The sequence below is a fragment of the Parvibaculum sp. genome (assembly GCF_019635935.1).
Classification (GTDB): domain Bacteria; phylum Pseudomonadota; class Alphaproteobacteria; order Parvibaculales; family Parvibaculaceae; genus Parvibaculum.
This window is the reverse complement of sequence record NZ_JAHBYN010000001.1, coordinates 1,770,750-1,883,179: the sequence shown is the minus strand read 5'-3', so window position 1 is coordinate 1,883,179 and position 112,430 is coordinate 1,770,750. Positions and strand designations below refer to the sequence as shown.

Genomic DNA, 112,430 nt, shown 5'->3' with positions numbered 1-112,430 from the left:
ACTCCTCGCCGTTTTCCGCCGCGAGCTCGGCGGCTATTTCGCGACGCCGCTCGCCTTCATCTTCATCGTGATTTTCCTGTTCACGATGGGCGCCTTTACCTTCTATCTCGGCGGCTATTATGAAAGCGGGCAGGCGGACCTTGCGATCTTTTTCAATTTCCATCCCTGGCTCTATCTCTTCCTCATCCCGGCGATCTCGATGCGTCTCTGGGCGGAGGAACGCCGCACGGGATCGATCGAACTTCTGCTGTCGCTGCCGGTGCCGCTCTGGGCGGCGGTGCTCGGCAAGTTCCTTGCGGCATGGGTCTTTTCGGGGCTGGCGCTGGCGCTGACCTTTCCGATCTGGCTGACCGTCAACTATCTCGGCGATCCGGACAACGGCGTCATCCTGGCCGGCTATCTCGGCAGTTTCCTGATGGCCGGCGGCTATCTCGCCATCGGTTCCTGTCTTTCGGCTGTCACGCGCAACCAGGTGATTGCATTCGTCGTCTCGGTCGCTGTCTGTTTTCTGTTCACGGTTTCGGGTCTTCCCATCGTCATCGACTTCTTCTCGGGCTGGGCGCCGCAACAGATCCTCAACACGATTGCGTCCTTCTCGTTCCTGACGCATTTCAATGCCATTACGCGCGGCGTCATCGATCTGCGCGACATCGTCTATTTCACGACGCTGATCGGCGCCTGGCTGATCGCCTGCGGCATCGTCGTCGACATGAAGAAGGCGGGCTGAGGCGATGAACGCGCTATCCAACCAGCAGATCAGCCGTTCGGCCTACCGCATCGTCATGCTGGTGCTGCTCGCTGTGCTTTTCCTTGCCGTCAATCTGTTCTCGAACATCGTCTTCCGTTCGGCGCGGATCGATCTCACCGAGAATAGGCTCTACACGCTGTCGGAGGGCACGAACGAAGTCGTCGCGAAAATCGAGGAACCGATCACGCTGCGTTTCTTCTATTCGGAGCGGCTTGCCAACGACTATCCGCGCATCCGCACCTATGCCGGCCATGTTCGCGATTTGCTGCAGGAGATACGCAACCGGTCGGACGGCCAGTTGCGCCTCGAAGTGATCGAGCCCGAGCCTTTCTCCGAACAGGAAGACCTCGCGATGTCGCTCGGCCTCAAGGGCGCGCCGACAGCGCAGGGCGACATCATCTATTTCGGTCTCGTCGGCACCAATTCGGTCGACGGGCTCGAAGCCATTCCCTTCTTCACCGACGAGCGCGAGCAATATCTCGAATACGACATCGCGCGCATGATCCAGAATCTCAGCCGGCCGGCGCGGCCCGTGCTCGGCATCGTCACCAACCTGCCGCTCGACACCGGCACAGGCGGATTGATGTCGGCGATGCGCGGCGAATCGCTGCCTTTCATGATCTATGAAGAGCTGCGCGACCGCTTCGAGCTCGAATATCTCGAGCAGCAATTCAAGGCCGTGCCGAGCAAGATCGACGTATTGATGGTCGCGCATCCGCGCGAGCTCGACGAGGCGACGCTTTACGCGGTCGACCAGTTCGTGATGCGCGGCGGTCGCGTGCTCGCCTTCATCGATCCGCATTCTGAGGTGAGCCTCACTGCCGGTCCGGACGGGCAGCCCATTCGCGGATACACCGAGGCATCCAATCTTGAGCCGCTGCTGAAAAGCTGGGGTGTCGACTACGATCCGACCAAGATCGTCGGCGACCGGGGCCTTGCACAGCGCGTGCAGACGGGGCTCGATGCGCGGCGGCAGGAAAGCGACTACGTCATCTGGCTTGCGGTGCCACGCGCCAACGTCGATGCGGACGACATCGTCACCGCCGATGTCATGCGGCTCAATCTGGGTACGGTCGGCGCGCTGGCGCCGTCCGCCAACGCAACGACGCAATTCACGCCGCTGGTGCGCTCCTCCGACGACGCGAAGCTCTACGACCTCGATTATGTGAAGTCGGGTCCCCGGCCCGACGATCTGCTGCGCCGTTTCGAGCCGACGGGCGAGAGCTATGTCATTGCGGCACGGCTGTCCGGTCCGGTCGCCAGCGCCTTCGACGGACCGCCCGGTGCCGGTGCGTCCGCCGAGGACGACGACGCGGCCCCGCGTTCCGCAACCGATCCGGCTCCCCATCTCGCGCGGTCCGAGGGCGACGCAAACATCATCCTTTTCGCCGACAGCGATATTTTCGACGATCGTTTCTGGGTGCAGACGCAATCCTATCTCGGCGAGCGCGTGGCGCAGCCGATTGCCGACAACGCCAGTTTCATCGTTTCGGCCATCGACAATCTGATGGGTTCGAACGAGCTGATTTCGCTGCGCGCCCGTGCGAAGATCGACCGGCCGTTCACGGTGGTCGACGAATTGCGGCGCACCGCCGAGCGGCGTTTTCTCGCCGAGCAGGAAGCGCTTGAACGCCGCATCTCCGAAACGGAACGCCGGCTGACCGAGCTGCAAACGCAAGGACCCGCCGATGCGGGTCTGCATGACGGTGCAACCGCCGAGGCGCATGTCGAAAACGAAATCCAGATCTTCCGCGCCGAACTTCTCGACAGCCGCAAGAAGCTGCGCGATGTGCAGCGCAATCTGCGCCGCGAGATCGACGGGCTCGGCGCCCGGCTTCGTTTCATCAATGTCGGGCTCATCCCCTTGCTGATCGCGGTTGTCGCGACCGGCGCGGCGATCGTGCGTTACCGCCGCCGCAAGGCGCGCGTCGAAAAGGGAGCCTGAGCCCATGCCCGCGGCGCTTCAGTCGATCTGGGAAAACCGGCCGTTGCGCAATCTTGCCATGCTGGCGGCGGCCACCGTTGTCGCCGTCGTCGCGGCGGTCATCGCAGTTGCCACCGACCACAGCAGCGTCCAGGCGCGCTTCACGCCGCACCCGCTGTTTGAGGGTCTCGACACGCGGCTCGATCAGGTGGACCGCATCGTCTACACCGCGAGCCAGGGCTTGCACGGCGAGGTCCGCATCGCGATGTCGCGCGGCGCCGACGGCGTCTGGGGTGTGGACGAGCGCGGCGGATATCCGGCCGGCGCGGAACTCGTCAAGAAGGCCCTGCTCGGGATGGGCGAGGTGGAAGCCTATGAACCGCGCACCGCGAGCCCCGACTGGCATCGGAACCTCGGATTGATGGCGCCCGAAGATATCGGTTCGGCGATCAGGATCGAATTCTTCCGCGGCGATGAGCGGATGGCGGGCCTTCTCGTTGGAAAAATGCCGGAACGTGCCGTCGATGTGCGCGGCGAAGGTCTTATCTATGTGCGGCGCGACGGCGAAGATCAGTCCTGGCTGGCGCGTGGCCGCCTGCCGCTGCACAAGACCGTCGCCGAATGGCTCGATCCGACATTTGTGGATATTCCGCGCGAGGAACTGGCGCGCGTGACGCTTTGGGGTGGCACCGACAACCCGGTCATCATCGAACGCGCTTCAAGGGACGAGAGCGACTTTGCCATCGTCAACATACCGGCGGGACGGGCAACGCGCGGCGCACCGGTCGTCAACGGCGTCGCGACGACGCTCATCGGCAAGAGTTTCGACGATGTCGCGCCCGCCGATATGCTTGACCTTCCCGAGGATGCGCCGACGGTTTTCTTCGACACGTTCGACGGTATGCGCCTGACCATGAGCATGGGCGGGCAGGGCGGCGCGCTGTGGGCGAAATTCTCGGCGGAAGTCGATCCGGCGCTTGCCGCCGACGGCGCCGATGGCGAGGCAGCGGCGGCGCGGGCGGATGCGCTCAATGCGCGGCTCGGCGCCTGGGTCTACAAACTGCCGCAGGATGTCGGCGGGCAGTTCACCCAGACGATGGACCTGCTGACCCGCGAGGCCGGACCGGCCGATCTCTAGCGCGCCGGCGCTTCCGCTTCCACGGCGGCGGCAAGATCGATGCGCGCCGCGCCGAGAATGGGTCCGCCGTCGCGCATCTGCAGCAGCGCGACGCAGCCTTCATAACCCTGCATCAGCATCTCCGTCTTCGGCAGCGTCACCGTCGTGGCGCTCCCGTCCCACATACCGACCGGCATCAGCCCGCGCACCGCATGTGTGTAGGTCATGGTCTTGCCGCGGTTCTCGCCGCGCCGGATTTCGACGGTTTCCTCTTTTGCATAGCGCACCAGCCAAAGCGTGGCGGCGCGCTCCGGTTTGGCGCCCGCTCCGACATGGAGCGTCAGCGCGGTGCCGTCGTCGGTGAAGTGCAAGGGAACCGGCAGCGGTGTCGCACCTTGTTCGGCGATATGCTCCTCGATTTCAGCGCGCCGGCTGCCCACGCCCTCGGCGACGCCGTCGACGACGATCTGCGGGGTATAGACGCCGGAAAGTCCCAGCGTCTTCGCATAGGCGCGCTGGCGTTTGGTGAAGGCGGGGCTTGCCAGCGTGTCTTTCCAGCCGAGGAAGTCCCAGTAGTCGACCGCGAAGGAAAGCGCGATCACGTCGTCGCGCCCCGCGAGTTCGCGCAGATAGGCATCGGCCCTGGGGCAGGACGAGCAGCCCTGACTCGTGAAAAGTTCGACCACCACCGGGCGCGTGTCGGCGCGGGCGGCGGATGCGAGCGACAGGCCGAGCGCAAGCGCGATCACGAGGCGCAACAGCATGAGGGTTCTCTCCTTCGGCCTTGAGGATAGGTCGGGCTTTCGCACACAGGCGAGTCACGATGCGGTGAGGCAACAAAAAAGGGCGCTCCGGGGAGCGCCCTTTTCGCTGGTTGATTTGCCGGCTAGGCCGCGAGGTTCCGCAAGACGTAGGGCAGGATGCCGCCATTTTCGTAGTATTCGACTTCGTCCTGCGTATCGATGCGGCAGAGAAGCTCGATCGTCTGTTTCGCACCGTCCTTGAAGGCGATGACCGCCTTCACCTTGGTGCGAGGCTTCACATGGGCAAGACCTTCGATCGAGACGGTTTCCGAACCGTCGAGGCCGAGCGATTGCCAGCTCATGTCGCCGAGGAACTGCAGCGGCGCAACGCCCATGCCGACCAGGTTCGAACGGTGGATGCGCTCGAAGCTCTGGGCGACGACGGCCTTGACGCCGAGCAGCATCGTGCCCTTTGCCGCCCAGTCGCGGCTCGAGCCCGTGCCGTATTCCTTGCCGGCGAAGATGACGAGCGGCATGCCGCGGCGCTTGTATTCCATCGCCGCGTCGTAGATCGGCATTTCGACGCCTTCGGGCTGCAGCCTGGTCAGGCCGCCTTCGATCCCCTTCAGCATCTGGTTCTTGATGCGGATATTGGCGAAGGTGCCGCGCATCATCACTTCGTGATTGCCGCGCCGGGCGCCATAGGAATTGAAGTCCTGCGCACCGACCTGCTTGGAATTCAGGTAGGCGCCGGCCGGGCTCTTCACCTTGATGTTGCCGGCGGGCGAGATGTGGTCGGTGGTGATCGAGTCGGCGAAGAGGCCGAGGATCCGTGCATCGGTCACATCGGACAGCGGCGCGGGTTCGGGCTGCAGGCCGACGAAGTAGGGCGGGTTCTGCACATAGGTCGACGCGCCGTCCCAGTCATAGGTGAGGCCGCCTGTCACCTTGATGCTCTGCCAGTCGGCATCGCCGTCGAAGACATTGGCGTAGCGCTTGCGGAACATGTCGCGCGTCACGCAGGTGCGCACCGTCTCGGCGACGTCTTTCGCCGAAGGCCAGATGTCTTTCAGATAGACCGGCTGCCCGTCCGAGCCGGTGCCGAGCGGTTCGGTCGTCAGGTCGATCTGCGTCGAACCGGCCAGCGCATAGGCGACGACCAGCGGCGGCGAGGCCAGATAGTTCGCCTTCACGTCCGGCGAGACGCGGCCCTCGAAGTTGCGGTTGCCCGACAGCACCGAGGAGGCCACGAGATCGTGCTGGTTGATCGCCTGACTGATCTCGGTCGGCAGCGGCCCGGAATTGCCGATGCAGGTCGTGCAGCCATAGCCGACGAGATCGAAGCCCATCGCATTGAGGTCGTCCTGCAGGCCCGACTTGGTCAGATAGTCGGTGACGACCTGCGAACCGGGCGCCAGCGAGGTCTTCACCCACGGCTTCACCTTGAGGCCTCTCTTGCGCGCGTTGCGGGCAACGAGGCCGGCGGCCACCAGCACACTCGGATTCGAGGTGTTGGTGCAGGAGGTGATGGCGGCGATGACGACGTCGCCGTGACCGAGATCGAAATCGCGGCCCTCGACCGGCACGCGCGCCTTCGACTGGCCGGGCTTGCCGAACTCGCCGCCGAGCGCGCCGAGGAAGTTGGTCTTGACGTCGGTCAGCGAGACGCGGTCTTGCGGGCGCTTCGGACCGGCCAGGCTCGGCACGACCGTCGAAAGGTCGAGCGCCAGCGTGTCGGTGAAGACGGGGTCGGCCATGCCCTTTTCGCGGAACATGCCTTGCGCCTTGGCATACGCCTCGACCAGTGCGACGCGCTCGTCCGAACGGCCGGTGGCGCGGAGATATTTCAGCGTTTCGCCGTCCACCGGGAAGAAGCCGCAGGTGGCGCCATATTCGGGCGCCATGTTGGCGATCGTCGCGCGGTCTTCGAGCGCGAGATGGTCGAGGCCGGGTCCGTAATATTCGACGAACTTTCCGACCACGCCCTTCTTGCGCAGCATTTCGGTGACGGTCAGCACCATGTCGGTTGCGGTCACGCCGTCGTTCAGCTTGCCGGTCAGACGGAAGCCGATGACTTCGGGGATCAGCATGGACACCGGCTGGCCGAGCATCGCGGCTTCGGCCTCGATGCCGCCAACGCCCCAGCCGAGAACCGCAAGGCCGTTCACCATCGTGGTGTGGCTGTCGGTGCCGACGCAGGTGTCGGGATAGGCGACCTCTTCCTTGCCGTCCTTTTTCGTCCAGACGGTCTGTGCCAGATATTCGAGATTGACCTGATGGCAGATGCCGGTTCCCGGCGGCACGACGCGGAAATTGTCGAAGGCCTTGGAGCCCCAGCGCAGGAACTCGTAGCGCTCGCGGTTGCGTTGATATTCGATGTCGGTGTTTTCCTTGAAGGCCGTCGGCGTGCCAAATTTGTCGACCATCACCGAATGGTCGATGACGAGATCGACGGGCACCAGCGGATTGATCTTCTTCGGATTGCCGCCGAGATTCTTCACCGCGTCGCGCATCGCCGCGAGGTCGACGACGGCGGGTACGCCGGTGAAGTCCTGCATCAGCACGCGGGCCGGTCGATAGGCGATTTCGCGATCGGAGGTGCGCGTTTTCAGCCATGTCTTCACGGCCTTGACGTCATCCGCCGTCACGGTGCGGCCGTCCTCGAAGCGCAGCAGGTTTTCGAGCAGCACCTTCATCGAGAAGGGCAGGCGCGAAATGCCGTCGAGGCCGTTCTTCTCGGCATGGGGAAGGCTGAAATAGGTGTAGCTGCGCTTGCCGACCTTCAGCACTTTGCGGGCGCCGAAGCTGTTGCCGGGCGCTGATTTTTTGGCGACTGACTTTTTCGGTGCTGCCCGCTTCGCCGGTTTCGCCTTCGCGACCGTCTTTTTCTTCGGCGCGGCTTTGGCGACAGGCTTTGATTTGGCCGACGCCTTCTTCTTCAAGGAGGACTTTTTCGGCGCCGCCTTCTTCGCGGGCTTGGCTTTCGCCGCTGATTTCTTTTTCGGCGCCGCCTTCTTCGCCGCGGGCTTGGCTTTCGCGGCGGCTTTTTTCTTCGGTGTTACCTTCTTGACGGTTTTCTTTGCCGCGCGCTTGGCCTTCTGAGCAAGCTTCCGCGTGGCGGGCGTTGCGCGCTTCACGGCCTTGCGCGCGGCCTTCACGGCTTTTTTCGCGGCCTTTTTCGGCGTGGCGCTTTTGGGGGCCGATTTCTTTTTCTTCGGCGATGCCTTGGTCCGCTTCGGCGCTGCCTTTTTGGGCGCAGCCTTTGCCTTGGTCACCTTCTTTGCGGCGGTTTTCTTCACCGGCTTTTTCGCCGGCGCCTTCTTTGTCGCCTTTGCTTTCGCCTTGGGGGACTTGCTGGATTTCGCGGGGGCCTTCTTCGCCATCTGTATTGGTCCTCGATGCTGCGCCGGTTCAGGCGGGAAAAGGGCGGGGGTGCTGGCGCCGCCCGCGCGGGGAAACCGCGCGTGCGTCAAAACCGATTTCGCCGCCGCTTTTGTGCCTGGAACCTATATGCTTGTCGCGGCGGACTATAATGACTTTCATCCGGATTGACCATGCTCGGCCGTGTGCTTAAGCCATGATAACCGGCGTTGAAACGGAATAGCGGGAGGGCGTGTGTGACAGAGGTCATCGTCGAGAAAAACGGTCCGGTGACGACCGTGATCCTCAACCGTCCGCATGCGAAGAACGCGGTCGATCGCGCGGCCGCCGAGCGGCTTGCAGCCGCCTTCCTCGAATTCGAGCGGGACGAGACGGCGCTTGTCGCCGTGTTCTGCGGTGCGGAACAAACCTTCTGCGCGGGCGCCGATCTCAAGGCCGTCTCGACGGGGGGCGGCAATCGCGTTGTGCCGCCCGCGACCGGCGCCGGTTTCAGCCGCCTTGCCGATGACGGGCCGATGGGTCCGTCGCGAATGATTCTCAACAAACCGGTTATCGGCGCCATTGCCGGCTATGCGGTGGCTGGCGGGCTCGAGCTCGCGCTCTGGTGCGACATGCGCGTGGTGGAAGAAGACGCGGTGATGGGTGTTTTCTGCCGGCGCTGGGGTGTGCCGCTGATCGATGGCGGAACGATCCGCCTGCCGCGTCTGATCGGCCACGCCCGCGCGATTGACCTGATCCTGACCGGACGCGGCGTCGGCGCCGAGGAGGCGTTGCAGATGGGGCTTGCCAATCGTGTCGTGCCGAAGGGCCGGGCGCGCGCGGAGGCCGAACAGCTGGCGCTCGAGATTTCGCGTTTTCCGCAGCTCTGCCTGCGCAATGACCGTATGTCGGCCTATGAGCAATGGGATCTTCCCTACGATCTCGCCTTTGCCAACGAGTTCGAGCACGGGCGCAAGGTGCTGGCGTCCGGCGAAACGCAAAAAGGGGCGGCCCGCTTCGCGGCCGGCAAGGGACGGGGCGGAAGTTTTGACGACATCTGACTTGCGGCTCACGGCATCGAACCTTGCCTGCGTGCGAGGCGGCCGGATCGTTTTTGAGGGCCTGTCCTTTTCAGTCGCGGCGGGCGCGGCGCTGGTGCTGACCGGGCCCAACGGCAGCGGCAAGTCGAGCCTGCTCCGGCAGGCCGCCGGTCTGCTCGATATTGCGTCGGGCACGTTTGCGCTGGAAGGCGGCGATCCCGAGCTGACGCTGGCCGAACAGGCACATTATCTCGGCCATCTCGATGCATTGAAGCCGGCGATGACGGTTGTCGAGACGTTGCGTTTCTGGGCGGCGTGGCTGGGGGGCGACGCGGCTGCAAATGTTCCGGCCGCGCTCGAGAGCATGGGGCTCGCGCCACTTGCCGATCTTCCGGTCGGCTATCTGTCGGCCGGACAAAAGCGCCGGCTGGCGCTGGCGCGTTTCGTCGCGACGCCGCGCCCGATCTGGCTGCTCGACGAACCGACGGTTGCGCTCGATGCCGCAAGCATCGAACGGCTCGGCGCCGTCATGCGGGCGCATCTTGCCGGTGGCGGCATCATTGTCGGCGCCACGCATCTCGATCTCGGACTTGCCGGGGCGCAGACGCTGCGTCTCGGGGCGGAGGCGGCAGCATGACCCGCGCCTTTTTCGCCCTGATCGGCCGCGACCTCCGGCTTGCCGCGCGCATCGGCGGCGGTGGTGGCATGGCGGTGTTCTTTTTTCTGGTCGTCGTTGCGGTGGTGCCGCTCGGCGTCGGCCCCGATCTCAACCTCCTCGCGCGGATTGCGCCGGGCATGTTGTGGGTGGCGTTGCTGCTCTCGTCCCTGCTGACGCTCGACCGGCTCTTCCAGGCGGATTACGAGGACGGGTCGCTCGATCTGCTGGCGATGGGGCGGCTGCCGCTGGAACTCGTCGCGGCCGCCAAGGCGACCGGCCATTTCCTGACGACCGGATTGCCGCTGGTCGTCGCGGCGCCGCTGCTCGGGCTGATGCTCAATCTGGAGGTCTCGGCGTTTCCGGCGCTGATGCTTGCGATGCTTGCCGGTGCGCCCGCCTTGAGTTTTCTCGGCATCATCGGCGCCGGCCTGACGGTCGGCATCCGGCGCGGTGGCCTGCTCGCCTCGCTGCTGGTGCTGCCCTTCTATATTCCCGTGCTGATTTTCGGCGTCGCGGCGGCGCGGGCGGCGCTTTTCGGCTTCCCGGACGGCGTCGCCGGGCAGAGCCTGACGTTGCTTTGCGCCGTTGCGCTGGCAAGCCTCGTTCTCGGACCGGTTGCGGCGGCGGCGGCATTGCGCGCCAATCTCCGTTGATACGCGGCAAAATGGCAGGCGCCCGCACCTTGCCCTCATCGGAGGCAACACGCTAAATGAGCCCCATGACAAGCCTTTCGGCCTCGCAGCGGCTTCAGGCCTTCGCCAATCCGGCGCGCTTCATGGCGCTGTCGGCGCGGCTGCTTGCGCCATTATGGGTGGTTTCGCTCGGGCTTCTCTGCATTGGCCTTTACTACGCACTCGTCGCCTCGCCGCCGGATTATCAGCAAGGCGAAACGGTGCGCATCATGTATGTGCATGTGCCGTCGGCGTGGCTTGCGATGTTCGGCTATTCGCTGATGGCGGCCGCCTCCGCCGTGGCACTGATCTTTCGCCATCCGCTGGCCGATCTCTGTGCGAAATCCGCCGCGCCCATCGGTGCCGCCTTCACCTTCCTTGCGCTGGTTACCGGCGCGTTGTGGGGCAAGCCGATGTGGGGCGCCTGGTGGGTGTGGGACGCGCGGCTGACATCTGTGCTGATCCTGTTTTTTCTCTATCTCGGCTACATGGCGCTCTGGGCGGCCATCGAAGAGCCGGCGCGCGCGGCGCGCGCGGCCGCGGTGCTGGCGCTGGTCGGCGCGATCAATGTGCCGATCATTCGCTACTCGGTCGTCTGGTGGAACACGCTGCATCAACCGGCCTCCGTGTTCCGCATGGACGGACCGACGATTGCGCCGGAAATGCTGTTGCCTCTGGCGCTGATGGCGCTCGGTTTCACGTTCTTCTTCGTGACGCTGCTGCTTGTGCGCATGCGGGCGGAGATATTGCGTCATCGCGTGCGGACGTTGCGGCTGGCCCGCGCCGCCGCAGGCGCGGAGGATTGAACTGTGGAAGAATTTTTCCATATGGGCGGTTATGCGGCCTATGTCTGGACGGTCTATGCGCTTGGGGTTGTCGTGCCGCTGGCGCTTGCTGTCCACAGCATCGCCGACTACCGGCGGCAGGCGCGGCTGGTCGAGGCACTTGAAGGCGAGGCTGGCGGGCGCGTCCGCCGCGCCGCGCGTCCGGAACAGGACCGGTGAAAGTGCCGTTCAGACTTGCAGCCCTGGTGCCCGTCGCCATCTTTCTGCTGCTTGCCGGATTTTTCTTCGTCGCGATTTATCGCGGCGATCCCTCGCGCGTTCCATCGGCGCTGATCGGGCGTTATGTGCCCGAGTTCGAGCTTCCGCCGGTTCCGGGGCTCGACATGCCGGGTCTCGCAACGGCCGATTTCGGCGCGGGTACGCCGGTCATCGTCAATGTCTGGGGCTCGTGGTGCATTCCCTGCCGGACCGAAATGCCGTTGCTGGTCGAACTTCGACGGCTTGCCGATGTGCCGCTCTACGGCATCAATTACAAGGACGACCCCGCGGCCGCGCGTCGTTTTCTCGCCGAGTTCGGCAATCCCTTCGATCGCATCGGTCGCGATGCGGCGGGGCGGGCTTCGATCGAATGGGGCGTTTACGGCGTGCCGGAGACTTATGTCGTCGACGGCAATGGGCGCATCGCGCTCAAGCATGTCGGCGAAGTGACGCCCGAGGCGATTGCCGGGGAGATCTTACCTGCGTTGCGGGCGGCACGGCATGCCGCACCGCCCGGCAACTGAGGTTCAGCTCTTCTTGCGGCGGGCGGCCGGCTTTTTTGCCGCCGTCTTTCGGGCGGGCTTGCGGGTGGCGCGCTTTGCCGGCTTCTTCGGCTCCGCTTCTTCCGCTTTCATGCCTTCGATGGCGCTGTTGAGGTGGCCGAGCGCCTTCAACAGATCCGACTGCACGGATTTCGGCAGCGCTTCGAGCAGCGCCCTCTCGGCGGCGAGCGCCTTGGGCATCGCGCCTTTCAGCGCGCGGCGGCCGGCGGCGGTAAGGCGGACGGCGTTGGCGCGCGCGTCTTCGGCGGTGCGGCGGCGGGCAAGAAGACCGTTCTTGATCATGCGGCTGATCATGTCGGCCAGCGTCGAACGGTCGATGCCGGTGCGGTTGACGAGATCGGTCTGGCTCAGGCCTTCTTCTTCCTCGACCGCAAACAGCACGATGAACTGACGCGGCGTCAGCGCGTTTCCGCCCATCTGCTGAACGAACTGGTCGTAGGCGAATTGCTGCGCGCGACGCAGCAGATGGCTCAATGAGCTCTCGAGATCGAAACTTCCGGTCGACTTTCTGGCTGCCATTCGTCTGTCCTCTGGTGTCCTGTGGAGCTATTCGATACGCGTGTATCCGAATATCGGGGGGTTGAATTTCGCGGGTTCCGGTCCTTGCGGAATTTTTCCGGGCGGGATGTTTCCGGTCGGACGGGTCTCCCGCCGCATGGAGAAAACGGTTCGGGCGCGCCGCCCGCTGCTTTGTGGCATTGCCGGGCGCGCCGCACTATCTTCATATGCACCCGCAAGGCCCTGTCTTGCAAGAGGAACCGGGCCATGAAAAAAGAAGAAAATTCGAAAACGGCGATAGGTCTGTGCGCGGACGGTCGGCGCCGTCCGCGGTCTGGCGGAGCGACAGGTTTCGAAAATTTTCCACCCGAATGGCGGGCGCGGGCCCAACAAAGCTTACTTCCGTAGGCGGATCAAAGAGTTGCAATATGACGAATTTGACGAAAATGGGCGGTTCGGACAGCGTCCCGGCGCCGCGAGAACCCGGCGCCGAACACGATCCGGCATTCAGCCGCCGCGTACCAACCGGGGACAATTTGCCGCGCGATATCTGCGACCGCTGCGGCTTCATCCATTATGTGAACCCGAAGGTAGTGGTCGGCTCGGTTGTGTCGTTTGAAGGCCGCATCCTGATGTGCCGCCGCGCCATCGAGCCACGCAAAGGCTTCTGGACGCTGCCCGCCGGATTTATGGAACAAGGTGAAACGGCGGAGGAAGGTGCGCGGCGCGAGGCGCGGGAAGAGGCCAATGCGGAGATCGTGCTGAAGGATCTGCTCGCCGTCTATTCGATCCCGCGCATCGCGCAGGTGCAGTTGATGTACCGCGCCGAGCTTGCCGACCCGTCCTTTTCGGCGGGCGAGGAAAGCCTGGAGGTCGCGCTCTTCTCCTGGGACGAAATTCCGTGGGAAGAACTTGCTTTCCCCAGCGTCCACTGGGCGTTGACGCAATACCGGTCGATCGAAGGTCAGCCCTCGATCATGCCATTCTCCAATCCGGAAGGCGAAACGGGGAATCTGTTTCCGCGGCGGCCCCGCTAGCGCAGCGGCGCCATTCGCGGCATTCTCTCGCCATAAAACCGGGGCGCGGAACACGGGATCGGGGCATGGCTGAAGCGGCGGCGGGTAACGGGCGTATGACGCGCGAGGAGCGGCGGGTGATTTTCGCCTCGTCGCTCGGAACGGTTTTCGAGTGGTACGATTTCTACCTCTACGGATCGCTCGCCGCGATCATCTCGGTGCAGTTCTTTTCGGGCGTCAACCCGACGGCGGGCTTCATCTTCGCGCTGCTGGCCTTTGCCGCCGGCTTTGCCGTCAGGCCCTTCGGCGCCATTTTCTTCGGGCGGCTCGGCGACCTCGTCGGCCGTAAGTACACGTTTCTGATCACGATCGTCATCATGGGCGTGGCGACGTTCATCGTCGGCCTGCTGCCCAATTATGCGACGATCGGCTTTGCCGCGCCGGCGATCCTGATCGGGCTGCGCCTGCTGCAGGGGCTGGCGCTTGGCGGGGAATATGGCGGGGCGGCGATCTATGTCGCCGAGCATGCGCCGCATGCGAAGCGCGGAAGCTATACGGCATGGATCCAGACGACGGCGACGCTCGGGCTCTTCCTGTCGCTGCTTGTCATCCTCACCTGCCGCCTGTCGATGGACAAGGAAAGCTTCGAAAGCTGGGGCTGGCGCATTCCTTTCCTGCTGTCGATCGTGCTTCTCGGCATTTCGGTCTGGATCCGGCTGAAGCTCAACGAGTCGCCGCTGTTCCAGAAGATGAAGGAAGAGGGCACATTGTCGAAAGCGCCGCTGAAGGAGAGCTTCGGCGAGTGGCGCAACCTGAAGATTGTGCTGATCGCACTGATCGGCCTGACCGCCGGGCAGGCAGTCGTCTGGTACACGGGCCAGTTCTACGCGCTGTTCTTCCTGACGCAGGTGCTGAAGGTCGATGGACAGATGGCCAACATCCTGATCGGCGTGGCGCTGTTGCTCGGTGTGCCGTTCTTCGTCGTTTTCGGCGCGTTGTCCGACCGTATCGGACGCAAGCCGATCATCATGGCGGGCTGCCTGCTGGCTGCGTTGACGTACTTCCCGCTCTTCTCCGCTTTGACATACTTCGCCAACCCGGCGCTTGAGGAAGCGCAACGCATGTCGCCGGTCGTCACCGTCGCCGATGCGCGCGAATGTTCGTTCCAGTTCAACCCCGTCGGCACCGCCGCCTTCACGACCTCCTGCGATGTCGCGAAAAGCGCGCTGGCCCGGCGCGGCATACCCTACAGCAACAGACGCGCCGAGGCCGGCGCGACAGCCTATATCGCGGTCGGCGACATTCATGTCGCCTCGTTCGATGCGACGGGCGATGAAGACGGCTCGGCCCGGGCGGCATTCGATGCGGCTTTGTCGGATGCGCTGGCGCAAGCCGGCTACCCGGCGTCCGCCGATCCCGACGCCATCAACACACCAATGGTCGTGCTGGTTCTCTTCGTGCTGGTTCTTTATGTGACGATGGTTTACGGCCCCATCGCCGCGATGCTGGTGGAACTTTTCCCGACGCGCATTCGCTACACGTCGCTGTCGCTCCCCTATCACGTCGGCAATGGATGGTTCGGTGGCTTTCTGCCGACGGTCGCCTTTGCCATCGTCGCGGCGAGCGGCAACATCTATTCGGGGCTCTGGTATCCGGTCATCATCGCAGCGATCACATTTGTCGTCGGCATGATCTTCGTGCCGGAAACGAAAGACCGCAGCATTCACCCGTGAGAAGGATTATTCGGCGGGCTGCGCATCCGGGTCGGGTCCGCGCGCATATTTGGTCAGTACCGGTATTTGCGCCATGCCGAAGACCAGCGTCATCGGCATCACGCCGAAGAGTTTGAAGCTGACCCAGAAGTCGGTCGAGAAATTGCGCCAGACCACTTCGTTGACCAGCCCAAGAAAAATAAAGAACAGGCCCCAGCGTACCGTCAGCACCATCCAGCCCTTGTCGGTGAGGTCGAAGGCGCCGTCGAAAAGCTGCTTCATCACCGGCCGGCCCATCGCGGCGGCGCCAAGCAGGGCGGCCGCGAACAGCGCGTTGACGATGGTCGGCTTCAGCTTGATGAATTCGTCATCCTGCAGCCACAGCGTCAATGCGCCGAACACCATGATGAAGATGCCCGAAACCAGCGGCATGGTCGGTACGCGGCGGAACTTCACGTAGGAATAGGAGAGCGAGATCACGGTCGCGACCATGAAGGCGCCGGTCGCGTAGAAGATATTCTGCGCTTCGGGATTGCCGAAGACCCGGTCGGCCTGCGCGTTCATCAGGAAGAAGACCACCAACGGCCCGAGCTCGATCGCCATGCGGGTCCATTGCGAGGCCGACATGCCCGCATGTGTTTTTTCAGTGCTGGTATCGCTCATCTTCCGTCCGTTCGCGGCCGTTTTTTGCCGACGGTTCTATTTACGCATGAGAAGCGCTGCCGGATCAACTTGCGCCGGTGATGGCCTTCGCAAAGGCTTCCGCATCGAAATCCTGCAGGTCGTCGATCCCCTCGCCGATACCGACCAGATGCACGGGCAGGCCGAAGCGTTTTGCGATGGCGACCAAAATGCCGCCCCGCGCCGTGCCGTCGAGCTTGGTCATCACGAGGCCGGTGACGCCGGCCGTCTGCCCGAAGATTTCGACCTGATTGAGCGCGTTCTGGCCGGTCGTCGCATCGAGCACCAGCAGCGTCGCATGCGGGCATTCCGGATCGAGCTTCCGCATCACGCGGATCACCTTTTCGAGCTCGGCCATCAGATCGGCCTTGTTCTGCAGGCGCCCGGCCGTGTCGATCATCAACACGTCGGTGCCCTCTTCCTTCGCGCGGGCCAGCGCTTCATAGGCAAGGCCCGCCGCATCGCCGCCGATCTTCGTCGAACAAACCGGCGCGCCGATGCGCGTTCCCCAGACTTTCAACTGCTCGACGGCGGCGGCGCGGAAGGTGTCGCCCGCCGCCAGCATCACCGACTTGCCTTCGGCCTTCAACTTCGCCCCGATCTTGCCGATGGTCGTCGTCTTGCCGGCGCCGTTGACGCCCGCCATCAGGATCACGAAGGGCTTCTTCGTCGTATCGATCGCCAGCGGCCTTTCGACCGGCTTCAGCACTTGCGCAATTTCATCGGCGACGAGGCGGCGGATTTCCTCCGGCGTGATTTCCTTGTCGTGACGATCCTTGCCGACGGCCTCCGCGATGGCGGCGGCCGCGTCGAGGCCGAGATCGGCGGCGATCAGCAGTTCCTCAAGCTCGTCCAGCGTTGCGGCGTCGAGCTTTCTTTTCGTGAAGATGCCGGTGATGCCGTCGGAGAGCGTTCGCGTCGAGCGCGCGAGCCCTTCCTTCATGCGCCGGAAGAGGGACTTCTTCTTTTCGCCTGTCTCTGTGCCGGTGTCGCTTTCGCTCATGCGGGTTCGCTCATGCGGTCTGGAAGCAGGACGCGAGGTTGCGCCTGATGCGCGCCAGCGGCGCTTCGCCTTGCGGCGGGAACTCGAATTTTCGTCCCGTGATCGTCTCGAAGGCGCGAATATAGACGGCCGCCGTTTCCAGCACGAGGTCTTCGGGAATTTCCGGAATCGGGTCGTTATAGGGATCGCAACGCGCGGCGACCCAGTTGCGCACGAAATCCTTGTCGAAACTCTCCGGCGGCTCGCCCGCCGCCAGCCGTGCTTCATAGCTCTTCGCGAGCCAATAGCGGCTGCTGTCGGGCGTGTGGATTTCATCGGCCAGCACGATGCGGCCATCCGCGTCGGTGCCGAACTCATATTTGGTGTCGACCAGGATCAGCCCGCGCGTCGCCGCGATCTCTCGCCCGCGGGCGAACAGTGCCAGCGCATAGTCCGACAATGTCTGCCATTGCGCGGCCGTTAGAAGCCCCTTGCCGACAATCTCCTCCGGCGTCAGCGGCTCGTCATGCGCGCCGTCGAAGGCCTTGCTGGTCGGCGTGATGATCGTTTGCGGCAGCTTTGCGTTGGCGCGCAACCCGTCCGGCAAGGTTACGCCGTACATTTCCCGCTTGCCCGCTTTGTAGAGCGTCAGCACCGAGGTGCCGGTGCTGCCGGCCAGATAGTCGCGCACGACAATCTCGACCGGCAGGATGTCGAGACGTTTGCCGATCACGACATTCGGATCGGGGTAGTCGAGGACATGGTTGGGGCAAATGTCGGCGGTCGCCTCGAACCAGAAGCGCGCCGTCTGCGTCAGCACCTGACCCTTGTAGGGGATCGCCGCCAGAATCCGGTCGAAGGCGCTCAGGCGGTCGCTGGCGACAATGATCCGCCGCCCGTCGGGCAGATCGTAATTGTCGCGCACCTTGCCGCGATAATGGTTCGGCAGTTCCGGGATCGTCGCATCGGCCAATATCTGGTCCGCCGCGCCCCGCGATTTCAATGTCTCGATGTCCATCAATCCACTTTCGCCGCCGCGCTTCACGCCGCGCGCAACCCTTCGAAGCTTTGCCCGTCATGGGCGGCAAGGCGCAACGGCAATATTTCGCCGGCTGTCGCGGCGCTGTCGGCAAGACGCACCGGCGTGAACTGGTGGGTGCGGCCGGTCGTCGGCGTCTCCATCAGCACCGGTTTCGTCGCGCCGAGGCCGGTGTCGAGATGCGCGCGAACGCGGGCGGCGCCTTTGATGCGCAATTGCTCGGCGCGTGCCTTTGCCACTTCGCGGGAAACCTGCGGCATCTTCGCGGCAGGCGTGCCGGGGCGCGGACTGAAGGGGAAAACATGCAGCCATGTCAGTCCGCATTCGTCGACGAGGCGCATCGTGTTTGCAAACATCCCGTCCGTTTCGGTCGGGAAGCCGGCGATGAAGTCGGCGCCGAAGACGATGTCGGGGCGCAACCGCCGCGCCTCGCCGCAGAAGCGGATCGAATCGTCGCGCAGATGACGGCGCTTCATCCGCTTCAGGATCATGTCATCGCCCGATTGCAGCGAAAGATGCAGATGCGGCATCAGCCGCTCTTCGTCGGCGATCAGGCGCATCAGGTCGTCGTCGGCCTCGATCGAGTCGATTGAAGACAGACGCAGGCGTTCGAGTTCCGGCACCAGCTTCAGGATGCGCCGCGCCAGATTGCCGAGGCTCGGGCGTCCCGGCAGGTCGCCGCCATAGGAGGTGATGTCGACGCCGGTCAGCACGACTTCGCGGTAGCCGTTCTCGACGAGCTTTCGGACTTCGGCGACAATCTCGCCCGCGGCGACGCTGCGCGAGGGTCCGCGGCCGTAAGGAATGATGCAGAAGGTGCAGCGATGGTCGCAGCCGTTCTGCACCTGCACGAAAGCGCGCGCCCGGCCTTCGAGCCCGCCGATCAGGTGCCCGGCGGTTTCGGTCACCGACATGATGTCGTTGACGCGGATGCGTTCATTGGCATGTAGCGCCAGCGCCGGTTGCCAGCTTGCCGCGTTCATCTTTTCCGCATTGCCAATCACCAGATCGACTTCGGGCATTTCGGCAAACTGATCCGGGTTCACCTGTGCGGCGCAGCCGGTGACGATGATGCGCGCATCGGGGTTTTCGCGGCGCGCCTTGCGGATCGCTTGCCGCGCCTGCCGTTCGGCTTCGGCCGTCACCGCGCAGGTGTTGAAAACGATGGCGCCTTCCAGCCCTGCAGCATCGGCATGGCCGCGCATCACTTCCGACTCGTAGGCGTTGAGGCGGCAACCGAAGGTGACGATGTCGGTGCGCTTCGTCATGCGGCCACACCCGAAAGCAGGCGCGGGTCCAGCGTCCCTTCACGGTCGAGCATCGCATCGCCCGTCATCAGGATATGGCCATAGCCCTTGTCGGTGTCGGGCAGCCATTCGACGGTCAGGTCGCCGCCCGGCAACGACACCGTGATCTTGCGTTCGGTCTTGCGGCGGCGCACGGCGGCAACGGTTGCCGCGCAGGCGGCCGTGCCGCAGGCGCGTGTCAGGCCGGCGCCGCGTTCCCAGGTGCGCAAGCGGATATGGGTCGGCGACAGCACCTGCGCGACCGAGATGTTGGCGCGTTCGGGAAAAAGTGGATGATTTTCGAGCATCGGCCCCGACCGCGCGAGGTCGATCGCGTCGACATCCTCGACGAAGAAGATCGCATGCGGATTGCCGACATTGACGACGCCCGGCGAATGCATGATCGGCGCGCCGAGCGGTCCGATCTCGAGTTCGATAGCGCGCGTATCCTGAAATTCCTCCGACAGCGGGATCTCGTCCCACTTCAGGCGCGGCGCGCCCATGTCAACGGTGATCCGGTCGTCCCCGGCGCGTGTCGCGACCGTGTCGCCGGCCGGCGTTTCGATGATTACCGCGTCCTTGCCGGTCTCGTCGAGAATGAGCCTGCCGATGCAGCGTGCCGCGTTGCCGCAGGCTTCCACGGCGCCGCCATCGCTGTTGCGGATGCCCATGAAGGCGTCGCCGCCATGGCGGGGATGTTCGATGGTGATGAGCTGGTCGCAGCCGATGCCGGTTTCGCGGTCGGCAATGGCGCGCGCGATCTGATCCGTCAGCACCAATGGCTCGCGGCGCAGGTCCAGCACGACGAAGTCGTTGCCGAGCCCGTTCATCTTCAGGAAATGATGCGTCATGCCGGTCATAATGTCCGGATATATGGCGCTTTTTGTCCTCTTATGCCAGTAGATTGGGGAAAGAAGCGGCGAGGGAGGGGCGGATGCTTTGGGTTATGGGGATCGCGGCGGGACTGGCCCTGCTGGCGGCGGCCGCCGTCTTTTTCCGCTATCGCACATTCTTCGACGATCCCGCCGCCCGGCGCGTCCGTTCGGTTGCCGGCGATGTCGGCGCGAAGCGGATTCTCGCCGTTTTCGCCCATCCCGACGACGAGCAGCTCATCAACGGGCTCCTCACCTCGGCCAAGGCGGAGGGCGCCTATCTCTCCATGGTGACGGCCACGCCCGGCGATGCCGGCACCCAGTCGCCGGTTGTCTGCCGCCAGTCCGAGCTCGGCATCATCCGCAAGGCGGAGGCGCTGAAAAACGGCTTTGCGCTCGGCATCGACGATCAGGAAGTCTGGGACTACCCCGATGGCGGTTTGCCGGATATTCCGGCCGATGAACTCATTGCCCGTGTCGCCGATGCCATCAAGCGCTACCGGCCCGATCTCGTCGTCGCCTTCTGGCCCGCCAGCGGGGCGACCGGCCACAAGGATCACATGCGCATGGGGCTTGTTGCCGAGCAGGCGATCGAGCGGTTGCGGGCGGATGGCGGCGCGGCGCCGCGCTTCGTTGCCTATCCGCTGATCCCCCGGCGCTCGCTGCTGAAGCTTGGCCGCCGGACGGGCAAATTCGTCGCCGAGAACCAGCCGCTTCCCACCCATTCGACGCCCGGCAACATGGCCTCGAAGGTGCGCGGCTGGCAAATTCATGCTGCCCAGGCCAACTACGTGGCGAAGGCCTACAAGATGCCGACGCGGCTTCTCTACATGATCTGGGACAAGGAGTTCTACGCGGTGCGCGATCTGGAGACCGGCCAATGGAAAAACTGATCCCGCTCGCGGCGGAAGTCGCGGAACGGCTCAAAAAGCGCGGCGAAACCCTCGCCCTGTCGGAGAGCTCGATGGGCGGCCTCGTCTCGGCGGCGCTGGTCGCGCAGCCCGGCGCCTCGGCCTTTTATCTCGGGAGCACCGTCATCTATACGCGCGGCGCAGCCAGGGCGCTTTACGACCTCAAGGGTCCGCCGGCGCCCGACCTCAAGCCGCTGACGGAGCCCTATGTGGCGGCAATGGCGGAGGTGGCGAGGCAGAAGCTCGGATCGACATGGGCGCTGGCTGAAATGGGGGCCTCCGGTCCCTCCGGCTCGCCCTACGGTCCGCCGCCGGGCACGGCCGTGATCGGCCTTGCCGGTCCGCGCCCCGCCGCGATCACGGTCAGCACCGGCTCGGCCGACCGCGCCGCCAATATGCGGGCTTTTGGCGCTGCGGCGCTCCAGTTGCTGCTGAAATCGTTGACTTGAGGACCTTCGCCCCCTAGGTTCCGGCCAGATTTTCGGGACATTGTTGCGCCCCGACCCGCCCGAGGCATGGAGCCCGGGTCAACTTCCGCCGGCGATGTTCGCTCGCGGAAGCGATTTTGCTTTGTGCGACAAGGACTTGACCTAGAAGTGTTCGAGAACCTGACAGGCCGCTTCGGCGATGTTCTTTCCAAGCTCAAGGGCCGCGGCGCCCTGAGCGAGAAGGATGTCGACGAAGCCATGCGCGAGGTGCGGCGGGCGCTGCTCGAGGCCGATGTCGCGCTCCCGGTCGCCAAGTCTTTCGTCGACAAGGTGCGCGCCCGCGCCGTCGGCCAGGAAGTGCTGAAGTCGGTCACGCCCGGCCAGCAGGTCATCAAGATCGTTCACGACGAGCTGGTCGAGATGCTGGGCGGCACCGAGGCCGACACTGCGATCTCGCTGCGCGCCGCCGCGCCTGTCGTCATCATGATGGTGGGCTTGCAGGGCTCGGGCAAAACCACCTCGACCGCCAAGATCGCCAAACGCATGAGCGAGCGCGACAAGCGCCGCGTGCTGATGGCCTCGCTCGACACGCGCCGCCCGGCCGCGCAGGAGCAGTTGAAAATCCTCGGCGAGCAGACCGGCGTTTCGACGCTCCCCATTGTCGCCGGCCAGCAGCCGGTGCAGATCGCGAAGCGTGCCATGGAAGCGGCGCGTCTCGGCGGCTACGACGTGCTGATGCTCGACACGGCCGGCCGCATTCATGTCGACGAGGATCTGATGGCCGAGGTCGCGCAGGTGCGCGACGCGACCGATCCGCACGAAACGCTGCTCGTCGCCGACAGCCTGACCGGTCAGGACGCGGTCAATGTCGCCGAATCCTTCAAGGCCCGCGTCGGCGTCACCGGCATCGTTCTGACGCGCGTCGACGGCGACGGACGCGGCGGCGCGGCGCTTTCGATGCGCGCCGTCACCGGCGTTCCGATCAAGGTGCTGGGCACCGGCGAAAAAATGGACGCGCTGGAAGATTTCCGCGCCGACCGTGTCGCCGGCCGCATTCTCGGCATGGGCGATGTCGTCAGCCTCGTTGAAAAAGCCGCCGAGACCATCGATGCCGACAAGGCCAACAAGATGGCCGAGAAAATGCGGAAGGGTCAGTTCGACCTCGACGACATGGCCGAACAGCTTGCACAGATGAAACGCATGGGCGGCATGAAGGGCGTACTCGGCATGCTGCCCGGTGTCGGCAAGGCGCAGATGCAGGCCGCCAACGCGCATATGGACGACGGTGTCGTCAAGCGTCAGGCGGCGATCATTTCGTCGATGACGAAAGACGAACGGCGCAATCCGAAAGTGCTCAACGCCAGCCGCAAGAAGCGCATCGCGCGCGGCTCCGGCACCGAGGTGCAGGAGATCAACCGCCTGTTGAAGCTGCATCGCCAGATGGCCGACATGATGAAGGCGATGGGTCGCCAGAAGGGCGGCATGTTGTCGAAACTCTTCGGCGGCGGCGCGCCGGAAATGCCGCCCGAAATGGCGTCGGATCCGAAGGCGCTCGAAAAGTTGTTGCCGCCGGGCGGCGGGTTGCCGCGCGGTCTTGGCGGCATGAGCGGTTTGCCGGGGCTTCCCGGCACGGGTTTCGGGGGCGGCCTTCCGGGCCTGCCGCCGGGAAAGAAAAAGAAATAGAGCCGGTGCGCATCGCGCATCGGTTTGTGTACGGACGAAATATTAATCCCGGCGCATTACGCGCCGGCTACCTGAAAGGCAAGACAAGATGGCTCTGAAAATCAGGCTCGCCCGCGGCGGTGCCAAGAAGCGTCCCTTCTACCGCGTCGTCGTCGCCGACACGCGCTCGCCCCGCGACGGCCGCTTCATCGAAAAGATCGGCACGTTCAATCCGCTGCTGCCGAAGGACAACAAGGACCGCCTGGTGCTCGACATCGAGCGCGCCAAGCATTGGCTGGGTCACGGCGCGCTGCCGACCGACCGCGTCGCGCGCTTCCTCGACGAGGCGGGCGCATATACGCGCAAGGCGCGCAACAACCCGGAAAAGTCGAAGCCCAAGGCGAAGGCGCAGGAGCGTCTCGAAGCGGCGCGCATCGCGGCCGAAGAGGCCGCCGAAGCCGCCAAGGCGCCGGCCGAAGAGCCTGCCGCCGAAGCACCGGCCGAAGGCGAGGCGCCTGCCGAAGAGGCGCAGGCCTAACCGGCTTTGCAGCGCGCGCCGATGGTCGAGGCTTCGCAACGCAAAGTCTGTCTCGGCGTCGTTGTCGGCGCGCATGGCGTGCGCGGTCTTGTCCGCGTCAAGCCGTTCACCGAGGCGCCGGAAGGCGTCGCGGCTTACGGTCCGGTCGAAACGGCCGACGGCGCGCGGCACTTCGCGATCGAGGCGAAGGGCATGGTCAAGGAACTGGTGCTGTGCCGGCTCGGCGGCATCGACGACCGCGACGCGGCCGAGGTGCTTCGCGGCACCGAGCTTTATGTGCCGCGCGACAGGCTGCCGCCGGCGGGCGATGACGAGGGCTGGTATCACGCCGATCTCGTCGGGCTTCGTGCCGTCGGCGTAGGTGACCACGATTACGGCACGGTCGCCGGCGTACATAATTTCGGCGCCGGCGATCTTCTCGAGATTGCGCCTGCGGATGGCGGGGCGACGGTACTGATGGGCTTCACCGAGGCCAATGTGCTGCAAGTCGATATTGCCGGTGGGCGCATCGTCATCGATCCGCCGCTCGGCACGTTCGATGGCGGCGGCGAGGAGCCCGATGGTGCGTGACGCCTGGACCGCAACCGTGCTGACGCTCTTCCCGGAGATGTTTCCGGGGCCGCTCGGCCTGTCGCTTGCGGGCCGGGCGCTTGAAACCGGTCGCTGGCGGCTTGAGGCGGTCGATATTCGCGACTTTGCGGTCGACCGGCACCGCTCGGTCGACGACACGCCGTCGGGCGGTGGGCCCGGCATGGTGATGCGGGCCGATGTGATGGCGGCGGCGATCGATGCGGTCCACCCGGCGGGCGACCCGCGGCCGCTGATCTATCTCAGCCCGCGCGGGCGGCCGCTCCGTCAGGCGCGGGTCCGGGAACTGGCGGCGGGGCCCGGCGTGGCGCTGATTTGCGGGCGCTTCGAGGGGCTCGACCAGCGGGTCATCGAGGCCCGGGCCATCGAGGAGGTCAGCCTCGGCGATTTCGTCCTTTCCGGGGGCGAACCGGCGGCCATCGCGCTGATCGACGCGGTTGTCCGCCTGCTGCCGGGGGTTATGGGCAAGGACGCCTCGGGGACCGAGGAAAGCTTCGAAAGCGGGCTTCTGGAGTACCCGCACTATACAAGGCCGCAGATCTTCGAGGGCCGTGAGATTCCGCCGGTTTTGACCTCCGGCGACCACAAAAAGGTCAAGGCCTGGCGCCGTGCCGAGGCCGAAAGGACGACGCGGGAAAGACGGCCCGATCTTTGGGACGATTTTCTGCGGAAGAAACCCTGATGGCAGTCGCCACGGGGCATAATTTGTGTTACGGAAGCGCGCTTCCGGGCCGGGATTGTCCCTTTTGCAGCCCGAACGCCTTCATATCCGAGGTTTGAGACCATGAATATCATCGAGCAGCTCGATCAGGAGCAGATGGCCACGCTTTCGAGCGGCAAGACCATCCCCGACTTTGCCCCCGGCGATACGCTGCAGGTCAATGTGAAGGTGGTCGAAGGCACGCGCGAGCGCCTGCAGGCCTATGAAGGCGTCTGCATCGGCCGCGCCGGCGGCGGCATCAACCAGAACTTCACCGTCCGCAAGATTTCCTACGGCGAGGGCGTCGAGCGCGTGTTCCCGCTTTACGGGCCGCTGGTCGACTCGATCAAGGTCGTGCGCAAGGGCCGTGTGCGCCGGGCGAAGCTTTATTACCTGCGGGGCTTGCGCGGCAAGGCTGCCCGAATTACCGAGAAACAGGACCACAAGACCCGCAGCCAGGAAAACGGCGCCGCCTGATTTATTCCGCTAACCCGCGGAAACCGTATCGAAAAGCGGGCAGGGCGCCTGAAGGCCCCGGCCCGTTTTTGTTATGGGCTACACTGAACAAAAATTCCGAACGACGAGGAAAGCGAAATGTCGCCCCGCACCATGTACGACAAGATCTGGGATGCGCATCTGGTCGAGATGGCCGAAGACGGCACGGGCCTTCTCTATATCGACCGGCATCTCGTGCATGAAGTGACGAGCCCGCAGGCCTTCGAGGGTCTGCGCATGGCGAAGCGCGCCGTTCATGCGCCGCGAAAGACGCTGGCCGTCGCCGACCACAACGTGCCGACGACCGACCGTTCCAAGGGCATTGCGGATGAGGAAAGCCGCATCCAGGTCGAGACGCTCGAACATAATGCGAAGGATTTCGGCGTCGAATATCTCGAAATGTCCGACATCCGTCAGGGCATCGTGCATATCGTCGGGCCGGAACAGGGCTTTACGCTGCCCGGCACCACGATCGTCTGCGGCGACAGCCACACCTCGACGCATGGCGCCTTCGGCGCGCTCGCGCATGGCATCGGCACGTCCGAGGTCGAGCATGTGCTCGCGACGCAGACGTTGATCCAGTCCAAAGCCAAAAACATGCGCATCAATGTGGTGGGCAAGGCGCCGGCGGGCTTCACCGCCAAGGACATCGTGCTTGCGATCATCGGCGAGATCGGGACCGCTGGCGGCACCGGCTATGTCATCGAATATGCGGGCGAGGCGATCCGCGATCTTTCGATGGAAGGCCGCATGACCGTCTGCAACATGACGATCGAGGGCGGTGCGCGCGCCGGCCTGATTGCGCCCGACGAAAAAACCTATGCCTATCTCGAAACCCGCCCGCGCGCGCCCAGAGGCAAGGCGTGGGAGATGGCGGTCGAATACTGGAAGACGCTGCCGTCCGACGAAGGCGCGAAGTTCGACAAGGAAATCACCATCGACATCGCCAACCTGCCGCCGCTGATCACCTGGGGCACGAGCCCGGAAAACGTCATCAAGATCACGGATCGCATTCCCGATCCGAAGGATGTGCACGACGAAGCCCATGCGACGTCGATGCGCCGCGCGCTCGACTATATGGGGCTCACGCCCGGCACGCCGATTGTCGACGTCAAGATCGACCGCGTCTTCATCGGTTCCTGCACCAATGGCCGCATCGAAGATTTGCGCGCCGCCGCCGCCATTGCTGAAAAGGCGATCAAGGCCGGCCGCAAGGTCGCGCCGACGGTCAATGCGATGGTCGTGCCCGGTTCCGGCCTTGTGAAAGAACAGGCGGAGAAGGAAGGTCTCGACAAGATTTTTCTCGAAGCGGGCTTCGAATGGCGCGAGCCCGGCTGCTCGATGTGCCTTGCGATGAACGCCGACAAGCTCGCGCCCGGCGAACGCTGCGCCTCGACGTCGAACCGCAATTTCGAGGGCCGTCAGGGCCGCGGCGGCCGCACGCATCTCGTCTCGCCGGCGATGGCGGCGGCGGCGGCGTTCGCGGGCCATTTCGTCGATGTGAGGGAATTCTGATGGACAAGTTCAACAAGCTGACGGGCGTTGCGGCGCCGCTGCCGATCATCAATGTCGATACCGACATGATCATCCCGAAGCAGTTCCTGAAGACGATCAAGCGCACGGGGCTCGGCAAGAACCTGTTCGACGAGATGCGTTATGACGATGACGGGAAAGAAGTGCCGGATTTCGTGCTGAATCAGCCGGCCTACCGCAACGCGCAGATACTTGTGACCGGCGAGAATTTCGGCTGCGGTTCGTCGCGCGAACACGCGCCCTGGGCGCTCTTGGATTTCGGCATCCGCTGCGTCATCGCCACGAGCTTCGCCGACATCTTCTACAACAACTGCTTCCAGAACGGCATCCTGCCCATCGTGCTTCCGCAATCGGAAGTCGACAAGCTGATGGACGACGCGGAGCGCGGGAGCAATGCCGTCGTCACTGTCGATCTCGAAGCACAGGAAATTCGCGGCCCCGATGGCGGCGTCATCCAGTTCGACATCGACCCCTTCCGCAAACATTGCCTGCTGAACGGTCTCGACGGCGTCGGCCTGACGCTGCAAAAAGTCGAGACGATCGCCGGTTTCGAAAAGAAACTCGAAGCCGAGCAGCCCTGGCTCTGACACCCGAAACGAAGAAAAATAAATGACAAAGAATATTCTCATCGTCGCCGGCGACGGCATCGGCCCGGAAGTCATGGGCGAAGTCGAGCGCGTGATCCAGTGGTTCAACGACAACCGCAAGTTCGACGCGAAGATCGAAAACGAGCTTGTCGGCGGCTGCTGCTATGACGCGCATGGCGTCGCTGTCACCGACGAAACGGTCGAAAAGGCGAAGCGCGCCGACGCCGTCATGCTCGGCGCGGTCGGCGGGCCGAAATGGGATAATGTGCCGTATGAAGGCCGCCCGGAAGCGGGCCTGCTGCGGTTGCGCAAGGATCTCGAACTCTTCGCAAACCTGCGCCCCGCGCTCTGCTTCGCGGCGCTGGCGGATGCGTCGTCGCTGAAGCGCGAGATCGTCGAAGGCCTCGACATCATGATCGTGCGCGAACTCACCGGCGGCGTCTATTTCGGCGAGCCGAAGGAAATCACCGATCTCGGAAACGGCGAGCGCCGCGGCGTCGACACGCAGGTCTATACGACGAACGAAATTCGGCGCATCGCCGAAGTCGCCTTCGATCTCGCGCGCAAGCGCGGCAACCGCGTCATGTCGGTCGAGAAGCGCAATGTGATGAAGTCGGGCGTGCTCTGGTACGAGGAAGTCTCGAAGCTTCACAAGGAGAAGTTCGCCGACGTCAAGCTCGAGCATATGCTGGCCGACAATTGCGCGATGCAGCTGGTGCGCAACCCGAAGCAGTTCGACGTGATCGTCACCGACAATCTTTTTGGCGACGTGCTTTCCGACATCGCCTCGATGCTGACGGGCTCGCTCGGCATGCTGCCCTCGGCGTCGCTCGGCGCAAAGGATGCGTCCGGCAAGGCCTGCGCGATGTACGAGCCGGTGCACGGCTCCGCGCCCGACATTGCCGGCACGGGCGCGGCTAACCCGATTGCGTCGATCCTCTCTTTCGCGATGGCGCTGCGCTACACGTTCGAACTCGGGCCCGATGCCGACCTCCTCGAAAAAGCGGTCGACACCGTGCTCGCCGACGGGCTTCGCACCGGCGACATCATGCAGCCCGGCATGAAAAAAGTCGGCACCAGGGAAATGGGCGACGCGATCCTCGCGGCGCTCGCCAAACTGAACGGATAAAATTGCCGGCCGCTTGACCCGTTGGAGGACCGCTCCGGGCGAGGCGGTCCCCAGACAAGGAAAACGATCATGGGCTACAAGATTGCCGTTCTCGGCGCCACGGGCAATGTCGGCCGCGAAATGCTCAACATTCTCGCCGAGCGCGAATTTCCGGCCGACGAAGTGGTGGCGCTCGCCTCGCGCCGCAGTCAGGGCACCGAGGTTTCCTTTGGCGACCGCGACCTCAAGGTTCGCGCCCTCGACACCTACGACTTCAAGGGCACCGACATCTGCCTGATGGCGACGTCGGGCACGATGTCGGGCGAATGGGCGCCGAAGATCGCGGCCAAGGGCTGCGTCGTCATCGACAATTCGTCGCGCTGGCGGATGGACGCCGACGTGCCGCTGATCGTGCCGGAAGTCAACGCATCGGCGATTGCCGGCTATGCGAAGAAGAACATCATCGCCAACCCCAATTGCTCGACCGCGCAGATGGTCGTCGCGCTGAAGCCGCTGCACGACGCCGCCGGCATCCGCCGCGTCGTCGTCGCGACCTATCAGTCGGTCTCGGGCGCCGGCAAGGAAGCGATGGACGAGCTGTTCAGTCAGACGCGCGCGATCTTCGTCAACGACAGCATCGATGAGGGCAAGTTCACCAAGCAGATCGCCTTCAACGTCATTCCCCATATCGACGATTTCATGGAGGACGGCCAGACGAAGGAGGAATGGAAGATGATGGCCGAGACCAAGAAGATCCTCGATCCGAAGATCAAAGTCACGGCCACCTGCGTGCGCGTCCCGGTTTTCGTCGGCCATTCGGAAGCCGTCAACATCGAGTTCGAACGGCCGATCTCCGACGACGAGGCGCGCGACATATTGCGCGAGGCGCCGGGCTGTCTCGTCGTCGACAAGCGCGAGGATGGCGGCTATGTGACGCCCATCGAATGCGTCGGCGACTATGCAACCTATATCAGCCGCATCCGCGTCGACCCGACCGTCGAGAACGGCCTCAACATCTGGGTCGTCTCCGACAATCTCAGGAAGGGCGCTGCGCTCAATGCGGTCCAGATTGCCGAAATTCTGGGCGCTCGCCACCTCAAGAAGGCCGCGTGAGCGTTGCGTCCCGCATTGCGCGTTCCAGTCTCTGCGCGATATTCCGCGTACAAAGCAAATCGCGGCTCGGCCGCCCGTTAACCTCCCGATAAACCCTGCACATGTTTTGTGCAGGGTTTCCGCGGGCTTTTTGACCCATCGCGAATACCGCGGCGCAAAAAATTTACTTTTTGCCCTGTAGTCTCCCGCCCACGTCAGTTTTCCATGCGTATTCCGGGGGCGGATCGTGGGTAGCGCTGCACAATCGATCGACACGATCTGGGTTCTCGTTTGCACGATCCTGGTGATCCTGATGCAGGCCGGCTTCACCTGCCTCGAATCCGGCATGGTGCGCGCCAAGAATTCCATCAACGTCGCCGTCAAGAACGTGATGGATTTCTGCGTTGCCGGTCTCGGCTTCTGGCTGGTCGGCTTCGGGTTGATGTTCGGCGCCAGCGCCGCCGGTTTTTTCGGCCTTTCGGGATTCGCTTTCCAGAGCGGCGCCGCCAACGCATCGGCGGGCATGGCCTGGGTCATGGTCTTCTTCTTTTTCCAGCTTGCCTTCTGCTCCACCGCCACCACCATCGTCGCCGGCGCCGTTGCCGAGCGCATGAGCTTTCGCGGCTATCTGATTACCGCGGCCGTGCTCAGCATGGCGATCTATCCAGTCTTCGGTCATTGGGCTTGGGGCGGCATTCTCGCCGGCGAGGCGGCGGGCTGGCTTGAAGTGAAAGGCTTTGTCGATTTCGCGGGCTCCACGGTCGTGCATTCGATCGGCGGCTGGATCGCGCTTGCCGCGATCCTCGTCATGGGCGCGCGCATCGGCCGTTTCGGTCCCGATGGCGGGCGCATCGAGCCGCATGACATGCCGATGGCGACGCTCGGCATGTTCCTGTTGTGGATCGGCTGGTTCGGTTTCAATGGCGGCTCGACGCTGGCGCTCGACGCTTCCGTTCCTTTCATTCTGGTCCACACGATGCTGGCGGCAGCCGCCGGCGGCTTTGCCGCCACGGGGCTCAGCTGGTTTACGCGCGGTCTGCCGGATGTGCAGCAGACGCTGAACGGCATTCTTGCCGGTCTCGTCGCCATCACCGCCAATTGCCACATCGTCGACACGAGTGCCGCCGTGCTGATCGGCGCCATCGGCGGCGTGGTCTGTTACATGGCGAGCCACCTCCTCGAACGGCTCGAGATCGACGATGCGGTCGATGCGGTGCCGGTGCATCTCGCGGCCGGCATCTGGGGCACGCTGGCGGTGGCGATTTTCGGCGACGTGTCGCTGTTCCCGCATGGTCACACGCGTTTCGAGCAGTTCGTCGTGCAGGCGCAGGGCGTTGCTGCGGCCGGTCTCTTCGCCTTCTCGGTTGCCTATGTCGTGCTGCGCCTCGTCAATCGTTTCTATCCCCTGCGCGTGTCGGCGGAGGCCGAGCGCATCGGTCTCAACATCGCCGAGCATGGCGCCTCGAGCGCGCTGCTCGACGTGCTGGGCGCGATGGAAGGTCAGGCGGCGCGCGGCGACTTCTCGAAGCCCCTGCGCGTCGAGCCTTTCACCGAGGCCGGCGAAATCGCCTCGCGCTACAATCTGGTGCTCGACAAGTTCAACCGCGAGGTCAACGAGCGCGAGCGCACGGCCAACCAGTTGCGCGACGCGCGCGACGTGGCCGAGCTTGCCAACGCCTCGAAGTCGCAATTCCTCGCCAATATGAGCCATGAGCTGCGCACACCCTTGAACGCCATTATCGGCTTTTCCGAAGTGATGAACGGCGAGCTTTTCGGTCCGATCGAGAACGACCGCTACAAGGACTATGTCGTCGATATCCACAAATCGTCGAGCCATCTTCTCAGCCTGATCAACGACATCCTCGATCTCTCCAAGATCGAGGCCGACCGCTACGAGCTTTACGAGGAAGAGCTCGATGTGGTCGATGTCATGGCAAGTTGCGAGCGGATGATGCGTCACCGCGCCGAGGAGGCCGGCATCGATCTCGGCGTCACGGTCGAACAGAACCTGCCGCTGCTCAATGCCGACAAGCGGGCGCTTCGCCAGATCCTGCTCAATCTTGTCTCCAATGCGGTCAAGTTCACGCCCAAGGGCGGCCATATCGAGCTTGCGGCCTTCATGGAGCCCGACGAGCGCATGGCGTTCCGCGTGTCCGACACCGGCATCGGCATGGCGAAGGCCGACATTCCGACCGCTCTCGAGCCCTTCCGCCAGATCGGCAAGGACAGCAATGTCTATTCGACCGAGGGCACCGGGCTCGGCCTGCCGCTGACACGGGCGCTGGCGCGGATGCACGGCGCGACGCTCGTCATCGACAGCGAGCCCGGCCGGGGCACCACGATCACGGTGCGCATGCCCTATGCCCGCGTGCTGCCGCGCGCGACGGCGCGTCTTGCGGGCTGATTCCGCTTCACAGCCGCCCCCGCTCTTTATAGTGTCCGCTTCGCATTCCCCGCGAACCGGAGACCCGACCCCATGGCCGACCAAACCGCCCGCCCGCGCCGCAGCGTTCTCTACATGCCGGGTTCGAACGCACGGGCGCTCGAAAAGGCGCGCGACCTCAAGGCCGATGCGCTGATCCTTGATCTTGAGGACGCGGTGGCGCCCGACGCCAAGGAAGAGGCGCGCGCGCAGGTTGCGGCTGCGGTGAAGGAAGGCGGCTACGGCAAGCGCGAAATCGCGATCCGGGTCAACGGCCTCGACACGCCCTGGGGCATGGCCGACATCAAGGCGGCCGTTGCGGCGGGGCCCGACGCCATCCTTGTGCCGAAAATCAATTCGGCCGCCGATGTCGAGCGCGCGGAAGAGGCGCTGTCGGATGCCGGCGCCCGGCCCGGCCTGCAACTCTGGTGCATGATCGAGACGCCGCTGGCGCTGCTCAACATTCAGGCGATCGCCGCCAAGGCGCGCGAGCCGGCGTCGCGCATGTCGGTCTGGGTGATGGGCACTAACGACATCGCCAAGGAACTGCGCGCCGCGCATACAGCCGACCGCACGCCGATGCTCGCCTCGCTCGGTCTCGCGCTTCTGGCCGCCCGCGCCTATGGCCTCGTCATTCTCGACGGCGTCTATAACGACATCAAGAACGAGGCGGGCTTCGCCGCCATTTGCGAGCAGGGCCGCGACATGGGCTTCGACGGCAAGACGCTGATCCATCCATCGCAGCTCGATCCCTGCAACCGCATCTTCTCGCCCGATGCCGAGACGGTCGCGCAGGCGCGCGCCACCATTGCCGCGTTCAAGCTGCCGGAAAACAAGGGCAAGGGCGTGTTGAAAGTCGAGGGCCGCATGGTCGAAATCCTGCATGCCGAAATCGCCGAGCGCATCGTTGCGATTGCCGATGCGATCGCCGAGCTTGAAGCCGTGGCGGAGTGAACGCGATGTCGAAGACCAATCCGGGAAATTTCTTCGAGGACTTCAAAATCGGGCAGGTGCTGCATCACGCGACGCCGCGCACGGTGAGCGAAGGCGATACGGCGCTCTACCAGGCGCTGTTCGGTTCGCGCTTTGCGCTGCAATCCTCGGCCGAGGCCGCGCGCAAGGCCGGATATGCGAGCGCGCCCGTCGACGATCTCCTCGCCTTCCACATCGTCTTCGGCAAGACGGTGCCCGACATCTCGCTCAACGCGGTCGCCAATCTCGGCTATGCCGATTGCAAGTTTCTGAAACCCGTCTTTCCGGGCGACACGCTTTCGACCGAATCGAAGGTGATCGGGCTGAAGGAAAATTCGAACGGCGAGACCGGCACGGTCTATGTGCGCTCGACAGGCCGCAACCAGCGCGGCGAAACCGTCATCGATTATGTGCGCTGGGTGATGGTCCGGAAGCGCGACAAGGCCGCGCGCGCGCCGGAAGCCGATGTGCCGCATCTGCCCGACATCGTCGAGCCGGCGCATCTTGTCGCGCCCGCAAAGACAAGCTTCAAGGGCTTCGACACGGTTGCTTCCGGTTCGCCCCATCTCTGGGACGACTACGCGGTCGGCGAAAAGATCGACCATGTCGACGGCATCACCGTCGAGGAGGCCGAGCACATGATGGCGACGCGTCTCTACCAGAACACCGCCAAGGTGCATTTCAATCAGTTCACGGAAGGCAAGGGCCGCTTCGGCCGCCGGTTGATCTATGGCGGCCATGTGATTTCGCTCGCCCGCGCTCTCTCTTTCAACGGGCTCGGCAATGCGCTCCTTGTCGCCGCGATCAATGCCGGGCGGCATGTTGCGCCGCTTTTTGCCGGCGACACGGTTTTCGCCTGGTCGGAAGTGCTGGCGAAGTCGCCGCTCGCAAAGCGCGAGGACATCGCCGCGTTGCGGCTGCGCACCGTCGCCACCAGGGATCGCCCCTGCGCCGATTTTCCGGGCGCGAAGGACAAAGGCTACGAAGACGGCGTCATCCTCGATCTCGACTACTGGGTGCTGATGCCGCGGCGCTAAGCGCTTTCAGCCCTCGCCCGGATAAATATAGGCCAGCGTCGCCAGCGCGATGGCGACCAGTTTTTCCGCGCCGCCCTCCTCGCAGTAAACCCGCGTTTCGGCGACGCATTGCCGGCGTCCGGCCTTCACCACTTCGCCGCGCGCAATGGCGCGGGTGCCGATGGCGGGGCGGATCAGGTTGACCTTGAATTCGGAGGTCACAAGGCTCGCCGCGCCTTCCGGCAGCATGGTCGAGGCGGCGCAGCCGCTCGCATTGTCGGCGAGATAGCCGATCACGCCGCCATGAATGAAGCCGTTGTTCTGGGTCAGGTCCGGCCGGATCTCGACTATCAGCTCGGCGCGGCCGCGCGCCACCCGCCCGACTTTCGCCCCCACCAGCATCGAAAAGGGCTGCGCGGTCAGCACACGGGTCACGCGCGCTTCTGGGCTTTCGCCATGGGGCAATGCGGCAACACTCATCGGGGGAACTCTGGCGGTATTTACAAGGTCTTCAGCATGCCCGGTTTCCGTTGCGAAAGCTTCGCGATTGGGCGCAATGGCATTTGCGCAAGCGGGACGTTGCGGCGGTTTTCGGCATTTGCCTTGAGCCGTCCGGCGCGATAAACAACAGACTCAATGGGGCTTCCCCCGCCCGCCCGGCCCATGTTCCTTGGGAAAATCGAATGGCTGATCCGCGACAGGCCGCAAGGCCGCTTTCCCCGCATCTGCAGATTTATCGTCTGACCGTCACCATGGTCATGTCGATCGTTCATCGCATCACCGGCGCGGGGCTTTATGCCGGCACGCTGCTGCTCGCCTGGTGGCTGGTGGCGGTGGCGAGCGGGCCGGACGCCTATGCGGTTTTCGAGGGTTTCATCGGCTCGTGGTTCGGCCGCCTCGTGCTCTTCGGCTACACATGGGCGCTGATCCACCACATGCTGGGCGGCATCCGCCATTTCATCTGGGATTTCGGCAAGGGCTTCGAGCTGCGCACCGCCGACGTCATGGCCTGGGGCACGGTCATCGGCTCGGTCGTGCTGACGGTTCTGGTCTGGATTGCGGGCTATTCGATGATGGGGGCGCTCTGATGGCCGACATGCGCACACCCCTGAGCCGCGTCATCGGCCTCGGCTCGGCCAAATCCGGCGCTCATCACTTCTGGCTGCAGCGCGTGACGGCGGCGGCCAATGTGCCGCTGGCACTTTTTCTCATCGCCTCGCTGGTCGCGCTGTCGGGCGCCGACTATCTGACGGTGAGGGCGTATCTCGCGCATCCGCTGGCGGTCATCGCGCTTCTGGCGCTGATCCTTTCCGGCGTCTGGCACATGCGTCTCGGCATGCAGGTCATCATCGAGGATTATGTGATCGCCGAAGGCCTGAAAACGCTGTCGCTGCTGCTCAACATTTTCTTCTCGGCCGCCATCGGCATCGCCTGCATCTATGCGGCGCTGAAAATCGGCTTCGGTTCCTGATCTCCTGAAAGCGTCGAAAGTATCTTCCATGACGGCGAGCTACACATTCATCGATCACACATTCGACGTTGTCGTTGTCGGCGCCGGCGGCGCGGGGCTTCGCGCCACGCTCGGTTGCGTCGAAAAGGGATTGCGCACCGCCAACATCACCAAGGTCTTCCCGACGCGCAGCCACACGGTCGCGGCGCAGGGCGGCATCTCGGCCTCGCTCGGCAATATGGGCCCGGACGACTGGCGCTGGCACATGTACGACACGGTCAAGGGGTCGGACTGGCTCGGCGACCAGGACGCGATCGAATATCTCTGCCGCCAGGCGCCCGAAGCCGTTTACGAGCTCGAACATTTCGGCGTCCCGTTCAGCCGCACCGAGGAAGGCAAGATCTATCAGCGCCCCTTCGGCGGCATGACCACGAATTTCGGCGAAGGCATCGCCCAGCGCACCTGCGCGGCCGCCGACCGCACCGGCCATGCGATGCTGCACACGCTGTATGGCCAGTCGGTGCGTCACAAGGCGCAATTCTATATCGAATATTTCGCCATCGACCTGATCATGGATGCCGAAGGCCAATGCCGCGGCGTCGTCGCGCTCGACATGGCGACCGGCGAAGTTCACCGCTTCCGCGCCTCGCTGGTCATTCTCGCGACCGGCGGCTACGGACGCGCTTACTTCTCGGCGACCTCGGCGCACACCTGCACCGGCGACGGCAATGCGATGGTCCTGCGCGCCGGCTTGCCGCTGCAAGACATGGAATTCGTGCAGTTCCATCCGACCGGCATTTACGGCGCGGGTTGCCTCATCACCGAAGGCGCGCGCGGCGAGGGCGGCTACCTCACAAATTCCGAAGGCGAGCGCTTCATGGAGCGCTATGCGCCGTCGGCGAAAGACCTTGCCTCGCGCGATGTCGTCTCGCGTTCGATGACGGTCGAGATCCGCGAAGGCCGCGGCGTCGGTCCGCAGAAGGATCACATCTTCCTGCATCTCGACCATCTCGATCCGGCGATCCTGGCCGAGCGCCTGCCGGGCATTTCGGAATCGGCGCATATCTTTGCCGGCGTCGACGTCACGAAGGAGCCGATCCCGGTGCTGCCGACCGTGCACTACAACATGGGCGGCATCCCGACCAACTTCCACGGTGAAGTGCTGACGCTGAAAAACGGCAACCCGGATACGGTGGTGCCAGGCCTGATGGCGATTGGCGAGGCGGCCTGTGTTTCCGTTCATGGCGCCAACCGCCTCGGTTCCAATTCGCTGATCGATCTCGTGGTCTTCGGCCGCGCCGCCGGGCTTCGCGCCGCCGAGCTGGTCCAGCCTGGCGCGCGCCAGCCCGAACTCGCGAAAGGCGCCGGCGACAATGCGCTTGCCCGTCTCGACCGTTTCCGCAATGCGAGCGGTTCGACGCCGACCGCCGAACTTCGTCTCACCATGCAGCGCGCCATGCAGGAAGATGTCGCCGTCTTCCGCACCGGCGAAACCTTGCGTTCGGGCCAGAAGCGCGTCGCCGATGTTCACGCCGCGATGCCGGACCTCAAGGTCTCCGACCGCTCGCTGATCTGGAATTCCGATCTCATCGAGACGCTCGAATTCGACAATCTCATCGTGCAGGCGATTGCGACCGTCGAAGGCGCGGTCAACCGTCAGGAAAGCCGCGGCGCGCACGCCCGCGAGGATTTCCCGGAGCGTGACGACGAGACCTGGATGAAGCACACGCTTTGCTGGGTGGACACAAACGGCAAGCCCGCCATCGACTACCGCCCGGTGCATGCCTACACGCTTTCAACCGACATCGAATACATCAAGCCGAAGGCGCGCGTTTACTAAAGGCGCCACAGGATCAGGTCATGGTTCAACTCACGCTGCCGAAAAATTCCAAGGTCCATGAAGGCGAGACCTTCAAGGCCGCACCGGGCGCCAAAAACGTCAAGCGCTTCCGCGTCTATCGCTGGTCGCCGGACGACACGGCCAATCCGCGCATCGACACTTACGAAGTCGATCTCGACCAATGCGGGCCGATGGTTCTCGACGCGCTGATCAAGATCAAGAACGAGACCGACCAGACGCTGACCTTTCGCCGTTCCTGCCGCGAGGGCATTTGCGGTTCCTGCGCGATGAATATCGACGGCGAAAACACGCTTGCCTGCACCAAGGGCATCGGCGAGGTGAAGGGCGACGTCAGGATCTATCCATTGCCGCACATGCCGGTGATCAAGGACCTGGTGCCCGACCTCACCAATTTCTACGCGCAGCACGCCTTCATCGAGCCATGGCTGCAGACGAAATCGGCCGAGCCCGAAAAGGAATGGCGCCAGAGCCACGCCGACCGCGAAAAGCTCGACGGGCTTTACGAGTGCATTCTCTGCGCCTGCTGCTCGACATCCTGTCCGTCCTACTGGTGGAACGGCGACCGCTATCTCGGCCCCGCCGCGCTCCTGCAGGCCTATCGCTGGCTGATCGACAGCCGCGACGAAGCGACCGGCGAACGTCTCGACGACCTCGAAGACCCGTTCCGGCTCTACCGCTGCCACACGATCATGAACTGCGCCAAGGCCTGCCCCAAGGGCCTCAACCCCGCCAAAGCCATCGCCGAGATCAAGAAGATGATGGTCGAGCGGCAGAGCTGATTTCAGTATACGGACGAGATATCAAAGGCCGCCTCACCGGGCGGCCTTTTCGTTTTCCGCTGCGTCAAACAAAACCAGAAGTGTCACCCCGGCGAAAGCCGGGGCCCATGGGCCTCACCGCTTGTTGTGATCTCAGATGGATCCCGGCTCCTGTCCCGGCGAAAGCCGGGATCACCGGGATGACAATTGAGGGTGAGATTCACTCCGCGACATAAACCGCGTCCGGCTTGCCGAACTCATGCGCGAACAGCAGCGCGCGTGTCAGCCCGTCGAAATCTTTCACCATGCAATCGCTGTTCTCGACCGTCACGCCGAAATCCGAAAGCCGGGCGCCGCGCCGCTCGGCGAGCGCAATGAAGTCCGGGCAGACCATGCCCCAGCGCTTCCAGTTGTCGCCGTCGCGTTCGAGCAGCGCATAGAGATTGCCGTCGGCCGGATCGCCATCCGCCTCGCGCGCCATCACCGCATAAAGGCCGGGCGCGATTTCCTTCATCAGCCCGGTGAAGGGCTTGCCGTCCTCGCCCGTCGTCATCGTGTAGCGGTCGCCGGCGCGCGCGACACGCACCTCGCCCACCGTCTCGCCGGTGCGCGCGCCCGTCTCGTCGAGCCGGTGGAGCGTGAAGCGCGCATCGTCCGCCACCGGATAATCGGCGTCTGCGGTCGGGATCAGATCGCCTGTCGAAATGAAGCAGCCGCCGAGCAACAGCGTTGCGGCAAGCGCGGCGGCAAAACGGAAATGGCGATGCATGGCAGCGTCCTCTCAAGGCGGCAGACGGCCATCATAGAGGAAGGGCGCGGCGGCGGCAGGCGGGGAGGCAAGAAAAACCCGGCCCCTGCGAGTGGCGGGCCGGGTTTTGGGAGGGCCAGGATATGCCGGGGCGCTCGCGACGCAGCCGGGGCCTGGGACCCGAAATTCCGGCGCGTTCATCCGGCGCCGTCTTGTGAAAAGCCTAAGCCCCGGGGTCTGAATACGAGGTGAACGTGCAGGCGGTTGTGGCGCCTTGCCATTCGTTCACGCGGACAAAATCGGCGGAAATCCGGTCCTCCGCATCCGGAGGGTTCACCCTTCCTTCACCATGACTTCACGGATCGAAATTTCCGGCGGCGTTTCGGCGAGCGCGCGGGCCGCTTCCATGAATTCATGGCAATAGGCCTGCGCGAAATGGAAGTCGACCGCGGCGCGGTCCTTCCACTCCTCGTAGAAGAAAAAGCGCCCCGGCTCCATCTGGTCCTCGTAATAGCCGTAAGCGACGTTGCCGGCTTCGGCGCGCGAGAGCCGCACCTGGCGTTCGGCGACGGGCCGGAAGGCGGCGCGGTTTTCATCGGCGATCTTCGCCGTGCCGGTAATGACGATCATCGGAGGTCCTCCCTTGCCCGCGCAGTCTAGCGCGGGCGAGGCCGGCCCGCGCCACCAAGGGGGGATAGATGGCGCGGGCCGCGGCATCAGATCTTGAGGGATGCTGACGCCGGAGAAGAATGCGGCTGGAGGGTCCGCTTGCTCTTTAACGGGCGGGGACAAGTTTTTCCGTCGAACCTGTCCCGGCGATTTTTTGCCGGCGGCGGCGAAAAACTTGTCCCCGGCCACTTATCCCCGGGGTCGCGCGCCGTTCGAATCGTTTGCCGGGCGCGGCGGGGCCGCCCAAACCGGGGACAAGTATTTTCAGGGGCGGGGATAAGCGGTGTTTGTGACAGATTTTTGACAGATCGATGACAGAGGCGCTTTCCGACGCTCCCGCCCTTGACTCCCGCCCTTCATTTCTATATTTATCGAAATATGGAAATGGCAACCGCCATATCGGCCTTGTCGGCCCTTGCTCAGGAAACCCGTCTCGCGATTTTCCGCGCGCTGGTGCGCGCCCATGCCGTCGAGGACGGCCGGGGCGGGCTCGCGGCCGGGGAGATCGGCGAGGCGCTCTCCGTGCCGCCGGCCACTTTGTCCTTTCATCTCAAGGAGTTGGCGCATGCCGGTCTGGTCACCTCGCGGCGCGAGGGACGCTCGATCGTCTACAAGGCCGACCTCGATGCGATGCTCGGGCTGACAGGCTTCCTGCTCGACGATTGCTGCCAGGGCGCTTGCGGGACTTTATCCCCCTGCGCCGTGGCACCCGTAAAATCCGCTCAAAAGGAGTGCGTCTGATGAAGCGTCTGCATGTGAGCTTCGGGGTCGAAGACCTTGAAAAATCCGTCTCTTTCTACTCCACCCTGTTCGGCGCCGCGCCTTCGGTGCGCCGCGAGGGCTACGCGAAATGGATGCTCGAAGACCCGCGCGTCAATTTCGTCGTCGAAACGCTTTCGGGCGAAAAGGGTTTCGCCCATGCCGGCATCCAGGTCGATGCGCCGGAAGAGCTTGAACCGATCTTCAGCAGGCTGAAGGAAGCGGAAGCGCCTTACCTTCCCGAAGGCGTCACAACCTGCTGCTACGCCAAGTCCGAAAAGAGCTGGACGGCCGATCCCGATGGCGTGCGCTGGGAAGCGTTCTACACGCTGCACCAGATGGAAGAATTCGGCACCGGCCCGGAACTCGAGAAACTCGATATGGCGGGTATGGATCAATCGGTTTGCGGCTGCGCGCCGTCATCCGCGAAGTCCGAGCCGGTAGCGAAGCCGCTCTCGGCCTGTTGCTGACACAAGGAAAACACCCATGAGCGGCGCGCCGGAAAACCAGGTCGAAAGCTACAACGTTCTTTTTCTCTGCACCGGCAATTCGGCGCGCAGCATCATGGCGGAGGCCTATCTGAATTCGCTGCCCGGGCGGCCCTTCAAAGCCTATAGCGCCGGCAGCCATCCGGCCGGCAAGGTCAATCCGGTCGCGCTCGACGTGTTGAGAACGGCTAAACTCAGCACCGAAGGCTTGCGGTCGAAGAGCTGGGACGAGTTCGAGGCGCCCGGCGCGCCGAAGATGAATTTCGTTTTTACCGTCTGCGACAACGCGGCCGGCGAGGTCTGCCCCATCTGGCCGGGACAGCCGATGACGGCGCATTGGCCCTTTGCCGATCCCGCTGCCTTCGAAGGCAGCGAAGCCGAGAAGCATGCGTTCTTCCTCGACGTCTTCCGCCAAATCCGTACCCGGATCGATATTTTCACCAACCTGCCGCTGCGCTCGCTCGACAAGCTCGCCTTGCAGAAGAAGCTCAGCGATCTCGGTCGCGGCGTCGTGGGGGCGGCGTAATGGCGGCGGAAGACGCGCCGCGCAGGCTCGGCTTTCTCGACCGCTATCTGACCGTCTGGATTTTCGCGGCAATGGCGGCGGGTGTCGCCATCGGTTCGGTGTTCGACGGCGCGGCGGTGGCGCTCGATGCGCTTTCCATCGGCTCCACCAACATCCCCATCGCCATCGGCCTCATCCTGATGATGTATCCGCCGCTGGCGCGGGTGCGCTACGAGGAATTGCCGCGCATTTTCGAGGACCGCCGCGTCCTTGCGCTGTCGCTCATTCAGAACTGGCTGATCGGGCCTTTCCTGATGTTCGGTCTCGCCGTTCTGTTTCTTTCGGACGAACCGGCCTACATGACCGGCCTCATCCTGATCGGGCTGGCGCGCTGCATTGCCATGGTCATTGTCTGGAACCAGCTGGCGCGCGGCAGCAACGAGTATGTCGCAGCACTCGTCGCCTTCAACAGCCTCTTCCAGCTTCTGTTCTTCAGCGTCTATGCGTGGTTCTTCCTCGCCGTGCTGCCGCCCCTGTTCGGCATCGAGGGACAGGTGATTGCTGTCGGCTTCTGGACTATCGCGGGCGCCGTCCTGCTTTATCTCGGGCTTCCCTTCGGCGCGGGTTTTCTGACGCGGCATTTTCTGCGTCCGCGCATCGGGGCGGCGGCCTATGACAACGGCTTTGTGCCGCGCATTGCGCCCGTCACGCTGATCGCACTGCTTTTCACCATCGCCGTCATGTTCACGATGAAGGGCGAGGCGGTGCTGGCGCTGCCTTTCGACGCGCTGCGCATCGCCGTGCCGCTGGCGCTCTATTTCGTCATCATGTTTCTGATCAGTTTCGCGATGAGCCGGTTGCTCGGCGCCGACTATCCGCGCACGGTGTCGCTGTCCTTTACGGCGGCCAGCAACAATTTCGAACTTGCGATCGCGGTCGCCATCGCAACCTTCGGCATCGCCTCGCCGGTCGCCTTCGCCACCGTCATCGGGCCGCTGGTCGAGGTGCCGGTGCTGATCGCGCTGGTCAGCGTGTCGCTCTGGCTCGGGCGGCGCTGGTTCGGTGCCGAGGCGCTTCGCCGGGCCGAAGCGGCGCATCCGGCCGACTGACCCAAAAGAAACGGCCCGCGCCATCCTTTCGGATGCGCGGGCCGGATCGTCCCCCCTCGGAAGTGGCAGGTCTTATTCGACCGCCTCTTCTTCGTCGCCAGTCATGTCGTCATAGGCTTCCTCGGCCGCGTCGCCCGCGTCGTCGGCCGCTTCTTCGGCGGCGTCCATCGCGTCTTCGGCCGCTTCTTCGGCGGCGCCCATCGCGTCGCTTGCAGCTTCGCCCACAGCGTCCGCGGCGTCTCCGGCATCTTCCATCATGCTGTCGACGGCATCGCCGACGGTCGCATCTTCAGGGTTCATCATCCGGTACCCGATCACCAGCACGACGGCGAGCACGATGATGGCTATGGCGGTCTTCATGAAATTGGACATGGTCATTTCCTCTTGGCGGTCGTTTCGCCCGTTTGTTTCACCCCGGCTGCGCAATCCCCACAGCCTGAAAAGGGCCCCCCGGCTTCTCCCGCACGGTTTCGACAGGCGCCCGGAGGCAATGTTAGTGATGATTTGGGCCGAAAGGCCACAGCGAAACGGCCAATTATGAGGATTCTTTTCGGTCTGTTGACGTTAGGTCACGGCCCTTCCGGAGCCGAAACGGGTTGCGCGGCCCCGAATCGGCGCCGGCGGGCCTTGCCGCCTTGTCGGAGCCCGCGCTAAACAGACCCCCAACTGCCACAAATAAGGGAGGCGCGGGACCCAGGCGGGAGCGGGGTTTCGCGGCAAAGGCCATGGCGAAGGATCTGACGCATTTCATCGGCGGCAAGCACGTCAAGGGCGCCAGCGGGCGCTTTCTCGATGTGACCAATCCGAACACGGGCGAGGTGACGGCGCGAACGCCGCTGGCGAGCGCCGCCGAGCTTCACGCCGCGGTCGAAGTCGCGGCGAAGGCCTTCCCGGACTGGGCGGCCACCAACCCGCAGCGCCGGGCCCGCGTGATGTTCGAATTCAAGCGGCTCCTTGAAGCCAACATGAACGAGCTCGCCGAGCTGCTGTCGTCGGAACATGGCAAGGTGATCGCCGACTCGAAGGGCGACATCCAGCGCGGCCTCGAAGTGATCGAGTTCGCCTGCGGCATCCCGCATTTGATGAAGGGCGAGTTCACCGAAGGCGCCGGCCCCGGCATCGACATGTATTCGATGCGCCAGCCGCTCGGCGTCTGCGCCGGCATCACGCCGTTCAACTTTCCGGCGATGATCCCGATGTGGATGTTCGGAGTCTCGATTGCCTGCGGAAACACCTTCATCTGCAAGCCCTCGGAGAAGGATCCGTCGGTGCCGATCCGGCTTGCCGAACTGTTCATGGAAGCCGGCGCGCCGGCGGGTGTGCTGAACGTCGTCAATGGCGACAAGGAAGCGGTCGATGCGATCCTCACCGATCCGGCGATCCAGGCGGTGAGCTTCGTCGGTTCGTCGGACATCGCGCAATATGTCTATGCAACGGGCGCGGCCAACGGCAAGCGCGTGCAGGCGATGGGCGGCGCAAAGAACCACGCGATCATCATGCCCGATGCCGACATGGACCAAGTCGTCAACGAGTTGATCGGCGCGGGCTACGGCTCGGCCGGCGAACGCTGCATGGCGATCTCGGTCGCGGTGCCGGTGGGCAAGGAAACGGCGGACCGCTTGGTCGAGAAACTGGTGCCGCGTGTGCAGGCGTTGAAGGTCGGCATTTCGACCGCGACCGACAGCGATTACGGGCCGCTTGTCAGCAAGGCCCATATGGAGAAGGTCAGCTCCTATATCGACATGGGCGTCAAGGAAGGCGCGAAGCTGCTGGTCGATGGGCGCGGTTTCAAGCTGCAGGGCTACGAGAACGGCTATTTCCTCGGCGGGTCGCTGTTCGATCATGTGACGCCGGAAATGAAATCCTACAAGGACGAGATTTTCGGCCCCGTGCTGCAGGTCGTGCGGGCGAAGGATTTCGAGGAAGCGGCGGCGCTGCCGACGAAACATCAATATGGCAATGGCGTCGCGATCTTCACGCGCGATGGCGACGCGGCGCGCAGCTTCGCAAGCCGTGTGCAAGTTGGCATGGTCGGCATCAACGTGCCGATCCCGGTGCCGCTTGCCTATCACACATTCGGCGGCTGGAAGCGTTCGGCCTTCGGCGACACCAACCAGCACGGGCCCGAAGGCGTCCGGTTCTGGACGCATGTCAAGACCGTCACCTCGCGCTGGCCGACCGGGCTCAAGGAGGGTTCGTCCTTCGTCATCCCGACGATGAAGTAGGATGGCCCTGTCGTAGAAATTCAGAATGGCGCTTCCCCCGGGCGGCGCCATTCCCATATGTGCGGAAACCTTTTCGCCGAAGGGACTGCCGGTATGCCTGTCGATCTTGATACTTATTTCGAACGCATCGGCTATTCGGGTGCGCGCGCGCCGACGCTCGAAACATTGAAGGCGCTGCATTACGCCCATGCCCTATCGATCCCGTTCGAGAACCTCTCGGTGCTGGCGAAGCGGCCGGTTGTGCTCGACCTTCCCGCCTTGCAGCAGAAGCTCGTGGGCGCGCGGCGCGGCGGCTATTGCTTCGAGGTCAACGGGCTCTTTGCCGCCGTGCTGCGTGAGCTCGGATTCGACATCACGACGCTGATCGGGCGGGTGCGCTGGAAGACGCCGGACGAGGTCGATACCGGCCCCTCGCACATGCTCTCGCTCATCGAGCTGCCGGAGGGGCGCTTCCTTGCCGATATCGGTTTCGGTGGGCTCACCATGACAGGGCCGATCCGTCTCGAAACGGATATCGAACAAGAGACGCCGCATGAACCGCGCCGGCTCATCGTCGATGGCGACGGTTACATGCTGCAGGCGAAGCTCGGCGACGACTGGGGCAACGTCTATCGCTTCACCCTCGATCCGCAGACGCGGGCCGATTACGAGATTGCCAACTGGTACACCTCGACCCACCCACAATCGATCTTCGCGCAGTTCCTGATCGTCGCCCGGCCGCTCGCGGACCGCCGCATCACGCTCTTCAATTGCAATCTGACGATCCGCCATCTCGACGGCCGGGTCGAGAACCGGCGCCTTGAGAGTGTCGAGGAAATTGCGGCGGCGCTCGTGGAACATTTCGATCTGCCGCTGTCGGACGAAGACCGCGCCGTGGCGCTCGATCCCTATATGGATGCCTGGCGGGCGATGCCCTAGGCGGCGGGCTCGAAGCGCCATTTGCGCGCAATGGCGGGCGCAAGTTCGATCCCGTTGCGCTTCGCGAAAAGCAGAATATGGCCGAGTAGGTCTGCCGTTTCGTCGGCCAGTGCCGCGCGCAATTCAGCCTCGCTCAAACCGCGCTTCCGGCCGCGATCCGTCAGCTTCATCCAGACTTGCGTCAGCTCTCCCAGCTCCTCCTGAAGTTTGAGGATGAACCAGTCGTCGTTTCGCGTTATGCCGTTTGCGGCGGCATAGTGTTTAGAGGCTTCCTCGAATTGTCCGGCAAGTCCGATCAGATGTTGCACAAGCCCATCCCCTCATCGCGGCAGGGAGAGATGATGGCCGAGTCACTCTGTTCATGCAATGTTCTTTCCGGCGGCGCATGAGCTCCGGGCCGCTTTCCAGCTATCGCGAGAAAATCGCGCGGGGCGAAATCGCCGAGGACGCGGCGCAGGCTCATGCCGCCCAGCATCTGCAGCATCTCGCCAACGAGCTTGCCGAATGGTTGCCCGGCAAGAAGGTCGGCCCCTTTGCCTTTCTCGGTTTCGGCCGTCCGGTGACGCCGCCCGAAGGGCTCTACATCTGGGGCGGCGTCGGGCGCGGCAAGTCGATGCTGATGGACCTCTTTTTCGAGACGGTGGCCATCGCGCCGAAGCGCCGCGTGCATTTCCACGCCTTCATGCAGGAGGTGCATGCGCATATCCATACCTGGCGCCAGCGCGAGAAGGCCGGGAAGGTCAAGGGCGACGATCCGATCCCGCCGGTCGCGGCTTCTATCGCGCGCGAGGCGGCGCTTCTCTGTTTCGACGAATTCCAGGTTCACGACATTGCCGACGCGTCGATCCTCGGGCGGCTGTTTTCGCAGCTCTTTGCGCTCGGCGTCGTCGTCGTCGCGACGTCGAACCGCGCGCCGGACGAGCTTTACGAGGGCGGGCTCAACCGGCACCGCTTCCTGCCCTTCATCGATCTCGTCAAGGCGCGGATGGATGTGCTGCATCTCGACAGCGCCACCGATTACCGGCTCGACCGCATCAAGGGAATGCCGGTCTACCATTCGCCGCTCGACGCCGCCGCCGCCGCCGCGCTCGACGAAGCGTTCGAAAAGCTGACCGATGCAAAACGCGGCGACCCGATGACGCTGGCGTTGAAGGGCCGCGCGGTCGAAGTGCCGGAAGCGGCGCATGGCGTGGCGCGGTTTTCATTTGCCGATCTGTGTGCGAAGCCGCTCGGCGCCGCCGACTATCTGAAGATCGCGCAAAGCTTTCACACGGTCATTATCCGGGATGTGCCGGCGATGGGGCCGGAGCGGCGCAACGAGGCCAAACGTTTCGTCACGCTGATCGATGCGCTTTACGAGGCGAAGACAAAGGTCATCCTGTCGGCCGCCGCCGCGCCTCAGTCGCTTTACGAGAAGGGCGACGGTGCGTTCGAGTTCGAACGCACGGCATCGCGGCTGATCGAGATGCAGAGCCTCGACTATCTGGCGTTGAGGAGCGCCGACTGAATTTTCAGAGTTTCTTCGACGGGCGCAGGCTGAGCGCCTCGGCGGTCGGTGCGGGGTTTTCGGCGATCCGCGACGGCAAAGCGTGTTCGGGTCCGAGATCGAGACGGTAGTCGAAGGACTGGCCGAAGGTCGCCGACATCATGCCGAAGGAAACGCTTTCGCGCGGCTTGTCGCGTGCCGCCTCGCGGGCGATTTCGAGCGAGAATTCATGGGCCGCCCGGCGGTCCACCGGCGCGAAGCCCAGCACATGCGGGTCGAGTTCGGAAGCGGCGACGCGCGTTTCGCGTTTGCCGCCGTCCGGACCTTCGAGAAGCGCGATCACGCCGCCGAAATCGTCGCGCGTCGCGTCCGATCCCGGTTCTTCGCAAAAGGCGCGGCCGTTCCGCAGCAGGCTTTCGAGAAAACGGCAGTCCTTGCCGGTCAATGCCGACACGACATGTTCGCCGAGGTCGCGCCCCGTCATCACGGTGGAAGAAATTCCGGCGACGGTCAGAAGCTGGCCGATGGTCAGGGCGCCGATGGCGGGCGCGGCACAGCCCGAAAGGCCCGCGCAAACCGCGACCGCGAGAACCGCCCTGGCGGTTCCGCCACGCCGACCCTGCAGGGTCCGCTCCACTGACATTACGCACGCCCCCGTTACACCGGCCGGCCGCAACCTGCGGCCCGGATGGTTGTGCCCGGTCCCCCCGGGACCCTGGCAGCTCGCTCCGGCCGACCGTCGCAATCTTGCGACATATGCGCGTCCCGGAACCCATCTCGCCTGTTGGAAATCATGCTGCCGCGCTGGCAACTGTGTCAATTCGATACCGCATTCATGGTTAAATTCAGGTTACCGGCGGGGCCGCCATCCGTTGCGGAGCAGGCGGATTCAGGCTACTAGGCTGCCAGAACACAATGGGCGCAGGCATTCCGGAGGCTTCATCATCATGGCGCGCAAGAAAATCGCACTTATCGGCGGCGGCCAGATCGGCGGCACGCTGGCTCTTCTCGCGGGGCTCAAGGAGCTCGGCGACATCGTAATTTTCGACATCGCCGAAGGTCTGCCGCAGGGCAAGGCGCTCGACCTTGCCCAGACCTCGCCGGTCGAGGGCTACAATTCGGCGCTTTCGGGCGCCAACGACTACAAAGGCATCAAGGGCGCCGATGTCGTCATCGTGACGGCCGGCGTGCCGCGCAAGCCCGGCATGAGCCGCGACGACCTGCTCGGCATCAACCTCAAGGTGATGAAACAGGTCGGCGAGGGCATCGCCAAATATGCGCCGAACGCCTTTGTCGTCTGCATCACCAATCCGCTCGACGCGATGGTCTGGGCGCTCAGGCAGTTCTCCGGACTGCCGCACAACAAGGTTGTCGGCATGGCCGGCGTGCTCGACAGCGCGCGCTTCCGCTACTTCCTGGCCGAGGAATTCAAGGTCTCGGTCGAAGACGTGACGGCCTTCGTGCTGGGCGGTCATGGCGACACGATGGTGCCGCTGGCGCGCTATTCGACGGTTGCGGGCATCCCGCTGCCCGACCTCGTCAAGATGGGTTGGACCACGAAAGAGAAGCTCGACAAGATCATCCAGCGCACGCGCGACGGCGGCGCCGAGATCGTCGGCCTGCTGAAGACGGGCTCGGCCTTTTATGCGCCGGCCGCTTCCGGCATCCAGATGGCCGAAGCCTATCTCGGCGACCAGAAGCGCGTGCTGCCCTGCGCGGCCTATCTCAACGGCCAGTACGGCGTGAAGGACATGTATGTCGGCGTGCCGGTGGTGATCGGCGCCGGCGGTGTCGAGCGCGTCGTCGAGATCGATCTCAACGCGGCCGAGAAGAAGCAATTCATGGGTTCGGTCAATGCGGTCAAGGGCCTGGTCGATGCCTGCAAGAAGATCGACCCGGCCGTCGCCAAAGGCGCGTCCAAGGCCAAGGCGCCGGCCAAAAAGAAGAAGTAGGACGGGGTTTCGTCCGGTGCGAAATGCGGGGCGGGCCTTCGGGTCCGCCCTTTTCGTTTTCCTGAAATTATGGCACTTTAACTGCCAACACTTGCGGCGCCGGCCTTTCCATATTAATGCTATACATTAAGCAGGGGCCGAGGGGGAGAGCTGGCGATGAAGCGGATCTGGATATTCGGTGCGGGCGGCGTTGTGGCGCTGGCGCTGGTGGCTTTCGCGACGCTCTGGCTCTCGCCGGGCCTGCAGGACCGGGTGCTCACCCGCATGATCGAGCGCTTCGCCGGCACCAACCTGGCGGTGCTCGATCCCGATGCGCTGCATATCGTCTTTTGCGGCACCGGCTCGCCGCTTCCCGATCCCGACCGGGCGTCGGCCTGCATCGGCGTCTATGCGGGCGACTATTTCTTCCTGATCGACAGCGGGCCGGGCGGCGCCGACAACCTCACCGCGATGCAGATGCCAATGGGCGGGCTCTCGGGGGTCTTCTACACGCATCTCCATTCCGACCATATCGGCGACCTGCCCGATATCGCGCTCAACAGCTGGGCGGCGGGCCGCAGCGATCCGCTGACGCTTTACGGCCCTGCCGGCATCGAGCATGTGGCGGCGGGCTACGCGGAAGCCTTCAAGCTCGACAACAGCTGGCGCATCGCCCATCACGGCACCGACTTCTTCGCCGTGGAAGGCGCGAAGTTCAATCCCGTCATCGTCGAGATCCCCGACCGCGACGCCACCGTCACCGTTTTCGAGGCGGGCGACCTCAAGGTGACGGCCTTTCTCGTCACGCATTTTCCGGTGACGCCGGCCTTTGGCTATCGCATCGACTACAAGGATCGTTCGGTGGTCTTCTCGGGCGACACGTCGCGCGACGAGAATGTCGCGCGGGTCGGCAAGGATGCCGATGTGATGGTGCATGAGGCGCTGGCCGCCCACATGGTCAACACGATCGGACAGGTGCTCGGCCGCATCGGCGACCGCCGCGAAAAGATCATGGGCGATATTCCGGACTATCACGCAACGCCGGTCGAGGCGGCCGAGATCGCCAACCTGGCGGGGGCGGAGCTTCTGGTCTACAGCCACATCGTGCCGCGTCTGCCCAATGCGCTGTCGGAACGGATGTTCCTGCGCGGCGTCTCGGACATCCGTCCAAGGGGTGTGATGCTCGGCTATGACGGGCTCTATCTCGAACTGCCGGTGGGCTCAAAGAAGATCGTCCAGCACGACCTGCGCTGAGGCGCGGGAGATGACGCTGCGTCATCCGCTATCCCGCTGACACAATTGAACTTTATGTCAGTTGACGAGATCGCAAGGCGGGCCGCGCAAGCCCATCTGCCGGTTGCACCCGTTCGCTCGGGTGGTATAACTCGCGGCCATCCGACCTAGCTATCGGGGCTATCGGGCAAGCGATCTTTCCTCTCCCGGCGCACGGGTTCCCGCGACGCCGATCAGCCGGACGGTTTTTGCATGAACATTCACGAATACCAGGCCAAGGCCGTGCTTGCGAAGTACGGCGTCCCGGTGCCGCGGGGCCATGCGGCCTTCTCGCCGGACGAAGCGGTGGCGAAAGCGAAGGAACTCGGCGGTCCGGTCTGGGTCGTCAAGGCGCAGATCCATGCGGGCGGCCGCGGCAAGGCCGGCGGCGTCAAGGTTGTGAAGTCGGTCGACGACGTGAAATCGGAAGCGGCGCGGCTGCTCGGCTCGACGCTGGTGACGCATCAGACCGGTCCCGACGGCAAGCAGGTCAACCGGCTCTATGTCGAGGAAGGTTCCTCGATCGCGCGCGAACTTTACCTCTCCATCGTCGTCGATCGCGCGACATCGCGCGTCTCCTTCATCGTCTCGACCGAAGGCGGCATGGACATCGAAGAGGTCGCGAAAAAGACGCCGGAAAAGATCCTCAGCTTCTCCATCGACCCGGCATCGGGCATCAGCGGTTTTCATGGCCGCAAGGTTGCCTATGCGCTCGGCCTCGAAGGCGATCAGGTGAAGCAGGGCGTGGCGCTCATCGACAAGCTCTACAAGGCCTTTGTCGGCGAAGACATGAGCATGCTCGAAATCAATCCGCTGGTCGTGACCGGCGAAGGCAATCTTCTCTGCCTCGATGCGAAAGTGAATTTCGATTCGAACGCGCTCCACCGTCACAAGGACATTGTCGAGCTGCGCGACTTGACCGAAGAAGATCCGGCCGAAGTCGAAGCGTCGAAGTACGACCTCAACTACATCAAGCTCGACGGCCAGATCGGCTGCATGGTCAACGGCGCCGGTCTTGCCATGGCGACGATGGACATCATCAAGCTCTACGGCTCCGAACCCGCAAATTTCCTCGATGTCGGCGGCGGCGCAACGAAAGAGAAAGTGACGGCGGCTTTCAAGATCATTCTGTCGGACGAGAATGTCGAAGGCATCCTCGTCAACATCTTTGGCGGCATCATGCGTTGCGACATCATTGCCGAGGGCGTCGTTGCGGCGGCCAAGGAAGTGTCGCTCGGTGTGCCGCTGGTCGTGCGCCTCGAAGGCACCAATGTCGATCTCGGCAAGAAGATCATGGCCGAGAGCGGTCTGCCGATCATTTCCGCCGACAACCTCGCCGATGCGGCCGAGAAGATCGTCAAAGCCGTGAAGGAGGCCGCATAATGTCCGTTCTCGTTGACAAGAACACGAAAGTTATCTGCCAGGGCTTCACAGGCAATCAGGGTACGTTCCATTCGGAACAGGCGATCGCCTATGGCACGAAGATGGTCGGCGGCGTCAGCCCCGGCAAGGGCGGCACGAAACATCTCGATCTTCCGGTCTTCGACACGGTCGCGCAGGCGGTCGAGAAGACGGGCGCGACCGCGTCCGCCATTTATGTGCCGCCGCCCTTCGCGGCCGATGCGATCCTCGAAGCGATCGACGCCGGCATCGAGCTCGCGGTCTGCATCACCGAGGGCATTCCGGTTCTCGACATGGTGAAGGTGAAGCGCGCGCTCACGGGCTCGAAGACGCGGCTCGTCGGCCCGAACTGCCCCGGCGTCATCACGCCCGGCGAATGCAAGATCGGCATCATGCCGGGCCACATCCACAAGCCGGGTTCGGTCGGCATCGTCTCGCGTTCGGGTACGCTGACCTATGAAGCGGTGGCGCAGACGACGGCGGCGGGTCTCGGCCAGACCACCTGCATCGGCATCGGCGGCGACCCGGTCAACGGCACCAATTTCATCGACTGTCTCGACATGTTCCTTGGCGATCCGGCCACGACGTCGATCATCATGATCGGCGAAATCGGCGGCTCGGCCGAAGAAGACGCGGCCGAGTTCCTGAAAGCCTCGAAGGTCAAGAAACCGGTCGTCGGCTTCATCGCCGGCGTCACGGCCCCTCCGGGCCGCCGGATGGGCCATGCCGGCGCGATCATTTCGGGCGGCAAGGGCGGGGCGGAGGACAAGATGGAGGCCATGCGCTCGGCCGGTATCACGGTCGCCAAGTCGCCTTCGGCGCTCGGCACGACGCTGGTCGAGGTGCTGAAGGGCTGATTTTCGGCTGTTTTCGGCGATTTTCGCGGGGTTTTCGGGTTTTCCGGGAGCCCCGCGGCGCATTTGAACCCTTTGTTGACGCCGGGCCTGCTAAATTGTCATCTGTTAACTATATTCTGGTTCTCTAGGGTCGGCTTGTACGCTTTTCTGGTTCGGTTCCAGAATGTGCCTACAAGGCAAATCGCGTTGACGGCGGATTGCCTCTCTGGCAAATTTTAATCATGAAACTCTCCGAATGGCTTGAAACCAACAATCTGACGGCAAGCGCCTTTGCCGATCAGTTGGGCGTTTCGGTGTCCACGGTCACGCGCTGCATGAACGGCCAGCGGCGCCCCGAATGGCCGACGCTCGACGCCATCCTCAAGGCGACGGGCGGCGCGGTGACGCCCAATGATTTTCTCTCCGGCGAAACGGCTCTTCAGGCGCCCGCGGTTTCCGCGGCAGCGCCTTCGTCACATGGATCGGTTCCGATGAGCAGCAACGGCGCGAACGACCGCTTCGAGCGGACATCCTTTCTCTACGGCGCCAACGCCGCCTTTGTCGAAGGGCTCTACGCGAAATACCAGCGCGATCCGCAATCGGTCGATGCCGAGTGGCGCGACTTCTTCGACGGTCTCGGCGATGCGCCGGAAGACGTGTTGAAAGAGGCGCAAGGCGCTTCGTGGCGGCGCGACGACTGGCCGCCCGCCGCCAATGGCGAGCTTGTCAGTGCGCTTGACGGCAATTGGGGCGCACAGGAATTCGTCGCCGGCAGCATGAAACAGAAGATCGCCGAACGCGCGCCGTCGGCCAGCCAGGACGAAATCCGCGCCGCGACGCTCGATTCCGTCCGTGCCCTGATGATGATCCGCGCCTATCGCATTCGCGGACATCTGGATGCCGACGTCGACCCGCTCGATCTGCGTCCGAAGTCCCAGCATCCCGAGCTTCAGCCCGAAAGCTACGGCTTCGGCCCGGACGATCTCGACCGCCCGATCTTCATCGACAATGTGCTCGGGCTTGAAATGGCGACCGTGCGCGAGATGCTCGACATTCTACGCCGCACCTATTGCGGAACGCTCGCGGTCGAGTTCATGCATATCGGCGATCCGGAAGAGAAGGCGTGGATTCAGGAGCGCATCGAAGGACCGGACAAGGAGATTTCCTTCACCGACATGGGCCGCTCGGCGATCCTCGACAAGATGATCCAGGCCGAAGGTTTCGAGAAATATTGCGGCGTCAAATATGTCGGCACCAAGCGGTTCGGTCTCGACGGCGCGGAAGCGATGATCCCGGCGCTCGAACAGATCATCAAGCGCGGCGGCGCGCTCGGCGCCAAGGACATCGTGTTCGGCATGGCGCATCGCGGCCGGCTCAATGTGCTCGCCAATGTGATGTCGAAGCCCTATCGCGCGATCTTCCACGAATTCAAGGGCGGTTCGTCGAACCCCGAAGACGTTGACGGTTCGGGCGACGTCAAATATCACCTCGGCGCGTCGTCGGACCGCGAGTTCGACGGCAACAAGGTGCATCTGTCGCTGACCGCCAATCCCTCGCATCTCGAAATCGTCGATCCCGTCGTGCTTGGCAAGGCGCGCGCCAAGCAGGACCAGCATCGCGACCGTCAGCGCGTCACCGTCATTCCGCTGCTGATCCACGGCGATGCGGCCTTTGCCGGGCAGGGCATCGTTGCCGAATGTCTCGGCCTGTCGGGGCTCAAGGGACACCGCACCGGCGGTTCGATCCATTTCATCATCAACAACCAGATCGGCTTCACGACGAGCCCGATCAACAGCCGCTCCTCGCCCTATCCTTCCGACGTTGCGAAGATGGTGCAGGCGCCGATCTTTCATGTGAACGGCGACGATCCGGAAGCGGTGGTTCATGCCGCCAAGATCGCGACCGAATTCCGGCAGCGCTTCAACAAGCCGGTCGTCATCGACATGTTCTGCTACCGCCGCTTCGGTCACAACGAAAGCGACGATCCGAGCATGACGCAGCCCTTGATGTACCAGAAGATCAAGGATCATCCGACGACGCTGCAGGTCTATTCCGACCGTCTGGTGCGCGAAGGGCTGATGTCGCGCGAGGAAGTCGATGCGCGCCTCGCCGCCTTCCGCGCCGAGCTCGACGGCGAATTCGAGGCATCCAACAGTTTCCGTCCCAACAAGGCCGACTGGCTCGACGGTCGCTGGTCGGGCTTTGGCCGGGCCGAGGGCGAGGCACGGCGCGGCGAAACGGAAGTCGGGCTCGATACGTTGCGCGAGATCGGCCGCAAGATCACCGAGGTGCCGGAAGGTTTCCATGTCCACAAGACGATCCAGCGTTTTCTCGACAATCGCCGCAAGGCGATCGAGAGCGGCGAGGGGATCGACTGGTCGACGGCCGAGGCGCTTGCTTTCGGGTCGCTGCTGAAGGAAGGAATCAAGGTTCGGTTGTCGGGACAGGACAGCGAGCGCGGCACCTTCGTGCAGCGCCATTCGGTGCTCAACGATCAGGAAAACGAAGACCGCTACGTGCCGCTCAACAGCATTTCCGAGGATGCCGAGTTCGAAGTCATCAACTCGATGCTGTCGGAAGCCGCCGTGCTCGGCTTTGAATATGGCTACAGCCTTGCCGAGCCGAATGCGCTTGTCTTGTGGGAGGCGCAGTTCGGCGACTTTACCAACGGCGCGCAGGTCGTCATCGACCAGTTCATTTCGTCTGGCGAACGCAAGTGGCTCCGCATGTCGGGCCTCGTGCTGCTGCTGCCGCATGGCTATGAAGGCCAGGGGCCGGAGCATTCCTCGGCGCGGCTCGAACGCTTCCTGCAATCCTGCGCCGAAGACAACATGCAGGTCGTTAACTGTACGACGCCGATGAACTATTTCCATGTGCTCCGGCGGCAGATGCACCGCAAGTTCCGCAAGCCGCTGATCATGATGACGCCGAAATCACTGCTCCGGCACAAGCGCTGCGTCTCGAAGCTCGAGGAGCTCGGGCCCGGCTCGTCGTTCCACCGCGTGCTCTGGGACGATGCGGAACTTCTGCCCGACCAGAAGATCAAGCTTGTCGCCGACAAGGAGATCAAGCGCGTCGTGCTCTGCACCGGCAAGGTCTATTACGATCTCTATGAAGAGCGCGAACGGCGCGAGATCAACGACATCTACCTGATGCGCGTCGAGCAGCTTTATCCCTTCCCGGCGAAGTCGCTCATCACCGAGCTGTCGCGCTTCCCGCAGGCGGAGTTCGTCTGGTGCCAGGAAGAACCGAAAAACATGGGCGCATGGTTCTTCATGGAGCCCAACATCGAATGGGTGCTCGACCATGTCGGCGCGCGCTACCGCCGCGCCTCCTATGTCGGGCGGCCGGCGTCGGCGGCGACGGCGACGGGGCTTCTCAGCAAACACAATCAGGAATTGAACCAGTTTCTTTCGGAAGCGCTGAAGATCGATTGAGGCTTCGGGCGGGCTCCGGATTCGGAAAGGCGAGAGACGAATGGCGACGGAAATTCGCGTGCCCACGCTGGGCGAATCGGTGACGGAGGCGACCGTCGCGCAATGGTTCAAGAAACCGGGCGATCAGGTGACGGCGGACGAGCCGCTGGTCGAGCTTGAAACCGACAAGGTGACGGTCGAAGTGCCGGCACCGGCCTCGGGCGTGCTTGGCGAAATCATGGTCAAGGACGGCGAGACGGTCGAGGTCGGCGCGCTTCTCGGCGAGATCGGCGAAGGCAAGGGCCGGGCCGCCGCGCCCGCGGCCAAAAAGGAAGAGCCGAAAAAAGCCGAAGCCAAACCCGAACTGAAGCCGGAACCGAAATCCGAGGCGAAAGCGCCGGCAAGGCCCGCCGATGCCGCGCCCTCGCCGGCGGTGCGCCGCGTCGCCGCCGAAAACGATCTCGATGTGTCGAAGGTCGAGGGCACCGGCCGCGGCGGCCGTGTGACCAAGGAAGATGCCGAAGCGGCCGCGAAGGCAAAGCCCGCCGCCGCGCCGGTTCAGGCGCGCGCGTCCCAGGGCGATGCCGCGCGCGAGGAACGCGTGAAGATGACGCGGCTCCGCAAGACCATCGCGACCCGTCTCAAGGAAGCGCAGAACACGGCGGCCATGCTCACCACCTTCAACGAGGTGGACATGACCAACGTCATGGCGCTGCGCAACCAGTACAAGGAACTCTTCGAGAAGAAGCATGGCGTGCGCGTCGGCTTCATGGGCTTCTTCGTCAAGGCCTGCATCCATGCGCTGCGCGAAATCCCGGCCGTCAATGCCGAGATCGACGGCGAGGAGATCGTCTACAAGAACTACTACAATATCGGCGTGGCGGTCGGCACCGATCGCGGCCTCGTCGTGCCGGTGCTGCGCGATGCGCAGGACCTGTCGCTGGCCGGAATCGAAAAGGAAATCAATGCGCTTGGCACCCGCGCCCGCGACGGCCAGCTCAAGCTGGAAGAACTGCAGGGCGGCACTTTCACGATTTCGAATGGCGGCGTTTACGGCTCGCTGATGTCGACGCCGATCCTCAATGCGCCGCAATCGGGCGTGCTCGGCATGCACAAGATCCAGGAACGGCCGATGGCGATCGGCGGCAAGGTCGAAATCCGCCCGATGATGTATCTGGCGCTTTCCTACGATCACCGCATCGTCGACGGCAAGGAGGCGGTCACCTTCCTTGTGCGCGTGAAAGAGTCGCTCGAAGACCCGCAACGCCTGCTGCTCGATCTCTGAGGTAATTCAATGGCGGACCAACTCGACCTTGTGGTGATCGGCGCCGGGCCCGGCGGTTATGAATGCGCAATCAAGGCGGCGCAGCTCGGGCTCAAGGTCGCGGTGGTCGAAAAGCGCGACCGGCTCGGCGGCACCTGTCTCAATACCGGCTGCATCCCGTCGAAGGCGCTGCTGCATGCGTCGGAACTTTTCCACGAGGCGGGCGAGAGCTTCGAGGGCATGGGCATCGAGGTGCCGAAGCCGAAGCTCAACCTCAAACAGATGCTCGCCTTCAAGGACGAGGCAGTTGACGGCAACACCAAGGGCGTCGAATTCCTGTTCAAGAAAAACAAGATCGAATGGGTGAAGGGCGAGGGCCGCATCGAGGCTGCCGGCAAGGTCAGGGTCGGCGACCGTGTGCTGGAAACGAAGAACATCGTCATCGCCACCGGCTCCGACGTCGCTGAGCTTCCGGGCATCGAGATCGACGAGAAGACGGTGGTGTCGTCGACCGGCGCACTGGCGCTGGAAAAAGTGCCGGGCAAGCTCCTCGTCATCGGTGGCGGCGTCATCGGACTTGAGCTTGGGTCGGTCTGGGGCCGTCTCGGCGCCGAAGTGACGGTGGTCGAATTCCTCGACAACATCCTGCCGGGCATGGATGGCGAGGTCGTCAAGAATTTCACCCGCATCCTCAAGAAGCAGGGCTTCACGTTCAAGCTCGGCGCCAAGGTGACGAAGGTCGAGAAACAGAAATCCGGCCTCAAGGTTTCGGTCGAACCCGCCAAGGGCGGCGAAGCGCAGGTCTTCGATGCCGATGTCGTTCTCGTCTCGATCGGCCGCGTCGCCTATACCGTCGGCCTCGGCCTCGACAAGATCGGCGTCAAGACCGACAAACGCGGCCGCGTCGAAATCGACGCCAACTACAAGACCAGTGTCGATAGCATTTATGCGATCGGCGATTGCGTCGCCGGTCCGATGCTCGCCCACAAGGCGATGGAAGAAGGCGTGGCGCTCGCCGAAAAGCTTGCGGGTCACTACGGCGCGGTCAATTACGACGTCATTCCGGGCGTCGTCTACACCTCGCCGGAAGTCGCAAGCGTCGGCAAGACCGAAGAGCAGTTGAAGGAAGCGGGCATCGACTATAATGCTGGCAAGTTTCCCTTCACCGCGAATGGCCGCGCCAAGGCCAACAAGACGACCGAAGGCTTCGTCAAGATTCTCGCCGATAAAAAGACCGACCGCATCCTCGGTATTCACATCGTCGGCGTGAACGCGGGCGAGATGATTGCGCAGGCCGTGACCGCGATGGAATTCTCATCGAGTTCGGAAGATATCGCCCGCATGTGCATCGCCCATCCGACCATGTCCGAAGCGGTCAAGGAAGCCGCACTCGCGGTCACAGGGCTTCCGATCCATATGTGAGGACGCTGCTCACCGCCGTCCCTTCGCCTTGTCATAGATTTCCAACAACCGCGCCGGATCGACTTCGGTATAGACCTGCGTCGTCGAGAGGCTCGCATGGCCGAGCAATTCCTGAATCGAACGCAAATCGCCGCCGCCAGCCAGCAGATGCGTCGCGAAGCTGTGGCGCAGCGCGTGAGGGCTTACCGTCTCCGGCAGGTTGAGGCCGCGCCTCAAATCGATCATGGTCTGGCGCACCTGCCGCTGATCGAGGCGTTTTCCCCGCGCGCCGACAAAAAGTGGCCCGCCCGCCATCAGCGCATGCGGACAAAGCTCCAGATAGGCGTCGACCGCTTCGCGCGCCACCGGCAGCACCGGCACGATGCGTTCCTTGTTGCCCTTGCCGGTGATGCGCAGCACATCCTTCAGCGGCGCGACCTCGCGGTCGAGACCCAGCGCTTCCGATATGCGCAGCCCGCAGCCATAAAGCAGGGTCAGCACCGCCACGTCGCGCGCCGCTTTCCACGGCGCCGTTTCCCGGTCGCGTGCGCCGTCGAGCAATTTGCCGGCGCCCGTCACCGTCAGCGGTTTCGGGATGCCGTGCGGCAGTTTCGGCGAGCGCAGCGCCTTCAGCGCTGCATTGGCGGCGACGCCGGTGCGGTCGAGAAATCCGTAAAAGGAGCGCAGGCTCGACAGCGTCCGCGCCACGCTGCGGCTTGTGAGGCCTTCGCCCCGGCGATGGCTGACAAAGGCACGGAAGTCGCGCAGCTCGAGCGCGGCCAGCGCCTTCAGGTCGGCAGGCCCGCCCAGATGATCGACCAGGAATTCGAAGAAGCGCGTCAGGTCGCGGTGATAATTGACGAGCGTTGCCGCGCCGAGGCGGCGCTCGCCCATCAGATGCGCATACCAGTTGCGTATTTCGCGGCGCGCATCTTCATGTGCGGGGATCGCCCGCGCGGCGTCGTCGGGCGACGGGGCGCCCGTCAGCGTGCGGGCGGCAGATCGAGCCATCGGCGCACGCAGCGTTCGACGATGCGGGCCAGGAATTCGAGAAGATCGACCGCCTGGTCGGGATGGAACTGTTCGGGCTCGAAGCCCCCGAGCGCCATCAGGCCGGGCGGTGCGCCCGGCGCGAAGTCGAGGCGGACCAGCGCTTCGGAATTGACCTCTTCGGCCAGCGGTCCGTAGAGCCCGCGACTGCCGCGCACATGGGCGGCGAGGCGGCAGCGCTCGCCGATCCCCATAATACGGTCGACGCCGCCGGGCTCCAGCACGCGCACGCCGCGAATGCCGATGCCGGCCACGCCGTTCGCCGTCTCGACGCAGAGCGTCGCGGCGCGTACGCCGAGCACGCGGGCAAGGCCTTCCGGTCCCGTTGCATATTCGATCAGATGTTCGAAGCTTTCCGCGTCGAGAAGGCGCAGCGCGGCGGCGTGAACCTGTTCGCGGGCAAAGCTGTTCAGCGACGAAGCTTCGATCAGGTCGGACTGGATGTCGCGCAGCATCCGCACCTGGCCCTGCAGCCGGCCGATCATGAAATGCTGCATGTCGAGCACATTGCGGCCCGTCGATTGCGAGGGCGGAACGAGGCTCGCGATCAGATCCGGGTCGTTGGCCAGCAGTTCGGGATGACGGCGCAGATAGGCAGTCACGTCGGCCGCGGAGATCGCAGGCGGGACGTCGTCGATGCGTTGGGCTTCCGGTCTGTCGTTGTGCTGGCTCATGGCCTCAGCATCTCCCAGAGAGCGTTTCCAGTTTCTTTCGGCCGGCGAAGTTTTTCGCGATCAGAGAATTTTTTGGCCGGTTTTTTTCCAGTCGGCCATGAACATTTCGATGCCCTTGTCGGTCAGCGGATGCTGAACAAGTCCTTTCAGCACAGCCGGCGGCACGGTCGCCACATCCGCGCCGGCAATCGCCGCGTCCTTGACGTGGTTGGCGTTGCGGATCGAGGCGGCAAGAATCTCCGTCGTCAGCGCCGGGTAGTTATCGTAAATCGAGCGTATCTCGTGGATCAGTTCCATGCCGTCGATATTGACGTCGTCGAGACGGCCGATGAAGGGCGAAACGAAAGTCGCGCCGGCTTTCGCCGCCAGCAGCGCCTGGTTGGCGGAGAAGCACAAGGTGACGTTCACCATGGTGCCTTCGCCGGTCAGCGTCTTGCAGGCTTTCAGCCCGTCCCAGGTCAGCGGCACCTTGACCGCGATGTTTTTGGCGATCTTTGCGAGCTTGCGGCCCTCGGCGATCATGCCGGCGGCGTCGAGCGCCGTCACCTCGGCGCTGACCGGGCCTTCGACGATGCCGCAGATCTCGGCCACGACCTCGATGAAGTCGCGCCCCGATTTGGCGATCAGCGACGGGTTGGTGGTCACGCCGTCGAGCAGGCCGGTATCGGCAAGTTCGCGAATGTCGGCAATATCGGCGGTGTCGACGAAAAATTTCATGCTTGGGTCTTCTGGGTGAGAGCTTCGCTTGTATCGTTCCTGCGCGACAGTCTAGTGCAGTCACGGCCGGAAGGCTTCACCTTTTGCCCGTCCCGGCGCTGCTGCGCAACCTGTCGTCGTGCGGCTTGCTTTATGAGGCGTTACGGTGTCGCCTCGGTTTTGAAACGTTGCCGGACCCGATCGTATGGCTTCCGAAATATCCACAAGCGCGTCACCCCCGGCGACGGCGTCGAGCGTCGCCGTTCTGGTGCCGCTCGCCTTGCCGGAACCCTATGATTATGCGGTGCCTTCGGGGTTAACGCTCAACCCTGGCGACTATGTCGTGGTGCCGCTCGGCGCGCAGGAACTGATCGGCGTCGTCTGGGGCGCGGGCAAGGGCGGCTTCGACCGCAAGAAGCTGAAAGCCGTTATCGAACGGTTCGATGCGCCGCCGATGCCCGAAGCGTTAATGCGCCTCATTGACTGGATCGCCGGCTACACGCTCGCCCCGCGCGGCTCCGTCTTGCGTCTGGCCGTCCGCGCGCCGGGCGCGCTGGAGCCGCCGCGTCTGCGCATCGCCTACCGGCTGACCGATCGCCGCCCGGCGCGCATGACGCCGGCGCGGCTCCGTGCCGTCGAAACGGCGAGCGACGGTTTCGTCCGCACGGTGCGCGAGCTCGCGGAAGAGGCGGGCGTTTCGGACGGCGTGGTGCGCGGGCTGGTCGAGGCCGGCACCTTCGCGCCCGTCGAAATGCCGGCGGAAGCGCCGTTCCCGCTGCCCGATCCCGAAGCGCAAGGCATGGCGCTGTCGCCCGACCAGGCCGAAGTCGCCGCCGCGCTCGCCGCGAGCGTCGCCGAGGGCGGCTATTCGGCGACGCTGCTCGACGGCGTCACGGGTTCGGGAAAAACCGAAGTCTATTTCGAAGCCGTCGCCGAGGCGCTCCGGCGGCAAAAGCAGGTGCTGATCCTGCTGCCGGAAATCGCGCTGACATCGCAATTTCTCGACCGCTTCGAACAGCGTTTCGGGTGCCGGCCGGCCGAATGGCATTCCGATCTCTCGTCGCGCGAGCGCACCCGCGTCTGGCGCGGCGTCGCTGAGGGACGCGCCCGTGTCGTCGTCGGTGCGCGTTCGGCGCTCTTCCTGCCTTTCCCCGAACTCGGTCTCATCATTGTCGACGAGGAACACGAAGCGGCCTTCAAGCAGGAGGACGGCGTTCCTTATCACGCGCGCGACATGGCGGTCGTCTGCGCCTCGCTGGGGCGGTTTCCGATTGTCCTCAGCTCGGCGACGCCTTCGCTCGAAACGGTGGTCAATGCCGATCAGGGGCGCTATCGCCGTCTGCGTCTTGAGGCGCGGCACGGGGTTGCTGAAATGCCGCAAGTCGAGGCCGTCGACATGCGCCGCCATCCGCCGGAGCGCGGGCGCTGGCTGTCGCCCCTCCTCGTCACCGAAATCACGCGCACGCTGGAGGCCGGCGAACAGGCGATGCTGTTCCTCAACCGGCGCGGCTATGCGCCGCTAACGCTTTGCCGGACTTGCGGTCATCGCTTCGAATGTCCGCAGTGTTCGAGCTGGCTCGTCGAACATCGTTTCCGTCGCGAGCTTGCCTGTCATCATTGCGGCTACACCGCGCCGGTGCCGAAGGCCTGTCCGTCCTGCGGCGCCGAAGACGCGCTGGTTGCCTGCGGGCCGGGCGTCGAACGCATCGCGGAAGAGGTTGCCGAGCTTTTCCCGCAAGCGCGCACCGCCGTCGTTTCAAGTGATGTGCTGCACGGACCGGCGGCGCATCGCGCGGTCTTCGCCGCCATCGAGGCGCGCGAGGTCGACATCATTGTCGGTACACAGATCGTCGCCAAGGGCCACCACTTTCCCTGGCTGACGCTGGTCGGCGTGGTCGATGCCGATCTCGGTCTCGAAAATGGCGATCTCCGCGCCGCCGAGCGCACCTTCCAGTTGCTGCAGCAGGTGGCGGGACGGGCGGGGCGCGCCGAGCGGCCGGGTCGGGTCCTGCTGCAGACCTGGATGCCCCAGCACGGCGTCATGCGCGCCCTCGTCTCGGGCGACCGCGACGCCTTTCTCGCCCGCGAGGCCGAGGCACGCGAGCGCGTTTCGCTGCCGCCTTTCGGGCGTCTCGTCGGCGTCGTCGTCGCCTCGGCCGATGCCGAACTGGCGCGCCGCACCGCGCGCGAGATGGCGCGCCGCGTGCCGAAGACCGGCGAGGTTTCGGTGCTCGGCCCGGCGCCCGCCCCGATGGCGCTCCTGCGCGGCCGCACGCGGCTCCGGTTCCTCGTCAAGGCCGGCCGCCAGGTCAATGTGCAGGCCTTCATGCAGGCCTGGCTCGGTGAGATGAAGCTGCCAAACGCGGTCCGCGTCTCGGTCGATATCGACCCTTACAGCTTCATGTAGGCCAAGCCCTTACCTGCCGCGTCAGGCCGACGCTGCGGCAGGCTCTCCGTGAACCTTTGCGAGGGCCCAAAATGCCGCAGGAGCGGCCATTTCCGGGCGTTCCTGTTGCGCGGGCGAAGACCATGTGTTACCTAACGCGCGGCCTCCGGGGCAGGGGTCGATCCCGCGCCTCTACGGACTGAAATAAGCTAGCGATTTCAAATAGTTGGCGGCAGGCTCCGGTCTCGCGCGCCGGCCCTCACGACAAAGCACAGGCGAGCGCCGCACGTGTCATCTGATCATCCCGTATCCGGCATGGCCGGCCGTTATGCGACGGCCCTGTTCGAACTGGCGGAAGCGCAGAATGCGCTCGACGCGGTGGCGGGCGATCTTGCCGCCATTGGCCGAATGCTGGACGAGAGCAGCGATCTCGCGCGCCTCGTCCGCAGCCCCGTTTTCAGCGCCGACGAGCAGACCCGCGCCTTCGGCGCCGTGCTCGACAAGGCCGGCACCTCGACGCTGGTCAAGAACTTCGTCGGCCTCGTCATCCAGAACCGCCGCCTCTTCGCGCTGCGCGGCATGATCTCGGCCTATACCGCGATCCTCGCCCGGACGCGCGGCGAGATGACGGCCGATGTCGCCTCCGCGCATCCGCTGAATGAGGCGCAGCTCGCGAACCTCAAGGCGTCGCTGAAGACCGCGACCGGCAAGGATGTGCATATCGACACGCATGTCGATGCCACGCTTCTCGGCGGCCTCGTCGTCAAGGTCGGCAGCCGCATGATCGACAGCTCGCTCAAGACCAAGCTCAATTCTCTCCAGATTGCCATGAAAGAGGCCTCCTGATGGACATTCAGGCCGCGGAAATTTCCGCCATCCTCAAGCAGCAGATCAAGGATTTCGGCGCCGAGGCGCAGGTTTCCGAGATCGGCCAGGTGCTCTCCGTCGGTGACGGTATTGCCCGCGTCTACGGCCTCGACAATGTCGAAGCCGGCGAAATGGTCGAGTTCCCGGGCGGCGTGCGCGGCATGGCCTTGAACCTCGAACAGGACAATGTCGGCGTCGTGATTTTCGGTTCCGACCGGAACATCAAGGAAGGCGACACCGTCAAGCGCACCGGCTCCATCGTGGACGTGCCGGTCGGCAAGGGCCTGCTCGGCCGCGTCGTCGATCCGCTCGGCAATCCGATCGACGGCAAAGGCCCGATCGCGAGCTCGGAACGCCGCCGCGTGGACGTGAAAGCGCCCGGCATCATTCCCCGGAAATCGGTGCATGAGCCGATGCAGACCGGCCTCAAGGCCATCGACGCGCTGATCCCGATCGGCCGCGGCCAGCGCGAGTTGATCATCGGCGACCGCCAGACCGGCAAGACCGCCATCGCCATCGACGCGATCCTCAATCAGAAGCCGCTCAACCAGGGCGACGACGAAAACCAGAAGCTCTATTGCATCTATGTCGCCATCGGCCAGAAGCGCTCGACGGTGGCGCAGATCGCCAAGACGCTGGAAGAAAACGGCGCGCTCGAATATTCGATCATCGTCGCCGCCACCGCGTCCGATCCCGCGCCGCTGCAGTTCCTGGCGCCGTTCGCCGGCTGCACGATGGGCGAGTTCTTCCGCGACAACGGCATGCACGCCCTCGTCGTTTACGACGATCTCTCCAAGCAGGCCGTTGCCTACCGCCAGATGTCGCTCCTGCTGCGCCGTCCGCCGGGACGCGAAGCCTATCCGGGCGACGTCTTCTATCTGCATTCCCGCCTGCTCGAACGCGCCGCGAAGCTCAACGACGAAAACGGTAACGGCTCGCTGACCGCGCTGCCCGTCATCGAGACGCAGGCCAACGACGTGTCGGCTTATATTCCGACCAACGTGATCTCGATCACCGACGGCCAGATCTTCCTTGAAACCGATCTCTTCTATCAGGGCATCCGTCCGGCCGTGAACGTCGGTCTGTCGGTCAGCCGCGTCGGTTCGTCGGCGCAGATCAAGGCGATGAAGCAGGTTGCCGGCAAGATCAAGGGCGAGCTCGCACAGTACCGCGAAATGGCGGCCTTCGCGCAGTTCGGTTCCGATCTCGACGCGGCGACGCAGCGCCTTCTCAATCGCGGCGCGCGCCTGACCGAGCTTCTGAAGCAGGGCCAGTTCTCGCCGCTGAAGATCGAAGAGCAGGTCGTCGTGATCTATGCCGGCGTCAACGGCTATCTCGACAAGCTGCCGGTTTCCGATGTCGGGCGTTTCGAGCAGGAATTCCTGCGCAGCATTCGCTCCAACAATGCCGGCATTCTCGATGCGATCCGCAGCGAGAAGCAGATTTCGAACGACACGGAAGCCAAGCTGAAAGCGGCGGTCGAAAGCTTCTCCAAGGCGTTCGCCTGATCTGAAGAGCGACCGGGCGTAAAGGGTAAGGGCGAATGGCCAGCCTCAAGGACCTCAGAAACCGCATCGCCAGCGTCAAGGCGACGCAGAAGATCACCAAGGCGATGCAGATGGTCGCCGCCGCGAAGCTGCGCCGCGCGCAGGAAGCGGCGGAGGCCGCGCGTCCCTATGCGGAGCGCATGGACCGCGTGCTGGCCAATCTTTCGACCGGCATGGCGGGACGGCCCGACGCGCCGGCGCTGCTCGCCGGCACCGGCAAGGACAATGTGCATCTCGTGGTCGTCGCAACCGCCGATCGCGGGCTGTGCGGCGGTTTCAACTCGTCGATCGCGCGGCTTGCCCGCACGCATATCCGCAAGCTGATCGGCGAGGGCAAGACGGTGAAGATCGTCACCGTCGGCCGCAAGGGCCGCGATGCGCTGCGCCGCGACTATGGCGACAAGATCGTAAAGTCCTGGGAGTTCACCGGCATCCGCCAGATCGGCTTCCAGCAGGCCGAGGATATTTCGCGCGCCGTGCTCGAGCTTTTCGAAGCCGGCGAATTCGATGTCGCGACGCTTTTCTATTCGAAGTTCGTCAATGTCGTCAGCCAGATCCCGACCGCCCAGCAACTGATCCCGGCGAGCCTGCCGGAAGGCGCCGAGGGCGGCGTCGATCTCGGCGGCGCGGTCTATGAATACGAGCCGGACGAAACCGAAATTCTGAAAGACCTGCTGCCGCGCAATCTGTCGGTGCAGATTTTCAGGGCGCTGCTTGAAAACGTGGCGGGCGAATTCGGCGCCAAGATGTCGGCGATGGATAGCGCCACGCGCAATGCCGGCGACATGATCAAGAAGCTGAACATCACCTACAACCGTTCGCGGCAGGCGATGATCACCAAGGAACTGATTGAAATTATCTCGGGCGCCGAAGCGCTCTAGAACGATCCCGAGACGGAAAGAATGAAGGAGCTCGCATGAGCAACGCAGTCGGAAAAATCGCCCAAGTCATCGGCGCCGTCGTGGACGTTGAGTTCACCGACAATCTGCCGGCCATTCTGAACGCGCTCGAGACGGACAATGGCGGCAACCGCCTCATCCTCGAAGTCGCGCAGCATCTCGGCCAGAACGCGGTGCGCACCATCGCCATGGACACGACCGAAGGTCTTGTCCGCGGTCAGGAAGTCCGCGACACAGGCGCCGCGATTTCGGTGCCGGTCGGCGAAGGCACGCTCGGGCGCATCATCAACGTCATCGGCGAGCCGGTCGATGAAGCGGGCCCCGTGAAGCACGAAGCGCGCCGCGAAATCCATCAGGACGCGCCCTCCTTCGTCGAGCAGTCGACGGAAGCGCAGATGCTCGTCACCGGCATCAAGGTCGTCGACCTTCTCGCGCCTTATGCGCGCGGCGGCAAGATCGGCCTGTTCGGCGGCGCCGGCGTCGGCAAGACCGTTCTCATTCAGGAACTGATCAACAACATCGCGAAAGCGCATGGCGGCTATTCGGTGTTCGCCGGCGTCGGCGAGCGCACGCGCGAAGGCAACGACCTCTATCACGAAATGATCGAGTCGGGCGTCAACAAGGATCCGAACGAAAACAACGGCGACACCACGGGCTCCAAATGCGCGCTGGTGTTCGGCCAGATGAACGAGCCGCCCGGGGCGCGTGCCCGCGTTGCGCTGACCGGCCTGACCGTCGCCGAGCATTTCCGCGACAAGGGCCAGGACGTGCTCTTCTTCGTCGACAACATCTTCCGCTTCACGCAGGCGGGCTCCGAAGTGTCGGCGCTTCTCGGCCGCATCCCGTCGGCGGTCGGCTATCAGCCGACGCTCGCCACCGACATGGGCACGCTGCAGGAACGCATCACCACGACGACCAAGGGCTCGATCACGTCCGTGCAGGCCATTTACGTGCCCGCCGACGACTTGACCGACCCGGCGCCCGCGACTTCGTTCGCTCACCTGGACGCGACGACGGTGCTCAACCGCGCGATCTCGGAAAAGGGCATCTATCCGGCCGTGGACCCGCTCGACTCGACCAGCCGCATTCTCGAGCCGCGCGTTGTCGGTCAGGAGCACTACGACACCGCGCGTCAGGTGCAGGAAATCCTGCAACGCTACAAGTCGCTGCAGGACATCATCGCCATTCTCGGCATGGACGAGCTTTCGGAAGAAGACAAGCTCGTCGTCGCCCGCGCCCGCAAGATCGAGCGTTTCCTGTCGCAGCCCTTCTTCGTTGCCGAAGTTTTCACCGGCACGCCGGGCGTCCTTGTCGACATCAAGGACACGATCAAGGGCTTCAAGGGTCTGTGCAACGGCGACTACGATCACCTGCCGGAAGCGGCCTTCTACATGGTCGGCACGATCGAGGACGCGGTCGCCAAGGCCGAGCGTCTGGCCAAGGAAGCGGCGTAAGCGCTGCCCGCGAGGTAAAGTCCGATGGCTGAGAAGCTTCAGTTCGATCTCGTCTCGCCCGAGCGCCTGCTCTTTTCGGGCGAGGTCGACATGGTCGTCGTTCCCGGCGCCGAGGGCGACATGGGCATCATGGCGGGCCACGCGCCCGTCATGTCGACGCTGCGCCCCGGCATCGTCAATGTCGATGCGGCCGGCAAGCCGCAGGAGCGGATCTTCGTGCGCGGCGGTTTCGCCGAGGTAACGCCCAAGGGCCTCACCGTGCTTGCCGAATATTCGGTGCCGCTCGCCGAGCTCGACACGGCGGCGCTCGACCGTGAAATCTCCAATGCGCAGGAAGATGTCGGCGACGCCAGGACCGACGCCAAGCGTCAGGCCGCGCAGGAAAAGCTCGACCACCTGAAGCAGCTCCGCCAGGTGCTCTGAGGACGGGAAAGAAAGCGGGGGCGAGGTCGCCAACCCCCCGCAATTCCCCGCATTTTCCGCCCATGCGGCAATCGGCCTCGCGGGCCTTCACCGCGCCATATTCCCGATTATATAGTTTTCGTGTCACAAAGGCTGGCTGCGGGGGCCTCTGAACGCGCCCCGCAGGCCGAGGAACGCATGACCCGTCACTGGACGCTCGACGACATCAACTGGCAGGACTTCGACCCCGCAAAGGTCGATCCCGAAATCCTGCGCGCCGTCAAGGCGGCGGCGATGGTCGAGTTCAACGCGCCGGATTATGTCACCTATCTCTGCAACGTCTTTTCCGACCGCCCCGACATCAAGGAAACGATCCATAAATGGGGCGCCGAGGAAGTGCAGCACGGTCAGGCGCTGGCCCGCTGGGCCGAGCTTGCCGATCCCGATTTCAGTTTCGATGAAGCCTTCAAGCGCTTCCGCGAAGGCTATTCGATCCCGCTTGATGCCATCCAGTCGGTGCGCGGCAGCAGGGGCGGCGAGCTGATCGCGCGCTGCGTTGTCGAGAGCGGCACCTCCTCCTATTACACGGCCATCAAGGACGCGACCGACGAGCCGGTGCTGAAACAGATTGCGGCCAATATCGCTGCCGACGAGTTCCGCCACTACAAACTCTTCTACGACCGTTTCAACGATCTCGGCGAGGAACCGCCATCGGTCTTCGCGCGCATTCGCGTCGCGCTCGGCCGCATTTCGGAAGCCGACGACGACGAATTGGCCTGCGCCTACTACGCCGCCAACACGCCCGCCGATGGCAGCGTGCCTTACGAGCGCGAACTCTTCGCCAAAGCCTATGAGAAGCGCGCGCTTGGCCTCTACCGCCGCCAGCATGTCGAGCGGCTGATCTCGATGGTCGCCAAGGCCGCCGGCCTCAAGCCGCAAGGGATGCCGATGCGCGCCGTCTCGGCGCTCGCCTGGCGCTACTGGCGCTTCCGCAACTGGCGGCTTTCCAGCGCGGCTGTGTAAAGCACATTTCCTTTTCCATCCATTTCCGAGATTTCTTCCCACCCTCCCCCTGTGGGAGGGTCAAACGGCTGCAAGCCGTTTGGGGAGGGGTGCTCCGCTATCGGCAAACGCAGGCATTTCGATTATGCGCCGGTGTTCCCCGCTTACCCCTCCCCGAAAAACTCTCGCTATGCTCGAATTTTTCGACCCTCCCACAGGGGGAGGGTAGAGAGAAGTTGCACGTTCAGCCCGAAGGGTCCGCGCCCGAAGCATCTTCCACATAGAGCAATGCGGCTTCGCCCGCCGTTTCGGCGCTTGCGAGCGCCGGCGCCGTCGATTGCGATGTCGCGCCGATCGTCGCGCCGCGCGTAATGCTGTCGCCGCGTTGCACGGCGATCTCGCCGAGCCCGGCAATGGTCAGCCGCGTTTCGCTCCCGGTTTCGAGAATGACGACGCCGAGATAGCCCTTGAAGAATCCGGCATAGCGAATTCTGCCGTCGGCAGGGCTTGGCACGGCGCAGCCGTGCGGAACCACGATCACCTGGCTCGTCTTGCCGCGAACACGGGGAGCGATCGGTGGAAGCGTTGCGGCGCAGACGGGTTCTGCGTCATCCTCAGCGAGAGCGATATCGCGTTCCGGCGGCTCCACGGGCATGGCGTCACCCTCCGCGACAACGGCCGTCTCAGGCGACGTGAAACTCGCGAGATCGGCGCAGATATGCTGATAAGCGGGCGACCAGTGCGCTGGTTCCTGCCCCCGTAAACAGTCGCTGAGGTTGATGGGCGAGGGAGACTCTTTCACCAGGTCGCCGACCGAGTATGTGCTCTGTTGAATAAGCTTCGCAGCCGGAGGGGCGACTACCACAGGTATTGAAAAAACGATCAGCAGTCCGGCGGCAAACAGAGATAATGCAGAAAGATGGTGCGCGGGCATGGCGGTCTCTCCTGACTATCCTTGTTTTGACGATGCGAATCCCCGGTTGCGCCGTGTACGGTTGGTTTTGATTCAGCTGATTAGCTAAGGGCGATCGGGTGGTGTCGTCCTGTCGGGGGGTCGATGCCTGTAGGTTTCCATAGGCGGGTTCCACTCAATCCTCTGTTTGAGTGGAGAGGACTTTTTCGATGGCTTCGAGCAGCCGCGCGGCGTCGACCGGCTTTGAAACTGTGCCGTCGGCACCTAGCCTACTTGCCAGATGGAGGACAAAATCAGATGGCAAGGATGCACTCCCTCGCGACATCGCAATGACTTTTGTTTGTGGCGAAGTCCGCTTTATTTTCAGCAGGATCTCAATTCCGTCTCTCTCCGGCATCACGAGTTCGGTTAGAACTATGTCGGGATTGCAGGTGCCAAACTCGCGCAGGGCCGCCCGGCTGTCGCACGTTGTGACGGTTGTCGCTTTCCGCGTTGACAAATGCTCTTCGCATGCCTTGAGCGTATCGGCATCCTTGTCGACAATCAGGATATGAATTGCGGTCGTCATTGGCCCGTTGAAGCGTGTGGGTCTCCACAGCGTATTTGGACCGTGCGAACCGCACGCACACCGGTAGTTTTGCGGGGCCAGTAATCTTACGAGGTCGGCGCAGCTGGGCGCTCAGCCGTTCGCAGGTTCGCCTAGAACCAGACGCACAAGTTCAATTGTATTCTTCACGTCGAGCTTGCGCATGATGTTGGCACGGTGAAATTCCACCGTGCGCGGGCTTATCTTGAGCGTTCGGGCTGTTTCCTTGTTCGAGGCTCCCCTCACGATCTGCGCCAGTATCACCTTCTCGCGCGGTGTTAGAATCTCGTGCCCGGGAAATGCGTGCGGCAAAACATCCAGATCCTCGTTTAGGACGCGGAGCTCATTTCGCATCCGGTCAAGAGCTGGAACTTTCAGGAACTCCCATTCGCCGTTACGTCTCGCAATTGTGCATTGATGGGCGCGGGCGACATCAAGTATGTCGCGCGCCCGGCTGGTGCCCAGCGAGTAGGTGCAGAGGATCAGCATTCGGTGGCCGTCGATGGAATCATCGAGCACGCGTTCGTAGTCGCAGAAATCTTTCCAAAGCTCGGTTTGTTGCCACAGCGCATTTCCGCAGATGCGCAAACCCTCATGGCCAGCGGCTAGGGCTCCATAATGCTTGCGATGCCAGCCTTGAATGATCTTTCCCAGTTCGAACTGTCCCCCTGGGAGATACCAGTCGTAGCCTGCGGCAAGTTCTATATTTCCACAGGCGAGATGCCGGTCACAGTCGGGAATCCCCCGCCGGAGGGCCTCCGTCGCCTCTTCCAGACTGATGGGGTCGGAAATCGCCCACAGCCCATACTCATTGCTCTCCAGCCCGGCTCTGAAATAGTCGACGTTGGTGTCTAGCAGATCCTGCTTGGTCTCGTAGAACATGCAGATATGCGTGCCCCATGGCACGTCGCCGATCAGGTCGATTCCGGTCTTGCGCAACGCGGTGTCGGGCTCGGATTCGTCCCACGACAGCCCAATCGGCCTGCGACGGCGCCGGGCGTGGCTCCCTTCGCGGAAGGTGTAAGGCTTGTTCATCGAATATCTCCGACGGCCAATCCATGCAGGCTCTCAGGGGACACTATACGGAGAAACGGCAAGCTGGAGGGCCGTATTGAACTGCCATCAGGATACCACCTTGCGCGCAAAAGGAAATTGCAGGCCCCCGACGGGTCCGGACGCGGTGTGGCCGCTGCCGGTTCGCCCTCGTAACCCTACGAGTAGGAACAGGCTTTCCGTGATCGATATTAGGCAGGAGGCCTCGGCGACGGCTTGCCAGATCGTGGAGAATGCAGGATGAACAAAGATGCCACAGTCGCTACACGCTCCCTCTCCGAGCAGGAGTGGCGGCCGCGCCATGGTCTTTCTCCGCGCATTGAGCGCGGAGGTTTTTCGCTCCTCCGTCTCCGGAGGATGTGGGGAAATTGGCGATTACGCCTGACCTTTCCGGAGCTTCGCCGTCTTCCCGCCCGCACTCGACACGGTTTGCTCCTCAAGGGCGGTATGGTTCTGGTGATGGCGACCTGGCTTCTTGGCAGCATTACCCTTGTCGGGCAGATGGGCGATGCCGATGGCTGGTTGTCCGACCGATATGCATCTTTCACGCGCTATTTTCGGGGGCAAGCGACATTCGTCTCGAATGCGCGTCCCTTCGACGATATGGCTTCCGATTTCGCCAAAGCGAGCGAAGTGAGCCTTATTGCATTGAGAGGTTACGTGCTGGCCGGTAATCCCGGCTTCCGCGAGGAATGGCGGCAGGCAACGGGCAAACGGAAAGCGCTTGAAGCGGAAATCGAACGCAATGCCTATCTGTGGACGGATGGAGAGCGGCTCGTGCAACTGCGCAATCTGCGGATGAGCATGGACTCCCTTGCCGAAAACGAGAAGCTCGTCGCCAGTCTTGTCGGCACATCGAACCGCTTTCCGGGTCTGCGGCTTTATAATGAGGATGTGCAACCGGCGCTGGTGCGGGCCATTGAACTCTGCAATGATTCCATCCAATCGTTTCTGGTCTCGGACAAATCAAACGCCGCAATCGGCGCGCTTGCCGAATTGCGGGGCAATATCCGTCTGGCGGAAGAAGGACTGTCGACATTCCTGCATTCCGGTCTTTCCGCGCCCCCGCCCGAACTTTCGCAATCGCTGCGCCAGATCCGAAAAGCGCCCGCTGCTCTCGACAGAATTGGAGGGAGTGCGGGAGATCCGCGGCTTGATCGTCTTGTGGATATGCTGCGCAAGGCCAGCCTTCAGATTGACGACATCATTGCGCTCAAGCGAACGGAGCGATGGGATTACGCCGACTATGCCTTCCGGCAAAAGGTGCTCCCCGAGACGGAGCAGATTTTATTCGTTGTGAAGAACTGGCGTTCGTCGGCCGGGTGACGCTTGCCGGGAAGTGATCCGTCAATTTTTGACGGGCTTTGCCAGCGGCACGAAATCGGCGGCCCCAGGCTCATGGATGTGGCACTTGAAGGGCACGACCCCGCTCGACGCGATCCAGCCGGTGTGCGGCAGCCGCGGCGGTGAACTCATCGCGCGCTGCGTCGTCGAGAGCGGCACCTCGTCCTACTACACCGCCATCAAGGACGCGACCGACGAGCCGGTGCTGAAACAGATCGCGGCCAACATCGCCGCCGACGAGTTCCGCCACTACAAACTCTTCTACGACCGCTTCAACGCGCTCGACGAGGCGAAGCCTTCGGTCTTCGCGCGCATCCGCGTGGCGCTCGGCCGCATTTCGGAAGCCGACGACGATGAGCTGGCCTGCGCCTATTACGCCGCCAACACGCCGGCCGATGGCAGCGTGCCTTACGAGCGCGAACTCTTCGCCAAAGCCTATGAGAAGCGCGCGCTTGGCCTCTACCGCCGCCAGCATGTCGAGCGGCTGATCTCGATGGTCGCCAAGGCCGCCGGCCTCAAGCCGCAAGGGATGCCGATGCGCGCCGTCTCGGCGCTCGCCTGGCGCTACTGGCGCTTCCGCAACTGGCGGCTTTCCAGCGCGGCTGTCTAGCTTTCAGCCCGAAGGGCCCGCGCCCGAAGCGTCTTCCACATAGAGCAATGCGGCTTCGCCCGCCGTTTCGGCGCTCGCGAGCGCCGGCGCCGTCGATTGCGATGTCGCGCCGATTTTCGCACCGCGCGCAATGCTGTCGCCGCGCTGCACCGCGATCTCGCCGAGACCCGCCACGATCAGCCGTTCCGTTTTTCCGGCGTCGAGAATGACAATGCCGAGATAGCCCTTGAACGGCCCCGCATAAAGGACCTTCGCGTCGGCCGGGCTTTCGACGTCGCAGCCTTGCGGCACGAGAACGATGCGGCTCGATTTTCCGCCGCGCATGCCGGGTGGCGATCCGGCGTGCGCGCGCTCCGGCGGCGACGTCCATATGCCATCGGTGTTTATGCCCACGGCGCCGCTCGCATCGACGCGGCATTGCACTGCCGGCGGGCCGGCGGTTTCGGGCGCGCGCGCATACTCCTGCTTTTCCGTTTCGTCTCGGCCTTCGTCCTCCGGCTCGTCCGGCGCGACGATCGACGCGGCAAAGCTTGCGAGGTCGGCGCAGAACGCCGCATAGGTCTCGTTGTCGCTCGCGACGGTCGCCGTTCCGCGCAGGCAGTCGTCGAGCCCCGCTTGCGCCAGAAAGAGCGGCCGCTTCAGCGGCAGCGGCGGCGCGCGCCCGGCAATCGCCGCGTAACCGTCATGGACGAGCGCGCGTGCGGTTTCGCGCTTGTCAGTGTCGAGTGCGACAAAGGCAATGACGGTCAAGATCACCATGTAGACAATGCGGCGTAGGAGGAACATCGCCTGCTCCGGTCGCTTTCGCCCGGCGCCATGCGCAGTCACCGGGTCTCCTGCATACCCCGCCAGACACCATATTGCGCCGCCCCCGGACGAATCTCCAGCGGAATCGTCCTTTGTCCATCAAGGGTTACAAAGCACCACAAAATATTCTTCGCCGTGGCTGCTTTCGGCGCTATGTTTAATAGCTCTACTGCTCGTTCGGGGTACTACACAGGCAGGTGTGTGATGCCCTTTGCTGCGAACCGAGACGCGGAATATCACTGGCGGACCCGCTACCGTCTTCCGCAGGACACGGAGCAACGACCGCAAGGTCCGGACTCTCCCGCAACGCCCGATTTCGCTTTCCGCAAGCCGCCGCGCGGGCGTGGCAATTTCATGAGACGAATGTTTTCGTGGTCGCGCCGCCGCCGCATGGCGTGGCTCGCCTTCTCGCTTGCCCTCATGGGCGGCGTGTTCGGGCTTCTCGTGGTCTATGACGAGCAGAGGTCCGGTTCCGGCGCGCCGCCGCGCGATGCCGCGGCACCGGCCGATGGCGCGGTGCGCGGCGTGGAGGCCGCGCCGGCGGATTTCGAAACGCTGCTTGCGAATTTTTCCGCCTCGCGCGAGGCGAGCCTTGTCGGCCTTCGCGGCTACATCCTGACCGAGGGCGAGGGCTTCCGCACCGAGTGGCGCGAAGCGGCGGCGAAACTCAAATCCGATGCCGATGCCATCGAACGGCATTCCGTGTCCTGGACCGACGGGCTGCGCCTCGTGCAACTCGCCGAGATGAAGCGTCTCGTCGAGCGGCTGCTCGCCGAGCAGCGTGCGATTGCGGGAATGATCGGCACGGTCAACCGCTATCCGGGATTGCAGCTCTTCAACGAAGACGTTCGTCCTGGCCTCGACGAGGCGCAGCGGATTTGCGCCGAGGTGCTCGATGTCATGCTGGCGAATTCCTCGCCCGAGGATGCCGGTGCCATCGACCCCTTCGCGAAGCTGCGCGGCGACCTCGACGATCTGCGCCTGTCGCTCGTCAAGTTCACGACGGGCAGCAGCGAGGCCGGTCCGCCGGCCGCCGCGAGCCGCGCCGGACTTTCCGCGATGCTGACGGCGATCGACGATGCCCGCAAGGCCGCGCCGGCCTCCGTGCAGCCGAAAATCGACAGGCTGGTTTTTCTGATCCGGACCGCGCGGGAAAACCTCGAACGCGTTTTCGCGCTGCGCGCCGGTCAGCGCTGGGACTATGCGGACTACGCCTTCAAGACGCGCATCGTGCCGCTGGCGGGCGAGCTCCAGGCGATTGCCGCTTCATGGGAGGGCGAGAACTGATCGCGGTGTTCCGTCAAACCGGGGATAAATAATTTTCGGGGCGGGGATAAGTCGTTTTTCGGATCGAGTTATCCCCGCCCCGTATGCGCTTGTGACAGATTTTTGACAGTACGATGACAGAAGGCCCCGTTACGGGAAGAAACCTCAGGTTCCGGGCACCGCCAGCGGCCGGAATTCCGTCACCAGTTGTTCGTAGACGGAACGCTTGAAAGGCACGACCAGTCCCAGCAGTTCGTCGAGCGGCACCCATGCCCATTCGCTGAATTCCTGGTGGGCGTCGGCGGCGATGTCGATGTCGCTGTCCTCGCCCAGAAATCGCATCGCGAACCATTTCTGCTTTTGCCCGCGATATTTGCCCCTTAGCGCGATGCCGACAAGATGAGGCGGCAGGTCATAGGTCAGCCAGTCTTTCGTCTCGCCGATGGTGCGGGCCTTGTCCGTACCCGTCTCTTCCTTCAGCTCGCGCAGCGCCGCGTCGCGCGGGGCTTCGCCCTCGTCGATACCGCCTTGCGGCATCTGCCAGGTCAGCGCGGCGCCCGTCAGTTCGTGCGCGCCGCCGTCCGCCATCATCCGGTTGCCGACCCATACAAGGCCGTCGCGATTGATCAGCATGATGCCGACGCAAGGGCGATAGGGCAGCGTTTCGGGATCGACCGCCTTTGCCGGCTCGCTCTGGCGTGTCATGGGCGCATTCCTCGCTGTTGCGTTTTACTTCTGCGCCGTGGCGCTTACGGGCACCAGCACGAAATTCTTTTCGTCAAGCGTCGCGGCCCATGCCGCCAGCGCGTCCACCGTCACCGGAAAGCCCGATGCGACGCCGATGGCGACCGCCGCGCTTGCGGCCGTCTCTTCCAGCACTTCGAGCGATGTCGCGATGACCTGCGGGTTCTGCACCGGGTCGACGATGCGTGTCGCCTGCACCGCCGGCATGCCGGCATCGCGCGCCAGTTGCGGTGCGAGGCTGCGCGCCGAGGCGCCGTTGTCGACATAAAGGAGACCGCGCTTTTGCAGGGCGGCCATCACCGCTTCGACGGTCGATGCCGATGTCGTGAAGCGCGCGCCCTGATAGTTCATCACGCCGGCATAACCGGTGAAGCGGCTCATCAACCATTCGAGGCGCGCGAGATTTTCCTCCGCCGAAAGCGATGTCAGCAATGTGTAGGGACCGGGATCGTTCTGCGGATAGCCGAACGGTTCCATCGGCAATTCGAGCAGCACTTCATGGCCCGCCGCGCGCGCTTTCGCGATCCAGTCCTGCAGGCCGGGACCGTAGGGCGCAAAGGAAAGCGTCACCTCCGGCGGCAGCGTTTCGATTGCATGCGCCGTCGCGCTTTCGCTGATGCCCATGCCGCTGACGACCAGCGCGATGCGCCGCGTGGCCGGCGTGCCGGGCGGCACGGGCCGCGCATAGACGTCGCGGGGTGTGCGGCCGTCGGCTGCGATCTGAGGCAGCAGACCTTCCGGCGTCTTCTCGACGAGCGCCGGATCGGGCACGGGCGGCAGCGCGCGTATCGCGGGCTTCTCGTTTGGTGTCGTCTCTTCCCCGCCCGAAACGCTTTCGGCGCCGACAATGCGCACCTGCGCGGCAACATCTTCGGGCGCGATTTCATTGCCTTCGCCGATCCGCCGCGCCGCATCGAGCAGCGCCTGTTCGTCGGCGCTCGGTTCGTCTGCGTCCGGCCGATCCGGTGTTGCATCCGCAATATCCGCGCCGTCGGGTCCGGGCGCCGCGAGCGGCGTTTCGCTTTCGGCGAGGTCATCCTCCGCCAGTGCGAGATGTATGACGGGTTCGCCGGCAAGGCGGTTGTCGGAAAGAAGCAGCCATGCAAGCGTGCCGCCATAGACGAGCGCAACAAGGAGAGCGGCGACGGACAGCGCGCCGAAGCGGCGCCGACCTTCCTCCTGCGCTTGCCCGCCCCCGATCGGGCCAACGCCTTTCGCCGCTATCTTCGCACCCATGTCTGCAATTCGTCTCCGGCCGCGACGGGACGTCTCAACTCAACCGGCTCTCTCGGCCGGCCCCTCAGTTCGCCATGGCGCTCGATGTGGTCCCGCCGATATAGGCGGCATCCTTGCGAACGCCGTTCATCAGGTCGATGGCGTAGAGAAGTTGCCGGTCCTCGGCCTTGTCCTTGGGCACGAAGCTGTCGGAGCCGCTCTGCTCGTCGCCTTCCTCGTTTGCGAGATGGCCGGGCAGCGCTGCTTCGCCGATGGTGCCTGCCTGCTTTTTGCCGGATTTCTCGTCGGGATCCGTCTGCGTGACGATGATGTCGGGTTCGATGCCCTTGGCCTGGATCGAGCGGCCGGCGGGCGTGTAGTAGCGCGCCGTCGTCAGGCGCAGTGCGCCGTCGGAGCCGAGCGGAATGATCGTCTGCACGGAGCCCTTGCCGAAGGAGCGTGTGCCGAGAACTGTCGCGCGGCGGTGGTCCTGCAATGCGCCGGCAACGATTTCCGAAGCGCTGGCCGAGCCGCCATTGACGAGAACGATGATCGGCTTGCCGCGTGTGATGTCGCCGGAGCGCGCATTGTAGCGTTGCGTGTCCTCGGCGTGGCGGCCGCGCGTCGAAACGATTTCGCCGCCGTCGATGAAGTCGTCGCTGACCGAGATCGCCTGGTCGAGCAGGCCGCCCGGATTGTTGCGCATGTCGATGATGTAGCCCTTCAGGCGCGTATTGCCGATCTGCTTTGCAAGATCGGAGATCGCCTTGTTCAGCAGGTCGGAGGTCTGCTCGTTGAAGGAGGTGATGCGGATGTAGCCGATGTCGCCCTCGCGATTGTAGCGCACCGACTTGATGGTGATGATGGCACGCGTCAGCTTTACCTCGAAAGGCTCGTCGACACCCTTGCGGATCACGGTGAGCGTCACCGCCGAGTTCGACGGTCCGCGCATCTTGTCGACCGCGTCGCTCAGCGTCATGCCGAGGATCGCCGTGCCGTCGATATGGGTGATGTAGTCGTTGGGGCGCATGCCGGCGCGGCTGGCGGGCGTGTCGTCGATCGGCGTCACCACCTTGACGACACCGTTCTCCATCGTCACCTCGATGCCGAGGCCGCCGAATTCGCCGCGTGTCTGCACCTGCATGTCGCGGAAGGTCTTGGGCGTCATGTAGCTCGAATGCGGGTCGAGCGAGGTCAGCATGCCGTTGATGGCGTTTTCGACCAGTTTCGAATCGTCCGTCGGCTCGACATAGTCGGCGCGTACGCGTTCGAAGACATCGCCGAACAGGTTCAGCTGGCGATAGGTGTTCTGGTCGTTGGCATAGGCCGCCGAATTCAGCCCCCCGGGCTGGAACGCCATCAGGGCTCCGACGGACAGGCACATGCCGACGGCGAAGCCGGCGAAGACGGACTTTTTCATTTAACCACTTGCCTTCTTGTCACTCATCGTCAGCCAGGGTCGGGGATCGATCGGGCTGCCGTCTTTCCGGATTTCGATATAGAGCTCGGGGCCGCGGCCGGGTATTCCGTCCCGCCCCGTCTTGTCGTTTCGCACGGCCGGATCGTCGCCGGAGGGCGATGAACCCATCGTGCCGACAGGTTCGCCGGCAAGAACGCTCTGGCCCACGGCGCCATCGATTCTCGTCATGCCCGCCAACAGCACATGGTAGCCCTCGCCGACCGATATGATCAAGAGTTGGCCATAGCGGCGAAACGGCCCTGCGTAAGAGATTCTACCGTCAAAAGGGGCAATAATGTGTGCATCCGCGCGGGTCTCGATGGTCAATCCCTGGGTCTGGCCCCCCAGCCCGTCGGGCGCGCCGTAGCGCTGGACGATCCGGCCGGCCGCCGGCGGGCGGATCAGTCCCCTGGCGTCCGAAAACAGCCGCGAGGAGGGCATGGCGGGCGGCCCGGAGGGCGGCCTCAGCACGGCCATGCGGGTCTCCGCCGTGTCGGCGGATGCGGGCGGCGGCGCTTCCCGTGCCGGTTCGGGGCGCTCGTCGGGCCGGTGCATCGGCAGGCGCGCGGCGGCGCCGGCTTCGAGCCGGGCAATCAGGTCGGTCAGGTCGGTCGCCTGCCGCGACAGCCGCTCGGCGCGCGCCTGTTCGCTCTCGAAAGCCGCGCTGAGCTTTGCCTGCTGTTCAAGCTTGCGCGCGAGCAGCGCTTCGAGCGACAGCCTTTCGCTTTCGAGCAGGGTTTTCGATTCGCCCAGCGTCTGGCGTTCGGCGAGGATTTCGCCGCGCAGACGCGCCAGTTCCTCGAGGCGCAGGCGTAATTCGGCGGCTTCGGCCTGGAGTTCGGGAACGGCGGCGCCCAGCAGCATCGCGCTTCGCGCCGAGGCCAGCGCGTCGTCGGGGCGCACGGCGAGCGCCGGCGGCGGCTGCCGGTCGAGGCTTGTCAGCGCCGCCAATAGTTCGGCCATCGCCGCGCGCCGGCGTTCAAGCTGCACGGTCAAGTCCGCCTCGGCGGCACGCAGGCCCTGCAAGCGGTCTTCCGACGCCGAAACATCCGCTTCGCGCCGCTGCACGTTTGCCGCCGATTCGATCAGCGCGTTGCGTATTTCTTCGGCCTCGCGGCGTGCGGCTTCCGATTGCGCTTCGAGCGCCTTCTGCTTTTCGAGGCTTGTTTCGATCTGCCGCTGCAGCGCATCGAGTTCGCCGGGTTCGGCCGTTTCGGCATATGCGCCGTGAACCCACCCCGCCGCCAGCGCCGCCGCCAGCAGCAGCGCTTTCGAGGGGTTGCGTGCGATGTCAGGCACTGATCCGGCTCGGCGCTTCGGCCGCGGCGAGAAGCGGACGTCCGGTCATTTCGCGCGGCGCCTCCAGACCCAGAAGCCGAAGCAGCGTCGGCGCGACGTCGGCAAGCGTACCGTTCGTCAATGTCAGGCCCCGTTGTTCGCCGGCCAGCACGAAGGGAACATCCGACGTCGTCGTTGCGCGCCAGGGCCCGCCGGTCTCCGGATCGATCATCAACTCGGCCTTGCCATAGGTGCCGCAAAGCACCAGCGTTCCGCCGCGCTTTTCGATTTGCGCGGCGATCTTTCCAAGGCATTTGTCGACCGCCTCGATGGCGGCGACGGTCGCGCGCATGTTGCCGGTGCGGCCGAGCAGCGCCGCATTGGCGAATTCGACGGTGATGATGTCGCGGTCGCCGGCCTTCAATGCGGCAAGCACCTCGGATGTCAGCGCGGCCGAGGCAAGTTCGGGCCGCTTTTCGATGCGCGCCGGCGTTTCGGCGACAAGCACATTTTCGCCGGCGCGGAGCGCCGCATGGCCGCCGCGCGCGAAATTCCAGAGATTGCTCTCGGCCGCCGTTTCGGTCAGCACAAGCTGCGTCCGGCCGCCCTGCGACAGGGCCTCGCCGAAGCTCGCGCCGAAAGTTGTGCTCGCGTAGAGCGCCTCGACCGCGTCGCCCGTGGGCGCGTCGAGCGCGACAAGCGAGCAGACGCCGCAGAGCGCCGGCGCGGTCTGGGCAAAACCCGCCGCCACCGGATCGACAAGCGCACCCATCAAGGCCAGCGCATCGTTCGGCTGCAGGTTCACCAGCAGCAGCGCATCGTCCTGTCTGATGCCGCGATAACCGGATGTCGGCGCGGGCGGTATGCGGTCGTCGTTCAGCCCCTTGCGGTAGCACTGGTCGAGATAGGCCGTCGGATATTCGGTTCGCGGGCCATCCGCCTCGGCGAGCACGCGCCAGGCTTCGGCAAGCGCCGCCGGTTCGGTGTCGCCGTCGAAGCCGTAGCCGCGCCCCATGACGCTTGCAAGACCGGCGTTTTCGGCGCCGGCAATGTCGTCGAGAAATTCGGCCAGATGCTCGATGCCGCTTTGCGGCCGTGTGTCCTGACCGTCCATCACCGCATGGACCCAGACCCTGACGCCTTCATGGCTCAACAGCGCCGCCAGCACCGCCAGGTGGTGCTGGTGTCCGGCGATGCCGGAAGGCGTCACCATGCCGATCAGGTGAATGGCGCCGCCAAGCGGGCGGACGCGGGCGACAAGGCGCTGCAGCGCCGGGTGCGCGGCAAGGCTCGCGGCGCCCTTGTCGTGCAGCATGCTCGCGATGGCGGTCGCCGTCTGCGCAACGGGACGGCCGGCGCCGAGTGTCGCATAGGCGGCTTGCGGATAGGCGGCGCGGCCGGGCGCAATGCCGATCGCTTCGCCCGACGCGCCCAGAAGCGCGCGCGGCGCGGTCGCGGCCAGCCGGTCGTAGATCGGCGTCCTGGCCAGCGCGATGGCATTCGCCTCGCGTTCCGCCCGGACGCCCCAGCCATCCAGCAGAGCCAGAACAAGGGGTCGTGCGCCGTTCATTGAACCCATGATGATCCAGAAAATCCGCTCGTCATCGAGCGTCGAATCGCCGCGCCCTCGGCGAGCGGAATGTCAAATTAGTGCATGTGCCGCAGGGTGTCCACTTGCCGGAAACATCCGCTCAGGCGCGATGATAGGGGTGGCCCGAGAGTATCGTTACGGCACGATAGAGCTGTTCGGCCAGCATCGCGCGGACCAGCATATGCGGCCAGGTCGCCGGACCGAAAGCCATGACATGGGTGGCGCTTTCGCGGATCTCGGGTGCGAGGCCGCCGGCGCCGCCGATCAGGAAGGCGACATCGCCGGCGCCTGCGTCGCGCCAGTCGCCGAGACGTTTTGCGAAGGCCTCGCTCGGTTCGGCGCGGCCGCGTTCGTCGAGCGCCACAATGGTCGCGCCTTTCGCCGCCGCGGCGCGCAGGAGTTCGCCCTCGCGCGTCTTCAGGGCCGCCCCGTCGAGCCGCCGCTTTTCCTCGACCTCGACAAGCGGCGCGCTCGTGATGCCGATGGCGCGGCCGGCGACTTCGAGGCGCGACAGGTAATCGTCGATGAGTTGTTTTTCCGGTCCGGCGCGCAATCGGCCGACGGCACAGATCTGAACGCGCATATACTCCCCCGTCCGGCCCGGCGCCGGTCAATTCACGGACGCGGGGAGAAGTGTCAGGCGCAGTCGTGAGGGAGCGTCGCCTCAGACGGCCAGCTGGTCCGCCGGAATGTCGGCCGACCACATCTTCTCCAGCTTGTAGAACTCGCGCACCTCCGGCCGGAAGACGTGGATCAGCACGTCGCCGCCGTCGATGAGCACCCAGTCGCCCTGTTTCATGCCCTCGACCTGCGAGTTTCCGAAGCCCGCCTCTTTCAGGCGGCGGACGAGATGGTCGGCCACGGCGCCGACATGGCGCTGCGAACGGCCGCTCGCCACCACCATGTGATCGGCGATGGGCGTCTTTCCGGCAAGGTCGATGGAAACGACATCTTCGGCCTTGTCCTCGTCCAGGCTTTCGAGCACGAGCGCGAGCATGGCGGAGGATCGTTCGGCGGAAGATTTGTTCGGGAGGTGCTGGGCCGTTTCGACCCCCGCCGCCCCGGCGGCTTTCGGGGTCTTCCTCGATGCGGGGCGCTTGGCGCCGCCGCCTTGCTTTGTATCACTAGGCTTTGCTGCACTTGCCCTTGCGGGCGCATGGCGGACCCTCAGGTCCCTTGATTGACTGGTCAGGAACAGGCTCCTTGGTTTGCTGACTCGCACAAAGCCGGGCCCGACGCCGGACACCGGCTCTCCGACAATAAGGTCGGGGGCGCTCAAGTTCAATGACCGGATTTTAAAGGTTCCGCGACAGGGCGATCGTGCCGGCGGCTGGCCAGCCGCCGCGGCTGCGGATTTCGGTCGCCGAATGGCGGCTTTCCGGGCCTTCAAGGAATATCAGCGCCGGCGGCGCGGCGTCCGCCAGCAGGGCGCCGTCGCTCGCGTCGAGCAAGTGAGGGCGCAGCGCCGCGGCGGCCGGCGACAGGCGCGCCTTCAACGTGAAGCCGGGCCTCGGGTACACGGCAATCGGCACGCCGCCCGCGATGTCGCGCCAGCGCCGCCAGCGCGGCAGATCGATCATGTTGTCGGCGCCCATCAGCCAGACGAAGCGGACATCCGGGTGGCGCGCGCGCAAGGCGGTCAGCGTGTCGGCGGTGTAGCGCGTGCCGAGCCGCGTCTCGATGTCGCTGACGCAGATGCGCGGGTCGCGCGCCATCGCCTGCGCCGAGGCGAAGCGGTCGGCGAAGGGCGCCATGCCCGTTTCGGGTTTCAACGGATTTTGCGGCGAGACCAGCCACCAGACGCGGTCGAGCCCGAGCGCGCGCAAACACATCCGCGTCAGATGCAGATGGCCCTCATGCGCAGGATTGAAGGAACCGCCGAGCAGGCCGACTTTCATTCTCGGCGTCAGCAGCTCGCGGCGGCGCGTCATGTGCGGATATCCGTCAGGGCCGCACCTGGCCGTTGCCGCGCACCGCATATTTGAAGCTCGTCAACTGTTCGACGCCGACGGGCCCGCGCGCATGAAACTTGCCGGTGGCGATGCCGATTTCGGCGCCCATGCCGAACTCGCCGCCATCGGCAAATTGCGTCGAGGCGTTGTGCAGCAATATCGCGCTGTCGAGTTCGCTCAGGAACCGCGCGGCGGTCGCCGCATTGCCGGTCACGATCGCCTCGGTATGCGCCGAACCGTATTCGACGATATGCGCCATCGCGGCATCGACGCCTTTCACGACGCGCACGGAAATGATCGCGTCGAGATATTCGGTGCGCCAGTCTTCTTCCGTTGCCGGTTTGACACGGGTGTCCACCGCTTGCGCCGCTGTGTCGCCGCGCACTTCGCAGCCCTCGGCGATCAGCGCCTCGACCAGCGGTTTCAGATGTGTCGCCGCGCAGGCTTCGTCGACCAGCAGCGTTTCGGCCGCACCGCAAATGCCGGTGCGGCGCAGCTTCGAATTGAGGACGATGTTGCGCGCCATGTCGAGATCGGCGTCGCCGTCGACATAGACATGGCAGATGCCTTCGAGATGCGCGAAGACCGGCACGCGCGCTTCGTCCTGTACGCGCGCGACAAGGCTCTTGCCGCCGCGCGGCACGATCACGTCGAGATTGCCGTCGAGGCCGCGCAGCATTTCGCCGACGGCGGCGCGGTCGGCAACCGGCACGAGCTGGATCGACGCTTCGGGCAGGTTCGAGGCGACAATGCCCTCGATCAGCGAGGCATGGATCGCCTTGCTCGACCGCAGCGCTTCCGAGCCGCCGCGCAGGATCGCCGCATTGCCGGATTTCAGGCACAGTGCGCCCGCATCCGCCGTCACGTTGGGGCGGCTCTCATAGATGATGCCGACAACGCCGAGCGGCGTGCGTACGCGCTCGATATGCAGACCGTTGGGGCGATCCCATTCGGCGATCTTCGTGCCGACGGGATCGGGCAGGGCGGCGATGTCCTCGAGCGCGCGGGCAATGGCCTCCACGCGCTTCACATCGAGCGTCAGCCGGTCGATCATCGCCGGTGTGAGACCGTTCTTCACCGCGTCCGCCACATCCTCGGCATTGGCGTTCAGAATGTCGTCGACATTGGCGCGCATGGCCATGGCGGCGGCGAGCAGCGCCGCATCCTTCTGCTTGGTCGGCGTATGCGCGAGTTTTGTCGCGGCGGCGCGCGCGGCGCGGCCGATTTCGGCCATCAGCGCCGTCACGTCCTGCCGTTCCGCGTTCATCTTCACAATCGTCATGGGGTTCTCCCCCTCGTTAACTGCACGCGCCTTGTACGAAGTATCTCAGGCGGATGCGCCGGTTTCAACGGGCTCAGCCCTTCTTCAGCACCAGATCGTCGCGATGGATCATTTCGGCGCGGCCCGAATAGCCGAGCAGTTCCTCGATTTCGTGGCTCGAATGTCCGGCAATGCGCCGCGCATCGTCGCTTGAATAGGCGACGAGGCCGCTGGCGATTTCGTGGCCCGCTTTGTCGCGCACGCTCACCGCGTCGCCGCGTCCGAAGATGCCCTCGACGGTGGCGACGCCGGCCGGCAGCAGGCTGCGTCCCTGCGTCAGCGCCTTGACCGCGCCGTCATCGATGACAAGCGCGCCGAGACTTTTCAGCGAGCCCGAGATCCAGCGTTTGCGCGCCGCATAGGGCGTGGAATGGGCGGCGAACCATGTGCAGCGCGCGCCATCCTCGATCGCCTTCAGGGGATGCAGCCCGTGACCATTGGCGATCGCCATGCGCGCGCCGCCATCGGTGGCGATGCGGGCGGCGGCCAGTTTCGTTTTCATGCCGCCGCGCGAAAACTCGCTGGCGGCGCCGCCGGCCATCGCCTCGATCTCGGGCGTGATCTCCGCGACCTCCGGCAGATGCGTTGCGCCGGTCAGATGGGGCGGGGCGGTGTAGAGGCCGTCGACATCCGACAGCAGCACCAGACAGTCGGCCGACATCATGCTGGCGACGCGGGCGGCGAGGCGGTCGTTGTCGCCGTAGCGGATTTCGGTCGTCGCCACCGTGTCGTTCTCGTTGATGACGGGCACCGCGCCGAGCTTCAGCAGCGTCGAGATGGTCGAGCGCGCATTCAGATAGCGGCGGCGCTCCTCGGTGTCTTCCAGCGTCACCAGAATTTGCGCGCAGGAATGACCATAGGCCGACAGCATTTCCTGAAAGGCATGAGCAAGGCCGATCTGGCCGACGGCCGCGGCGGCCTGGCTCTCCTCGAGTTTCAGCTTGCCGGGGGCGAGCTTCAGCGCGCGGCGTCCGAGCGCGATGGCGCCCGAGGAGACGATCAGCATTTCCTGCCCGCGCGCGCGCATCCGCGCCACGTCTTCGACCAGCGCCTGCAGCCAGGTGCGGTTGAGCTTGCCGGTTTCGGCGTCGGTCAGCAGCGCCGAACCGATCTTGACGACGACGCGCTGCGCTTGTGCCAGATAGGACGCGCTCATGGCTGCCAGCCCTCTTCTTCGGTCTGATTTTCTTCGGCGCGTTCCGCCGCGCGGTTCCGGGCGATTTCGTCGGCGACGAGGCGCAGCACCGCCGTCACGCCTTCGCCCGAAACGCCCGACAGCAAATGCACCGTGCCGCCGCTTGCTTCTTCGAGCGCGCGCTTCCTTTCGGCGCGTTCTTCCTCCGTCAAGGCGTCGGCCTTGTTGAGGCAGAGAATTTCGGGCTTGTCTTCAAGGCCCGCACCATAGGCTTCGATCTCGCCGCGAATGACCGCATAGGCATCGGCGACGTCTTCCTGCGTGCCGTCGACCAGATGGATCAGAATGCTGCAGCGTTCGAGATGGCCGAGAAAGCGGTCGCCGAGCCCTGCGCCTTCATGCGCGCCCTCGATCAGGCCCGGAATATCGGCCAGCACGAAGCTGCGCGTGTCGACGGTGACGACGCCGAGGCCGGGATCGAGTGTGGTGAAAGGGTAGTCGGCAATCTTCGGCTTGGCGGCGCTCACCGCGGCAAGGAAAGTCGACTTGCCGGCATTGGGCAGGCCGACAAGGCCTGCATCGGCAATCAGCTTCAGCCGCAGCACGACGATCTTCTCGATGCCTTCCTGTCCGGGATTGGCGCGGCGCGGCGACTGGTTGGTCGCGCTTTTGAAATAGGCATTGCCGAAGCCGCCATTGCCGCCTTTGGCGAGCACGATGCGCTGGCCGGGCTCCGTCATGTCGGCGATCAGCGTTTCGCCGTCTTCCTCGAACACCTGCGTGCCGGCGGGCACCTTCAGCACCACGTCGGCGCCATTGGCGCCGGCGCGGTTCTTGCCCATGCCGTGCATGCCGGTCTTCGCCTTGAAGTGCTGCTGGAAGCGGAAATCGATCAGCGTGTTGAGACCGTCGGCGCATTCGACGATCACATCGCCGCCCCGGCCGCCATCGCCGCCGTCGGGCCCGCCATATTCGATGAACTTCTCGCGCCGGAAACTGACGCAGCCGGCGCCGCCATTGCCCGAACGAATATGGATTTTCGCCTGATCGAGAAATTTCATCTCACACGTCCATCCGCGCCAGCCGCATGGTCAGGCAATGCACCTTTTCCTGCCGCGCCAGGCACCAGCGTTGCTCCTCGCCAGTATAGCGGAAGCCGAGTTTGGTCAGCACACGGCCCGAGGCATGGTTCTCGGCGAAGTGGCCCGAGATCAGCGTCGCCGCGCCGAAGCGCGCGACGGCGGCGGCAAGCACGGCCGCGCCCGCTTCGCTCGCATAGCCCTTGTTCCAGTAAGGCTCGCCCACCCAGTAGCCGATTTCATGCGTGCCGTCGGCATGGACCTGCACGCCGCAACTGCCGATGAAATCGCCGTCGAGGTCGAGCGCATAGGCGTGTTCCTCGCCCCCGGCGCGCAAGGCGGTCTGCTTGCCGATCCATTCATGCGCCATGTCGAGCGTGTAGGGAAAGGGCATGCGCGAAAGCATCCGGGCGACGTTCCAGTTGTCGGCGAGCGCTGCGAGCCTCTCGGCATCCGTTTCGCGCAGCGGCCGCAGCAGCAGCCTTTCCGTTTTCAACTCTTCCTGCATCGGGATCCTCCAACCCCGAAAGGGCACGAAAAAAGGGAGATGGCGGTCCATCTCCCTTTCGTATTTCGATGGTCGCCACCTTTGCGAGGTGGCGTTCACCCCGCGATCAATCCGCCGCGTTCGACGGCATGGCCGCCGGGACGACCGACACGAAGGCGCGGCCGTTGCGGCGCTTGCGAAACTCGACGGTGCCCTCGCGGGTCGCGAAGATCGTGTGATCCTTGCCGATGCCGACATTTTCGCCCGGATGCACCTTGGTGCCGCGCTGGCGCACGATGATGTTGCCGGCGAGAACGTTCTCGCCGCCGAACTTCTTGACGCCGAGACGGCGGCCGGCGCTGTCGCGACCGTTGCGGGAGGAACCGCCTGCCTTTTTATGAGCCATTTGTCTCTACTCCCTGCCGCTCAGCCGGCAATGTCGAGGATCTTGACCAGCGTCAGATCCTGGCGATGGCCGTTCTTGCGGCGATAATTCTGACGGCGGCGCTTCTTGAAGATCGTCAGCTTCGGCCCGCGGGTCTGCTCGACCACTTCGGCCTTCACCTTGGCGCCCGCGACGATGGGGCTGCCGACCTTCGGCGCGCCTTCGCCGCCGACCATCAGCACATCGCCGAGGTCGATCTTGTCGCCGGCCTTCGCTTCGATCTTCTCGATTTCGAGAAGATCGTCTTTTGCGACCTTGTATTGTTTGCCGCCGGTCCGGATGACTGCGAACATCGCTAAATCCACCATGTAACGAAAAAAGCCCGACGCGCCGCCTGTTGAAAGCGGCACGGGCCGAATTGGCGGGCAATATACAGGGGGAAGACCGGGTGTCAAGCCGCGGAAGGGCTTGATTTCAGGGCTTTTCAGCCGCTTTTCGCGTCCTGCAGGGTGCGCAGGGCACAGAGCGCCAGAAAATAGAGCGAGACCGCCCAGAAGGCCCAGAAAGCCGCGGGCGCGGCCTCGGCGGGGGCCAGCGCCGGGCTGCTCGCCAGCACCAGCCAGAGCGTCAGCCCGGTCCACAGCGCCGTCATGGCCAGCGTCAGCGGGCGCAACGCCTCGACCCGGAACGGGTGAACGAATTTCAGCGGCACGAAGGTCAGGATGCCGAGCCCGGCGATCATCGCCAGATTGGCCCATTGGCCGGTGCCGGCAATGAAGAAATAAAGCACCACCAGGTTCCAGACGGCCGGGAAGCCCGAGAAATAATTGTCCTTCGTCTTCATCTCGCGGTTGCCGAAGCAATAGAGCGAGGTCGTCATGATGAAGGCGGCGGCCGGGATTTCCCAGCCGGGCGGCACCATGCCGAAACGGTAGATCAGCAGCGCCGGGATCACCGTATAGGTCAGGTAGTCGATCACGAGGTCGAGCACGGCGCCGTCGAAGCGCGGCGCATATTCGGTCACACGGACCTTGCGGGCCATCGGCCCGTCGAAACCGTCGATGATGAGGGCGGCCCCCAGCCACAAGAGCGCGAGGCGCAAATCGCCCGCAATCAGCGCCGCGATCGCCAGAAGGCCGGTCACGACGCCCGATGCCGTGAAGGCATGAACCGCCCAGGCGGCGGCCACGCGGGCCTTGGGCTTCGGGGTCTCGTTGTGTCCGGTGTCGGTGCCGCTCATGGCCGCAGTCTAGCAGGCCGCGCGATTCCTGCCTAAGCCTTGCCCGGCTTTCCCTTTTTCCGTCCCGATCCGGTCTTGTGCGGGGGCCGCGCGGCGTTTACATTCCGCGCCGTTTCGACCATGCGGGCGGCAATCCCAAATCCGTCCGTCCTCTGCGGAGAGGTGGCTGAGTGGTTGAAAGTACCGCACTCGAAATGCGGCGTGCTCGCAAGGGTACCGTGGGTTCGAATCCCACCCTCTCCGCCACTAAAAAGGGCCCCTTAACAGGGGCCCTTTTTAGTGGCGGAAGTGCGGATGCGGCGAGAACCCATGTTCGACAAAACGCGCCAGCGTTTTGGGGCGAACGGCTCCGCCGTTCGATCCGCCGGCCGTCAGGCCAAGGACGAAAACAGGCCAAAGCCTGTTTTCGCCAATCCCACACGCTTCACCAGTTAGATATCGCAAGCACTTGCTTTTAAATGAAAACCAAGGACGGCATCCTCCGCTTTATCGCCACACTGTCACGGCTTGCCTCGAAATTTGCCAAAAAATCCTAAGGAGCCAATCGAATCCTCTGCTGGTGCAGCGCGCCGTGTATGACAAGCTGGTTTCCGTTTTTTCGTGTTTAACCGAGGGAAGCACATGCAAATCGGGGCGCAGATCAGGCGACAAACTGCAATTGGATTGGGCATAGCGTTGATTTACGAAGCAGGCGTTGCATTCGGCATCAACAAATTAACGGGAGGAGATACCTCTAGCTTCTTTGTCTGGCTTGTCGGCATTCAGGTGGCCGCGATGCTTTTATGGATGAAGAACTCGGTACGCGACTGGATCACCTTCGTTGTTGGCCGGAAGGGTATCGAAAGTCGCGTGGTTCAGGCTCTCCAACAAGCGGAATACCCAGCGCCGTGGCAGTATGTAGAGTCCGCGGCAGACTATTTCCGACGGATCGCTGACAGCCCAGATATTGATCCGGTTATGCGGGTGCGCGCTGCGCGTGACGAAATGATGGTAGAGTCTCCTAGGGTATTCAACCGTTATCAGGACGCACTGCGGCTTGGCATTGTTATGGATGAAGCCTTGCGCCGATACGCTGATGAGAAAGGCTCGAAGCACCTCAAGCAGCAACCGTGAGGCCGATCAGTTGTTACCGGAATAGCGCCAACGTCTGCTTTCGCCAACCCCACGCCTCTGATTTGTGCCGCCAATGGTAGTCTGAGTAGTTGAAAGATTGATCGAAAGAAAGCGGGAGGGGAGCGTTGTGGTCGGCTGGACGAGGGGCGTGCTAACTGCTGCGTGCTTTACTGCAGTCTTGGTATTCTTCCACATGCTTCGTTGTGAAGTGTCTGGTCCCACGTTTCGAGTCCGCGCGCTGTTGTGGTGCTTGATCGTTGGACGGGCAGCGTAATGATATGTGATGAAGGTTATGGTGATGCGTTGCAAGGTCAATGCAGGCGTGTCTATCCCGCATCGCGGTAAATCGGTGCAATTTTCTGTCTCAAAGCAAAAACCCACCGTCTCCGGATGATCCGGGAACGGCGCTTGTTTGCGAGCCTCGGCGTGCGCGCAGCGCGGCGAGTTTCGGCCAGCGTTCCTTCGGCGCCAGCGGTCGTCTGCATAGCTGCAAGACTAGCCGGCATGGACGTGTGAGGATGCGGTCGCGCTGGAGCCGGACGCGGGGTTTGTCATCATGCGGAATCCGTCTTCGGGCGTCAGGACCGGTGCATAGCCGAGCTCTGTCCGCGCCTTTGAGATATCGAGCGTGAAGTCCTTGCCGATCAGCCGCAGCATTTGCCGGGTGATCGGCGGCTCACCCTTCAGGCGCAGGAGGCGCCATGCCGTACCCATGACGCCCGCCATCGTCCAGGCGAGCCCGAAGGACACGGTACGGTCATTCGGCGTGACACCGCGGCTCGTAAAGAGGCGGGTCAGAAAAGTCTTCAGCGTGGTGTCGGCACCGTCCGATACGAAATAGGCGGCGCCGTCCTCTCCGTGGTCGGCCGCCAGAATCAGCGCGTGGCAGAGATTGTCCACATGGCAGGTCGACAGTGCCTGCCCGCCGCCAGCGACCCACTGGAATTGCCCGCCCCTTACCGTTTCCACCATATGGTCGAGTGCCGGCATGTCCGGTCCCCAGATGAAGGGCGGACGGATCGCGACGGTCGAGAACCCCTTGCGGCGGCCGTTTGCGGCCCGGAGAATCTTTTCCGCCTCGGCCTTGCTCGTGGAATAGGGAGCGAAACCCATCCGGCGCAGCGGCAGGTCCTCGGTCACGGCGCGCTGCGGTTCGGGACGACCCATGACAACAGCCGCGGCGCTGACATAGACGACGCGCCGGACGCCTGCGCGCTGGGCGGCGGACACCACATTGCGGGTGCCCGCGACATTCATCGCGCGAAAGAGACGGCGCGGCCCCCAGAGTTTGAAATGCGCCGCAACGTGGAAGACCGTGTCCACGCCCGCCATCGCGCGCTCGAGTGCGGCAGGGTCGGCGAGGTCGGCATCCCAGGGCTCGGCACCCTGTGCCGCCACGGCGGCCCGGCTCGCTGCCGACCGGCCGATGCCGCGCACCTGCCAGCCGACCTCGCGCAGGCGCGCGATCAGATGGCCGCCCACAAATCCGGACCCTCCGGTGACGAGTACTGTGCGGCTGGTTGGAGCGTTGTAAGGCGATGTCATGGCGGTTCTCCCTTGATTGCGGGGCAACCATCGCAGCCGAAGGCCGAGAACACAAGACAAAAAATGTATTTTGTTACATGTTGCCTCTTGCGGCTCTTTTGGCTTAGATCAGCGCCCATGGAAAATGCCCTTCCAAACCAGCGCGACCGCATTCTGGAGACAGCCAGGGAATTGATCCGCCGCTTTGGCGGCGCGAAGACGAACGTGGTCGACATCGCTCAGGCGATGGGCCTGTCTCATTCCGCGATATACCGGCACTTCCGGTCCAAGGCCGAGATCTTCGACGCGCTCGCCGCCGCAACCATGGCTGAGGAAGCCACGCTCGCCGAAACCTTCGTCGAGGCGGATGGCCCCGCTGCCGAGCGGCTGGCGGCGCTTGTCCTGACGCTCCACCGGAACAAGCGCGCCAAGTTCGGCAACGATCCCGAGATGCATGCGCTTTATCGGCGCATCGTGGAGGAGCGCCCGGACCTCATCGTGGACTATGCGCGCCGTATGACCGGGCTCATCCGCCTCATCCTCGCCGACGGCGTCGCGCGGGGAGAGTTCGGCCCGATGGATCTCGACGCGGCTGCGGGTGCCGTCCGCGACGCCTTTACGGTCTTCGTTCATCCCGCGCATGTCGAGGCAGCGGCAAAGGCCGGCCTCGATCAGGAGGCGGCCTTGCAGACATTGATGCGTATAGTGATCGGTGGCCTTGCCGCGGGAAGCGTGTAGCTCCGCGAGGGCGGGGCGGAGAGCTTTGATGCGTGACGCCAGCGCCTTGCCCCACAAAAACGCCGCCCCCGGACGATCCGGGGACGGCGCATGTTTGTGAGCCTTCGCTAAAGCGTCAGGCCGCGAGGTCGAAACGATCCGCGTTCATCACCTTCGTCCAGGCCGCCACGAAGTCCTTCACGAACTTTTCCTTCGCGTCGTCCTGCGCATAGACTTCGGCATAGGCGCGCAGGATCGCGTTCGAACCGAAGACGAGGTCGGCGCGGGTTGCCGTCCATTTCGTCTTGCCGCTCTTGCGGTCGACGATGTCGTAGAGGTTCGCGCCCTTCGGCTCCCACTTGTTGCCCATGTCGGTCAGGTTGACGAAGAAGTCGGTCGTCAGCGCGCCGGGGCGGTCGGTGAAGACACCGTGTTTGGTGCCGCCATGGTTGGTGCCGATCACGCGCATGCCGCCGACAAGCGCCGTCATCTCCGCGGCGGTGAGGCCGAGAAGCTGGGTGTGGTCGAGCATCAGCTCTTCCGGCGTCACCGCGTAGTCCTTCTTCAGGAAGTTGCGGTAGCCGTCGGCCGCCGGTTCCAGCACATCGAAGGAGGCGGCGTCCGTCTGCGCGTCGGTCGCGTCGCCGCGGCCGGGCGCGAAGGGCACCGACACATTGACGCCCGCCGCTTTCGCCGCCTGCTCGACGCCGAGATTGCCGGCGAGCACGATGACGTCGGCGAGGCTTGCGCCCGTTGCCTTGGCGACCGGTTCCAGCGCGGCCAGCACTTTCTTCAGCCGTGCCGGTTCGTTGGCTTCCCAGTCCTTCTGGGGCGCAAGGCGGATGCGCGCGCCGTTGGCGCCGCCGCGCATGTCGGAGCCGCGATAGGTGCGGGCGCTGTCCCACGCGGTTGCGACCATCTCGGCGGTCGACAGACCGCTCGCGGCGATCTTCGCCTTCACGGCCGCAACGTCGTAATCCTTGCGGCCGGCGGGGACCGGGTCCTGCCAGATCAGCTCTTCCTTCGGCACGTCCGGCCCGACATAGCGCGCGCGGGGTCCCATGTCGCGGTGCGTCAGCTTGAACCAGGCGCGGGCGAAGGTGTCGGCGAAGTAGTCGGGGTCCGACATGAACTTCTGGCAGATCTTGTTGTAGATCGGGTCGACCTTCATCGCCATGTCGGCATCGGTCATGATCGGATTGTGACGCACCGACGGGTTCTCGGCATCGAGCGGCTTGTCTTCTTCCTTGATGTTGACCGGTTCCCACTGCCAGGCGCCGGCCGGGGACTTTTTCAGTTCCCAGTCATAGCCGAAGAGCAATTTGAAATAGCCCATGTCCCATTTGGTCGGGTTGGTGGTCCATGCGCCTTCGAGGCCGCTCGTCACCGACTGATTGCCGACGCCGCGCGTCTTCTTGTTGAGCCAGCCGAAGCCCTGGTCCTCGACATCGCCGCCTTCCGGCGCCGGTCCGAGATTGGCGGCATCGCCATTGCCATGCGCCTTGCCGACGGTGTGGCCGCCGCAGGTCAGCGCCGCGGTTTCCTCGTCGTCCATCGCCATGCGCTTGAAGGTCTCGCGCACTTCGAGCGCGGTCTTTTGCGGGTCGGGCTTGCCGCCCACGCCTTCGGGATTGACGTAGATCAGGCCCATCTGCACGGCGGCGAGCGGATTTTCGAGCGACATCGGATTTTCGTCGCTTTCATAGCGGTCGCGGCCGAGCCATTCCTTTTCGGCGCCCCAGTACGTGTCCTTTTCGGGGTGCCAGATGTCCTCGCGGCCGAAGCCGAAGCCGAAAGTCTTCAGGCCCATCGATTCGTACGCGATGGTGCCGGCCAGGATGATGAGATCGGCCCAGCTCACCTTGTTGCCGTATTTCTTCTTCAGCGGCCAGAGCAGGCGCCGCGCCTTGTCGAGGTTGCCGTTATCCGGCCAGGAATTGAGGGGCGCGAAGCGGATATTGCCGGCGCCGCCGCCGCCGCGCCCGTCGGCGAGCCGGTAGGAACCGGCCGAGTGCCAGGCGAGACGGATCATCAAGCCGCCGTAATGGCCCCAGTCGGCCGGCCACCAGTCCTGGCTGTCCGTCATCAGGGCATGCATGTCCTTTTTCAGCGCCGCGACGTCGAGCTTCTTCAGTTCCTCGCGGTAGTTGAAATCCTTGCCCAGCGGATTGGTCTTGGTGTCGTGCTGGTGGAGAATGTCGAGATTGAGGGCGTTGGGCCACCATTCGATGGGCGTGGTTCCCATGGATGCGTGCGTGGCGCCGCCATGCATCACCGGGCACTTGCCGCTTTCTGCCTTGGTCATTTGCCTTGTTCCTCCTTGTTGGGGTCGGGCGCGGGGGGGGGGTAGATTATAACTATTCTAATTAAAATATACCCGGCGCCACGCCAAAGACAAGCCAATTCGGCAAATGCATGGCGGCGGCGTCCCCGAGATTGACAGGCGGGGGCCCGCTGGCCACTATTGGCATAATTAATGCCAATAATTAATCGGAGCGCGGGATGCGGACGAAGGTTGCGACGGTGGTTTCTTCGTTGATCACCAGTTCGCGTCTCCGGACGCTTAGCCGGCGCGTCCGCGCGCTGAAGCGGCGGCTCGCCGGGCGGCGGCCCGTCATCCATTATTTCCATCAGGCGGGCGATCCCTACAGCACCCTCGCCATCCAGGCCGTGCCGCTGCTCCGCGCGCGCTACGATGCCGATGTCGAGATCCATGCCGTGTCGCCGCCCGACATGGCGGCGGCGCCGGAGCCCGACATGCTGAAGGCCTATGGGCTTCGCGACGCGGGCCTGTCGGCGCGGCTTGCCGGTTTCGCGCTCGATGCGGATGTGTCGGCGCTCGCGCCCGATGCGAGCCCCAGGGCGCTTGCCGAAGGCGACCGCCTGCGCCGCAAGCTCGGCCACTATCTCGGTGCGGTGTTCTGTTTCGAGGGCGAGTGGTACTGGGGTCTCGACCGGCTCGACTTTCTCGAAGAACGTCTCGTGCCTTTCCGCCGCGCCGATGCGCCGAAAGGCTTCATCGCGCCGCGCCGCGAGGTGACGCTCAAGCCGGTGGCGAATGCGGGTCGCAAGCCTGTCTTCGAAGCCTTCATCTCCTTCCGTAGTCCCTACACTTATCTGGCCATCGAGCGCGTCAGCAAACTTGCCGCGCATTACGGCGCCGATCTCAAATGGCGCTTCGTGCTGCCGATGGTGATGCGTGGACTGCCGGTGCCGCTCGCCAAGCAGCTCTATATTGTGCGCGACTGCAAGCGCGAGGCCGAGCGTCTCGGGCTGCCCTTCGGCCGCGTCGCCGATCCCGTCGGCGCCGGCGCCGAGCGCGGATTGTCGGTGCTGCATCACGCGATCCCGGCGGGCAAGGGCGCCGCCTTCGCGCAATCCTTTCTGCAAGGTGTCTTCGCCGAGGGTATTGATGCAGCGACGGATGCCGGCCTCATGCGGCTCGCGGCGCGGGCGGGCCTCGACCAAGCCTTTGTCAAAAAAGCGCTGGCCGATCCGTCATGGCGCGACGTCGCCGAGAAAAACCGCACCGACATGTTCGCCGGCGGCGCCTGGGGCGTGCCCTCGTTCCGCGTCGAAGGCGGTGCGATGCATTGGGGTCAGGACCGGCTCTGGGTCGTCGAGGAGGAATTGCGCGCGGCCTGCGAGAAATCTTAAGCCCGTCTTTTCAACGCCAGCGTCAGCAACAGCGCAACGACCGGAATGACGGCAAGCGTCGCATAGGCCTCCGGCGGGCGGTCCGGCCCGTCGCCCGGTTTGAAAACCCATTGGTTGAGCGCGATGATCGTCCGTTCGACAAGGATCAGCGCCAGCAGCAGCGGCACGAGGCTCCGGTAGCGCAGCGACACCGCCAGCATTGTCAGCCCCCAGACGATCTGCGTCGCACCGACCCATGCAAAGACGCCGATGATCGTTGTCGCGTTATGCGTCAGGTCGAGCCCGGCAATCACGCCGGCGCCGCCATCGGGCAGGAAAGCGTGGATCGCGCCGGGCACGATCGTCAATATGCCGAGCGCCGTCAGCCCCCAGGGCGCGGCGGGATGGCCGCGATAGGCGGCGTTGGTGCTTTCGGGCAGGAGCATTGTCATGATTGTCATTCGCCTCAACCGGCCCAGTAGATGAATTCGTCGTCTTCTGTCGCTTCTTCTTCCAGCGTCTTGTCGATCGTCACCGGCATTTCGCCGACGGCCGGGAACAGCGGCTCGCGCTGCGTCGCGTCATGCGCGTCGAGCATTTCGATCATCGCCGCCACGCGCTCGGGATGGAGTTCGGCGAGGTTCACCTGTTCGGTCGGATCTTCGTTGAGGTTGAAGAGCCAGGTCCGCTCCGGCTTTGTCGTCACCTGCAGTTTCCAGCCGTCTTTCTGCACCACGCGGTAATAGGCATTGCGCCAGAAGAGCGGGCGGTCGAGCGGCGCGGCTGCCGCGTCGAGACGCGCGAGCAGGTCGACACCGTCGATGATGCGGTCGTCCGGCAGCGGCGCACCGGCGGCGGCGAGGACGGTCGGGAACATGTCGATATGCGCGACGGCTTCGTCGAGCGACGCGCCGGCCTCGATCCGCGCCGGCCATTGCGCGAAGAAGGGCACGCGAATGCCGCCTTCGAAGAAGGTCAGCTTCCAGCCGCGATAGGGCGCGTTGATGTCGCGCAGGCCGATATATCCCGCACCGCCATTGTCGCTGGTGAAAATCACCAGCGTGTTGTCGTCGAGACCGTTGTCCTTCAATGCCTGCAAGACGCTGCCGACGCCGCGGTCCAGCGCGCGGATCATCGCCCCGTAGACGCGCAACCGCTCATCCTCGATCATCGACAATGCGTCGTAATCTTCCTTCGATGCCTGCAACGGCGTGTGGACGGCCCAATGCGCCAGATAGAGGAAGAAGGGGCGGTTGCGGTTGGCCTCGATCGCCTTCACCGCTTCGTCGGTGTAGTAGTCGGTCAGATAGCCCTTCGGCTCGAACCATTCGCTGCCGTTATAAGATGTCGCGTAGCGCATGCGCGCCCAGAGAAACTGGTCGATCGGATCGAAAGGCAGCTTCGCATTGACGACGTCGGGGCTGTCTTCGGGCAGGAAGAGCCCGCTTTCCATCATCACGGTTTCGTCGAAGCCTTGCGCGTTGGGGCGGAACTCCTCCGAATTGCCGAGATGCCACTTGCCGATGTGAATGTTGTGATAGCCGCGCGGCTTCAACGCTTCGGCGAGCGTGATCTCCGCGCCGGGCAGACCCTGTTCGGCAAAGGGCGGCTGGCGCTTGACGGCGTCTTCGTCGAAGAGCATTTCGTGGCGCCTGCTGCCGTCATTGTAGAAAAGATCCATGATCCGCTTCATGCCGGGCGGCGTCGGCGTGAATTCGAAGCCGGTGCGCGTGCCGTAGCGGCCGGTCATCAGCATGGCGCGCGACGGCGCGCAGGCCGCGGTGCCCGCATAGCCGCGCGAGAAGTTGACGCCGTTTCGTGCAATCGAATCGATATGCGGCGTCTGCACGATGCCGCCCGCCGCGCCGCCGCCGAAATAGCTGATGTCGTTGAAGCCGAGATCGTCGGCGAGAATGAAGACGATATTGGGCGGGCGCTTGCCGGCCGCTTCGGCCGCCACTTCCGGGCCCTGCTGCCAGGGGATATCGCGGTTCGCGAGCACCACCGTTGCGTCGCGGGCGCGCGTTGCGACGAAATAGAGGATCAGGTCCTTGCGGAAGGCAAAGGCGGTTCCGGCGACGGCCGTCAGCGCCACAACGCCAGCAAGCGCGTAGGCCTGCCATTTTTTCAACCCGCTCATCACTTGTCCCCCTGCGATGTCGTGGCGATGAACCCCAGTATGTGCGCGCAAAGTTCCCCGGGGATATCTTCCTGAATAAAATGATGCGCATTGGCGAAGATGCGGTGCGGCTGGCCTTTGGCGCCTGGAATGCGCTTCTGCATTGCCGCGTCGGCGCCCTTGGCCACTGGGTCCAGTTCGCCGAACAGCGTCAGGAAAGGCTTGTCGAAGCGTTCGAGGTCTTTCCAGGCGGCGCGGTTCAAGGGCACGCCCGGATTGTCGGGCTGCACGGCGATCAGCAGCGGAAAGGCGATGATGCCCGCCATATAGCCGTCGGTCGGAAAGGGCGCGATATAGGCGGCAAGCTCGCCGGGCGTGAGTTCATGCACCATGCCGGGCGGCAGCAGGTCGGCCAGCGGAAAACTCGTCGCCTCGCGCATCATGCCGACCCACATCTTCATGAATTCGCTTTCGCCGTCGCCCGTCGGCAGGCCGGTGTTCGAAGCGATCACGCGGGCGAAGCGTTCGGGATATTTCGAGACGAGATAAAGGCCGATGGTGCCGCCCCAGTCCTGACAGAAAAGCGTGATGTCTTTCAGGTCCATGCCGGTCAGCCATTTCGACATCCAGTCGTAGTGGCGCGCCAGCGTGTAGTCGGCCTTCGCCGCCGGCTTGTCGGAGCGGCCGCAGCCGATCAGATCGACCGCGATCACGCGGTGGCCGGCCGCCGCCAGCACCGGGATCATCTTGCGGTAGAGATAGGCCCAGGTCGGATTGCCATGCATCAGCAGGATGGGCGGGCGCCCGCGCGGACCTTCATCCACATAATGGATGCGCAAGTCCGTTCCGTCGTCGTCGGTCACGGTCGCGTAATGCGGCTCGAAGCCATAGCCTTCGAGGCTTGCAAAGCGTTCGTCGGGCGTCCTGAGGACCTGCATTGCCGTCAGCCTTTGGTGATGGCTTCGAGCAGCGGTTGCAGCCGGCCCAGAACGCCGTCCTGCAGCACCGTTTCGATGTTGAGCTGGCCCTTCAGGCCCGCGTCGCGGTGAACCGAGATTTCCTGCCATTCCGGCGAGGTCGACATGTCGAACAGCGCCTTGCGGTTCGGATAGGTCGCAATCGCGATCTCGTCCCAGAGTTCTTCCACCTGGCCGAGCGCGAGGAAGGTCACGTCGCCGGCGAAAAAGGCGCCGCCACCGAATTTCGGCAGGAGCTTCGACACGGCGCGGCCATAGATCATGTAGGCGTCGCGGCCCGACAGGTCGCAGGGCCGTCCGTCCTTGTATTCGGCGCGATCCTTGAACTTCAGCAGGTTGACCATGAAAATCGGGCCGGCCGGGCCCGGCGCCATCATTTCCCGCACCCGGTTCGGGTCGCCGGGCATCACTTCATTGATTACTTGCATGTCGCGCCTCTTCGCAGGCCCCACCGGAATGGCGGAGCCTTGCAAATATATTGGCACGATTTATGTCATAAGTTCAAGTGGCCGCTCAGGCCGCCGGCCGCCCCGCTCCCTTGGGCCGAAAGCCCATGTTGAAGCTGATCGAGACCCGGAAATCCTCGCTGCGGTTCGGCTGCACCGAATGCTGCAGCCAGCCGGGGAAGATCAGCAGCAGCCCTTCGCGCCCGCGATATTCCATGGCCTGGCTGTTGATGCGTGTGCGCGCCTTGACCGGAAACGTGCTCATCACGCGTTCGCGCACCGGATCGTAGAATTCGATGTTGCCGCTTTTCGCCGGCACCTTGGCGTAATAGGCGCCCGAGAGGATCGAGTTCGGATGCACATGGGCCTTGTTGAAGTCGCCCGGCCCGTTCTTGTTGAGCCACATCTCCTGAAAGAACATCTCGAAGCGGTCGAAGTCGAACGACAGATGGCTCGCGCAACCGGCGCAGGCATTGCCGATGATTCGCCTGATCTCGGCAAGCTCCGGCCCGAGATGGAGGTTGGCGGCGCTGTGCCAGCCGCCGACATTCGAGCGCGTGATGGCGCGTCCGTTCCGCTCCAGTTCCTCCAGAACGGACAGAATATGCGCATCGATCCGCTCGTGATCGGGCACATGCCGGGCCCAGACGGGTGCTGGAAACCATATTTCCGGGCGGAAGCCGGGATTGATTGCCAGCGCCGGCGCGGCACTTTCCGGCGCCGGTGCGGCGGCCGGCTCTTTTTTAGCGGCGGACTTTTTCTTTCCGGTCATGCGGCGTTCCCTCGCACAAGATGAACGGAAATGGAGACGATAGAGGTCGAGTTTCCGCTCATGGCTGTGTTGCAATCGGTTGTAACGAAGCAGCCGCCCCGTGGCGCCGCTTCGCCGATTGATAAACGAAGCGGGCAGGGCACGAATTTCTTTCTCGTCCAATCAGGAAGCAAACGCGGCGCATGCCGCTCGCAAGGGAGAATTTCCGTGGTGGGGGAAACGAAGCGCAAACCGGCAAAGCCGGTTGCAAAAAAATCCGCGGCCGCGAAGCCCGAGGCCACCGCCGCCGCGCCGCAGCCGGATGCGGGGCCGAAGAAAGTCACGCAGATTTCCTGCTCGCGCGGCTTGTCGGCCTTCATGGCGGACAACAAATTCAGCTTCGGTTTCACCTCCTATCAGAGCGGCCGTCTCTATCTCGTCGGCCGGCTGCCGCAGGGCAAGGTCAGCTTTCACGAGCGCCATTTCATGCGCGCCATGGGCGTCGCCGCGACGCCGCAACGGCTCTATCTTGCCGGACAGTTCCAGGTCTGGCGTCTCGAAGACGTGATGGGCGGTCGCGTTGCCGACGGCTTCGACCGCAATTACGTGCCGCGCAACGCCCAGACGACCGGCGATCTCGACGTGCACGAGCTCGGCGTCGAAAAATCCGGCCGCGTCATATTCGTCAACACGCGCTTTTCCTGTCTTTCGACCTTCAGCCTGACGCACAGCTTCAAGCCGCTCTGGAAGCCGCCTTTCATCTCGCGGCTGGCGCCCGAAGACCGCTGCCATCTCAACGGGCTGGCGATGGATGACGGCGAGCCGCGTTATGTGACGGCCGTCTGCAAGAGCGACGTCATCACCGGCTGGCGCGACCGGCGCGCCGAAGGCGGCTGCATCATGGATGTGCGCAACGATCGCATGGTAACCGAAAAGCTTTCGATGCCGCATTCGCCGCGCCTCCACAACGGCAAGCTCTGGGTGCTCGATTCGGGCCGCGGCCGTCTCGCCCGCGTCGATCCCGATACCGGCGCCACCGAAACCGTCACCTTCCTGCCGGGCTTTGCGCGCGGCCTCGCCTTTCACGGGCATTTTGCCTTTGTCGGATTGTCGCTGCCGCGCGACGGCAGTTTCTCCGGGCTCGAACTCGACGCCGAACTCGCCAAACGCGACGGCGAGCCCTGGTGCGGCGTCCAGATCGTCGACACGCGTTCGGGCGACATCGTGCAATGGATAAGGCTCACCGGCGAGGTGCGCGAACTCTTCGACGTCTTCGTGTTGCCGGGCGTGCGCTGCCCGAAAGCGACGGGGCTTCTCGACGGCACGATCCAGAACGAGATTTCGATCGAGGACTGGTCGCCCGCCGACAAGCGCGCGCCGGCGCCGGCGCCGGAAGTTCTCGCCGCCGCCGGGGCGTGAAGCCGCCGCGTCTCCGATTGCATCCGAAACGAATCTAACGAAGCGTGAAGAACTTCAGTGCGTGACGGCATGCGCGTTCACGCGCGCGTGAGATTCCGCGGTTCAACTTCACCGCGCGCCGCAATTGCATTTCACAACGGATGGATTGAGCGCCAGTTTGGCGAGAAGTTCGGTCGCGTTTTGGTTGCGACTCGTGTGGTGCGAAAAAGAGCCGGCGCGCAACGTATCCCCTTGAAACGATTCTCGCTTTTTGGGGGACTGCATGTCGACGTCGAAGATCAAACCCGCCGGAATTCGCAACAACACAACCGAGCGGCTCGCTCGTTCGGCCTACACCTATTACGGCGGCGTCGTGCAGACGACCGGCGATGCGCCGAAAAGCGCGCGCGGCATCAAAAGGCTTTTCGCCGCCGCGATGCTTTCGGGCGCCTCGATCATGGCGGTCGGTTTTTCCGGCACGGCGCATGCGACTTTGAACAACGTTCAGGTCAACGAAACGCTGATTATCGTCCCCAGCTCCAATTCCGGACCGATCAGTGAGTCCGACGTCCACGACCTCTCGGTCGTCGTGCCGGTCGGCACGGTCATCGACACGCGGAGCGAAACGTCGGAAGCCGATTTCGACAATGCCGGCGTTTTTATCACCGGCGACGGCAATCTTTCGATCGTCAACAACGGCACGATCGTCACAGGCGACACGGGCTACTACTTCGAATTTGGCGAAGAAGAAGGATTCTGGACCTATGACGGCAACCGCCATCACGGCATCGCCGCCTATTCCGACGACAATGCGTCGGTCACCAACACGGCCTTCGGCACCATCGCCACCACGCGGCCCTCTTCGCATGGCGCCATCGCCCGCGCCATCGACGAAGAGGGTTTCTGGGGCGGCAATGCGACGGCAAACAATGCCGGTCTCATCGGCACCACGGGCCAGAACTCTTTCGGCGTCGCGGCCGTCGCTAAATATACGGCGTCGGTCGGCAACTCGGGCACGGTGACGACCAGCGGCGACGGTGGCCACGGTCTCTATGCCTATGCCAAGTACGACATCGTTATTGCCAACAGCGGTTCCATCGAGACGTCGGGCGAGGGCGCCCACGGCATCGCGGCCGTGATCGACGACGAATGGACCGAGGGCGCGACCGTCGAAATCGACAACAGCGGCACGATCGAAACCACGGGGGACCATGCCTACGGCATCTCGGTCGATGGCGGGGAAGCGGCGGTCGACATCGTCAACAGCGGCAGCATCTCGACCGACGGCTACAGCGCCGACGGTATCTCCGTCTCCGGCGGCGTTGTCTCGATCACCAATACGGATGAGGGAAGCATCTGGACCACAGACGAGTATTCCTTCGGCATCAATGCCAGCGGCGAAACCGTGACGGTTGTCAATGCCGGAACGATCATCACCGATGGCGGCGAATCCATCGGCGTCGACCTGCATGGCGAGACGGTCTCGCTCGACAATTCCGGCACCATCCGGACCTATGGCGAGGACGCCCATGCGGTCGTCGCAAGCTCCTATTCCGACCTCACCACGACGATTTACAACACCGGCCTGATCGCTGCCTATGGCGATGAGTCCGACGCGATTGTCGCATCCGGTCCGACGGTCAGGATCACCAATGCCGCGGTGGAAGTGCCCGGCGAGGAAGAAGGCGAATATGTAACCACAACCGGCATCATCCGCTCGGCGGACGGCGCGGCGATCCGCATCGACGAGGCCGATTTCGCCTATGTCTACAATGACGGTCTGATCTACGGCAATGTCCAGATCGAGGCCGAGGAATATGCGCGAGTCGAAAACACCGGCGGTATCTATTCCGACCGCCGGTGGAAAGCGGCGATCGGTGTCGATGTCGACGAGGGCGACGCCTATGTCCTCAACGACACCACCGGCATTATCGTCACGACGGCGCGCAACGCATCCGGCATCGAGGTCTGGGCGGCAGATTTCGCCGAGATCGTCAACAAAGGCTCGATCACGACCGGCGGCGACGAAGGCTGGTCCTCGGGCCGCAAATCGCACGGCATCGACGCCTATGGCGAGAACGGCGTGCTTGTCGTCAATACCGGCGACATTACGACCCATGGCAAGCGCGCCTATGCGATCCGCGCGGTGACCGATGGCGACGAGGCGGCGCAGGCGATCAGCTCCGGCACCATCGTCACCCACGGCAAAGGCTCCATCGGCATCGCGGCCGAGGCGCGCGGCGGCAGCTACTACAGCGACTACCTCGCGGAAGAGGTCTACTACGGCAGCGACGCCATTGCCGGCAATGTCGGCAGCGTCACCACCTATGGGGAGGACGCCATCGGCGTTATCGCCGTCTCCAAATACGAAGATGCAATCGCCTACAACATGCTCGACGGCACGATCGCGACGTCGGGCGACAATGCGCATGGTCTTGTCGCCGCGTCGGGCTTCAGCCTCGACGAATTCGTCGAAGGCGGCTACGGCGGCTATGGCAGCGAACACTCCGGCAACGCCGCGGCGATCAACGGCCTGCCGCTCTATTACGGCGGCATGTTCTTCCTCGGCGGCTATGGCGAATGGAACGCCCATGCCTCAATCTTCGAGCATGTCGATTTCGGCGAGGGCGTCAACTTTCCCGAGGATGTCGACCTCACCGAATTCCGCCCGTCGATCGTCACCACCGGCGACAACGCCATCGGCGTTCTGGCGGTTTCCAGTGGTTCGCATGCTTTCGCGGCCAATTTCAACGGCAATGTAACGACCGGCACCGACGCCTTCGACGACGAAGGCGATCCGGTCGGCGGCTATCGCTCCTACGGCATTGCGGCCTTTAGTGAAGGTGGCGACGCCATTGCCATGAACGCGCTCTACGGTTCGATCCTGACCTTCGGCGACGGCGCGCATGGCGCGGTCGCCGGCAGCGAGGGCGGCGATGCGACGGCGATGAACAAGTACAGTTCGACCATCGTCACCCATGGCGACGGCGCCAAGGGCCTCTATGCCTGGAGCCACGGCGAGGCCGACGAATATGGCAGCGCCGATGCCACGGCATGGAACCTCGGGTCGTCGATCGTGACCTATGGCGATGAAGGCGCGCACGGCATTCATGTCACCGCCGAAGGAGGGCGGGCGACGGCGGCCAACGTCACATTCACGTTCGGCGACGAGGGCGAGGAGGAAACCTTCCACGCCCGGATCGAAACCCATGGCGACGGTTCGCACGGCATCCGCGTCTTCAGCGACGAGGGCGATGCGGCCGTCTATAACAGCGGCGACATCGTCACTTATGGCGATTACGCACAGGGCATCCGTGTGACGGCCCGCCACGAGGTCTATGTCGAAAACACCGGCACGATCACGACCCATGGCGACTATGCCTACGGTATCCGCGCCTACGCTTACAACGGTTCGATAGAGATCGACAACAGCGGCGACATCGTCACCGGCGGCCACGAGGCGGATGGCATCGTCGCATACGCGGACGACGAATACGGCGTTATCGAAATCCTCAATTCCGGCCTGATCCACGCGACGGGCGAGGCGTCGGACGCGATCATAGCCTCCGGCTACTCCGTCACGATCACGAATACCGTGGATGGACAAATCCTCGCCGACGACAATGACGGTATCGAAATCGACAATGCCGCTATCGCCCGTGTCTTCAACTGGGGAACGATCTCCGGCTCCGAATCCGCCATCGAGATCGACGAGTCCGGGGACGTCGCGGTCTACAACTACGGCTCCATCGTCGGCCGCGTCGACATCGAAGAGGCCGAAAGCGCATACTTCCTCAACGACGAGGATGCGACGGTTCTGGTCGAAAACGAGAAAACGGCCGGTGTGCGCCTGCTGGCCTTCGAAGAAGCCACGATCGTCAACCGCGGCAGCATCGAAACAACGGCCGACGGTACCAGAGGTGTCCAGCTCCGGGGCAGCTCCGTCTCGCTCGACAACTCGGGCAGCATCTCGACCTCGGGCGACAATGCGCATGCGGTCGTCGCTCATTCCAACTGGATCGCCACGACGACGATCTACAATTCCGGCACCATCGCGGCGACCGGCGAAGGCGCCGACGCCATCCAGGCGTCGGGCCCGACGGTCTTCATCACCAACACCGAGGACGGCACGATCTCGAGTGCCGACGGCATCGCGATCGACGTCTTCGAAACAAAGTATGCCTCCATCGTCAACCACGGCACGGTGACGGGCGACATCCATGTCAGCGCCTACGATTTCGAAGATTTCGGTTCGACCTACATCCTCAACACCGGCAGCGTCTCGGGCGACATCGACACGTCCTTCGGCGAAAGCCACGACACGATCATCGTCGATGGTGGCACGGTCGGTGGTGCGATCTATACCGGCGAGGGCGAGGATACGGTGACGATCTCCGGCACCGGCGTCTCGATCGCCAGGGGTATTCATGGCGGCAGCGGCTATGAGAGCGACCTGCACGTCTATTTCGAACAGGACGACACCGTTACCTTCGACGGTGGCAATGACGAAGGCTATGCGATATCGAACGCCCACTTCGTCGGCTTCTATGGTGGCACCACGGTCTTCGACGGTGTCAACATTCACACGCGGGATGAAGGTTCGATCCATGTCGGCGAAGACGGCATTCTCGCCACCACTTCGGAAGGCGCCTATGCTTTCGCCGTCTCGACCACGGTCGATGGACGCCTGCGCGTCGCGGCCGGCGGCACGTTCGGTTTCTCGGGCGATGTCGCCTTCAACGAAGGCAGCACCTTCGAGACCGGCCTCACCGGAGCCGGCGGTGGCGTCGTCGCGGGCGACACGGTCCATTTCGATGCCGGCTCGACCATCCATGTCAATGCGGGGGCCGGCTTCACGCAAGTCGTCGGCGAGGATGTGCTGATCGCCTCGGCCGCCAGCGAAAACGGCGTCACCGATGATGGTGCGTCCGTCACCGACAACCTCATCCTCTTCAAGTTCCTGAAGGTGATGAACGACGAAGTGGTCACCGAAGGCGCGGCCGACGACCTCTTCCTCCGCATCGAGGTCGAGGAGACCGCCTTCGATGTCGAAACGGAGGCGACAGGTTCGACGCAAAACAAGCTCAGCATGGCGGCCGCCCTCGACGTCTACATCCAGTCGCAGCCGATCGACAATCCGCTGGTGCAGTACCTGCTGCAGTTCGAGACCGAGGAAGAGCAGCTCGCGGCGCTTCTGAAAGTCATCCAGGACACGCTGCCGGATGAAAGCAACGCCACCGGCAGCGCCACGATCACGACGACGGATCTCGTCTTCGACATGATCATGGACCGGCTCTCGGGCGGCGGTTTCTCGGTCGCGCAAGGCGGCGAGACCGGCGTCGCGGCGGGTGAAGCGGCGCTTGGCGGCAGCGGCAACTGGGCCATCTGGGGCCGCATGGGCGCTCTCCGGGCCAAATACACGCCCGGCGCCGTCAACGGCTTCGACGCCGACACCTGGGGCGGCACCGTCGGCATCGACGGCGAGGTCGCGCCCAACCTTCGCGCCGGCTTCGGCTACTTCTACATGGACAGCAAGGTCGAGGAAAACGGCGCCGGCGCCAATTCGCGCGTCGACATCGTCAGCCACGGCGTCACCGGCTATGTCAGCTATCGCCCCGGCGCCTGGTACGTCAACGGCACACTCGGCTACGGCATCAACGATTATGACAGCCGCCGCAATTCGCTCGGCGGGGTCAATGTCGCGAGCTTCGACGGCACGCAGTTCGTCGCCCGCGGCGAGGTCGGCCGGATGTTCACCGAAGGCCAATGGGACATCACGCCCAATGCCGGGTTGCGCTACAACCGGGTCGATCTCGACGCCTACACCGAAACGGGGCCGTTGCCGATCGCGGTCAATGCCCGCACGGTCGAGTCGCTCCGGGGTGTCGTCGGCGTCAATCTGCGCCACACCACGGCGCTTGAGGGCGGCGGCAAGCTGATCCCCGAGTTCGGCGTCAAGCTCCTCAACGAGCTTGCCAATCCCGACGAGGCGATTACGGGCGCGATTGTCGGCGGCGGCGCCTTCGTCACGCAGCAAACGCCGCGCGACGATCTCTCCTTCGGCATCGGCGGCGGGTTGACCTGGGAGGCCTCCGACAAGTTCAGCCTCCGCATCACTTACGATGGCGAATTCCAGAGCGACTATGACGAGCAGAGCCTCGCCGCCTCGGTCCGCTTCGCCTTCTGAGGGCGGGCGGCGCTCCTCCGCCGCCGGCACAACAAAAATGGCGCCCCGCAAGGGGCGCCATTTCCGTTTGGAGACGGGAAGATCAGCGGGCGATGTCGGCGAAGGAAAGGGCGCTGCCGTCCGTCAGGTTGACGCAAGGCGCGGCGCCATTGGTCGAGGCGCGGCAGAGGAAAAGCGAATCCCCCTTCTGCACCCAGATGCCGCCCTGCGGGTTGGCGATCAGGCGCGGGCCCCGGTCGGAACCCATCAGCGCCGTCACAACGAGTGCGATGGCGACAATGGTGCCGGCGGCGATCACCGCATAGGAAAGATGTGCCGATTGAGATTGACTGGGAGAGGCGATGGTCATGCGACGATTGCTCCGCTTGTTGTGTCCGCCGCTTCGTTGAGCGGCAGGTGGTTGAACCAGATCACGCGCATCTGATAGCCCTCGCGCGTATAGCCGATCAGCGTCAGGCCGCTTTCGCCGATCGGGTAGTGGCCAAGCTTCGGCGACTGGTAGACGGCTGCCATGCCGGCGAGCCGCTCGCCCGGATTGGCGATCGACCAGGCGCGCAGGATCTCGCGGCATTCGGTGGCAAGACCGATCGCCACCGTCTGCTGGCTGTAGTCGGGCAGGGTGAAGACGCGCAGGAAGCCGAAGCGCTTGTTGCGCAGCGGCGCATAAGAGGCGATCTCGACCGTCGAGATGCCGCAGACCTTCTTGCCGTCATAGGCGACCGCGCAGATTTGCTTCGCGCGGTCCTCCGGCGCGGTGTCCGGCGGCAGGATGCCCTGTTCGCGCCAGACCGCGATCGCATCGCGCTCGATCTTCGGATCGTTCTTCTTCCAGCCGGAAACATATCGGATGTCGCTCATGGGTGTGCCCGTCCCCCGGTTGACGCGCCGAAGCGCGGATCGCGACTCGCTTTGCCGCGCGTGTGCCGGGTTGCATTATTCGGGCAAGCCCCGCGCAAGGGGAGCGGGGATCGGTCCTGAATGGAGGGAACGGTGGCGGGGTGAAGCCGCCTTCTCGCCGGCCGGGACCGGGCAGTCCGATTGACGGCCCGGGAGAAAATCCCTGTACTGGTCCCGGTCTCCCGCCGATACTCCGCCGGGGCGCGGGTTCGTGGCCCGTCGGGGGGTGTGGCAATGATCGGCCTTTTGTTCGGAACGATGCGCCGGCGGCGATCCGGCGTCGTTTGCCTGGCGGCGGCGCTCGTGCTGACGCTTGGCGGCTGCAAACCGCCACGCGATGACGGGCCGCCGCCCGATATCCGGATCACCTCCGCATCGCTCTCGGCCACGGGCAGCGCGGTCGTCTTTGCCTTCGACGACCGGCGTGCCGGCGTGAACCGCGCGCGCCTCGGGCTTTTCGATGTCGCCAGCCGTTCGATCCGGCTCGTCGAACAGCCGGAAAAATTCAGATGGCGCTCGCCGGTCTTCGCACCGGCAGGCCGCAAGCTCGCCTTCACCTCATACTGTTTCCACGACTGCACGCCGGAGGAGTTTGGCTACCATATCGGCATACTCGATCTCGATACCGGCGCCTGGCAAATCGTCACAAGCTACGGGCGCGATACGATGCGGCTGTCGCCGAACTTCGAGACGGACGGAAAATCGATCCTGTTCGTCTCGGCGAGAGCTGAATGGAACAGGGAGGGCGGATCGCGCCCGGCAGGTTTCTTCGGCGTTTCCGCGGTGACGCTCGAAACGCGACAAGAGGAACAACTGCTGCCGAATGTGACCGAAACCACAACGTTCCAGAGTCTCGGCCGCCCCACATCGACGACCGGCGACGGCATTCTCTTTACCTGCTTGGCGCCATTTCAGGGCACTTTCGATGACATGGCGGACAGGATGAAGTTGCCCAATACACATGATTTCGCGTGCAGACTGCGCCCTGATGGCAGTCTCGGCATCGTTCCTGGCCTCGAACGACAGAATGCCGGTTCACTTTCCGCCTCGGCCGATGGAAGGCGCATTGCCTTCATCGCCCAATCTTCGCCCAGCAAGCGCGGACGCGGCTTTGGCTACGACCTTTTCTTCCTTGAGGCGGGCGGTATCCGTCAGGCGACACAGCTCGAGACCCATGCCTATCTGACCGACATTTCGGACGACGGCGCGGTCGCGCTCTTCCTCGCCGACGACACGCGGGAGCGGAACTGGTCGGTCTGGCTGCATCGCGTCGGTTCCGGCGAGACGCGCGAAATCCTGACGCCAGACGCACTCCGGGCCTTCCTCGGCGCAGCCGACTAGGCGCCGTCCGACACTCCGCCACCCATCAGCCTCAATCCCGACGGCGGATCGCGTCCATCAGGTCCATCGGCAGCGGGAAGACGATAGTGTTGGTTCTCTCGCCGGCAATGTCGTGCAGCGCCGAGAAATAACGAAGCTGCATGGCGCGCGGGTCGCCGGCGAGAATCTTGCCGGCTTCCACCAGCTTCTCGGCCGCCTGCTGTTCGCCTTCGGCATTGATGATCTTGGCGCGGCGCAGGCGCTCGGCTTCGGCCTGCTTGGCAATGGCGCGGATCATGCTCTCGTCGATATCGACATGCTTGATTTCGACATTGGCGACCTTGATGCCCCAGGCGTCTGTCTGGCTGTCGAGGATTTCCTGGATGTCGCTGTTGAGCTTGTCGCGTTCGGCCAGCATTTCGTCGAGCTCATGCTTGCCGAGCACCGAGCGCAATGTCGTCTGCGCAAGCTGGCTTGTCGCCTCCATGTAGTTCTCGACATTGAGGATCGCATTTTGCGGTTCGACGATGCGGTAGTAGATCACTGCATTGACGCGCACCGACACGTTGTCGCGCGAAATCACATCCTGCGTCGGCACGTCTTCGACGAAAGTGCGCAGGTCGACGCGCACCATCTGCTGGATGACCGGGATGATGATGATGAAACCCGGCCCGGCAACGCGCGTGAAGCGCCCGAGCGTGAAGACGACGCCGCGTTCGTATTCGCGCAAAATCCGGATCGCCGAACTCAGAATGCCGACCAGCAATACGATCAGGAATACATAGAATGCGAGATTTCCCATCAGGCCTCTCCGTTCTGTTTGGCAGGATTGTGCGTTCGTTCCGTTTCAACAGTGAAACGGGTGCCTGCCGAAAATAAAAGTGTCATCCCGGCATTGAGTTGTTGGCAAAGAACGAAACATCTCGTTCCCTTTCGCCGCTCACCCATGCACCGCCGGGGCGTCGCTCAGCACAAGTGTCAATCCGTCGAGCTTCTCGATCCTGACCTTTTCGCCGGGCGCGAGCTGGTGCGGTCCGCGCGCGCGCCAGCGTTCGCTATGCACCCATACATGGCCTTGACCGTCCGCCCAGTCGATCACTTGCGCTTCCATGCCGGTCAGTTCCTCGCTGCCGGTCGCAACCGGCTTCGTTTGCGCGCGCCAGGCATAGCCGAGCAGCGCCGCCAGCGTCAGCACGCTCACCACCGCCGTTCCCGCAATCACGCTCCATGAAAGCTGGAACTCGGGCTGGTCGCTGTCGATCAGCATGGCGCTGCCGAGTACGAAGGCGATGACGCCGCCGAGCCCGACAACGCCGAATGTCGGCGTGAAGGCCTCGGTGACCATCAGTGCGAGGCCGAGCAGGATCAGCGCCAGGCCCGCATAGTCGAGCGGCAACTGGT

The 112,430-nt window shown here is 64.0% G+C and carries 108 protein-coding genes, 1 tRNA gene and 1 pseudogene (2 of these 110 cut by a window edge); 62 read left to right on the top strand and 48 right to left on the bottom strand.

Going from position 1 to position 112,430, the window contains the following annotated elements; translation table 11 throughout:
* The 3 genes in view from KF719_RS09390 to KF719_RS09380 are tightly spaced (at most 4 nt apart) and all read left to right on the top strand, a layout consistent with a single transcriptional unit that may run on beyond the window.
* Positions 1-727 carry the 3' portion of an ABC transporter permease subunit gene (locus KF719_RS09390; protein WP_293508456.1) on the top strand. The gene continues 8 nt to the left of window position 1, outside the view, so 727 of the gene's 735 nt are visible here — the last part of the coding sequence; its start codon lies beyond the left edge, outside the window; the stop codon is at positions 725-727.
* Positions 728-731: 4 nt separating this feature from the next.
* On the top strand, positions 732-2,693 hold the full coding sequence (locus KF719_RS09385) for a Gldg family protein (RefSeq protein WP_293508455.1): 1,962 nt from the start codon (positions 732-734) through the stop codon (positions 2,691-2,693).
* Between the two features lie 4 nt (positions 2,694-2,697).
* A complete protein-coding gene (locus KF719_RS09380; protein ID WP_293508454.1) occupies positions 2,698-3,810 on the top strand; it encodes a DUF4340 domain-containing protein in 1,113 nt (370 codons plus the stop codon).
* Here the strand turns inward: KF719_RS09380 and KF719_RS09375 are convergent.
* A complete protein-coding gene (locus tag KF719_RS09375; protein ID WP_293508453.1) occupies positions 3,807-4,553 on the bottom strand; it encodes a DUF1223 domain-containing protein in 747 nt (248 codons plus the stop codon). The two genes, KF719_RS09380 and KF719_RS09375, sit on opposite strands and share 4 nt — an antisense overlap.
* Before the next feature lie 122 nt (positions 4,554-4,675).
* Positions 4,676-7,321, bottom strand: coding sequence for an aconitate hydratase AcnA (gene acnA / locus KF719_RS09370; RefSeq protein WP_293508452.1), 2,646 nt, complete (start codon positions 7,319-7,321; stop codon positions 4,676-4,678).
* Between acnA and KF719_RS09365 the strand changes: the two genes are divergently transcribed.
* From KF719_RS09365 to KF719_RS09330, 8 genes are all read left to right on the top strand, one after another.
* Positions 7,305-7,634 (top strand): hypothetical protein, encoded by a 330-nt coding sequence (locus tag KF719_RS09365; RefSeq protein WP_293508451.1) that lies wholly within the window; start codon positions 7,305-7,307, stop codon positions 7,632-7,634. The genes acnA and KF719_RS09365 overlap by 17 nt on opposite strands.
* A gap of 12 nt (positions 7,635-7,646) precedes the next feature.
* Entirely contained in the window at positions 7,647-8,084 is a 438-nt protein-coding gene (locus KF719_RS09360) for a hypothetical protein (protein WP_293508450.1), read from the top strand.
* Between the two features lie 65 nt (positions 8,085-8,149).
* Positions 8,150-8,953, top strand: a complete 804-nt coding sequence (locus tag KF719_RS09355; RefSeq protein ID WP_293508449.1) for a crotonase/enoyl-CoA hydratase family protein — start codon at positions 8,150-8,152, stop codon at positions 8,951-8,953.
* Position 8,954: 1 nt separating this feature from the next.
* The gene (ccmA, locus tag KF719_RS09350; protein WP_293510621.1) at positions 8,955-9,569 is read left to right on the top strand and encodes a heme ABC exporter ATP-binding protein CcmA; all 615 of its coding nucleotides are present in this window, start codon (positions 8,955-8,957) and stop codon (positions 9,567-9,569) included.
* On the top strand, positions 9,566-10,243 hold the full coding sequence (gene ccmB, locus KF719_RS09345) for a heme exporter protein CcmB (RefSeq protein WP_293508448.1): 678 nt from the start codon (positions 9,566-9,568) through the stop codon (positions 10,241-10,243). Before ccmA ends, ccmB begins: the two co-directional genes overlap by 4 nt.
* Before the next feature lie 56 nt (positions 10,244-10,299).
* Positions 10,300-11,067: a heme ABC transporter permease gene (locus tag KF719_RS09340; RefSeq protein ID WP_293508447.1), complete on the top strand. Its 768-nt coding sequence runs from the start codon at positions 10,300-10,302 to the stop codon at positions 11,065-11,067.
* A gap of 3 nt (positions 11,068-11,070) precedes the next feature.
* A complete protein-coding gene (gene ccmD / locus KF719_RS09335) occupies positions 11,071-11,265 on the top strand; it encodes a heme exporter protein CcmD (protein WP_293508446.1) in 195 nt (64 codons plus the stop codon).
* Positions 11,262-11,828, top strand: a complete 567-nt coding sequence (locus KF719_RS09330; protein WP_293508445.1) for a DsbE family thiol:disulfide interchange protein — start codon at positions 11,262-11,264, stop codon at positions 11,826-11,828. Before ccmD ends, KF719_RS09330 begins: the two co-directional genes overlap by 4 nt.
* 3 nt (positions 11,829-11,831) lie before the next feature.
* Here the strand turns inward: KF719_RS09330 and KF719_RS09325 are convergent, their stop codons facing one another.
* Entirely contained in the window at positions 11,832-12,386 is a 555-nt protein-coding gene (locus KF719_RS09325) for a MarR family winged helix-turn-helix transcriptional regulator (RefSeq protein ID WP_293508444.1), read from the bottom strand.
* 407 nt (positions 12,387-12,793) lie between these two features.
* On the opposite strand from KF719_RS09325, the gene KF719_RS09320 reads away from it, so the two are divergent.
* Positions 12,794-13,402 carry an NUDIX hydrolase gene (locus tag KF719_RS09320; RefSeq protein ID WP_293508443.1) on the top strand — a complete coding sequence of 203 codons (609 nt, stop codon included), beginning with the start codon at positions 12,794-12,796 and terminating at the stop codon, positions 13,400-13,402.
* 65 nt (positions 13,403-13,467) lie between these two features.
* Entirely contained in the window at positions 13,468-15,114 is a 1,647-nt protein-coding gene (locus tag KF719_RS09315; protein WP_293508442.1) for an MFS transporter, read from the top strand.
* A gap of 6 nt (positions 15,115-15,120) precedes the next feature.
* Here KF719_RS09315 and KF719_RS09310 read toward each other — a convergent pair whose 3' ends face one another.
* The 5 genes and pseudogenes from KF719_RS09310 to dapF form a co-directional block, all read right to left on the bottom strand.
* Positions 15,121-15,756, bottom strand: a complete 636-nt coding sequence (locus KF719_RS09310) for a septation protein A (protein WP_293508441.1) — start codon at positions 15,754-15,756, stop codon at positions 15,121-15,123.
* Positions 15,757-15,820: 64 nt separating this feature from the next.
* A pseudogene (gene ftsY, locus KF719_RS09305) lies at positions 15,821-16,759 on the bottom strand (signal recognition particle-docking protein FtsY); the annotation flags it as partial.
* Between the two features lie 28 nt (positions 16,760-16,787).
* The gene (locus KF719_RS09300) at positions 16,788-17,774 is read right to left on the bottom strand and encodes a phosphoribosylaminoimidazolesuccinocarboxamide synthase (RefSeq protein WP_293508440.1); all 987 of its coding nucleotides are present in this window, start codon (positions 17,772-17,774) and stop codon (positions 16,788-16,790) included.
* Between the two features lie 23 nt (positions 17,775-17,797).
* Entirely contained in the window at positions 17,798-19,063 is a 1,266-nt protein-coding gene (gene mtaB / locus KF719_RS09295; protein ID WP_293508439.1) for a tRNA (N(6)-L-threonylcarbamoyladenosine(37)-C(2))-methylthiotransferase MtaB, read from the bottom strand.
* Positions 19,060-19,932: a diaminopimelate epimerase gene (gene dapF, locus KF719_RS09290; protein WP_363318012.1), complete on the bottom strand. Its 873-nt coding sequence runs from the start codon at positions 19,930-19,932 to the stop codon at positions 19,060-19,062. The genes mtaB and dapF overlap by 4 nt, the downstream gene beginning before the upstream one ends.
* Before the next feature lie 83 nt (positions 19,933-20,015).
* On the opposite strand from dapF, the gene KF719_RS09285 reads away from it, so the two are divergent.
* From KF719_RS09285 to KF719_RS09220, 14 genes are all read left to right on the top strand, one after another.
* A complete protein-coding gene (locus tag KF719_RS09285) occupies positions 20,016-20,846 on the top strand; it encodes a PIG-L family deacetylase (protein WP_293508437.1) in 831 nt (276 codons plus the stop codon).
* Positions 20,834-21,313 (top strand): CinA family protein, encoded by a 480-nt coding sequence (locus KF719_RS09280; protein ID WP_293508436.1) that lies wholly within the window; start codon positions 20,834-20,836, stop codon positions 21,311-21,313. Before KF719_RS09285 ends, KF719_RS09280 begins: the two co-directional genes overlap by 13 nt.
* A 147-nt stretch (positions 21,314-21,460) precedes the next feature.
* Positions 21,461-22,975 carry a signal recognition particle protein gene (ffh, locus tag KF719_RS09275; RefSeq protein WP_293508435.1) on the top strand — a complete coding sequence of 505 codons (1,515 nt, stop codon included), beginning with the start codon at positions 21,461-21,463 and terminating at the stop codon, positions 22,973-22,975.
* 88 nt (positions 22,976-23,063) lie between these two features.
* Complete coding sequence (rpsP, locus tag KF719_RS09270) at positions 23,064-23,492, top strand: 30S ribosomal protein S16 (protein WP_293508434.1); 429 nt, start codon at positions 23,064-23,066, stop codon at positions 23,490-23,492.
* A 21-nt stretch (positions 23,493-23,513) separates the two neighbouring features.
* Complete coding sequence (gene rimM, locus KF719_RS09265) at positions 23,514-24,062, top strand: ribosome maturation factor RimM (RefSeq protein WP_293508433.1); 549 nt, start codon at positions 23,514-23,516, stop codon at positions 24,060-24,062.
* Positions 24,052-24,762 (top strand): tRNA (guanosine(37)-N1)-methyltransferase TrmD, encoded by a 711-nt coding sequence (trmD, locus tag KF719_RS09260; protein ID WP_293508432.1) that lies wholly within the window; start codon positions 24,052-24,054, stop codon positions 24,760-24,762. Before rimM ends, trmD begins: the two co-directional genes overlap by 11 nt.
* A 102-nt stretch (positions 24,763-24,864) precedes the next feature.
* Complete coding sequence (gene rplS, locus KF719_RS09255; RefSeq protein WP_293508431.1) at positions 24,865-25,257, top strand: 50S ribosomal protein L19; 393 nt, start codon at positions 24,865-24,867, stop codon at positions 25,255-25,257.
* Positions 25,258-25,374: 117 nt separating this feature from the next.
* Positions 25,375-26,790 (top strand): 3-isopropylmalate dehydratase large subunit, encoded by a 1,416-nt coding sequence (gene leuC / locus KF719_RS09250; RefSeq protein ID WP_293508430.1) that lies wholly within the window; start codon positions 25,375-25,377, stop codon positions 26,788-26,790.
* Entirely contained in the window at positions 26,790-27,395 is a 606-nt protein-coding gene (leuD, locus tag KF719_RS09245; RefSeq protein ID WP_293508429.1) for a 3-isopropylmalate dehydratase small subunit, read from the top strand. Before leuC ends, leuD begins: the two co-directional genes overlap by 1 nt.
* A 22-nt stretch (positions 27,396-27,417) precedes the next feature.
* A complete protein-coding gene (gene leuB, locus KF719_RS09240; protein WP_293508428.1) occupies positions 27,418-28,524 on the top strand; it encodes a 3-isopropylmalate dehydrogenase in 1,107 nt (368 codons plus the stop codon).
* Positions 28,525-28,593: 69 nt separating this feature from the next.
* Positions 28,594-29,616, top strand: coding sequence for an aspartate-semialdehyde dehydrogenase (locus KF719_RS09235; protein WP_293508427.1), 1,023 nt, complete (start codon positions 28,594-28,596; stop codon positions 29,614-29,616).
* A gap of 226 nt (positions 29,617-29,842) precedes the next feature.
* A complete protein-coding gene (amt, locus tag KF719_RS09230; RefSeq protein WP_293508426.1) occupies positions 29,843-31,999 on the top strand; it encodes an ammonium transporter in 2,157 nt (718 codons plus the stop codon).
* Positions 32,000-32,071: 72 nt separating this feature from the next.
* On the top strand, positions 32,072-32,971 hold the full coding sequence (locus KF719_RS09225; protein WP_293508425.1) for a CoA ester lyase: 900 nt from the start codon (positions 32,072-32,074) through the stop codon (positions 32,969-32,971).
* Between the two features lie 5 nt (positions 32,972-32,976).
* A complete protein-coding gene (locus KF719_RS09220; protein WP_293508424.1) occupies positions 32,977-34,026 on the top strand; it encodes a MaoC family dehydratase in 1,050 nt (349 codons plus the stop codon).
* Between the two features lie 6 nt (positions 34,027-34,032).
* Here KF719_RS09220 and KF719_RS09215 read toward each other — a convergent pair whose 3' ends face one another.
* The gene (locus tag KF719_RS09215; RefSeq protein WP_293508423.1) at positions 34,033-34,485 is read right to left on the bottom strand and encodes a PaaI family thioesterase; all 453 of its coding nucleotides are present in this window, start codon (positions 34,483-34,485) and stop codon (positions 34,033-34,035) included.
* A 203-nt stretch (positions 34,486-34,688) separates the two neighbouring features.
* On the opposite strand from KF719_RS09215, the gene sdhC reads away from it, so the two are divergent.
* From sdhC to KF719_RS09195, 4 genes are read left to right on the top strand one after another with little or no spacing between them, the layout of a single operon-like run.
* Complete coding sequence (gene sdhC, locus KF719_RS09210; RefSeq protein ID WP_293508422.1) at positions 34,689-35,093, top strand: succinate dehydrogenase, cytochrome b556 subunit; 405 nt, start codon at positions 34,689-34,691, stop codon at positions 35,091-35,093.
* On the top strand, positions 35,093-35,476 hold the full coding sequence (sdhD, locus tag KF719_RS09205) for a succinate dehydrogenase, hydrophobic membrane anchor protein (protein ID WP_293508421.1): 384 nt from the start codon (positions 35,093-35,095) through the stop codon (positions 35,474-35,476). Before sdhC ends, sdhD begins: the two co-directional genes overlap by 1 nt.
* 28 nt (positions 35,477-35,504) lie before the next feature.
* Positions 35,505-37,295 carry a succinate dehydrogenase flavoprotein subunit gene (sdhA, locus tag KF719_RS09200; protein WP_293508420.1) on the top strand — a complete coding sequence of 597 codons (1,791 nt, stop codon included), beginning with the start codon at positions 35,505-35,507 and terminating at the stop codon, positions 37,293-37,295.
* Positions 37,296-37,315: 20 nt separating this feature from the next.
* Positions 37,316-38,095 (top strand): succinate dehydrogenase iron-sulfur subunit, encoded by a 780-nt coding sequence (locus KF719_RS09195; protein WP_293508419.1) that lies wholly within the window; start codon positions 37,316-37,318, stop codon positions 38,093-38,095.
* A gap of 199 nt (positions 38,096-38,294) precedes the next feature.
* Here KF719_RS09195 and KF719_RS09190 read toward each other — a convergent pair whose 3' ends face one another.
* On the bottom strand, positions 38,295-38,843 hold the full coding sequence (locus tag KF719_RS09190; RefSeq protein WP_293508418.1) for a hypothetical protein: 549 nt from the start codon (positions 38,841-38,843) through the stop codon (positions 38,295-38,297).
* Between the two features lie 312 nt (positions 38,844-39,155).
* Positions 39,156-39,452: a putative quinol monooxygenase gene (locus KF719_RS09185; protein WP_293508417.1), complete on the bottom strand. Its 297-nt coding sequence runs from the start codon at positions 39,450-39,452 to the stop codon at positions 39,156-39,158.
* Between the two features lie 423 nt (positions 39,453-39,875).
* On the opposite strand from KF719_RS09185, the gene KF719_RS09180 reads away from it, so the two are divergent.
* Genes KF719_RS09180 through arsB form a run of 4 tightly spaced genes read left to right on the top strand, consistent with a single transcriptional unit; the run spans position 39,876 to position 42,352 of the window.
* A complete protein-coding gene (locus tag KF719_RS09180) occupies positions 39,876-40,232 on the top strand; it encodes a metalloregulator ArsR/SmtB family transcription factor (protein ID WP_293508416.1) in 357 nt (118 codons plus the stop codon).
* Positions 40,232-40,720 carry an ArsI/CadI family heavy metal resistance metalloenzyme gene (locus KF719_RS09175; protein WP_293508415.1) on the top strand — a complete coding sequence of 163 codons (489 nt, stop codon included), beginning with the start codon at positions 40,232-40,234 and terminating at the stop codon, positions 40,718-40,720. The genes KF719_RS09180 and KF719_RS09175 overlap by 1 nt, the downstream gene beginning before the upstream one ends.
* Positions 40,721-40,736: 16 nt before the next feature.
* Positions 40,737-41,264: an arsenate reductase ArsC gene (locus KF719_RS09170; protein ID WP_293508414.1), complete on the top strand. Its 528-nt coding sequence runs from the start codon at positions 40,737-40,739 to the stop codon at positions 41,262-41,264.
* The gene (arsB, locus tag KF719_RS09165; protein WP_293508413.1) at positions 41,264-42,352 is read left to right on the top strand and encodes an ACR3 family arsenite efflux transporter; all 1,089 of its coding nucleotides are present in this window, start codon (positions 41,264-41,266) and stop codon (positions 42,350-42,352) included. Before KF719_RS09170 ends, arsB begins: the two co-directional genes overlap by 1 nt.
* Before the next feature lie 72 nt (positions 42,353-42,424).
* On the opposite strand, the gene KF719_RS09160 is transcribed toward arsB, so the two are convergent.
* The gene (locus KF719_RS09160; RefSeq protein ID WP_293508412.1) at positions 42,425-42,724 is read right to left on the bottom strand and encodes a hypothetical protein; all 300 of its coding nucleotides are present in this window, start codon (positions 42,722-42,724) and stop codon (positions 42,425-42,427) included.
* Positions 42,725-43,077: 353 nt separating this feature from the next.
* Here KF719_RS09160 and KF719_RS09155 point away from each other — a divergent pair, with 353 nt between their 5' ends.
* Together KF719_RS09155 and KF719_RS09150 are read left to right on the top strand one after the other, a co-directional pair.
* Positions 43,078-44,577: a CoA-acylating methylmalonate-semialdehyde dehydrogenase gene (locus tag KF719_RS09155; protein ID WP_293508411.1), complete on the top strand. Its 1,500-nt coding sequence runs from the start codon at positions 43,078-43,080 to the stop codon at positions 44,575-44,577.
* A gap of 93 nt (positions 44,578-44,670) precedes the next feature.
* Positions 44,671-45,495 (top strand): arylamine N-acetyltransferase, encoded by an 825-nt coding sequence (locus KF719_RS09150; RefSeq protein WP_293508410.1) that lies wholly within the window; start codon positions 44,671-44,673, stop codon positions 45,493-45,495.
* On the opposite strand, the gene KF719_RS09145 is transcribed toward KF719_RS09150, so the two are convergent.
* Positions 45,492-45,794 carry a pyrophosphatase gene (locus KF719_RS09145; protein WP_293510620.1) on the bottom strand — a complete coding sequence of 101 codons (303 nt, stop codon included), beginning with the start codon at positions 45,792-45,794 and terminating at the stop codon, positions 45,492-45,494. The two genes, KF719_RS09150 and KF719_RS09145, sit on opposite strands and share 4 nt — an antisense overlap.
* An 86-nt stretch (positions 45,795-45,880) precedes the next feature.
* Between KF719_RS09145 and zapE the strand changes: the two genes are divergently transcribed.
* Positions 45,881-47,002, top strand: a complete 1,122-nt coding sequence (zapE, locus tag KF719_RS09140; protein ID WP_293508409.1) for a cell division protein ZapE — start codon at positions 45,881-45,883, stop codon at positions 47,000-47,002.
* A gap of 4 nt (positions 47,003-47,006) precedes the next feature.
* On the opposite strand, the gene KF719_RS09135 is transcribed toward zapE, so the two are convergent.
* Positions 47,007-47,624 (bottom strand): hypothetical protein, encoded by a 618-nt coding sequence (locus KF719_RS09135; RefSeq protein ID WP_293508408.1) that lies wholly within the window; start codon positions 47,622-47,624, stop codon positions 47,007-47,009.
* A 304-nt stretch (positions 47,625-47,928) separates the two neighbouring features.
* Here KF719_RS09135 and mdh point away from each other — a divergent pair, with 304 nt between their 5' ends.
* From mdh to lpdA, 7 genes are all read left to right on the top strand, one after another.
* The gene (gene mdh / locus KF719_RS09130) at positions 47,929-48,933 is read left to right on the top strand and encodes a malate dehydrogenase (protein WP_293508407.1); all 1,005 of its coding nucleotides are present in this window, start codon (positions 47,929-47,931) and stop codon (positions 48,931-48,933) included.
* A gap of 156 nt (positions 48,934-49,089) precedes the next feature.
* Complete coding sequence (locus KF719_RS09125) at positions 49,090-50,166, top strand: MBL fold metallo-hydrolase (protein WP_293508406.1); 1,077 nt, start codon at positions 49,090-49,092, stop codon at positions 50,164-50,166.
* A gap of 231 nt (positions 50,167-50,397) precedes the next feature.
* Positions 50,398-51,567, top strand: coding sequence for an ADP-forming succinate--CoA ligase subunit beta (gene sucC, locus KF719_RS09120; RefSeq protein WP_293508405.1), 1,170 nt, complete (start codon positions 50,398-50,400; stop codon positions 51,565-51,567).
* On the top strand, positions 51,567-52,442 hold the full coding sequence (gene sucD / locus KF719_RS09115) for a succinate--CoA ligase subunit alpha (protein ID WP_293508404.1): 876 nt from the start codon (positions 51,567-51,569) through the stop codon (positions 52,440-52,442). Before sucC ends, sucD begins: the two co-directional genes overlap by 1 nt.
* A gap of 221 nt (positions 52,443-52,663) precedes the next feature.
* Entirely contained in the window at positions 52,664-55,858 is a 3,195-nt protein-coding gene (locus tag KF719_RS09110; RefSeq protein WP_293508403.1) for a 2-oxoglutarate dehydrogenase E1 component, read from the top strand.
* Positions 55,859-55,898: 40 nt separating this feature from the next.
* Positions 55,899-57,122 carry a 2-oxoglutarate dehydrogenase complex dihydrolipoyllysine-residue succinyltransferase gene (gene odhB, locus KF719_RS09105; protein ID WP_293508402.1) on the top strand — a complete coding sequence of 408 codons (1,224 nt, stop codon included), beginning with the start codon at positions 55,899-55,901 and terminating at the stop codon, positions 57,120-57,122.
* 9 nt (positions 57,123-57,131) lie between these two features.
* On the top strand, positions 57,132-58,523 hold the full coding sequence (gene lpdA / locus KF719_RS09100) for a dihydrolipoyl dehydrogenase (protein WP_293508401.1): 1,392 nt from the start codon (positions 57,132-57,134) through the stop codon (positions 58,521-58,523).
* A 9-nt stretch (positions 58,524-58,532) separates the two neighbouring features.
* Here lpdA and KF719_RS09095 read toward each other — a convergent pair whose 3' ends face one another.
* Genes KF719_RS09095 through fsa form a run of 3 tightly spaced genes read right to left on the bottom strand, consistent with a single transcriptional unit; the run spans position 58,533 to position 60,943 of the window.
* Positions 58,533-59,513 (bottom strand): tyrosine recombinase XerC, encoded by a 981-nt coding sequence (locus tag KF719_RS09095; protein WP_293508400.1) that lies wholly within the window; start codon positions 59,511-59,513, stop codon positions 58,533-58,535.
* A complete protein-coding gene (locus KF719_RS09090) occupies positions 59,486-60,226 on the bottom strand; it encodes a DUF484 family protein (RefSeq protein ID WP_293508399.1) in 741 nt (246 codons plus the stop codon). Before KF719_RS09090 ends, KF719_RS09095 begins: the two co-directional genes overlap by 28 nt.
* Positions 60,227-60,286: 60 nt before the next feature.
* Entirely contained in the window at positions 60,287-60,943 is a 657-nt protein-coding gene (fsa, locus tag KF719_RS09085; RefSeq protein WP_293508398.1) for a fructose-6-phosphate aldolase, read from the bottom strand.
* A 184-nt stretch (positions 60,944-61,127) separates the two neighbouring features.
* Between fsa and KF719_RS09080 the strand changes: the two genes are divergently transcribed.
* The 7 genes from KF719_RS09080 to KF719_RS09050 all read left to right on the top strand — a co-directional run bounded on the left by KF719_RS09080 (position 61,128) and on the right by KF719_RS09050 (position 69,500).
* Positions 61,128-63,329, top strand: a complete 2,202-nt coding sequence (locus KF719_RS09080) for a primosomal protein N' (RefSeq protein ID WP_293508397.1) — start codon at positions 61,128-61,130, stop codon at positions 63,327-63,329.
* A 267-nt stretch (positions 63,330-63,596) separates the two neighbouring features.
* Complete coding sequence (locus tag KF719_RS09075; RefSeq protein WP_293508396.1) at positions 63,597-64,154, top strand: F0F1 ATP synthase subunit delta; 558 nt, start codon at positions 63,597-63,599, stop codon at positions 64,152-64,154.
* Complete coding sequence (atpA, locus tag KF719_RS09070; protein ID WP_293508395.1) at positions 64,154-65,683, top strand: F0F1 ATP synthase subunit alpha; 1,530 nt, start codon at positions 64,154-64,156, stop codon at positions 65,681-65,683. The genes KF719_RS09075 and atpA overlap by 1 nt, the downstream gene beginning before the upstream one ends.
* A gap of 35 nt (positions 65,684-65,718) precedes the next feature.
* Positions 65,719-66,603 (top strand): F0F1 ATP synthase subunit gamma, encoded by an 885-nt coding sequence (locus KF719_RS09065; protein WP_293508394.1) that lies wholly within the window; start codon positions 65,719-65,721, stop codon positions 66,601-66,603.
* A gap of 35 nt (positions 66,604-66,638) precedes the next feature.
* Positions 66,639-68,075 carry a F0F1 ATP synthase subunit beta gene (atpD, locus tag KF719_RS09060; protein WP_293508393.1) on the top strand — a complete coding sequence of 479 codons (1,437 nt, stop codon included), beginning with the start codon at positions 66,639-66,641 and terminating at the stop codon, positions 68,073-68,075.
* A gap of 24 nt (positions 68,076-68,099) precedes the next feature.
* Positions 68,100-68,498 carry a F0F1 ATP synthase subunit epsilon gene (locus KF719_RS09055; RefSeq protein ID WP_293508392.1) on the top strand — a complete coding sequence of 133 codons (399 nt, stop codon included), beginning with the start codon at positions 68,100-68,102 and terminating at the stop codon, positions 68,496-68,498.
* Between the two features lie 177 nt (positions 68,499-68,675).
* Positions 68,676-69,500 (top strand): ferritin-like domain-containing protein, encoded by an 825-nt coding sequence (locus KF719_RS09050; protein ID WP_293508391.1) that lies wholly within the window; start codon positions 68,676-68,678, stop codon positions 69,498-69,500.
* Positions 69,501-69,723: 223 nt separating this feature from the next.
* On the opposite strand, the gene KF719_RS09045 is transcribed toward KF719_RS09050, so the two are convergent.
* From KF719_RS09045 to KF719_RS09035, 3 genes are all read right to left on the bottom strand, one after another.
* Positions 69,724-70,281, bottom strand: coding sequence for a M23 family metallopeptidase (locus KF719_RS09045; protein ID WP_293508390.1), 558 nt, complete (start codon positions 70,279-70,281; stop codon positions 69,724-69,726).
* 286 nt (positions 70,282-70,567) lie between these two features.
* Positions 70,568-70,960 (bottom strand): response regulator, encoded by a 393-nt coding sequence (locus tag KF719_RS09040; RefSeq protein WP_293508389.1) that lies wholly within the window; start codon positions 70,958-70,960, stop codon positions 70,568-70,570.
* A 111-nt stretch (positions 70,961-71,071) separates the two neighbouring features.
* Positions 71,072-72,013, bottom strand: a complete 942-nt coding sequence (locus tag KF719_RS09035) for an MEDS domain-containing protein (protein ID WP_293508388.1) — start codon at positions 72,011-72,013, stop codon at positions 71,072-71,074.
* A gap of 258 nt (positions 72,014-72,271) precedes the next feature.
* Here KF719_RS09035 and KF719_RS09030 point away from each other — a divergent pair, with 258 nt between their 5' ends.
* Positions 72,272-73,357, top strand: a complete 1,086-nt coding sequence (locus tag KF719_RS09030; protein WP_293508387.1) for a hypothetical protein — start codon at positions 72,272-72,274, stop codon at positions 73,355-73,357.
* A gap of 85 nt (positions 73,358-73,442) precedes the next feature.
* Positions 73,443-73,985 (top strand): ferritin-like domain-containing protein, encoded by a 543-nt coding sequence (locus KF719_RS09025; protein WP_293508386.1) that lies wholly within the window; start codon positions 73,443-73,445, stop codon positions 73,983-73,985.
* Between the two features lie 3 nt (positions 73,986-73,988).
* Here KF719_RS09025 and KF719_RS09020 read toward each other — a convergent pair whose 3' ends face one another.
* Positions 73,989-74,771 (bottom strand): M23 family metallopeptidase, encoded by a 783-nt coding sequence (locus tag KF719_RS09020; RefSeq protein ID WP_293508385.1) that lies wholly within the window; start codon positions 74,769-74,771, stop codon positions 73,989-73,991.
* A gap of 375 nt (positions 74,772-75,146) precedes the next feature.
* On the opposite strand from KF719_RS09020, the gene KF719_RS09015 reads away from it, so the two are divergent.
* Positions 75,147-76,079, top strand: a complete 933-nt coding sequence (locus KF719_RS09015) for a hypothetical protein (protein ID WP_293508384.1) — start codon at positions 75,147-75,149, stop codon at positions 76,077-76,079.
* 144 nt (positions 76,080-76,223) lie between these two features.
* Here KF719_RS09015 and KF719_RS09010 read toward each other — a convergent pair whose 3' ends face one another.
* The 15 genes from KF719_RS09010 to KF719_RS08940 form a co-directional block, all read right to left on the bottom strand.
* Positions 76,224-76,763 (bottom strand): RNA pyrophosphohydrolase, encoded by a 540-nt coding sequence (locus KF719_RS09010; protein WP_293508383.1) that lies wholly within the window; start codon positions 76,761-76,763, stop codon positions 76,224-76,226.
* A 24-nt stretch (positions 76,764-76,787) separates the two neighbouring features.
* Positions 76,788-78,038, bottom strand: coding sequence for a divergent polysaccharide deacetylase family protein (locus tag KF719_RS09005; protein WP_293508382.1), 1,251 nt, complete (start codon positions 78,036-78,038; stop codon positions 76,788-76,790).
* A gap of 64 nt (positions 78,039-78,102) precedes the next feature.
* On the bottom strand, positions 78,103-79,437 hold the full coding sequence (locus KF719_RS09000) for a S41 family peptidase (protein WP_293508381.1): 1,335 nt from the start codon (positions 79,435-79,437) through the stop codon (positions 78,103-78,105).
* Positions 79,438-80,775, bottom strand: coding sequence for a peptidoglycan DD-metalloendopeptidase family protein (locus KF719_RS08995; protein WP_293508380.1), 1,338 nt, complete (start codon positions 80,773-80,775; stop codon positions 79,438-79,440). It abuts the gene before it with no gap.
* On the bottom strand, positions 80,768-82,333 hold the full coding sequence (locus tag KF719_RS08990; protein WP_293508379.1) for a hypothetical protein: 1,566 nt from the start codon (positions 82,331-82,333) through the stop codon (positions 80,768-80,770). The genes KF719_RS08995 and KF719_RS08990 overlap by 8 nt, the downstream gene beginning before the upstream one ends.
* A 112-nt stretch (positions 82,334-82,445) precedes the next feature.
* Positions 82,446-82,928: a 23S rRNA (pseudouridine(1915)-N(3))-methyltransferase RlmH gene (gene rlmH / locus KF719_RS08985; RefSeq protein WP_293508378.1), complete on the bottom strand. Its 483-nt coding sequence runs from the start codon at positions 82,926-82,928 to the stop codon at positions 82,446-82,448.
* An 81-nt stretch (positions 82,929-83,009) separates the two neighbouring features.
* The gene (rsfS, locus tag KF719_RS08980; RefSeq protein ID WP_293508377.1) at positions 83,010-83,342 is read right to left on the bottom strand and encodes a ribosome silencing factor; all 333 of its coding nucleotides are present in this window, start codon (positions 83,340-83,342) and stop codon (positions 83,010-83,012) included.
* 298 nt (positions 83,343-83,640) lie between these two features.
* On the bottom strand, positions 83,641-84,276 hold the full coding sequence (locus KF719_RS08975) for a nicotinate-nucleotide adenylyltransferase (RefSeq protein ID WP_293508376.1): 636 nt from the start codon (positions 84,274-84,276) through the stop codon (positions 83,641-83,643).
* A gap of 13 nt (positions 84,277-84,289) precedes the next feature.
* Entirely contained in the window at positions 84,290-85,579 is a 1,290-nt protein-coding gene (locus KF719_RS08970; RefSeq protein ID WP_293508375.1) for a glutamate-5-semialdehyde dehydrogenase, read from the bottom strand.
* A gap of 73 nt (positions 85,580-85,652) precedes the next feature.
* A complete protein-coding gene (proB, locus tag KF719_RS08965) occupies positions 85,653-86,774 on the bottom strand; it encodes a glutamate 5-kinase (RefSeq protein ID WP_293508374.1) in 1,122 nt (373 codons plus the stop codon).
* Positions 86,771-87,814, bottom strand: a complete 1,044-nt coding sequence (obgE, locus tag KF719_RS08960) for a GTPase ObgE (protein WP_293508373.1) — start codon at positions 87,812-87,814, stop codon at positions 86,771-86,773. Before obgE ends, proB begins: the two co-directional genes overlap by 4 nt.
* 1 nt (position 87,815) lies before the next feature.
* Entirely contained in the window at positions 87,816-88,340 is a 525-nt protein-coding gene (locus tag KF719_RS08955; RefSeq protein ID WP_293508372.1) for a GNAT family N-acetyltransferase, read from the bottom strand.
* 106 nt (positions 88,341-88,446) lie between these two features.
* Positions 88,447-88,725, bottom strand: coding sequence for a 50S ribosomal protein L27 (gene rpmA, locus KF719_RS08950; protein ID WP_293508371.1), 279 nt, complete (start codon positions 88,723-88,725; stop codon positions 88,447-88,449).
* Positions 88,726-88,745: 20 nt separating this feature from the next.
* The gene (gene rplU, locus KF719_RS08945) at positions 88,746-89,057 is read right to left on the bottom strand and encodes a 50S ribosomal protein L21 (protein ID WP_293508370.1); all 312 of its coding nucleotides are present in this window, start codon (positions 89,055-89,057) and stop codon (positions 88,746-88,748) included.
* Between the two features lie 131 nt (positions 89,058-89,188).
* Entirely contained in the window at positions 89,189-89,944 is a 756-nt protein-coding gene (locus tag KF719_RS08940; protein ID WP_293508369.1) for a CDP-alcohol phosphatidyltransferase family protein, read from the bottom strand.
* A 156-nt stretch (positions 89,945-90,100) separates the two neighbouring features.
* Here KF719_RS08940 and KF719_RS08935 point away from each other — a divergent pair.
* Both KF719_RS08935 and KF719_RS08930 read left to right on the top strand, forming a co-directional pair.
* Positions 90,101-90,190 (top strand) — tRNA-Ser (locus tag KF719_RS08935).
* A 375-nt stretch (positions 90,191-90,565) separates the two neighbouring features.
* Positions 90,566-91,057, top strand: coding sequence for a hypothetical protein (locus KF719_RS08930; protein WP_293508368.1), 492 nt, complete (start codon positions 90,566-90,568; stop codon positions 91,055-91,057).
* A gap of 495 nt (positions 91,058-91,552) precedes the next feature.
* Here KF719_RS08930 and KF719_RS08925 read toward each other — a convergent pair whose 3' ends face one another.
* Positions 91,553-92,602 (bottom strand): NAD-dependent epimerase/dehydratase family protein, encoded by a 1,050-nt coding sequence (locus tag KF719_RS08925; protein ID WP_293508367.1) that lies wholly within the window; start codon positions 92,600-92,602, stop codon positions 91,553-91,555.
* 117 nt (positions 92,603-92,719) lie between these two features.
* Here KF719_RS08925 and KF719_RS08920 point away from each other — a divergent pair, with 117 nt between their 5' ends.
* Positions 92,720-93,319 carry a TetR/AcrR family transcriptional regulator gene (locus KF719_RS08920; RefSeq protein WP_293508366.1) on the top strand — a complete coding sequence of 200 codons (600 nt, stop codon included), beginning with the start codon at positions 92,720-92,722 and terminating at the stop codon, positions 93,317-93,319.
* A 115-nt stretch (positions 93,320-93,434) separates the two neighbouring features.
* Here KF719_RS08920 and katG read toward each other — a convergent pair whose 3' ends face one another.
* Positions 93,435-95,603, bottom strand: a complete 2,169-nt coding sequence (katG, locus tag KF719_RS08915; RefSeq protein ID WP_293508365.1) for a catalase/peroxidase HPI — start codon at positions 95,601-95,603, stop codon at positions 93,435-93,437.
* A gap of 197 nt (positions 95,604-95,800) precedes the next feature.
* Here katG and KF719_RS08910 point away from each other — a divergent pair, with 197 nt between their 5' ends.
* Positions 95,801-96,955 carry a DsbA family protein gene (locus KF719_RS08910; RefSeq protein WP_293508364.1) on the top strand — a complete coding sequence of 385 codons (1,155 nt, stop codon included), beginning with the start codon at positions 95,801-95,803 and terminating at the stop codon, positions 96,953-96,955.
* On the opposite strand, the gene KF719_RS08905 is transcribed toward KF719_RS08910, so the two are convergent.
* From KF719_RS08905 to KF719_RS08880, 6 genes are all read right to left on the bottom strand, one after another.
* The gene (locus tag KF719_RS08905; protein WP_293508363.1) at positions 96,952-97,395 is read right to left on the bottom strand and encodes a hypothetical protein; all 444 of its coding nucleotides are present in this window, start codon (positions 97,393-97,395) and stop codon (positions 96,952-96,954) included. The two genes, KF719_RS08910 and KF719_RS08905, sit on opposite strands and share 4 nt — an antisense overlap.
* 5 nt (positions 97,396-97,400) lie before the next feature.
* Positions 97,401-99,074 (bottom strand): sulfatase-like hydrolase/transferase, encoded by a 1,674-nt coding sequence (locus tag KF719_RS08900; RefSeq protein WP_293508362.1) that lies wholly within the window; start codon positions 99,072-99,074, stop codon positions 97,401-97,403.
* Complete coding sequence (locus tag KF719_RS08895) at positions 99,074-99,991, bottom strand: haloalkane dehalogenase (RefSeq protein WP_293508361.1); 918 nt, start codon at positions 99,989-99,991, stop codon at positions 99,074-99,076. The genes KF719_RS08900 and KF719_RS08895 overlap by 1 nt, the downstream gene beginning before the upstream one ends.
* A 5-nt stretch (positions 99,992-99,996) precedes the next feature.
* Positions 99,997-100,458 carry a DUF1330 domain-containing protein gene (locus KF719_RS08890; protein WP_293508360.1) on the bottom strand — a complete coding sequence of 154 codons (462 nt, stop codon included), beginning with the start codon at positions 100,456-100,458 and terminating at the stop codon, positions 99,997-99,999.
* Between the two features lie 85 nt (positions 100,459-100,543).
* Positions 100,544-101,248, bottom strand: a complete 705-nt coding sequence (locus KF719_RS08885; protein ID WP_293508359.1) for a TIGR02466 family protein — start codon at positions 101,246-101,248, stop codon at positions 100,544-100,546.
* Complete coding sequence (locus tag KF719_RS08880; protein ID WP_293508358.1) at positions 101,245-101,607, bottom strand: hypothetical protein; 363 nt, start codon at positions 101,605-101,607, stop codon at positions 101,245-101,247. The genes KF719_RS08885 and KF719_RS08880 overlap by 4 nt, the downstream gene beginning before the upstream one ends.
* Here KF719_RS08880 and KF719_RS08875 point away from each other — a divergent pair.
* Both KF719_RS08875 and KF719_RS08870 read left to right on the top strand, forming a co-directional pair.
* On the top strand, positions 101,606-102,646 hold the full coding sequence (locus tag KF719_RS08875; RefSeq protein ID WP_293508357.1) for a TIGR03032 family protein: 1,041 nt from the start codon (positions 101,606-101,608) through the stop codon (positions 102,644-102,646). The two genes, KF719_RS08880 and KF719_RS08875, sit on opposite strands and share 2 nt — an antisense overlap.
* A 262-nt stretch (positions 102,647-102,908) precedes the next feature.
* A complete protein-coding gene (locus KF719_RS08870) occupies positions 102,909-108,812 on the top strand; it encodes an autotransporter outer membrane beta-barrel domain-containing protein (RefSeq protein ID WP_293508356.1) in 5,904 nt (1,967 codons plus the stop codon).
* 82 nt (positions 108,813-108,894) lie between these two features.
* Here KF719_RS08870 and KF719_RS08865 read toward each other — a convergent pair whose 3' ends face one another.
* Both KF719_RS08865 and KF719_RS08860 read right to left on the bottom strand, forming a co-directional pair.
* A complete protein-coding gene (locus KF719_RS08865; RefSeq protein WP_293508355.1) occupies positions 108,895-109,161 on the bottom strand; it encodes a hypothetical protein in 267 nt (88 codons plus the stop codon).
* Entirely contained in the window at positions 109,158-109,670 is a 513-nt protein-coding gene (locus KF719_RS08860) for a hypothetical protein (RefSeq protein ID WP_293508354.1), read from the bottom strand. The genes KF719_RS08865 and KF719_RS08860 overlap by 4 nt, the downstream gene beginning before the upstream one ends.
* 273 nt (positions 109,671-109,943) lie before the next feature.
* Here KF719_RS08860 and KF719_RS08855 point away from each other — a divergent pair, with 273 nt between their 5' ends.
* Positions 109,944-111,050 (top strand): hypothetical protein, encoded by a 1,107-nt coding sequence (locus KF719_RS08855; RefSeq protein ID WP_293508353.1) that lies wholly within the window; start codon positions 109,944-109,946, stop codon positions 111,048-111,050.
* 31 nt (positions 111,051-111,081) lie between these two features.
* Here KF719_RS08855 and KF719_RS08850 read toward each other — a convergent pair whose 3' ends face one another.
* A complete protein-coding gene (locus KF719_RS08850; protein ID WP_293508352.1) occupies positions 111,082-111,831 on the bottom strand; it encodes a slipin family protein in 750 nt (249 codons plus the stop codon).
* Between the two features lie 138 nt (positions 111,832-111,969).
* Positions 111,970-112,430, bottom strand: partial view of a nodulation protein NfeD gene (locus KF719_RS08845; RefSeq protein WP_293508351.1) — the end only. 976 nt of this gene lie beyond the right edge of the window; only the last 461 of its 1,437 coding nucleotides appear in the window; the start codon falls outside the window, past its right edge; it ends in the stop codon at positions 111,970-111,972.

Coding starts and splice junctions, on each gene's coding strand:
- KF719_RS09385 (WP_293508455.1), top strand. CDS start 732: ATGAACGCGCTATCCAACCAGCAGATCAGCCGTTCGGCCTACCGCATC.
- KF719_RS09380 (WP_293508454.1), top strand. CDS start 2,698: ATGCCCGCGGCGCTTCAGTCGATCTGGGAAAACCGGCCGTTGCGCAAT.
- KF719_RS09375 (WP_293508453.1), bottom strand. CDS start 4,553: ATGCTGTTGCGCCTCGTGATCGCGCTTGCGCTCGGCCTGTCGCTCGCA.
- ccmB (WP_293508448.1), top strand. CDS start 9,566: ATGACCCGCGCCTTTTTCGCCCTGATCGGCCGCGACCTCCGGCTTGCC.
- KF719_RS09340 (WP_293508447.1), top strand. CDS start 10,300: ATGAGCCCCATGACAAGCCTTTCGGCCTCGCAGCGGCTTCAGGCCTTC.
- KF719_RS09325 (WP_293508444.1), bottom strand. CDS start 12,386: ATGGCAGCCAGAAAGTCGACCGGAAGTTTCGATCTCGAGAGCTCATTG.
- KF719_RS09320 (WP_293508443.1), top strand. CDS start 12,794: ATGACGAATTTGACGAAAATGGGCGGTTCGGACAGCGTCCCGGCGCCG.
- KF719_RS09315 (WP_293508442.1), top strand. CDS start 13,468: ATGGCTGAAGCGGCGGCGGGTAACGGGCGTATGACGCGCGAGGAGCGG.
- KF719_RS09310 (WP_293508441.1), bottom strand. CDS start 15,756: ATGAGCGATACCAGCACTGAAAAAACACATGCGGGCATGTCGGCCTCG.
- KF719_RS09300 (WP_293508440.1), bottom strand. CDS start 17,774: ATGGACATCGAGACATTGAAATCGCGGGGCGCGGCGGACCAGATATTG.
- mtaB (WP_293508439.1), bottom strand. CDS start 19,063: ATGACGAAGCGCACCGACATCGTCACCTTCGGTTGCCGCCTCAACGCC.
- dapF (WP_363318012.1), bottom strand. CDS start 19,932: ATGACGCATCATTTCCTGAAGATGAACGGGCTCGGCAACGACTTCGTC.
- KF719_RS09285 (WP_293508437.1), top strand. CDS start 20,016: ATGCTTTGGGTTATGGGGATCGCGGCGGGACTGGCCCTGCTGGCGGCG.
- KF719_RS09280 (WP_293508436.1), top strand. CDS start 20,834: ATGGAAAAACTGATCCCGCTCGCGGCGGAAGTCGCGGAACGGCTCAAA.
- rpsP (WP_293508434.1), top strand. CDS start 23,064: ATGGCTCTGAAAATCAGGCTCGCCCGCGGCGGTGCCAAGAAGCGTCCC.
- rimM (WP_293508433.1), top strand. CDS start 23,514: ATGGTCGAGGCTTCGCAACGCAAAGTCTGTCTCGGCGTCGTTGTCGGC.
- trmD (WP_293508432.1), top strand. CDS start 24,052: ATGGTGCGTGACGCCTGGACCGCAACCGTGCTGACGCTCTTCCCGGAG.
- rplS (WP_293508431.1), top strand. CDS start 24,865: ATGAATATCATCGAGCAGCTCGATCAGGAGCAGATGGCCACGCTTTCG.
- leuC (WP_293508430.1), top strand. CDS start 25,375: ATGTCGCCCCGCACCATGTACGACAAGATCTGGGATGCGCATCTGGTC.
- leuD (WP_293508429.1), top strand. CDS start 26,790: ATGGACAAGTTCAACAAGCTGACGGGCGTTGCGGCGCCGCTGCCGATC.
- leuB (WP_293508428.1), top strand. CDS start 27,418: ATGACAAAGAATATTCTCATCGTCGCCGGCGACGGCATCGGCCCGGAA.
- KF719_RS09235 (WP_293508427.1), top strand. CDS start 28,594: ATGGGCTACAAGATTGCCGTTCTCGGCGCCACGGGCAATGTCGGCCGC.
- KF719_RS09225 (WP_293508425.1), top strand. CDS start 32,072: ATGGCCGACCAAACCGCCCGCCCGCGCCGCAGCGTTCTCTACATGCCG.
- KF719_RS09220 (WP_293508424.1), top strand. CDS start 32,977: ATGTCGAAGACCAATCCGGGAAATTTCTTCGAGGACTTCAAAATCGGG.
- KF719_RS09215 (WP_293508423.1), bottom strand. CDS start 34,485: ATGAGTGTTGCCGCATTGCCCCATGGCGAAAGCCCAGAAGCGCGCGTG.
- sdhC (WP_293508422.1), top strand. CDS start 34,689: ATGGCTGATCCGCGACAGGCCGCAAGGCCGCTTTCCCCGCATCTGCAG.
- sdhD (WP_293508421.1), top strand. CDS start 35,093: ATGGCCGACATGCGCACACCCCTGAGCCGCGTCATCGGCCTCGGCTCG.
- sdhA (WP_293508420.1), top strand. CDS start 35,505: ATGACGGCGAGCTACACATTCATCGATCACACATTCGACGTTGTCGTT.
- KF719_RS09195 (WP_293508419.1), top strand. CDS start 37,316: ATGGTTCAACTCACGCTGCCGAAAAATTCCAAGGTCCATGAAGGCGAG.
- KF719_RS09190 (WP_293508418.1), bottom strand. CDS start 38,843: ATGCATCGCCATTTCCGTTTTGCCGCCGCGCTTGCCGCAACGCTGTTG.
- KF719_RS09185 (WP_293508417.1), bottom strand. CDS start 39,452: ATGATCGTCATTACCGGCACGGCGAAGATCGCCGATGAAAACCGCGCC.
- KF719_RS09180 (WP_293508416.1), top strand. CDS start 39,876: ATGGCAACCGCCATATCGGCCTTGTCGGCCCTTGCTCAGGAAACCCGT.
- KF719_RS09175 (WP_293508415.1), top strand. CDS start 40,232: ATGAAGCGTCTGCATGTGAGCTTCGGGGTCGAAGACCTTGAAAAATCC.
- KF719_RS09170 (WP_293508414.1), top strand. CDS start 40,737: ATGAGCGGCGCGCCGGAAAACCAGGTCGAAAGCTACAACGTTCTTTTT.
- arsB (WP_293508413.1), top strand. CDS start 41,264: ATGGCGGCGGAAGACGCGCCGCGCAGGCTCGGCTTTCTCGACCGCTAT.
- KF719_RS09160 (WP_293508412.1), bottom strand. CDS start 42,724: ATGTCCAATTTCATGAAGACCGCCATAGCCATCATCGTGCTCGCCGTC.
- KF719_RS09155 (WP_293508411.1), top strand. CDS start 43,078: ATGGCGAAGGATCTGACGCATTTCATCGGCGGCAAGCACGTCAAGGGC.
- KF719_RS09150 (WP_293508410.1), top strand. CDS start 44,671: ATGCCTGTCGATCTTGATACTTATTTCGAACGCATCGGCTATTCGGGT.
- zapE (WP_293508409.1), top strand. CDS start 45,881: ATGAGCTCCGGGCCGCTTTCCAGCTATCGCGAGAAAATCGCGCGGGGC.
- KF719_RS09135 (WP_293508408.1), bottom strand. CDS start 47,624: ATGTCAGTGGAGCGGACCCTGCAGGGTCGGCGTGGCGGAACCGCCAGG.
- mdh (WP_293508407.1), top strand. CDS start 47,929: ATGGCGCGCAAGAAAATCGCACTTATCGGCGGCGGCCAGATCGGCGGC.
- KF719_RS09125 (WP_293508406.1), top strand. CDS start 49,090: ATGAAGCGGATCTGGATATTCGGTGCGGGCGGCGTTGTGGCGCTGGCG.
- sucC (WP_293508405.1), top strand. CDS start 50,398: ATGAACATTCACGAATACCAGGCCAAGGCCGTGCTTGCGAAGTACGGC.
- sucD (WP_293508404.1), top strand. CDS start 51,567: ATGTCCGTTCTCGTTGACAAGAACACGAAAGTTATCTGCCAGGGCTTC.
- KF719_RS09110 (WP_293508403.1), top strand. CDS start 52,664: ATGAAACTCTCCGAATGGCTTGAAACCAACAATCTGACGGCAAGCGCC.
- odhB (WP_293508402.1), top strand. CDS start 55,899: ATGGCGACGGAAATTCGCGTGCCCACGCTGGGCGAATCGGTGACGGAG.
- lpdA (WP_293508401.1), top strand. CDS start 57,132: ATGGCGGACCAACTCGACCTTGTGGTGATCGGCGCCGGGCCCGGCGGT.
- KF719_RS09095 (WP_293508400.1), bottom strand. CDS start 59,513: ATGGCTCGATCTGCCGCCCGCACGCTGACGGGCGCCCCGTCGCCCGAC.
- KF719_RS09090 (WP_293508399.1), bottom strand. CDS start 60,226: ATGAGCCAGCACAACGACAGACCGGAAGCCCAACGCATCGACGACGTC.
- fsa (WP_293508398.1), bottom strand. CDS start 60,943: ATGAAATTTTTCGTCGACACCGCCGATATTGCCGACATTCGCGAACTT.
- KF719_RS09080 (WP_293508397.1), top strand. CDS start 61,128: ATGGCTTCCGAAATATCCACAAGCGCGTCACCCCCGGCGACGGCGTCG.
- atpA (WP_293508395.1), top strand. CDS start 64,154: ATGGACATTCAGGCCGCGGAAATTTCCGCCATCCTCAAGCAGCAGATC.
- KF719_RS09065 (WP_293508394.1), top strand. CDS start 65,719: ATGGCCAGCCTCAAGGACCTCAGAAACCGCATCGCCAGCGTCAAGGCG.
- atpD (WP_293508393.1), top strand. CDS start 66,639: ATGAGCAACGCAGTCGGAAAAATCGCCCAAGTCATCGGCGCCGTCGTG.
- KF719_RS09055 (WP_293508392.1), top strand. CDS start 68,100: ATGGCTGAGAAGCTTCAGTTCGATCTCGTCTCGCCCGAGCGCCTGCTC.
- KF719_RS09050 (WP_293508391.1), top strand. CDS start 68,676: ATGACCCGTCACTGGACGCTCGACGACATCAACTGGCAGGACTTCGAC.
- KF719_RS09040 (WP_293508389.1), bottom strand. CDS start 70,960: ATGACGACCGCAATTCATATCCTGATTGTCGACAAGGATGCCGATACG.
- KF719_RS09035 (WP_293508388.1), bottom strand. CDS start 72,013: ATGAACAAGCCTTACACCTTCCGCGAAGGGAGCCACGCCCGGCGCCGT.
- KF719_RS09030 (WP_293508387.1), top strand. CDS start 72,272: ATGAACAAAGATGCCACAGTCGCTACACGCTCCCTCTCCGAGCAGGAG.
- KF719_RS09020 (WP_293508385.1), bottom strand. CDS start 74,771: ATGTTCCTCCTACGCCGCATTGTCTACATGGTGATCTTGACCGTCATT.
- KF719_RS09015 (WP_293508384.1), top strand. CDS start 75,147: ATGAGACGAATGTTTTCGTGGTCGCGCCGCCGCCGCATGGCGTGGCTC.
- KF719_RS09010 (WP_293508383.1), bottom strand. CDS start 76,763: ATGACACGCCAGAGCGAGCCGGCAAAGGCGGTCGATCCCGAAACGCTG.
- KF719_RS09005 (WP_293508382.1), bottom strand. CDS start 78,038: ATGGGTGCGAAGATAGCGGCGAAAGGCGTTGGCCCGATCGGGGGCGGG.
- KF719_RS09000 (WP_293508381.1), bottom strand. CDS start 79,437: ATGAAAAAGTCCGTCTTCGCCGGCTTCGCCGTCGGCATGTGCCTGTCC.
- KF719_RS08990 (WP_293508379.1), bottom strand. CDS start 82,333: ATGGGTTCAATGAACGGCGCACGACCCCTTGTTCTGGCTCTGCTGGAT.
- rlmH (WP_293508378.1), bottom strand. CDS start 82,928: ATGCGCGTTCAGATCTGTGCCGTCGGCCGATTGCGCGCCGGACCGGAA.
- rsfS (WP_293508377.1), bottom strand. CDS start 83,342: ATGCTCGCGCTCGTGCTCGAAAGCCTGGACGAGGACAAGGCCGAAGAT.
- KF719_RS08975 (WP_293508376.1), bottom strand. CDS start 84,276: ATGACGCGCCGCCGCGAGCTGCTGACGCCGAGAATGAAAGTCGGCCTG.
- KF719_RS08970 (WP_293508375.1), bottom strand. CDS start 85,579: ATGACGATTGTGAAGATGAACGCGGAACGGCAGGACGTGACGGCGCTG.
- proB (WP_293508374.1), bottom strand. CDS start 86,774: ATGAGCGCGTCCTATCTGGCACAAGCGCAGCGCGTCGTCGTCAAGATC.
- obgE (WP_293508373.1), bottom strand. CDS start 87,814: ATGAAATTTCTCGATCAGGCGAAAATCCATATTCGTTCGGGCAATGGC.
- KF719_RS08955 (WP_293508372.1), bottom strand. CDS start 88,340: ATGCAGGAAGAGTTGAAAACGGAAAGGCTGCTGCTGCGGCCGCTGCGC.
- rpmA (WP_293508371.1), bottom strand. CDS start 88,725: ATGGCTCATAAAAAGGCAGGCGGTTCCTCCCGCAACGGTCGCGACAGC.
- rplU (WP_293508370.1), bottom strand. CDS start 89,057: ATGTTCGCAGTCATCCGGACCGGCGGCAAACAATACAAGGTCGCAAAA.
- KF719_RS08940 (WP_293508369.1), bottom strand. CDS start 89,944: ATGAGCGGCACCGACACCGGACACAACGAGACCCCGAAGCCCAAGGCC.
- KF719_RS08930 (WP_293508368.1), top strand. CDS start 90,566: ATGCAAATCGGGGCGCAGATCAGGCGACAAACTGCAATTGGATTGGGC.
- KF719_RS08925 (WP_293508367.1), bottom strand. CDS start 92,602: ATGACATCGCCTTACAACGCTCCAACCAGCCGCACAGTACTCGTCACC.
- KF719_RS08920 (WP_293508366.1), top strand. CDS start 92,720: ATGGAAAATGCCCTTCCAAACCAGCGCGACCGCATTCTGGAGACAGCC.
- katG (WP_293508365.1), bottom strand. CDS start 95,603: ATGACCAAGGCAGAAAGCGGCAAGTGCCCGGTGATGCATGGCGGCGCC.
- KF719_RS08910 (WP_293508364.1), top strand. CDS start 95,801: ATGCGGACGAAGGTTGCGACGGTGGTTTCTTCGTTGATCACCAGTTCG.
- KF719_RS08905 (WP_293508363.1), bottom strand. CDS start 97,395: ATGACAATCATGACAATGCTCCTGCCCGAAAGCACCAACGCCGCCTAT.
- KF719_RS08900 (WP_293508362.1), bottom strand. CDS start 99,074: ATGAGCGGGTTGAAAAAATGGCAGGCCTACGCGCTTGCTGGCGTTGTG.
- KF719_RS08895 (WP_293508361.1), bottom strand. CDS start 99,991: ATGCAGGTCCTCAGGACGCCCGACGAACGCTTTGCAAGCCTCGAAGGC.
- KF719_RS08890 (WP_293508360.1), bottom strand. CDS start 100,458: ATGCAAGTAATCAATGAAGTGATGCCCGGCGACCCGAACCGGGTGCGG.
- KF719_RS08885 (WP_293508359.1), bottom strand. CDS start 101,248: ATGACCGGAAAGAAAAAGTCCGCCGCTAAAAAAGAGCCGGCCGCCGCA.
- KF719_RS08875 (WP_293508357.1), top strand. CDS start 101,606: ATGGCGGACAACAAATTCAGCTTCGGTTTCACCTCCTATCAGAGCGGC.
- KF719_RS08880 (WP_293508358.1), bottom strand. CDS start 101,607: ATGAAGGCCGACAAGCCGCGCGAGCAGGAAATCTGCGTGACTTTCTTC.
- KF719_RS08870 (WP_293508356.1), top strand. CDS start 102,909: ATGTCGACGTCGAAGATCAAACCCGCCGGAATTCGCAACAACACAACC.
- KF719_RS08865 (WP_293508355.1), bottom strand. CDS start 109,161: ATGACCATCGCCTCTCCCAGTCAATCTCAATCGGCACATCTTTCCTAT.
- KF719_RS08860 (WP_293508354.1), bottom strand. CDS start 109,670: ATGAGCGACATCCGATATGTTTCCGGCTGGAAGAAGAACGATCCGAAG.
- KF719_RS08855 (WP_293508353.1), top strand. CDS start 109,944: ATGATCGGCCTTTTGTTCGGAACGATGCGCCGGCGGCGATCCGGCGTC.
- KF719_RS08850 (WP_293508352.1), bottom strand. CDS start 111,831: ATGGGAAATCTCGCATTCTATGTATTCCTGATCGTATTGCTGGTCGGC.